Annotated in this window: 90 protein-coding genes and 1 riboswitch (1 of these 91 cut by a window edge); of the genes, 30 read left to right on the plus strand and 60 right to left on the minus strand. The window is 37.9% G+C overall.

The genetic code is table 11. The features are described 5' to 3' along the window. Window positions 1-847 precede the first annotated feature (847 nt). Genes C4F49_RS09055 through C4F49_RS09070 form a run of 4 tightly spaced genes read left to right on the plus strand, consistent with a single transcriptional unit; the run spans window position 848 to window position 8753 of the window. Window positions 848-3982 carry a SusC/RagA family TonB-linked outer membrane protein gene (locus C4F49_RS09055; protein WP_196935542.1) on the plus strand — a complete coding sequence of 1045 codons (3135 nt, stop codon included), beginning with the start codon at window positions 848-850 and terminating at the stop codon, window positions 3980-3982. A gap of 11 nt (window positions 3983-3993) precedes the next feature. Continuing rightward, window positions 3994-5895 (plus strand): RagB/SusD family nutrient uptake outer membrane protein, encoded by a 1902-nt coding sequence (locus tag C4F49_RS09060; protein WP_196935543.1) that lies wholly within the window; start codon window positions 3994-3996, stop codon window positions 5893-5895. Window positions 5896-5935: 40 nt separating this feature from the next. Beyond that, complete coding sequence (locus C4F49_RS09065; protein ID WP_196935544.1) at window positions 5936-7321, plus strand: 3-keto-disaccharide hydrolase; 1386 nt, start codon at window positions 5936-5938, stop codon at window positions 7319-7321. A 16-nt stretch (window positions 7322-7337) separates the two neighbouring features. After that, a complete protein-coding gene (locus tag C4F49_RS09070) occupies window positions 7338-8753 on the plus strand; it encodes a Gfo/Idh/MocA family oxidoreductase (protein WP_196935545.1) in 1416 nt (471 codons plus the stop codon). A gap of 223 nt (window positions 8754-8976) precedes the next feature. Here the strand turns inward: C4F49_RS09070 and C4F49_RS18200 are convergent, their stop codons facing one another. Together C4F49_RS18200 and C4F49_RS09075 are read right to left on the minus strand one after the other, a co-directional pair. Then, the gene (locus C4F49_RS18200; RefSeq protein WP_231388250.1) at window positions 8977-9360 is read right to left on the minus strand and encodes an acyl-CoA dehydrogenase family protein; all 384 of its coding nucleotides are present in this window, start codon (window positions 9358-9360) and stop codon (window positions 8977-8979) included. Further along, window positions 9261-10139, minus strand: a complete 879-nt coding sequence (locus tag C4F49_RS09075) for an acyl-CoA dehydrogenase family protein (protein ID WP_231388251.1) — start codon at window positions 10137-10139, stop codon at window positions 9261-9263. Before C4F49_RS09075 ends, C4F49_RS18200 begins: the two co-directional genes overlap by 100 nt. A gap of 104 nt (window positions 10140-10243) precedes the next feature. Between C4F49_RS09075 and amaB the strand changes: the two genes are divergently transcribed. From amaB to C4F49_RS09105, 6 genes are all read left to right on the plus strand, one after another. Continuing rightward, window positions 10244-11773: an L-piperidine-6-carboxylate dehydrogenase gene (amaB, locus tag C4F49_RS09080; RefSeq protein WP_196935546.1), complete on the plus strand. Its 1530-nt coding sequence runs from the start codon at window positions 10244-10246 to the stop codon at window positions 11771-11773. Window positions 11774-11777: 4 nt separating this feature from the next. Further along, a complete protein-coding gene (gene lat / locus C4F49_RS09085) occupies window positions 11778-13064 on the plus strand; it encodes an L-lysine 6-transaminase (RefSeq protein WP_196935547.1) in 1287 nt (428 codons plus the stop codon). Between the two features lie 108 nt (window positions 13065-13172). Further along, window positions 13173-15035, plus strand: a complete 1863-nt coding sequence (gene mutL / locus C4F49_RS09090; RefSeq protein WP_196935548.1) for a DNA mismatch repair endonuclease MutL — start codon at window positions 13173-13175, stop codon at window positions 15033-15035. 88 nt (window positions 15036-15123) lie between these two features. Then, a complete protein-coding gene (locus C4F49_RS09095) occupies window positions 15124-15762 on the plus strand; it encodes a rhomboid family intramembrane serine protease (protein ID WP_336244683.1) in 639 nt (212 codons plus the stop codon). A 4-nt stretch (window positions 15763-15766) separates the two neighbouring features. Continuing rightward, window positions 15767-16633: a rhomboid family intramembrane serine protease gene (locus C4F49_RS09100; protein WP_196935549.1), complete on the plus strand. Its 867-nt coding sequence runs from the start codon at window positions 15767-15769 to the stop codon at window positions 16631-16633. 3 nt (window positions 16634-16636) lie between these two features. Continuing rightward, a complete protein-coding gene (locus tag C4F49_RS09105; protein ID WP_196935550.1) occupies window positions 16637-17752 on the plus strand; it encodes an endonuclease/exonuclease/phosphatase family protein in 1116 nt (371 codons plus the stop codon). Here C4F49_RS09105 and C4F49_RS09110 read toward each other — a convergent pair. Then, window positions 17743-19347, minus strand: coding sequence for a S41 family peptidase (locus C4F49_RS09110; protein ID WP_196935551.1), 1605 nt, complete (start codon window positions 19345-19347; stop codon window positions 17743-17745). The two genes, C4F49_RS09105 and C4F49_RS09110, sit on opposite strands and share 10 nt — an antisense overlap. A 137-nt stretch (window positions 19348-19484) precedes the next feature. Here C4F49_RS09110 and C4F49_RS09115 point away from each other — a divergent pair, with 137 nt between their 5' ends. The 3 genes from C4F49_RS09115 (at window position 19485) to C4F49_RS09125 (ending at window position 22095) form a co-directional block, all read left to right on the plus strand. Further along, on the plus strand, window positions 19485-20054 hold the full coding sequence (locus C4F49_RS09115; protein ID WP_196935552.1) for a hypothetical protein: 570 nt from the start codon (window positions 19485-19487) through the stop codon (window positions 20052-20054). Between the two features lie 101 nt (window positions 20055-20155). After that, a complete protein-coding gene (gene fumC, locus C4F49_RS09120; protein ID WP_196935553.1) occupies window positions 20156-21553 on the plus strand; it encodes a class II fumarate hydratase in 1398 nt (465 codons plus the stop codon). A 5-nt stretch (window positions 21554-21558) separates the two neighbouring features. After that, window positions 21559-22095, plus strand: coding sequence for a fumarate hydratase (locus tag C4F49_RS09125; RefSeq protein ID WP_231388252.1), 537 nt, complete (start codon window positions 21559-21561; stop codon window positions 22093-22095). A 512-nt stretch (window positions 22096-22607) separates the two neighbouring features. On the opposite strand, the gene C4F49_RS09130 is transcribed toward C4F49_RS09125, so the two are convergent. From C4F49_RS09130 to C4F49_RS09140, 3 genes are all read right to left on the minus strand, one after another. Further along, window positions 22608-23720 (minus strand): toxic anion resistance protein, encoded by a 1113-nt coding sequence (locus C4F49_RS09130; RefSeq protein ID WP_196935554.1) that lies wholly within the window; start codon window positions 23718-23720, stop codon window positions 22608-22610. A gap of 3 nt (window positions 23721-23723) precedes the next feature. Then, window positions 23724-24509, minus strand: coding sequence for a hypothetical protein (locus tag C4F49_RS09135; protein ID WP_196935555.1), 786 nt, complete (start codon window positions 24507-24509; stop codon window positions 23724-23726). Window positions 24510-24697: 188 nt separating this feature from the next. Then, complete coding sequence (locus C4F49_RS09140; RefSeq protein WP_196935556.1) at window positions 24698-25075, minus strand: DUF3127 domain-containing protein; 378 nt, start codon at window positions 25073-25075, stop codon at window positions 24698-24700. A 71-nt stretch (window positions 25076-25146) separates the two neighbouring features. Here C4F49_RS09140 and C4F49_RS09145 point away from each other — a divergent pair, with 71 nt between their 5' ends. The 7 genes from C4F49_RS09145 to C4F49_RS09175 all read left to right on the plus strand — a co-directional run bounded on the left by C4F49_RS09145 (window position 25147) and on the right by C4F49_RS09175 (window position 31293). Further along, on the plus strand, window positions 25147-26307 hold the full coding sequence (locus C4F49_RS09145) for a THUMP domain-containing class I SAM-dependent RNA methyltransferase (protein WP_196937239.1): 1161 nt from the start codon (window positions 25147-25149) through the stop codon (window positions 26305-26307). Next, complete coding sequence (locus C4F49_RS09150; RefSeq protein WP_196935557.1) at window positions 26285-26953, plus strand: HD domain-containing protein; 669 nt, start codon at window positions 26285-26287, stop codon at window positions 26951-26953. Before C4F49_RS09145 ends, C4F49_RS09150 begins: the two co-directional genes overlap by 23 nt. Before the next feature lie 59 nt (window positions 26954-27012). After that, window positions 27013-27780, plus strand: coding sequence for a glycerophosphodiester phosphodiesterase (locus C4F49_RS09155; protein ID WP_196935558.1), 768 nt, complete (start codon window positions 27013-27015; stop codon window positions 27778-27780). Between the two features lie 4 nt (window positions 27781-27784). Then, on the plus strand, window positions 27785-28621 hold the full coding sequence (locus C4F49_RS09160) for an endonuclease/exonuclease/phosphatase family protein (protein WP_196935559.1): 837 nt from the start codon (window positions 27785-27787) through the stop codon (window positions 28619-28621). Window positions 28622-28674: 53 nt separating this feature from the next. Beyond that, window positions 28675-29376: a DUF4197 domain-containing protein gene (locus C4F49_RS09165; RefSeq protein ID WP_196935560.1), complete on the plus strand. Its 702-nt coding sequence runs from the start codon at window positions 28675-28677 to the stop codon at window positions 29374-29376. 1 nt (window position 29377) lies between these two features. Continuing rightward, window positions 29378-30634, plus strand: a complete 1257-nt coding sequence (gene pepT, locus C4F49_RS09170; protein WP_196935561.1) for a peptidase T — start codon at window positions 29378-29380, stop codon at window positions 30632-30634. 86 nt (window positions 30635-30720) lie between these two features. Next, a complete protein-coding gene (locus tag C4F49_RS09175) occupies window positions 30721-31293 on the plus strand; it encodes a nitroreductase family protein (protein WP_196935562.1) in 573 nt (190 codons plus the stop codon). Window positions 31294-31384: 91 nt separating this feature from the next. On the opposite strand, the gene C4F49_RS09180 is transcribed toward C4F49_RS09175, so the two are convergent. From C4F49_RS09180 to C4F49_RS09240, 13 genes are all read right to left on the minus strand, one after another. Then, window positions 31385-32023 (minus strand): hypothetical protein, encoded by a 639-nt coding sequence (locus C4F49_RS09180; protein WP_196935563.1) that lies wholly within the window; start codon window positions 32021-32023, stop codon window positions 31385-31387. Next, on the minus strand, window positions 32013-32555 hold the full coding sequence (locus C4F49_RS09185) for an RNA polymerase sigma factor (RefSeq protein ID WP_196935564.1): 543 nt from the start codon (window positions 32553-32555) through the stop codon (window positions 32013-32015). Before C4F49_RS09185 ends, C4F49_RS09180 begins: the two co-directional genes overlap by 11 nt. Window positions 32556-32627: 72 nt before the next feature. After that, window positions 32628-33068: a hypothetical protein gene (locus C4F49_RS09190; RefSeq protein ID WP_196935565.1), complete on the minus strand. Its 441-nt coding sequence runs from the start codon at window positions 33066-33068 to the stop codon at window positions 32628-32630. A gap of 6 nt (window positions 33069-33074) precedes the next feature. Next, window positions 33075-34334, minus strand: coding sequence for a YeiH family protein (locus tag C4F49_RS09195; RefSeq protein ID WP_196935566.1), 1260 nt, complete (start codon window positions 34332-34334; stop codon window positions 33075-33077). Between the two features lie 11 nt (window positions 34335-34345). Beyond that, window positions 34346-35263: a TIGR01777 family oxidoreductase gene (locus C4F49_RS09200; protein WP_196935567.1), complete on the minus strand. Its 918-nt coding sequence runs from the start codon at window positions 35261-35263 to the stop codon at window positions 34346-34348. A gap of 193 nt (window positions 35264-35456) precedes the next feature. Further along, window positions 35457-38054 (minus strand): TonB-dependent receptor, encoded by a 2598-nt coding sequence (locus tag C4F49_RS09205; protein ID WP_196935568.1) that lies wholly within the window; start codon window positions 38052-38054, stop codon window positions 35457-35459. A gap of 432 nt (window positions 38055-38486) precedes the next feature. Beyond that, window positions 38487-39563 carry a ligand-binding sensor domain-containing protein gene (locus C4F49_RS09210; RefSeq protein ID WP_196935569.1) on the minus strand — a complete coding sequence of 359 codons (1077 nt, stop codon included), beginning with the start codon at window positions 39561-39563 and terminating at the stop codon, window positions 38487-38489. Window positions 39564-39747: 184 nt separating this feature from the next. Beyond that, window positions 39748-41526: an acyl-CoA dehydrogenase family protein gene (locus tag C4F49_RS09215; protein ID WP_196935570.1), complete on the minus strand. Its 1779-nt coding sequence runs from the start codon at window positions 41524-41526 to the stop codon at window positions 39748-39750. A gap of 105 nt (window positions 41527-41631) precedes the next feature. Further along, window positions 41632-41973, minus strand: a complete 342-nt coding sequence (locus C4F49_RS09220; RefSeq protein WP_231388253.1) for a four helix bundle protein — start codon at window positions 41971-41973, stop codon at window positions 41632-41634. A 62-nt stretch (window positions 41974-42035) separates the two neighbouring features. After that, window positions 42036-43208, minus strand: coding sequence for an acetyl-CoA C-acyltransferase (locus tag C4F49_RS09225; protein WP_196935572.1), 1173 nt, complete (start codon window positions 43206-43208; stop codon window positions 42036-42038). A gap of 30 nt (window positions 43209-43238) precedes the next feature. Beyond that, window positions 43239-43598, minus strand: coding sequence for a four helix bundle protein (locus tag C4F49_RS09230; RefSeq protein ID WP_196935573.1), 360 nt, complete (start codon window positions 43596-43598; stop codon window positions 43239-43241). Between the two features lie 31 nt (window positions 43599-43629). Then, the gene (locus C4F49_RS09235) at window positions 43630-46056 is read right to left on the minus strand and encodes a 3-hydroxyacyl-CoA dehydrogenase/enoyl-CoA hydratase family protein (protein WP_196935574.1); all 2427 of its coding nucleotides are present in this window, start codon (window positions 46054-46056) and stop codon (window positions 43630-43632) included. A 25-nt stretch (window positions 46057-46081) separates the two neighbouring features. After that, the gene (locus C4F49_RS09240; protein WP_196935575.1) at window positions 46082-46537 is read right to left on the minus strand and encodes a MarR family winged helix-turn-helix transcriptional regulator; all 456 of its coding nucleotides are present in this window, start codon (window positions 46535-46537) and stop codon (window positions 46082-46084) included. 201 nt (window positions 46538-46738) lie between these two features. On the opposite strand from C4F49_RS09240, the gene C4F49_RS09245 reads away from it, so the two are divergent. Continuing rightward, window positions 46739-47701 carry an isopenicillin N synthase family dioxygenase gene (locus C4F49_RS09245; protein ID WP_196935576.1) on the plus strand — a complete coding sequence of 321 codons (963 nt, stop codon included), beginning with the start codon at window positions 46739-46741 and terminating at the stop codon, window positions 47699-47701. A gap of 232 nt (window positions 47702-47933) precedes the next feature. Here the strand turns inward: C4F49_RS09245 and C4F49_RS09250 are convergent, their stop codons facing one another. Next, window positions 47934-48290, minus strand: a complete 357-nt coding sequence (locus C4F49_RS09250) for an MmcQ/YjbR family DNA-binding protein (protein ID WP_196935577.1) — start codon at window positions 48288-48290, stop codon at window positions 47934-47936. A 29-nt stretch (window positions 48291-48319) separates the two neighbouring features. Next, window positions 48320-48877, minus strand: a complete 558-nt coding sequence (locus tag C4F49_RS09255; RefSeq protein ID WP_196935578.1) for a thioredoxin family protein — start codon at window positions 48875-48877, stop codon at window positions 48320-48322. Between the two features lie 230 nt (window positions 48878-49107). Here C4F49_RS09255 and dnaK point away from each other — a divergent pair, with 230 nt between their 5' ends. Further along, the gene (dnaK, locus tag C4F49_RS09260) at window positions 49108-51021 is read left to right on the plus strand and encodes a molecular chaperone DnaK (protein ID WP_196935579.1); all 1914 of its coding nucleotides are present in this window, start codon (window positions 49108-49110) and stop codon (window positions 51019-51021) included. Window positions 51022-51082: 61 nt separating this feature from the next. Here dnaK and C4F49_RS09265 read toward each other — a convergent pair whose 3' ends face one another. From C4F49_RS09265 to C4F49_RS09280, 4 genes are all read right to left on the minus strand, one after another. After that, window positions 51083-51286 carry a helix-turn-helix transcriptional regulator gene (locus tag C4F49_RS09265; protein ID WP_196935580.1) on the minus strand — a complete coding sequence of 68 codons (204 nt, stop codon included), beginning with the start codon at window positions 51284-51286 and terminating at the stop codon, window positions 51083-51085. A 598-nt stretch (window positions 51287-51884) separates the two neighbouring features. Beyond that, on the minus strand, window positions 51885-52550 hold the full coding sequence (locus tag C4F49_RS09270) for a TIGR02117 family protein (RefSeq protein WP_196935581.1): 666 nt from the start codon (window positions 52548-52550) through the stop codon (window positions 51885-51887). Between the two features lie 94 nt (window positions 52551-52644). After that, the gene (locus tag C4F49_RS09275) at window positions 52645-53559 is read right to left on the minus strand and encodes a nucleotidyltransferase family protein (RefSeq protein WP_196935582.1); all 915 of its coding nucleotides are present in this window, start codon (window positions 53557-53559) and stop codon (window positions 52645-52647) included. Between the two features lie 51 nt (window positions 53560-53610). Next, entirely contained in the window at window positions 53611-55167 is a 1557-nt protein-coding gene (locus tag C4F49_RS09280) for a helicase HerA-like domain-containing protein (RefSeq protein ID WP_196935583.1), read from the minus strand. Between the two features lie 268 nt (window positions 55168-55435). Between C4F49_RS09280 and C4F49_RS09285 the strand changes: the two genes are divergently transcribed. From C4F49_RS09285 to C4F49_RS09295, 3 genes are all read left to right on the plus strand, one after another. Beyond that, window positions 55436-55714: a hypothetical protein gene (locus C4F49_RS09285; protein WP_196935584.1), complete on the plus strand. Its 279-nt coding sequence runs from the start codon at window positions 55436-55438 to the stop codon at window positions 55712-55714. Between the two features lie 91 nt (window positions 55715-55805). Then, window positions 55806-57347, plus strand: coding sequence for a SulP family inorganic anion transporter (locus C4F49_RS09290; RefSeq protein ID WP_196935585.1), 1542 nt, complete (start codon window positions 55806-55808; stop codon window positions 57345-57347). 45 nt (window positions 57348-57392) lie between these two features. Further along, window positions 57393-58040 (plus strand): carbonic anhydrase, encoded by a 648-nt coding sequence (locus C4F49_RS09295; RefSeq protein ID WP_196935586.1) that lies wholly within the window; start codon window positions 57393-57395, stop codon window positions 58038-58040. Window positions 58041-58113: 73 nt separating this feature from the next. On the opposite strand, the gene C4F49_RS09300 is transcribed toward C4F49_RS09295, so the two are convergent. Then, the gene (locus tag C4F49_RS09300) at window positions 58114-59394 is read right to left on the minus strand and encodes a hypothetical protein (protein WP_196935587.1); all 1281 of its coding nucleotides are present in this window, start codon (window positions 59392-59394) and stop codon (window positions 58114-58116) included. Window positions 59395-59497: 103 nt separating this feature from the next. On the opposite strand from C4F49_RS09300, the gene C4F49_RS09305 reads away from it, so the two are divergent. Next, on the plus strand, window positions 59498-61165 hold the full coding sequence (locus C4F49_RS09305; RefSeq protein WP_196935588.1) for a glutamine--tRNA ligase/YqeY domain fusion protein: 1668 nt from the start codon (window positions 59498-59500) through the stop codon (window positions 61163-61165). Between the two features lie 70 nt (window positions 61166-61235). Here the strand turns inward: C4F49_RS09305 and C4F49_RS09310 are convergent, their stop codons facing one another. From C4F49_RS09310 to C4F49_RS09335, 6 genes are all read right to left on the minus strand, one after another. Continuing rightward, a complete protein-coding gene (locus C4F49_RS09310) occupies window positions 61236-64247 on the minus strand; it encodes a protein O-mannosyl-transferase family (protein WP_196935589.1) in 3012 nt (1003 codons plus the stop codon). Window positions 64248-64330: 83 nt separating this feature from the next. Further along, window positions 64331-65287, minus strand: a complete 957-nt coding sequence (gene metF / locus C4F49_RS09315; protein ID WP_196935590.1) for a methylenetetrahydrofolate reductase [NAD(P)H] — start codon at window positions 65285-65287, stop codon at window positions 64331-64333. A 47-nt stretch (window positions 65288-65334) separates the two neighbouring features. Continuing rightward, window positions 65335-65438, minus strand: a riboswitch (SAM riboswitch). A 214-nt stretch (window positions 65439-65652) separates the two neighbouring features. Continuing rightward, a complete protein-coding gene (gene rimM, locus C4F49_RS09320) occupies window positions 65653-66177 on the minus strand; it encodes a ribosome maturation factor RimM (protein ID WP_196935591.1) in 525 nt (174 codons plus the stop codon). Between the two features lie 92 nt (window positions 66178-66269). Then, window positions 66270-66818, minus strand: a complete 549-nt coding sequence (locus C4F49_RS09325) for a 30S ribosomal protein S16 (RefSeq protein ID WP_196935592.1) — start codon at window positions 66816-66818, stop codon at window positions 66270-66272. Window positions 66819-66954: 136 nt separating this feature from the next. Further along, complete coding sequence (locus C4F49_RS09330) at window positions 66955-67104, minus strand: HigA family addiction module antitoxin (RefSeq protein WP_196935593.1); 150 nt, start codon at window positions 67102-67104, stop codon at window positions 66955-66957. A gap of 94 nt (window positions 67105-67198) precedes the next feature. Continuing rightward, complete coding sequence (locus tag C4F49_RS09335) at window positions 67199-68026, minus strand: KilA-N domain-containing protein (RefSeq protein WP_196935594.1); 828 nt, start codon at window positions 68024-68026, stop codon at window positions 67199-67201. A 231-nt stretch (window positions 68027-68257) separates the two neighbouring features. On the opposite strand from C4F49_RS09335, the gene C4F49_RS09340 reads away from it, so the two are divergent. Together C4F49_RS09340 and C4F49_RS09345 are read left to right on the plus strand one after the other, a co-directional pair. Beyond that, complete coding sequence (locus tag C4F49_RS09340) at window positions 68258-71470, plus strand: UvrD-helicase domain-containing protein (protein ID WP_196935595.1); 3213 nt, start codon at window positions 68258-68260, stop codon at window positions 71468-71470. 5 nt (window positions 71471-71475) lie between these two features. Next, window positions 71476-74406, plus strand: a complete 2931-nt coding sequence (locus tag C4F49_RS09345; RefSeq protein ID WP_196935596.1) for a PD-(D/E)XK nuclease family protein — start codon at window positions 71476-71478, stop codon at window positions 74404-74406. A gap of 89 nt (window positions 74407-74495) precedes the next feature. On the opposite strand, the gene C4F49_RS09350 is transcribed toward C4F49_RS09345, so the two are convergent. The 7 genes from C4F49_RS09350 to C4F49_RS09380 all read right to left on the minus strand — a co-directional run bounded on the left by C4F49_RS09350 (window position 74496) and on the right by C4F49_RS09380 (window position 82097). Continuing rightward, window positions 74496-75362, minus strand: coding sequence for a cupin-like domain-containing protein (locus C4F49_RS09350; RefSeq protein WP_196935597.1), 867 nt, complete (start codon window positions 75360-75362; stop codon window positions 74496-74498). Between the two features lie 164 nt (window positions 75363-75526). Next, entirely contained in the window at window positions 75527-76564 is a 1038-nt protein-coding gene (gene porN / locus C4F49_RS09355) for a type IX secretion system ring subunit PorN/GldN (RefSeq protein WP_196935598.1), read from the minus strand. A gap of 20 nt (window positions 76565-76584) precedes the next feature. Next, window positions 76585-78108 carry a type IX secretion system motor protein PorM/GldM gene (gene porM / locus C4F49_RS09360; protein WP_196935599.1) on the minus strand — a complete coding sequence of 508 codons (1524 nt, stop codon included), beginning with the start codon at window positions 78106-78108 and terminating at the stop codon, window positions 76585-76587. A gap of 33 nt (window positions 78109-78141) precedes the next feature. Continuing rightward, entirely contained in the window at window positions 78142-78786 is a 645-nt protein-coding gene (gene porL / locus C4F49_RS09365; RefSeq protein WP_196935600.1) for a type IX secretion system motor protein PorL/GldL, read from the minus strand. A 31-nt stretch (window positions 78787-78817) separates the two neighbouring features. Next, entirely contained in the window at window positions 78818-80107 is a 1290-nt protein-coding gene (gene porK, locus C4F49_RS09370) for a T9SS ring complex lipoprotein PorK/GldK (protein ID WP_196935601.1), read from the minus strand. Between the two features lie 252 nt (window positions 80108-80359). After that, window positions 80360-81127, minus strand: a complete 768-nt coding sequence (locus tag C4F49_RS09375) for a uroporphyrinogen-III synthase (RefSeq protein WP_196935602.1) — start codon at window positions 81125-81127, stop codon at window positions 80360-80362. Window positions 81128-81140: 13 nt separating this feature from the next. Further along, complete coding sequence (locus tag C4F49_RS09380; RefSeq protein ID WP_196935603.1) at window positions 81141-82097, minus strand: DUF4271 domain-containing protein; 957 nt, start codon at window positions 82095-82097, stop codon at window positions 81141-81143. 59 nt (window positions 82098-82156) lie between these two features. Here C4F49_RS09380 and C4F49_RS09385 point away from each other — a divergent pair, with 59 nt between their 5' ends. Next, on the plus strand, window positions 82157-82726 hold the full coding sequence (locus C4F49_RS09385; RefSeq protein ID WP_196935604.1) for a DNA-3-methyladenine glycosylase I: 570 nt from the start codon (window positions 82157-82159) through the stop codon (window positions 82724-82726). On the opposite strand, the gene hpt is transcribed toward C4F49_RS09385, so the two are convergent. Together hpt and C4F49_RS09395 are read right to left on the minus strand one after the other, a co-directional pair. Beyond that, complete coding sequence (gene hpt / locus C4F49_RS09390) at window positions 82723-83265, minus strand: hypoxanthine phosphoribosyltransferase (RefSeq protein WP_196935605.1); 543 nt, start codon at window positions 83263-83265, stop codon at window positions 82723-82725. The two genes, C4F49_RS09385 and hpt, sit on opposite strands and share 4 nt — an antisense overlap. Window positions 83266-83268: 3 nt before the next feature. Beyond that, on the minus strand, window positions 83269-85341 hold the full coding sequence (locus C4F49_RS09395; protein WP_196935606.1) for a transglycosylase domain-containing protein: 2073 nt from the start codon (window positions 85339-85341) through the stop codon (window positions 83269-83271). A gap of 124 nt (window positions 85342-85465) precedes the next feature. Between C4F49_RS09395 and C4F49_RS09400 the strand changes: the two genes are divergently transcribed. Then, on the plus strand, window positions 85466-86524 hold the full coding sequence (locus tag C4F49_RS09400) for an Mrp/NBP35 family ATP-binding protein (protein ID WP_196935607.1): 1059 nt from the start codon (window positions 85466-85468) through the stop codon (window positions 86522-86524). Between the two features lie 146 nt (window positions 86525-86670). On the opposite strand, the gene C4F49_RS09405 is transcribed toward C4F49_RS09400, so the two are convergent. From C4F49_RS09405 to C4F49_RS09495, 19 genes are all read right to left on the minus strand, one after another. Next, entirely contained in the window at window positions 86671-88212 is a 1542-nt protein-coding gene (locus C4F49_RS09405) for a RagB/SusD family nutrient uptake outer membrane protein (RefSeq protein ID WP_196935608.1), read from the minus strand. 10 nt (window positions 88213-88222) lie between these two features. Next, window positions 88223-91441, minus strand: coding sequence for a SusC/RagA family TonB-linked outer membrane protein (locus tag C4F49_RS09410; protein ID WP_196935609.1), 3219 nt, complete (start codon window positions 91439-91441; stop codon window positions 88223-88225). A 490-nt stretch (window positions 91442-91931) separates the two neighbouring features. Beyond that, window positions 91932-92171: a RagB/SusD family nutrient uptake outer membrane protein gene (locus C4F49_RS09415; RefSeq protein WP_231388255.1), complete on the minus strand. Its 240-nt coding sequence runs from the start codon at window positions 92169-92171 to the stop codon at window positions 91932-91934. Further along, window positions 92128-92901 (minus strand): SusC/RagA family TonB-linked outer membrane protein, encoded by a 774-nt coding sequence (locus C4F49_RS09420; RefSeq protein ID WP_196935611.1) that lies wholly within the window; start codon window positions 92899-92901, stop codon window positions 92128-92130. Before C4F49_RS09420 ends, C4F49_RS09415 begins: the two co-directional genes overlap by 44 nt. 39 nt (window positions 92902-92940) lie before the next feature. Continuing rightward, window positions 92941-93123, minus strand: coding sequence for a hypothetical protein (locus tag C4F49_RS09425; RefSeq protein WP_231388256.1), 183 nt, complete (start codon window positions 93121-93123; stop codon window positions 92941-92943). A 57-nt stretch (window positions 93124-93180) separates the two neighbouring features. Further along, window positions 93181-93315 carry a TonB-dependent receptor plug domain-containing protein gene (locus C4F49_RS18160; protein WP_418895778.1) on the minus strand — a complete coding sequence of 45 codons (135 nt, stop codon included), beginning with the start codon at window positions 93313-93315 and terminating at the stop codon, window positions 93181-93183. A 34-nt stretch (window positions 93316-93349) separates the two neighbouring features. Further along, on the minus strand, window positions 93350-93868 hold the full coding sequence (locus C4F49_RS09435) for a carboxypeptidase-like regulatory domain-containing protein (protein ID WP_196935613.1): 519 nt from the start codon (window positions 93866-93868) through the stop codon (window positions 93350-93352). Between the two features lie 897 nt (window positions 93869-94765). Continuing rightward, window positions 94766-95569, minus strand: a complete 804-nt coding sequence (locus tag C4F49_RS09440; RefSeq protein ID WP_196935614.1) for a DUF1735 domain-containing protein — start codon at window positions 95567-95569, stop codon at window positions 94766-94768. A gap of 91 nt (window positions 95570-95660) precedes the next feature. Continuing rightward, a complete protein-coding gene (locus C4F49_RS09445; RefSeq protein WP_196935615.1) occupies window positions 95661-97247 on the minus strand; it encodes a SusD/RagB family nutrient-binding outer membrane lipoprotein in 1587 nt (528 codons plus the stop codon). An 11-nt stretch (window positions 97248-97258) separates the two neighbouring features. Next, a complete protein-coding gene (locus C4F49_RS09450; RefSeq protein ID WP_196935616.1) occupies window positions 97259-100405 on the minus strand; it encodes a SusC/RagA family TonB-linked outer membrane protein in 3147 nt (1048 codons plus the stop codon). Between the two features lie 959 nt (window positions 100406-101364). Next, a complete protein-coding gene (locus C4F49_RS09455) occupies window positions 101365-102273 on the minus strand; it encodes an IS982 family transposase (protein WP_196935617.1) in 909 nt (302 codons plus the stop codon). Window positions 102274-102663: 390 nt separating this feature from the next. Further along, the gene (locus C4F49_RS09460; RefSeq protein ID WP_196935618.1) at window positions 102664-104238 is read right to left on the minus strand and encodes a SusD/RagB family nutrient-binding outer membrane lipoprotein; all 1575 of its coding nucleotides are present in this window, start codon (window positions 104236-104238) and stop codon (window positions 102664-102666) included. A gap of 5 nt (window positions 104239-104243) precedes the next feature. Continuing rightward, window positions 104244-107444: a SusC/RagA family TonB-linked outer membrane protein gene (locus C4F49_RS09465; RefSeq protein WP_196935619.1), complete on the minus strand. Its 3201-nt coding sequence runs from the start codon at window positions 107442-107444 to the stop codon at window positions 104244-104246. Window positions 107445-108058: 614 nt separating this feature from the next. Then, entirely contained in the window at window positions 108059-108580 is a 522-nt protein-coding gene (locus tag C4F49_RS09470) for a hypothetical protein (protein ID WP_231388257.1), read from the minus strand. A gap of 11 nt (window positions 108581-108591) precedes the next feature. Continuing rightward, window positions 108592-109800 (minus strand): C10 family peptidase, encoded by a 1209-nt coding sequence (locus tag C4F49_RS09475; protein ID WP_196935621.1) that lies wholly within the window; start codon window positions 109798-109800, stop codon window positions 108592-108594. A 38-nt stretch (window positions 109801-109838) separates the two neighbouring features. Beyond that, window positions 109839-110813, minus strand: a complete 975-nt coding sequence (locus C4F49_RS09480) for a DUF1735 domain-containing protein (protein WP_196935622.1) — start codon at window positions 110811-110813, stop codon at window positions 109839-109841. A 13-nt stretch (window positions 110814-110826) separates the two neighbouring features. After that, window positions 110827-112380, minus strand: coding sequence for a SusD/RagB family nutrient-binding outer membrane lipoprotein (locus C4F49_RS09485; RefSeq protein WP_196935623.1), 1554 nt, complete (start codon window positions 112378-112380; stop codon window positions 110827-110829). 9 nt (window positions 112381-112389) lie between these two features. Further along, a complete protein-coding gene (locus C4F49_RS09490) occupies window positions 112390-113481 on the minus strand; it encodes a TonB-dependent receptor (RefSeq protein WP_196935624.1) in 1092 nt (363 codons plus the stop codon). Continuing rightward, on the minus strand, window positions 113456-115343 hold the 3' portion of the coding sequence (locus C4F49_RS09495) for a SusC/RagA family TonB-linked outer membrane protein (RefSeq protein WP_196935625.1). 185 nt of this gene lie beyond the right edge of the window; the window shows 1888 of its 2073 coding nt (coding positions 186-2073); its start codon lies beyond the right edge, outside the window — the gene reads right to left on this strand; the stop codon is at window positions 113456-113458. The genes C4F49_RS09490 and C4F49_RS09495 overlap by 26 nt, the downstream gene beginning before the upstream one ends.

Below are 115343 nucleotides of genomic sequence, written 5' to 3' on the forward strand. Positions count from 1 at the left end.
GATTTGCTTAGCTTAAGTTTATCTTTCGGAAGAACTGAATCTTCCTTGCGAACTTTCGCTCTCTCAAGCTACTCGCTGCGTTTACATGATCATTTTCTTAAAGAACTTCTATCGCATCCGCTTCGCGCTTCTGCTTATATAACCTCGCTATAAATAGCTCAATCTTTTCGTTTTTATTCCCAAGATCCCTTCAGATCTTGTCCCCTTCGTTTCCGTTGGGACTGCAAAGGTAGAAATCTTTTCCGAACCTCCAAAACTTTTTTTGTTTTATTTTGTTTGGAACGTTTTGGGCTTGCTTTCCGCTATCGCTAGCTTCTGGCTATTTCTCCCGATTCCTTAGCTTTTCAATGCTGTCCCTCCCTTGCGGAGTGGTGCAAAAGTAGAACTTTTAAACACTAACTTCCAAATAGAATCTGAGAAATAATTGTTTAAACATTATAACTACCTCAGAATGCGCCAAATAAATTATTTCATTAAACTCAAAAATGCTTCTAAATATGCTAAAAACCGAAATTTAGGTTTAAAGAGAGCAGATTTTCACTAGCGTATTCTTCAAAGATACGAGTATGCATTTTGCAAAACCGCTTATATTCTTTTAGGAATTGCCAATTTCTAACGAACAGCAAAAAATTACTGTCATGTATCTAAATCCATAAAAAACTGATTTTGCACTCAAACGTTTTCGTAAATAAACTCCATTAAACATGCAAAACCCAATTTAATTATTGACAATATTTGCACCGTACCAAGAGTAAACAAAATAAACTTATACGTTAAAAATTCTTCTCTGATAAAAATTAGTTTATCGAGAGAAGATTTAACAGCATTCATCTTAACATACTAGATTATGAACAATCTAAAACATTGGTTAATCTGTCTCGGGACACTTTTACTTGTTCTGCAGAACCAGCTGTCCTTCGGACAAGAAACGTCAAAAACGATAACGGGAACTGTAAAAACCGCAAGCGGCGATCCATTACAAGGCGCAACTGTAATGGTAAAGGGCACATCAATTGGATCGTCAACGGATTTGCAAGGAAAATTTACGCTTGAGATCCCTTTAGTACACCAAGATAAAATCTTGGCCGTAACTTATAGTGGCTACCTCGAAAAAGAAGTTACACTTACTGGACAAAATACTATCGAAGTAGTACTAGCTCAATCATCTGAAGGAATAGACGAGGTAGTAGTGGTCGGATATGGCACCGCCCGAAGAAAAGATTTAACAGGATCAGTGGCTTCAATTCAAGCAACGAAACTAGAAGCTGAAGCTCCGCGGTCTGTCCAAGATTTATTAAGAGGCAATGCAGCCGGAATGATTATCGGACAAGGAAATTCGGCCAAGGGGGATGCTAGTCTTTTAGTCAGGGGAAGCGGAACGTTAAAAGCTGGGAATAGTCCTTTGAATGTTGTCGATGGGGTAATATTCGATGGAACGTTTGCCGATTTAAATCCAAATGATATCCAATCCATCGATATCTTAAAAGACGCAAGTGCAACTGCAGTATACGGAGCTAAGGCGGCAAATGGTGTAGTAATCATCACGACAAAGCGAGGTTCAAGCGGTAAACCAAAAATATCTTTTAACGCGAATTTGGGTGTAGCACAGGAAGCGGGTGTACAAAGAGTATTAACGGCAGATGAATTCATTGATTATCGTTACGATTATCAAATAGGAAGAAGAGCACAAAGTTATCATGATCAATATCCCGAGATGTTCGTTCAACCAACGAAACTGACTAACATAAGTCCTTTGGATTGGTATAATTATGACCAAGATCAACCAGTTACTTCAGTAACAGATGAACAACTGCTTCGCACCTGGCTGTCGCGTCTGGACTTTAAAACACCTGAAATAGATAACTACATCGGGAATAATATCACTGACTGGCAGGATTTGGTATTTAGAAACGGTATTCAACAAGATTATTCTGTGAGTGTCTCAAATAGATCAGATAACTTCAATTACTATTTATCTTTCAACCATGTTGATCGCGAAGGCATTATAGAAGGAAATCGATTTAAAAATTTTCGTACAAGAATTAATTTGGAATCAACCATCACCTCTTTTTTGAAAGTTGGAACCAACACCAATTTTGCGACAAGAAATGAGGGGTTTTTACAAGCAGATTGGGGACAGTCTGCGGTGATATCACCATATGGATCTAATAACATTGATGACATCAATAGTTTGTATCGCAGATCGCCAACTGGTGATCCATCCACTGTGAACCCATTTTTTGACAACCTCTACCGCGATCGCGTAGATCGTTACAACACATTGAATTCAACACTATATGGAATAATTTCGTTGCCACTGGGAATTGAATTCCAGTCAAACTTCACCCCGACTTTCGTTTGGAGAGAATACTACAACCATGACTCTTCACAAAACCCAGAGTGGGCATCGGGCGGTGGAAGTGCGGAACGAAGTTTTGAAAAAACATACAACTGGCAAATAGATAACGTCTTACGATGGAAGAAAAGCCTTGGCAAACACAACATGGAAGTTACGCTATTGCAAAATGCTGAGAAGGGACAGTTCTGGAGAACGCAAGCAAATACTTCAAATTTTGTCCCGAGCGATATTTTAGGCTGGCATAGATTACAAGCGGGCACAGTCCCCTTGAATTCAAGTAATGACACCTATCGCACCGGCGATGCCTTAATGGGTCGTCTATTCTATTCATACGACGAAAAATATATGTTGACTGCATCTGTAAGAAGGGATGGGTATTCTGCTTTCGGCGCTCAAAATCCAAGAGCAACTTTCCCGGCGTTGGCGTTCGCGTGGAACTTCACTTCCGAGGAATTTCTAAAATCTACATCGAACTGGTTAGATTACGGAAAGTTAAGGTTGTCATGGGGTCAGAACGGAAATCGTGATATCGACCAATACCAAGCCTTATCAGATATGACCTCAGGTCTGCATCCTTACATTGATGCAACGGGAAAATTATATCTGTATTCCCAGCTTTATGTGAATAGAATGGCCAATCTCGGATTAAAATGGGAAAGCAAGTCATCCTATAACGTCGGTTTAGACTTCGGAATCTTAAAGAACAGAATCAGTGGAGCGTTAGATTTCTATACCGCGACAACAAAAGATCTTTTAGTCGACAGAGAGCTACCAGAAATCATTGGATTTAGCAGTGTAGCGGCGAATTTGGGAGAACTAAAAAACACTGGATTTGAGATAACGCTTAACGGAAGTATTATACAACGCGAAAAGTTCACTTGGAATACCTCCCTTATTTTTATGCAAAATCGTAGAAAAATAACAAAACTGTATGGCGATATGATCAACATACTAGATGACGAAGGTAATATTATTGGCGAACGTGAAGCGGACGACATCAAGAACAGATGGTTTATTGGCCAAGATCCAGACCGTATTTTTGATTATGAACGTTCTGGCGTATGGCAAATTGGCGAAGAGGAAGAAGCGGCAAAACTAGGTCTTCAGCCAGGCGACTTCAAATACATCGATCAAAATGGGGATGGAATTATGTCAGATGCTGATCGAACTTTTCAGCGTTACAAAACTCCAAGATTTCGTTGGTCATGGCGCAATGATTTTAGTTACAATAATTTCAGCCTTTCTTTTTTCATTTACTCGAACTGGGGACAAACAGATACATATAACAGAGCTGCGAATACTAGCAATTTTCCAGATCGCGCTACGGACTATGCACTACCTCGCTGGACACCCGAAAATCCAATCAATGACTATGGCCGAATTGGATCAAAGAATGTTGGAAATAATTATGTAGATCGCTCGTTCATTCGCGTAGACAACATAACCTTAGGCTATTCAGTTCCGTCTGAATTCATCAACCGATTTAAAGTTCAAAACTTGCGTATTTCTGCAAGTGTTAGAAATGCAGCTTTCTATGCTCCGCATTGGGAGTTTGGTGACCCAGAATCAGGAGGCCAGCCGACCCCAAGAACTTACAACCTTAATTTTAATTTCTCACTTTAATGAGTACTGTTATGATTAACTATAAAAATATAGCTTCGATAGCATCAGTTAGTTTTATTTCCATATTAATACTGGCTGGATGTAGTAAAGATTGGTTAAAACCACAACCATTGTCTTTTTATGCTCCAGATGTTGCTTTATCTAATGCAGAAGGTATGTATTCAGCATTAACGGCTTGTGAACGAAACATGCGTCATGAATTTTTTGGTGAAGGAGCTCCCTCCTTAACTGAAATGATTCAATCCGACATTGCAGTCGAGGGAACCACTGACAAAGCTGGCCCTCAAATGGACATGGACATATCGCTTCTTCCAGATGCAAATTTAAACAGCGTTGATTTTACAAAAGTCGGCTGGTATTGGTTTGAAGGATATAAAGGAATAAAATATGCAAATTTAATTATTGCACGAATCGATGACGCAACATTTACGAATGAAGAACAAAAAAATCAAATTCTAGGCGCTGCTTATTTCCAACGTGCTTACCGTTATTTTAAACTGGTTCACCAGTTTGGGGACGTGCCTTTCATTGATTGGGAAATCAATGAGCCAAAATATGATTTCTATTCTCACGATCGCTGGACGATTTTAGAACGGCTAAAAAAGGATTTGGAGTTTGCATACCAATGGGTGCCTGAGAAAGTAGACCGAGGCCGCACTTCCAAATCGGCCTGTGGTATATTGTTGATGAAAGTGTACATGTCATTATCTCAATTTAATGATGCCGTCAGAGTTGGAAATGAAATTGTTGCTTTGCATCCATTAATGAAAAACCGTTTTACAGCAAATAAGGACCGTCCAAATACAAATCTTATGTTCGATCTTCATAGTGTTGAAGCTAAATTAGACATGAGTAATACGGAAGGACTGATGTATGTTGTCTCGTCTCCAAATGTTGAGGGATCCGCGCGTATTGAATCCATGAGAAATGGCGTCCCATTTTGGAACAATGGAAGCATTAGAACTCCCGACGGTTTAACGGGAACAAGCATTGCCCTTGCTCCTGGTGAAACGGATCAATCGCTTGATCTTAATAAAACCTATGGCAGAGGAATAGGAAAACTGCGTCCAACATGGTATTTTACGAATCAAATCTGGCGTTCGGATAAAGAAGCGAACGACCTAAGAGGGATTCATAATCGGGATAGCTGGCGCAGAATGGAGGATTTGAAGTACAACCATCCTGATCTGAAAAAAAATGGAAATCCTTGGTACGGCAAGAACTTTGTAAAAAACCCAAGCATGAGCGTGGAAGACACGATCCGTTTATGGTATTCTTGGCCTCATTTCAAACTTTTCGTTCCAGATCCATTGCAAGCCACTTGGGCAGGCGGAGAAACGCCTTGGTATATCTACCGTTCTGCAGAAGTTTATTTGTTATTGGCGGAAAGCTATTATTGGCTAGATCAGCCAGGAAATGCCGCGACCGCCTTGAATGAAGTTCGAGTTCGTGCTGGAGCTACTCCATTAACTTCCGGGGAAATAAACATGAATGAAATTCTCGATGAACGTGCTAGAGAATTATACTACGAAGAGAACCGTCACATCGAATTAGTAAGAATATCTTATATTTATGCTAAAACTGGAAAGCCATGTGAGATACATGGCGGAAAAGTGTACAGCTTAAACAACATCAGCGGACCGGGCGGAGTTAATTCCAATGTCAAACAAGAGGGTGTTAACTTTTGGTACGATAGGGTTGTTGACAAGAGCAACTTTTACAACAAAGGTGTTAAACATCGATGGGCCGAGTACAAGGTGAGTGTTCATCACATGCTTTGGCCGGTTCCAGCGAGTGCGATTAATACAAATTTAAAAGGAATTATAAATCAGAACATCGGCTACCCGGGAGCTGAAAGAAACTTACCGCCTCAATTAGTTCCGGAAGAAGGAACTGTTTTTGGCCCTAAATAGAATCTATAACAATAAAATAATAAACATAAAAAAATCAGTAATGGCAAAATACTTTATATTAGCAGCTCTACTTTCTTTTGGTTTGATTTCCTCAACAGCCATAGCGCAATCTGCTGCTAAAAATCAAAAAGGATGGACAAATTTATTTGATGGGACAAGCCTTAAAGGATGGAAAGCCGTGGGCGGTAAAGCTCCGTACACGATAGAAAATGGGGCGATTGTTGGAACCATGACAAAGAAGACTCCAAATTCATTTTTGATTACGGAAGAACAATACGGTGATTTTATTTTGGAGCTGGATGTTAAACTAGAAGGCAATCAAACGAATTCCGGTGTGCAGACGAGAAGCCAATATGACCCTTCAGCAAATAATGGACAAGGACGCGTGTCTGGCAGACAAGTAGAAATCGACCCATCAGCAAGAGCATGGACAGGCGGTATCTATGACGAAGCTCGCCGTGGCTGGTTGTATCCTTTGGATTTAAATGAAAAGGCAAAAACGGCGTACAAAGCAGATGAGTTCAACCATTACCGCATCGAAGCGATAGGTGACGAAATCAGAACTTGGGTCAATGGAATTCCTGTTGCTTATGTAATCGATACGTTAGATAAAAAAGGAATAATCGGTTTGCAGGTACATAGCATTCCTGATGAATTGGATGGAAAAAAAGTGTTTTTCAAGAACATCAAAATCCAAACTTCTAATTTAAAGCCTACAGCTTTTCCGAAAGACATTCACATTGTCAACTTAAAACCAAACGATGTTAGCAAAGCTGAAAAAACAGCTGGTTTCAAACTTTTGTTTAATGGTATCGATTCAAAAGGCTGGAGAAGTGTCCGCTCGGATAAATTTCCAGAAAAAGGCTGGGCAATCAAAAACGGGGTTATCAATGTTGCTAAATCTGACGGTGGCGAATCGACTAACGGCGGTGATATTATTACCAATGAAAAATTCGCGGCGTTCGATTTAACATTCGAATTCAAATTGACACCAGGTGCAAATTCTGGAGTCAAATATTTTGTCACACTTAAAGAAGTAACGACTGGTTCTGCTATAGGTCTAGAATATCAGGTGCTGGATGATGAAAAACATCCCGACGCTAAATTAGGCAGAGATGGCAATCGTACATTGGCTTCGCTATATGATTTGATGACCTCGAACAGGGATGGCCGTGCTCGCAGACCAATCGGTGAGTGGAACAGAGGACGTGTAGTTGTTACTGCAGATAATCAAGTGACGCATTATTTGAACGGAATTAAAATGTTAACTTACAAAAGAGGTTCTCAGGAATTTAAAGATTTAGTGGCGATCAGCAAATACAAAGACTGGGAAGGTTTTGGCGAAGCCAATGAAGGACACATTTTGTTACAAGACCATGGAGACAATGTCTCTTTTAGAAATATTAAAATAAAAAAGATTAAATAATCAAAATAGAACTAAGATGATTCATTCTTTATCACGTAGAAATTTCATTAAAAAAACAACCATGGCAGGCGGCGCATTAATTATGTCAAATAGCCTGTTAGGAAATATTAAAATGGCTTCGCCAAATGAACGCGTAAATCTTGCCTGTGTTGGTATTGGAAACAGAGCAGCCGAAATCATTAAAGAACTTCACAAAACCGGACTTTGTAATATTGTCGCTCTGTGTGATGTGGATTTAGGTGCAAAACAGACATTGGAAATCCTGAAACTTTTCCCCGATGCAAAGAGATACCAAGATTTTAGAAAAATGTTCGACGAAATGGGCAATCAATTCGATGCTGTTTCTATAGGAACACCAGATTTTGCACATTTTGCGGTTACCATGCATGCCATTGATTTGGGAAAACATGTGTACGTAGAAAAGCCAATGGCGAGCACCTTTTGGGAGGTAGAGCTGATGATGAAAAAAGCTGCGAAATTTCCAAAAGTGGTGACACAAATGGGGAACCAAGGACATTCAGAGGCAAATTACTTTCAATTCAAGGCTTGGCAAAAAGCTGGCATTATCAAAGATGTAACCCGAATCGATGCGCATATGAATATGCCAAGACGCTGGCACGGATGGGACCCTAATATCAAAAGGTTCCCAAATGCTGAACCAATTCCAGAAACATTGGATTGGGATATCTGGCAGATGCAAACCTTAGGTCACGATTACAACAAGGATTTTGTCAATGGACAATGGCGTTGCTGGTTTGATTTTGGAATGGGCGCGTTGGGTGATTGGGGAGCGCATATTCTTGACACAGCGCACGAGTTCCTTGACCTGGGACTACCGACTAGCGTCGAAGCAGTTTCGCTCGACGGACATAACTCGTTCTTCTTCCCAATGTCATCCACGCTAAAATTCAGCTTTCCGAAACGCGGAGGAATGCCCGCTTTGGATGTGAATTGGTACGATGGCATAGACAACCTACCTCCTATTCCAGAAGGTTATGGCGTGTCCGGTCTAGACCCGAACATTCCGCCTCCAAGTACAGGTAAAATTGAACCAGCGAAATTAAATCCTGGAAAAATCATTTATGGCAAAGGATTAACATTCAAAGGTGGATCGCATGGCTCAACGCTTCAAATTATTCCAGAAAGCAAAGCCAAAGATTTAGCAAACAAACTTCCATCTGTCGAAGCCTCTCCATCAAACCACTTTGCAAACTTCTTGAAAGCTTGTAAAGGAGAAGAAAAAACACGCTCTTCTTTCGATATCGCAGGACCATTAAGCCAAGTATTCTGTTTGGGTGTTATTACCCAGCGTTTGAATAATAAAATTGTGTTTGATCCGAAGAAGAAAGAAATCGTGAATGATAAATTTGCTAACGCTTTGTTAATAGGCCCGCCTCCGGCGAAAGGCTGGGAACAGTATTACAACGTATAAAAAGTAAAGAGGCTGTATCATAAATCAATTTTGAACATCTTTTGCCAAATTAAGTTTTGAGCAAATGATTAAAGTTAGTAAAACGGGCAATTTTCGATGTGAAAATTGCCCGTTTTTTCTTTGTAAACAGTCACCTTAAACTGATGGCCAAATTTTATTTTGTAAAGCCAACTTCAATTTTACTTTTGATACAGCCTCTTTATTGTTAAAGAATAGGAATAAATCAAAAACCGCTTATTCCCGTAATATCCTGGCCTGTTATCAGCAAATGAATATCATGAGTTCCTTCGTAGGTAATGACGGATTCGAGATTCATCATGTGACGCATGATCGGATAATCGCCGACAACACCCATTGCGCCAAGGATTTGCCGCGATTCACGCGCGACATCCAAAGCCATCTTGACATTGTTTCTCTTCGCCAAGGAAATTTGTTGAGGAGTCGCTTTTCCTTCGTTTTTCAATACACCTAATCGCCAAGACAGCAACTGTGCTTTTGTAATTTCCGTTAACATTTCTGCCAATTTCTTTTGCTGAAGTTGAAAGGAAGCAATGGGTTTTCCAAATTGTTTGCGATGAGCGAATAGCTTAATGCGGTTTGGTAACAATCAATAGCTGCGCCAATAGCTCCCCATGAAATTCCATAGCGAGCAGAATTTAAGCAAGACAATGGCCCTCGCATGCTATTCACTTCTGGCAAGATATTTTCTTCCGAAATATACAGCTCATCGAAAACAAGTTCTCCCGTTCGCGACGCGCGCAATGACCATTTATGTAAAGTTTCGGGTGTGGAAAATCCGTCCATTCCCCGTTCTACCAAAACTCCTCTGACTTTTTTGGAATCGTCTCTTGCCCAAACGACAGCTACATCGCAAGTTGGCGCGTTGGTAATCCATAGCTTGGAGCCGTTTAAACGATAGCCTTTTCCATCTTTTGTTAATCGGGTTTCCATTCCGGCAGGGTCAGATCCATGATTGGGCTCGGTTAAACCAAACGACCCAACAAGTTCTCCAGACGCTAATTTCGGCAAGAACTTTCTTTTTTGTTCTTCGGAGCCAAATGCGAAAATCGGATACATCACCAACGAGGATTGCACAGATGCCGCGGAGCGAATAGCAGAATCGCCCATTTCTAATTCTTGCATAATCAATCCATAAGAAAGCTGATCTAATCCTGCTCCGCCATACGCTGATGGAATAAATGAGCCCAGCGCTCCAGCCTTTCCTAATTTTTTCATTAAATCAGGAATTTCGGTATGCGCTTGCGCGCAATCTTCTATAGGAGGCTCCAGCTCTTTGCTGACAAAATCACGGATACTTTGTCGAATCAACAGCTGGTCAGCACTTAATAAATCATCTATTTCATAATAATCTGTCGTGATCCTCATATATCAAAAATTTATGATGAAAGATAAAAAATTCAAACTTTATGCTAAAAAACAAAAATAAATTCATTATTTTTATCATAATATAGAATATTATATTCCTTAACATGATAAATAAAGAATTAAAAATATTAGGCATCAGCAAGGCCAATCTCGGCACATCAACTGGAACCAAACAATTTGCGAAAGGCAAATTCATCACATCCTATTCACCTGTCGACGGCAAAGAAATTGCGCAAGTTCAATGTACAACAAAAAAAGAATATGAAAAAGTCATTGAAACAGCACAGCAAGCACAGCTTTCTTGGCGTAATATTCCTGCACCGCAGCGCGGTGAAATCGTCCGCCAGTTAGGCGACAAATTGCGCCAGCTGAAACCGACTTTAGGAAAATTGGTTTCCTATGAAATGGGCAAATCGTATCAGGAAGGAATGGGCGAAGTGCAAGAAATGATTGATATTTGTGATTTTGCCGTTGGTTTATCCCGTCAGTTATACGGAAACACGATCCACTCCGAACGTCCTGGGCACCGCATGTATGACCAATATCACCCTTTAGGAATTGTAGGAATTATTTCCGCTTTCAATTTTCCGGTTGCTGTCTGGTCTTGGAATGCGGCTTTAGCTTTAGTTTGCGGTGATGTCGTGGTTTGGAAAGCCAGTGAAAAAACGCCATTGTGCGCGATTGCTTGTCAGCAAGTTTTGGCAGAAATTTTAAAGCAAAATAAATTGCCCGAAGGAATTTCTTCCTTAATCACGGGCGATGCGGAAGTTGGGAACTGGCTTTCGGAAGATAAACGAATTCCTCTGATATCTGCGACCGGCTCGACCCGCATGGGAAAAGAAGTCGCGGTCAAAGTTGCGCAGCGATTGGGAAAAACATTGCTCGAACTTGGCGGCAATAATGCCATTATCGTAACCGAAGAAGCGGATTTGAAAATGACGCTGATTGGCGCCGTTTTTGGAGCGGTCGGAACTGCAGGGCAACGCTGCACCAGTACGCGCCGTCTGATTGTGCACGAAAAAATCTACGAGCAAGTCAAAAAATCTTTGGTAGACGCCTATAAGCAACTGAAAATCGGAGATCCGTTGGATTCTAAAAATCACATGGGTCCTTTGATCGATCAAGATGCTGTCGCAATGTATAGCAAAGCTGTGCAATCCATCAAGGCAGAAGGCGGAAAAATTCTAGTGAAAGAAGAAGTTTTAAAAGGCAAAGGCTACGAAAGCTGCTGTTACGTAAGGCCAGTGATTGCCGAAGTGGAAAATCACTTCGCCATTGTTCAAGCAGAAACTTTTGCACCAATCCTATACTTGATAAAATACAAAGGCGATGTCGAAAATGCCATTGCTTTGCAAAATGAGGTTGCACAAGGACTTTCATCCGCCATCATGACAACAAATCTACGCCAAGCAGAAATCTTTCTGAGCCAGAATGGTTCGGATTGTGGCATAGCCAATGTCAATATTGGCACTTCTGGCGCTGAAATCGGAGGCGCTTTCGGAGGCGAAAAAGAAACCGGAGGTGGCAGAGAATCCGGATCAGACGCATGGAAAGTATATATGCGAAGACAGACCAATACCATTAACTACACAACGAGCCTTCCCTTAGCGCAAGGCATTAAATTTGACTTTTAAGAGAATGAGAGAAACACATCAACGTTTAGCAAAGCATATCTTAGCGGATGGGCTTCCAGTAGTAATTGATTTAGAAAAATCATCGGGTTCTTATTTAGTGGACGACAATGGCGACCGCTATTTGGATATGTTCAGCATGTTTGCTTCATCGCCTGTAGGCTATAATCATCCATATATTTTAGAAAATCAATCGCAGTTAACAAAAGTTGCGCTCAACAAATTAGCACTTTCCGATGTTTACGCAACAGAATTTGCTGATTTTTTAGATGTGTTTGAGCGTGTGGCTATGCCAAAAGAATTGAGCTATGCATTCTTTATTGAAGGCGGAGGATTGGCTGTAGAAAATGCATTAAAAGCGGCGTTTGATTGGAAAACACGTTTAAACATTTCCAAAGGTATCGATAAGGAGGCTGGAAAAGTTATTCATTTTAAAGAAGCATTCCATGGAAGAACAGGCTACACATTGTCGCTGACAAATACCAAAGACCCTCGAAAATACATGTATTTTCCAAAATTCGATTGGCCGAGAATTGCAAATCCTAAATTGCATTTCCCGCTGAACGAAGAAGATATCCAAAACACGATTACGGTAGAGAAACTGGCTATTCAGCAGATTGAAGATGCATTGAATAACAATACAAACGAAATCGCCTGTATCATCTTAGAACCTATTCAAGCCGAAGGCGGCGATAATCATTTCCGGAAAGAATTTTTCCAGAAACTGAGAAGCATCTGCGATGAACATGAAATCCTATTGATTTTGGATGAAGTCCAAACCGGATTGGGTATGACCGGAAAAATGTGGGCGTATCAGCATTATGGCATTCTGCCGGATTTGATTTCGTTCGGGAAAAAATCCCAAGTATGCGGCATTTTGGCCAATAGAGCAAAGTTCGACCAAGTAGAAAAGCATGTCTTCGTAGAATCCAGCAGATTAAATTCCACCTTTGGCGGAAACCTGGTTGATATGATTCGCTTCAAGCTGATCTTAGAAATTTTCGAAAAGGAAAAACTAGTTGAAAAATCAGAAATTCTTGGCAAGTATTTGATCGAAAAATTGCTGGATTTAGCAAAAGAAAAATCCGCAATTTCCAACGTCCGAGGCTTGGGTCTGATGATCGCTTTCGATCTGCCATCGGCAGAAGCTAGAGACAGATTCGTTCAGCAAACTTTCGAACATAAACTGCTATTTATCGGTTGTGGCGAGCGAAGCATCCGTTTCCGGCCACATCTCACCGTCTCGAAAGACGAGCTGGATAAAGCCCTGCAAATTATTCAGGAGCTGATTTAATGAGCAAATCCTCTTAATTTATTAAGGGGATTTTTTATGTTGGCGCTTCGCAATAATTTGCTGAATATTCCAGAAGCTATTTTCATTTTTTGTAACTTCGTTGCAAATATGTCCGATATTATTCAATTACTTCCAGATGCTGTAGCCAATCAAATTGCTGCAGGTGAAGTGGTACAGAGACCTGCTTCTGCAGTAAAAGAACTGGTCGAAAATGCCATTGATGCCGGAGCTGACAAAATCAATCTGATTGTCCGCGATGCAGGCAAAACATTAATTCAAGTGATTGATAATGGGAGTGGTATGAGCGTCACCGACGCGCGCCTGTGTTTCGAAAGGCATGCAACTTCTAAAATTCGAAAAGCTGAAGATTTATTCGCTATCCAAACCATGGGATTTCGTGGAGAAGCTATGGCATCCATTGCGGCGATTGCGCATGTTGAATTAAAAACAAAGCGCGCAGAAGACGAATTGGGAACCATTGTTGAAATCGAGGGTTCAAGAATTATTGATCAGCATCCAGAAGCATTGCCGAATGGCACAAGCATTTCTGTAAAAAATCTATTTTATAACATTCCGGCAAGAAGGAATTTCCTAAAAAGCAATTCTGTCGAAATGCGTCACATCATCGACGAATTTCAGCGCATCGCGTTGGCAAACCCAGAATTGTTCTTCACCTTGCATAGCGATGGAAATGAAATATTTCATCTTCCGAAAGAAACGTTAAAACAGCGAATCGTCCATTTATTTGGAAATAACTATAACCAGAAATTAGTTCCTGTCGAAGAAGACACCACGATTATATCCATTAACGGTTTTATTGGAAAGCCTGAGTTTGCGAAAAAAACCCGAGGCGAACAGTTCTTTTTTGTCAACAAACGCTTTGTCAAAGATCCATACCTGCATCATGCAGTAATGAATGCCTACGAAGATTTGTTGCCTGCGGATTCATTTCCGTTATATGTACTGTTCATTGATATTGATCCTTCGAAGATTGACATCAATGTGCATCCAACAAAAACTGAAATCAAATACGAAGACGAAAAATCCATTTATGCGATTCTGCGCTCGACATTAAAGCGCTCATTGGGTAAATATAATATCGCTCCTTCGCTGGATTTTAACCAGGAAACAAGTTTCAATGGATTTATCACCCAAAAACCTTTAGATGAAATAAAGGTTCCGGCAATCGAATTCAACCCGAATTTCAATCCATTTGATACAGAGAAAGAACCCAAATCGTCGGGATTATCGTCCTATTCATCTGTTTTAGAAAAAAAATCGGGTATTCCACAAAATTGGGACACCTTATACCAGATTACTGAAAAAGAGCATGCAGAGCAATTGCCATTGCATCAATCTCATGACGATGATTTCTCTCAGAAAGAAGTTGCCGTAGTTAGCAAACAGCACCAGTTTTTTCAGCTGCACAAACTGTACATTGCTACGCAAATACATTCTGGGTTAATTTTAATCGACCAGCAAGCTGCGCACGAACGTATTTTATTCGAACAATTCAGAGAACATCTTCACACAAATCAGGGATTGAGCCAGCAAAGCTTATTTCCTCAGACGATTGATTTAAGTGTGAGCGATTTTAACATTGTCGAAGAACTGCTACCCGATTTGCAATCCTTAGGATTTCAATTGCGCCCTTTCGGCAAAACTACTTATATTGTTGACGGAATTCCGGCAGATTTAGGCAATGTCAATGAGAAATTGATTATTGAGCAGGTTTTGGAAGATTATAAGAATTATGATTCGGCTGTAAAACTGAACAAACGAGAGAGCTTAGCGAAAAGTCTAGCGAAAAATGCAGCGATTAAAGCCGGTACTTCGTTAGATCAAGATGCGATGGTCGAATTGTTTGACCGGCTTTTCGCATGCGAGCTTCCTAATATTTCCTTACAGGGAAAGCCTGTCTTGATTACGATTACGCTGCAAGAATTCGCAGAAAAATTTAACAAACTATAAAATACTCTTTATGAATAATATGTTGTCGAATCTTACGCCAGTTGCAAAAAACTTATTAATAATCAATATAGTTTGTTTTATTGGCAGTATGATTTTCAAAGATGCCACAATGTTATTTGGCGTCTTCTATCCTGATTCTCCATTCTTCCAAATATGGCAACCCATCACGTATATGTTTATGCATGGCGGATTGGGTCATATCTTTTTCAATATGTTTGCTTTAGTGATGTTCGGGCCAGTCATCGAGCAGATATTAGGCTCTAAGAGATTTCTGAATTATTACCTAATCTGTGGCTTGGGGGCTTTGGTCTTGCAATATGGTGTTCAAGCGATTGAGGTTTATAATATTGCTGGAACAGTAAGAGCGCATTCATTGATTAGTTTTGACATGTTTAACAATTCGATATCAGGAACAGCAGGCCTTAGCCAGGCTGATTTTAACACATTAGCTTCAATTTATGCCACACCTATGGTCGGCGCCTCAGGAGCGATTTATGGATTGCTATTGGCCTTTGGATATTTCTTCCCGAATCGGGAACTGATGTTGATTTTTGTTCCGGTTCCGGTGAAAGCTAAATATTTTATTCCTATTTTAATCGTTATAGAATTGGTATTGGCATTTACGCAGAGCGGCAGTTCAATTGCGCATTTAGCACATGTTGGCGGCGCATTATTTGGTTATCTGTTAATTAAAGCTTGGGGAATTAAACGACCGAATTTTTATTAAGTTTATGAGGAGCACGTACGCGATAAAAGATTTTTGGAAAGAAACCTATAAAACGGATTCCCCGATTCCTTTTATTATTACCGCTCAAGTAGTCGTATTCTTAGTCGTTCATCTCTTCAAACTGTTATCGGATACGGAGAATATGTCCACATCCGTTTATGCTTGGGTATTTGAACAGGGGAGTTTACCCAATTCTTTTGCTCATTTTATTAAACAGCCTTGGTCAATCCTGACGTATTCATTCCTATACGCAAATATTTTCAATCTATTATTTGACTGTTTGTGGCTCTATTTTATTGGAAATACCTTTCTTAATTTATTAAACAGAAGACAATTTCTGACCGTTTACTGTGGAGGAGCTTTATTGGGTGGCGCTCTATATCTGCTTTTTAATGAATTTCCTGTATTCTCGAGCAATTCGCCCTATCTGAATACATCGTCGATGGCCTTGGGCGCTTTGATCATGAGCACGACAACCTTGGTTCCAAGGAGCGAACTGCGCTTGTTTTTATTCGGGAATGTAAAATTATATGTCTTAGCAGCTATCTTTTTAATCCTGCAGTTCGGTTACTTTTTTCTCAATGATAAAACTGCCGCGATTAGTTATTCGCTTGTCATTTTAACAGGGTACCTATTTATGCAAGCATTGAAAAATGGAAAAGACTGGAGCCTTGTATTTAAGAAAAGACAAAAAAGAAAACTGAAAGTCGTACATCATGCGGCTAAGCGATACGCATCCACAAACAAACAAAATGAATTATCTAATCAGGAAGTGATTGATGGAATTTTAGATAAAATTTCAGCAGATGGGTATGAAAGTTTAACTTCGCAGGAAAAGGAGACTCTTTTTAAAGCAAGTAAAGAAGATTAGTTAATGACAAAAAAGTCCATTTTCAGGAAAAATTTAGGATTCTTCAGTAAAACGATATTTATTGTAAATGTCTTTGCTATTCTTGCTTTATTGCTGAGCTATTCCGCCGCATACATTAATCCCAAGTCTTTTTGGCCAATTGCTTTTTTTGGTTTGGGCTACCTGCCCATTCTGCTTATCAATGTTGGATTTGTGATTTATTGGGTATTAAGAAAACCAAAATTAGCGCTCTTTAGCTTGATTCCGATTCTTTTCGGATGGAATTTGATGACCAAACACATTAACTTTAATGGATCCGATTCCGCAGACTCAACGGCTGATGTGCGCGTCATGAGTTTTAATGTGCATCTATTTAAGCCAGCAAAGCATGTGGAAGCCAATGTAAAATCTGAAACGATCGACTTAATCAACGAAGTCAATCCGGATGTAATCTGTTTTCAGGAATTTTACAGCAGGATAAAAGGTTCCAAAAAATTCACCGATGAACTGCTTGCTAAGAGCGAACTCAAGCATGTCTATTTTGCACCAGCGGTCGAAAATAGCCATGAAGGTTATGGCCAGGCCATTTTTTCAAAATATCCGATTATCAATTCGGGCATGATCAAGAAAAATGAATTTGGCATCAATCGGATAATTTATGCGGATGTGCTGAAAGACAAAGACACCATTCGCGTTTACAATGTCCATCTGCGTTCATTTGCCCTGCAGAATGAAGACAAGGAATTTATTCAAAACCCTTCGAACAGCACAGAATCCGACAAAAAAATATCAACGCGTTTGGGGTTGAAGATTAAGGAAGCTTTTACATTGCGAAGCAACCAAGCCGAATCTTTGCGAGAACACATCAAAGAAACCACACATCCTTCGGTTGTAATGGGCGATTTTAATGATACGCCAATGTCGTATAGCGTAAATCTAATCGGTAAAAATATGCTAAATGCTTTTCAGGAAAAAGGAAATGGCTGGGGAGTGACGCATTATGAAATGTTGCCTTTGTTTCAGATTGATTATATCTTGTGCTCGCCACAGTTTGCTGTAAACGATTACCACATTGTCAAGAAAAAATTATCGGATCATTACCCTATTTGGGCTGACTTATCCTTCAAAAATCAGGATTGATCGGTTTTGAAAAAATCGATTGCACGCAACACAAATCGGTCATCCCGATTTTTTACTTTAAAGTAAGCTTCTCTTCCAAAATAATAACGGCCAACGATAGCCTCAATATCGGTTTGAATCAAATCATGCAAATCGATTTGCTTTCTAGGACTGATTGATATGCCCTTTTGACGTAAGTTTGCAATAAATGCTTCGTATTCCGAATCAGGCAAATTATAACCCTGCAAGAAATTTTCAATTGAATAAGCTGGCAATTTCTTCGTAAAACGCTCATAGACGAATTGCTCGATGTAACTAGAATTGCTGATCTGCTGATACAGTAAACTAGTCGCATTGGAATCCTGTTCAATCTTTATATCAGGCACAATTCCACCACCGCTAAAAACATCGCGGCCTTTCAATGTTCTAAATGCTTTGCTATGCGAATAGGTTGTATCCAGAGCCCACAGTCCATTATACATATTCGGATAATCAATCATGTTAGACCAATTGGCCGAATATTTTCGCTGAATGCTCCGCCCCAGTGGCGTATAATAACGCGCTATACTCAAATTCACTATAGAACCATCCGAAAAATCGATCTGCTCCTGCACGATACCTTTTCCATACGAACGTCGGCCAATAATCATTCCTCTGTCCCAATCCTGGATTGCGCCAGCAACAATTTCTGAAGCTGAAGCCGTATTCTCATTGATCAATACCGCTAATCCGCCATGCACATGTTTGCCCATGGTATCCGAAAAATATTCTCGCTTGGGCTCATGCGCTCCCTCCGTATACACCAATAATCGTTTGTCATTGAAAAACTCGCTTGCCAGTTTTACAGCGACGTGAAAATAGCCACCTCCGTTATCTCGTAAATCAAGGATCAAATTTTTCGCTCCTTGTTTCTTCAACGCAAGCAATGATGCCTGAAAATCTTCCGATGTACGCAATCCAAATCGCCTGATTTTGATGTATGCGACAGTCGGTTCAATCATATAGGAAACATCGATGGATGAAACATTGATTTGGTCACGGATTGCTTTGATTGCAATTGGATCAACAATGGTATCGCGTTTAATGTCTATTCTAACTTCAGAACCTCTCCTACCGCGAATCAGTTTTTCAATTTCTTCCTTAGAAATCGGCAAACCCGCAAGCTGTTTGTTGTTAATTTTTAAAATCCTGTCTCCGACTTTGAATCCCGCTTTTTCGGCAGGGCCATTGCTGATTAAGCCAACGACTAATAGTGTATCATGCAAATTATAATACTCCATCCCAATGCCTTCAAATGTTCCTTCCAAAGCTTCCGTTTGCGCTAAGGATTCATTGGGCAATAAATACGAAGAATAGGGATCCAAATGGGAAATAATGTGATTGATCGCTCCGTTCTGAACCGAATCCATATCGATGCTATCCACGTAGCCCGTCGAGATTAAATCGATGATCTGCTGGATCTTGTACGAATTGTCCGAAAAACCGATTGGCACAAGCGATTTGCCAGGCTTATTTCCTTGGAGATCGGTATAGTTAATTCCAAAAATTAAACCTAAAATCAATGTTCCTGCGTATGTAGCAGCTATAAAAAGATTCCGCTTTGTGCTTTTTTGCATAATTGTTGAGAATGCAAAATTAATTAGTTTGTACGAAAATTAAATGATTCTTTCATTATTTATTAATATAGCAAATATTACGCAAAAAAGTTTTTAAACCTAGAATATTTAGCAATATTTGACATATTTTTAAATATATGCACGAAATCGAACCCTATTTTAATTGGCGAGATGAATATATCGCAGCAGAAGACGAACTCAGTCCTTTTTTCGGAACTGTTTACAATGAATTTGAATTTGATAAACAGCTCTATAACTTTTTATTGCATCCGCAATGGGATGATTTTGGCTCAACGACTTTGTACCTTAAGGTTTTGTTTGCCGATTACGAAAAAGGTTATTGCATCATTGAATTGATCGGTGAATGGAATGATGCCATTTACAACGACATTATGGAATTGAAACGGGAATTGCTGGACTTGATGATTGACGAAGGCATTGACAAATTTATTCTCATTGGTGAAAATGTATTGAATTTCCATGCCTCCGACGATTCCTATTACGAAGAATGGTTTCAAGATATTCCTGATGGCTGGATTGTTGGGGTAAATTTCAGAGAACATGTGATCGATGAATTTAAATCCCATAACATCGATTACTACATTAATTTTGGCGGCTATCTAAATCAGATTCCTTGGCGTTCGCTAAAACCAAAACAAGTTTATCACCACATTGCGCAGCACATCGCCAACAGGCTGGGTTCATAAAAAGCATTCCTATTCATAGAAAATAACGCAATTGGAGAGGCTTTTAAATCCCTCGCCTGCATTATTTTCATTAACTTTGTGAAAATTAAATAACACTTACTATGTCATTTAGAATTGAAAAAGACACGATGGGGGAAGTTCAAGTTCCTTCAGATAAATATTGGGGAGCACAAACTGAACGTTCCCGAAATAACTTCAAAATCGGCGCCTCAGCATCCATGCCCAAAGAAATTATTGCTGGTTTCGCCTACCTAAAGAAAGCTGCCGCTTACGCAAATGCCGAATTGGGTGTTCTTTCTATACAAAAAAGAGATGCAATCGCAGCGGTATGTGATGAAATTTTAGCTGGTGAACTAGCGGATGAATTTCCATTGGTGATTTGGCAAACAGGTTCGGGAACTCAATCGAACATGAATGTCAATGAGGTCATCGCAAACCGTGCGCAAGTATTGGCTGGCGGAAAAATCGGTGAGGGCGAGCCTGTGTTGAAAGCAAATGATGATGTCAATAAATCACAATCTTCTAATGACACATTCCCTACCGGAATGCATATTGCGGCTTACAAAGCAGTTGTAGAAGTGACTATTCCAGGTGTGGAAAAATTGCGCGATACTTTAGCAAAGAAATCTGCAGAATTCATGCAGGTTGTCAAAATCGGCCGTACGCATTTAATGGACGCGACGCCGTTGACTTTAGGTCAAGAATTGTCGGGTTATGTTGCACAATTGAACTATGGATTAAAAGCTTTGCGCAATACGTTAGCCCATCTTTCAGAAGTAGCTTTAGGTGGTACTGCTGTAGGAACTGGCCTGAATACTCCTGACGGTTACGATGTTGTTGTTGCAAAATACATTGCTGAATTCACTGGCCATCCTTTTGTGACAGCTGAAAATAAATTCGAAGCCTTAGCAGCGCACGATGCGATTGTAGAAACACATGGTGCATTAAAAATGTTAGCGGTTTCATTGAATAAAATTGCGAATGACATTCGCATGCTAGCTTCTGGACCTCGTTCGGGAATTGGAGAGATTTTAATTCCGGAAAATGAGCCTGGTTCTTCAATCATGCCAGGAAAAGTAAATCCAACTCAATGTGAAGCATTGACTATGGTTGCTGCGCAAGTGATGGGAAATGATGTAGCCATTACGATTGGCGGAACTCAAGGACATTATGAATTGAATGTGTTCAAACCTTTAATGGCGGCTAATTTCTTACAGTCTGCTCGTTTGCTTGGTGATGCATGTGTTTCTTTCGATGAGCATTGTGCGCAAGGAATCGAGCCGAATTACGCACGTATTCAGGAATTGGTTTCTAATTCATTGATGCTTGTTACTGCATTGAACACGAAAATCGGTTATTATAAAGCGGCTGAAATTGCACAGACTGCACACAAAAACAATTCGACATTAAAAGAAACAGCCATAGCTTTAGGCTATGTTACGGCTGAAGAATTTGATGAGTGGGTGAAGCCGGAAGAAATGGTCGGAAAACTAAAATAAGGTTCGTGATAAATAACTGCAAGCGCACTATATTTTCAAAAGCATGCTTTTTCTTCGGATTAAGTGTGCTTTTGGTTTTTACATCCTGTGTTCGTCAATCGGATATGCAAACGGAAGGAGCTTCTTATTTGCAAGGAGTTTGGGTACAAGACAGTATTCCAAATCAAAACGAAATGATGGATTATACGTTGCATGAATTTACGTTCACCTGCGACTCCATATACACCAAGATGCATAACGTTTCCAAAGTACAACGGATGGTCGACAGCTGCTATCAGGACGGAAAATGGAGTGAATATGCTCAAGGAGTTTATGTGGTTCGTGGAGACAGCATCTTAGCGGAAGGAATCTATACGCGAGAAAACGGAAAACAGAAAATTTCTGGCTGTTATAAAATCGGACAATATTTGCCACGATTTAAAATTGCTTCCTACTCCAAAGATTCATTGGTCTTGGAAAATCGTTTTGACCAACGTCCAATTGTGTTAAGAAAAGTAAAGGACATTGTCTGCGTTCCTAAGAAACGCTGGGAGATGAATTAGAAAGTAAAAATTCAAAAGTAAAAAGTAAAAAATTGGGGAAAGACTATTGGAAGTAGTTAGTATATAGTATTTAGTATTTAGAGGCGTGCTGTCTATGTGAAAAATCTTTGTGGAATTTTGGGTTTAACATTTTCAAAATTAAAGACCGCAGAGCACTCAGAGAAGGCACAAAAGACGCGGAGGATAATTCAAAAGTAAAAATTCAAAAAAGAGGAAGGACTTTCAACATTTTAAGACCTAGCTCTGCGAAACCCAGCGAATAACCTTCCCAAAGTAAAGACCGCAGAGCACTCACAGAAGGCACAAAAGACACGGAGCAGGAAGTGAATTCAGCTCTGCGAAACTCAGCGACTTCTCCGCGTAACTCTGCGAATAACCTTTCCAAAATTAAAGACCGCAAAGCACTCAGAGAAGGCACAAAAGACACAGAGTAGGAGTCGAGAAAAACCATAATAATACAAAAGGCAACCTAAATGAATAGATTGCCTTTTGTGTTTTATTTGCGAAATAGATTAGTTCGTCAATCTTGCTGTATCATCATTTGATGTTTTCAAGATATGTGTTTTCAATTCATTCTCAGCTTGCAATAATTCTTGTTCGACAACTTTACGTTTTTCACGTCCGTCGCGCTGAATTTGCAACACCGTTTCAATCGTTGTGATAATATCCGAATTCGCCTTTTTAATCGTTTCAATATCCACGATTCCTCTTTCAGTTTCTTTCGCTACGCTGATTGTCGACTCTTTCAACATTTCAGAATTTCTGCGCAACAATTCATTCGTTGCATCAGTTACTGCTTTCTGCGCTTCTAAAGCGCGTTGAGAATGTGCGATTCCCAATGTCAATACCATCTGGTTTTTCCATAATGGAATGGTGTTTACCAAACTCGACTGGATTTTTTCCATCAAAGAACTGCTGTTGTTTTGAATCATTCGAATCTGAGGCGCTGTTTGCAAAACAACCATGCGCGTCAATTTCAAATCATGCACTTTGCGCTCAAAACGCACAACATGTTGCTCCATGTCTTTGTATTCCTGGATTTTATGTTGGTCGCCAGTCGATTCTGCTTCTTGACGCAATGCAGGTAGCGTAACCGTATGTGCTTCGTTCAATTTCTCTTCGCCAGCGGCAATGTACAGAGATAATTCTTTGAAATAGTTTTGATTCTCAATGAATAATTTATCGAAAATATTAACATCTTTTCCCAAAACTTTGTAGTGTCCTTCGAGCTTCAACTCAATCTGATGAATATTTTTTTCCACAGATTGGTATTCAGTCCGCAAGCGTTGCAATTTCTTTTTCAGGTTGTCAAAAAACGGAATCAGCGGTTTTTTATTCAGGTTTTCGTCAAACGATTTGATATCCGTACGTAGGTTCAATAAAATATCTTCTGCGCCGCCCATGTCTTTCGCACGAACTTGCTTCAGGATTTCATTTGAAAAATTACTCACTTTAGCCTGACTTCCAACACCGTATTGAATTACGCTAGTGGTATTCGTCAACTGAATTTTATCTTTATATTGTTGGATTTGAGCTTTTTCTTCGGGAGTGAAATTAACGGATATCTCGTTCTTCTTCTTCTCCTCGTTATCATCGTCAAATGTAGCTAAATCTAAATTGGCCATAGTTTAATCTTTTAAAAGGTTTCTATTTTTTAATGTTTGGATGTACACATCGGATTCTGCCGAAACATCCAATATTCCATATTGAAACTGGTTCGTAACTTCTTGCTCAATTGCAATAGCGGCTTGCGTAATGACCTCTTCCAATTTTTTTTTGGAATCTAAAGTTACAGAATTATTCAATTTGGCGTTTTCAATTTCATCATATTTCATCAAAACATTGACGACGGTAGAATGACGCACCAGAAACTTTTCGGCTTCAATCTTATCGTTCTTTTCCAACAACGTAAATAAATGGATGATTTTATCAATGTTTCTATGAATCGCTGCGTTATTAATTTCCTTGCGCCAATGCATCAATCGCTCGATGAATAATTGAGGCGTGTCCAATGTCATCGCTTGCAATTCCAATCTCTTTTGCGAAGCAATCGACGGAATCCATCTTAAATCTCTGACTTCACTCAGTTCCAATCGCTGTAAATACGGCTTTGAACGGTTTAACAAAAGACCATTCCCAACAATGTAACTAACCGTGTATCCGCATAAAGTCAAAATCATCGCTTGGCTCATGGCACCCCAGAAAATTACAAATGAGGCAAACAAAGCCAATTCGACCATTAGCAAAGCAGCTCCAGTTACATACCAGGACCGAACCTTACTTTGTCGTGCTTGCGAAAGCATCACAAATGGGTAGATGTGAACAGGCAACGGAATAAACATCGCAATGGAGATAAATGTCCACAGCAACTGTCTTAATTCCCAGCCTCTACTCTTTTTTGTTGCAAATCCCATACGGCAATTTAAATATTTTTTTACTAATTATTACAAATTTGAATCCACAGTTCGCATTTAAAACAAAATTTACATTAAATTAATCCGAATCTTAAGAATTGCTCATTATTAAAATAATTTTACCAAAAGTTAACGACCAAAAAAGGCTTCCCAATGGAAGCCTTTCATATTTCGTTAGCAGAAACTACTTAAAATGGCAAATCATCATCATCCGCATTGTTGGATGAAATATCTACTGGCGGAATGTCAGCTTGCTGAGGCGAAGATGCCGAATTTGCAGTCGTGTTGCCTAATTTAGTTACACGCCAAGCAACCAATGAATTAAAATAAGATGTAATGCCATCTTTGTTTGTCCATGGTCTTCCTCTTAAATTGAAAGAAATTTCAATGTCCTCTCCAATCGTCAAGTTGTCAAAAATATTCACTCTATCTTGTGTAGATTCAAAGCGGATATATTCTACAAATTGTGGATTCTCTGCGTATGCAACGATTAAATCTCTCTTTTTGAACGTATCAGTTACTTGTTGCACTTCACCAATTTCGTGAACTTTTCCTCTTATTTCCATAATTATTAATATTAAATGCTAAAAATACAATTTTTTTGCGTTTTGAGAATGCCTAACTTTGCATAAATATGATGGAAGTTTTCAACACCCCCAGTAAAATTATAATTACCTGCAACAAACGTCTTTCTCCGTACCTTCAACAAGAAGTTGAAGAACTGGGATTTAAGTTGAACAGGACTTTTAATACAGGCGTAGAGTTAACCGCAACACTTACCGAGTGTATACGCTTAAACTTAAACCTACAGACAGGAAGCCAAGTGCTCTACGAATTAAAATCTTTTCGCGCGAAAGACCCAGATGCTTTATATAAAGAGCTGGTCGAAATTCCTTGGGAAGAAATCATCCCGTTTGACGGCTATTTTTCGGTGACATCGAATGTACATAATGAATTTATCACCACACCTTTGTTTGCAAATGTGAAAGTGAAAGATGCAATCGTCGATCGAATTAAAGACAAGAAAGGCATGCGCCCCAATTCGGGCCCTGACCAATCGAAAATCGTTATCCATTTACATTGGATTGAAGAGCGTGCGGAAATATTTATCGATACTTCTGGCGAAACCTTAGCCAAACACGGATACCGCAAGCATCCTGGAAAAGCGCCAATGCTAGAAGCTTTAGCGACTTCGACAATTATGGCAACTGGATGGGATGGCAAATCACCATTCGTTAATCCAATGTGTGGTTCTGGAACTTTGGCGATTGAAGCCGCTTTATTGGCGCAAAAAAGAAGACCTGGATTACTGCGCATGAATTATGCCTTTATGCATGTCATCGGCTATAATGAAGAGGATTTTTTCCAAGAGCGTCGTTTGCTAAAAGAACTGACTGACAAAAAAAATACGCCAACGATTATCGCCTCAGATATTTCCGATATAGCGATCGAAATTACGAAAGCCAATGCGCGCACTGCGGGCGTTGAGCATCTAATCACTTTCGAAGTTTGTGATTTTGAAGACACTACAGTTCCTGAAGAACATGGCGTCATTATGTTCAATCCAGAATATGGTGAACGTTTAGGCGTGCACACGAAGCTAGAAGCTACCTACAAACGTGTTGGCGATTTTATGAAACAATCGTGCAAAGGATACCGAGGATATGTTTTTACGGGCAATCCAGATTTAGCGAAGAAGATTGGACTAAAGGCTACTCGCCGTTTTGAGTTTTTCAACGGGAAATTAGACTGTCGTTTATTAACTTATGAATTGTATGACGGATCAAAGGAAAACTAACGCTGAGCTTATTCAGCAGACAGCGGACTTTGTTCAAGAACGTTTGAAAGACGCAGAATCAGGCCATGACTGGTGGCATATTCAGCGCGTTTGGAATAACACGAAATTGATTTTACAAACGGAAGAAGCCGATTCATTTGTCTGCGAATTGACCGCCTTGCTCCACGACATTGCCGATAGCAAATTCCACAACGGCGATGAATCCATCGGACCGAGAGTTGCGGGTGATTTCTTAGCGGAGCTGGATGTCGATGCCGAGGTTATTGAGCATGTGCAGCAGATTATATTCAACATGTCGTACAAGGCTTCGCTTGGCGATGTGCAGTTTCATTCTAAGGAATTGGAAATTGTGCAAGATGCTGATCGATTGGATGCGATCGGCGCGATCGGCATTGCGCGAGCATTCAATTACGGAGGATTTAAGAATAGAGAAATTTACAATCCCACGGTTTCTCCTCTTGAAAGCCAAACAAAGGATGACTACAAAAAATCAACCGCACCGACAATCAATCATTTTTACGAAAAGTTATTGTTGTTAAAAGATAAGATGAATACTGCAACTGCAAAGGACATTGCGCAGCAAAGACATCAGTATATGGAAAGCTATTTGCAACAATTTTATGATGAATGGAATGGTTTAAAGTAATGGTAATATTTTATTAATATGAAAAGATTACTTTTAAACTTTAACAATTCATTCGTACTATGAAGATTCAATTAGTTGCTTCGTTTCTACTTTTATTAAGTATTCAAATGGTAAGTTATGCTCAAAAACCGAAGGTCATTGCGCATCGCGGTTCTTGGAAAAACACAGCAGTTCCGCAAAATTCTTTAGCGTCTTTGAACAAGGCCATCGAACAAGGTGTTTGGGGTTCTGAATTTGATGTGCATTTAACAAAAGATGATGTCTTAGTTGTCACACATGACAATGATTTCTACGGAATTGATATTGCGACAGCTACTTATCAGGAATTATTAAGTAAAAAACATCCGAATGGAGAATCAATCCCCACCGCAGAAGCGTATCTGAAAGAAGGGTTGAAACAAAATAAAACCAAACTTATCTTTGAATTAAAGACCAATAAGTTAGGCAAAGAACGAACTTTGAAATCCGTTCATTTAGCATTGGATCTTGTCAAGAAATTAAAAGCCGAAAACGCTGTTGAATTCATCGCTTTTGATTATGACGCTTGTTTGGAATTTAGAAAACTAGATAAAAAAGTAAAAATCCATTATTTAAATGGTGATAAGACACCCGAACAAATTAAAGAAGCGAAGTTGACAGGTGTCGATTATCATTTGAGTTTGTTCAAGAAAAACGAAAGTTGGATTGAAGAATTTAAGAAAGCAAAATTAAAAACAAATGTGTGGACGGTAAATTCTGAAGAAGACATGCTTTACTTCATTGATAAGAAAATCGATTTTATCACCACAGATGAACCTGAATTATTGCAAAGCCTGCTGTCAAAATAATCACATGAAAAAGAATTTATTAACGCTCCTATTTTCAATTTTGACTGCATTTTTATTTGCACAGGAATTGAACGTAGCGACTTTTAATATCCGTATGAAGACCGATAGCGATGTTGGAAATCTATGGGAAAACCGAAAAACGGCGGTCTGCGATTTAATCAAATTCCATGAATTTGATATCTTCGGAATTCAGGAAGGATTTAATGAGCAGTTAGCAGACATGAAATCTTTGCTCCCGAATTTTGATTATGTGGGAGTGGGACGCGATGATGGCGCTCAAAAAGGCGAATATTCGGCAATTTTCTACGACAATAGACGATTCAAGCTATTGAAAAGCGGTACATTTTGGTTATCGCCGACCAATACTGAGCAACCCAACAAAGGCTGGGATGCAGCATTGCCCCGCATCTGCACTTGGGCAGTATTCAAAGACAGCAAAAGCAAAAAGGAATTTATTTTCATGAACACGCATTTTGACCATGTTGGAAAAGAAGCGCGTCAAGAAAGTGCCAAATTAATTTTGGCGAAGGCCAAGGAGTTCGCGAAAGATTTACCCCTAATCTTAACCGGCGATTTCAATGTGGATGAAACGAATCCAGCGTATCATTTATTAGCGACAAGCGGTGTTGTAGAAGATGCATACACAAAAGCTGGGATTGTTTATGCAAACAATTCAACGTTTAATAATTTTGGCAAACGGATTGAAACAAGTGGGAGAATTGATCATATTTTTATCACGAAACCATTTAAAGTAAAAAAATACGGCATTCTAACCGATACCTACATGGGCAAATATCCTTCGGATCATTTTCCAGTCGCGGCCACATTGTTGTGGAAGTAAAACGGTTCTGACTCATTTCAATTTTGTACATTTGCTGAGCTAAAAAATCAGAAATGAAAAGATTCAAAATAGGAATGGCTTTGGTATTCGCGGTCTGCTTCTTCGGCATATCCTTCGGACAGACGCAGCCTTCAAAAGCGCAAGCCACAACCGGTATCAAAACAGCTTTAGAAAAAGGATTAACCAGCAGCATCAATACTTTATCAGCAAAAGATGGTTTTCTGGGAAATGCAGCCGTAAAAATTTTAATGCCACCTGAAGCGCAAAAAGTCGAGAAAACATTGCGTTCAATGGGCTTGGGTTCTGTTTGTGACCAATTTATATCAAGCATGAACCACGCAGCAGAATCTGCTGTCAAAGAGGCAACTCCTGTCTTCGTCAATGCATTATCCAAAATGACAATCAATGACGCTTATGATATTTTGTTGAGCGGTCAGCAAGATGCAGCAACGACATTTTTTAAATCAAGCACTTCCGCTTCTTTAAGCGAAAAATTCAGCCCAATTGTCAATGCGGCACTCGGCGAAAATAGCGTCAACGTGTATTGGAACCAGCTGACAACAGCATACAATAAAATTCCATTCTCTACCTCAAAATTGAACACCGACTTAAATGCTTATGTTACCCAAAAAGCGATTGATGGCTTATTTATCAAAGTAGCAGAAGAAGAACTTAAGATTAGATCCAATTTTGGAGGAGCTCGAAGCTCTTCGATCTTGAAAAGCGTATTTGGTTGGGCCGATAAACAAAAATAACATGAATTTTATTAACAAAATAACTGATTTTACGGTATCTGAGCGTTTTCAGCGGTACGTTCAGATTGACACCGAATCAGATCCAAAATCACCTACTTGTCCGTCTTCAGAAAAACAAAAGAACTTAAGCAAATTGCTGGTTGAAGAACTTTTGGAAATGGGGATATCGGACGCAGAATTGGACGAAAATGGCTATGTATATGCCACAATCCCTTCCAACACAGAAAAGCAAGTTCCTGTTATTTGCTTCTGTTCACATGTTGACACTTCGCCTGATTGTTCAGGAAAAGATGTAAAACCTATCGTTCATTCAAATTACAGGGGTCAAAATATTGTCCTACCAGAAGACTCATCGGTTGTGATTCGATTCGATGACCATCCGGATTTAGCGGATCAAATCGGAAAGGATATTATCACAGCCAGTGGCACAACGTTACTAGGCGCTGATGACAAAGCTGGGGTTGCAGAGATTATGGATGCCGCTCGTCTGTTGATGAAACATCCTGAAATCAAACATGGAGACATCAAAATTCTTTTTACACCTGACGAAGAAATCGGTCGCGGTGTAGATAAAGTGAATTTGAATAAATTAGGCGCAGAATTCGCTTACACGATGGATGGCGAGAAAGCTGGAACAATCGAAGACGAAACATTTTCAGCAGATGGTGTCAAAATTATCATCAATGGAATTTCGGTACATCCAGGGTTCGCTAAAGATAAAATGGTCAGTGCGATAAAGATCGCGGGCAAAATCATTGACTCGCTTCCTAAAGACCGACTTTCTCCAGAAACAACAGAAGAAAAAGAAGGATTTATCCATCCTGTCGGCATATCAGGAACGGTTGAGCGTGCGGAATTGAACTTTATTATTCGTGACCACGCAACAAAGAATTTAAAAAGCCATGAGCAGGAATTGAAATTCATTGTGGAGAATGTCTTGCACGGATTCAAAGGAGCAACCTATGAATTTGTTGTTACAGAGCAATATAGAAACATGAAAGAGATTCTAGACCAATATCCTAAGATCATGGATATAGGCATGGAAGCGATTGAACGCGCAGGTTTAAAAGCGGAGCGCAGAAGCATTCGGGGCGGTACAGATGGTTCTCGCCTATCTTTTATGGGATTGCCATGTCCAAATATTTTTGCTGGAGGCCATGCATTTCACGGAAAAATGGAATGGGTAAGTGTTCAGGATATGGAAAAGGCAGTGACAACAATTTTGCATGTCGCTAATCTTTGGGAAGAAAAAGCTTAAATTAGTTAAGACTTAAAAGAAAGGAACTCTTCTTTCAGGAAAGGATTGGAAGTTTCAAGCAAAAATTTAGATTTAAAATTAGAATAATGGGAGAATATAAAAACGACATCTTACGTGCTATTCAAGAAAGAAGATCAGTCTTTCAAGCCAACTTCACCGAGCAAGAAGTCTCTAAGGAAGATTTATTATTGATATTGGAAGCTGCAAATGCTGCTCCGACTCACAAGCGCACACAGCCTTGGCGTTTTGTGATTTTCAGAAAAGATGGGTTAAATCGCTTAGGAAAAGAATTAGGCCGAATTTATAAAGAAATTACCCCTGTTGAGAAGTACACAGAAATGATGGAAATCAACATGGCAAAAAAAGCAACAACTTCCAATGTAGCGATTGCTATTGTCGTGAATTACACGAATGAATTGCCAGAATGGGAAGAATTAGCGGCTACATCATGTGCTGTCGAAAATCTTTGGCTTGCCGCACACAGTTTGGGAATCGGTGGCTATTGGTCTTCTCCAGGCTTAATCAATCATATCGGTTCGTACTTGGAGCTTCAGGAAAACCAAAAATGCATAGGTTTATTTTATTTGGGTCATCACGAATCTGAACCTCGAGAGCCAGTTCGTTCACCAATTGAAGATAAAATCCGTTGGGAAGAATAAAAAACAAAAAGTGCTGAATTTTTAACATTCGGCACTTTTCGTTTTTGTTGATTTCTTAAGCCATTTTAATGGCTTCGGATTAACCTGATTTTTAATCCTTTTCTATTTTCAAATGAATTTCCGCTCTATTTCCTGCCCAGGAATTTTCATTCAGTATAAGATTTGTTAGAACCCGTTGAAGATTTGTGTCATTGACTCCTTCAAACTGAATCAATGTCGCTTTGCTTCGGCTAATGTTAAACTTGATAGTGATATTTCCCAAATCCGGATAATCTTTGACTGCCGAATTAATTTCTTCTGTAAATTGCGTCCAGCCAATTAAAGGTTCAGCATTCCCAAATTTAGAATTAACCGTCAAATTAACTTTAAAATTCGAATCCATTAACACAACTTCCGTCTCTTTATACCCTTTCCTAGGGAAGTAATTCATCAACAACAACGAACATACAACCAAGAACATCACTGCCGCAGCTGTTCCTACAGTCAATCGTTGCCATGTAAAGAATCGAGCAGCTTTTTCTGAACTGCGCACTTCGACACGCTCAGCTAATCTGCGCTGCAAAAGACTTAATTGTTTAACGTCTACACCATTTTGTAGCCGGTAGCCGTCAATGGCATCTTGCAAAAAAGGATCTTCCAATGCTTCATTCTCCAAAACATGCATTTCCTCCCTCGTCATCAATCCCATGACATAATTATGTATTCTCGACAATTGATAATTATTTTCCATTGCTTTCCATACAAATTTTTAAATTCCGTTTTCCATTTTGGATATAACTTTTCACTTTGTTCAGTTCAAAACCAGTCTCATCTGCGATATCTTTATAACATTTCTGCTGTAGATAAAATAAGCGCACACAGATTTCTTGCTCTTGATTTAATGTCATCATACACGTTTCCAGCTTATTGAAATCCTGTTCGGACCACTCCTTGACAGAAACTTCATTTAGCTTTTGCTCACTTTCGAGCAAATTATTTTCTATATCGACGACAACTCTTGATTTCGATTTTCTCAGAATCATCAAGCAATAATTCCGAGCATACACATAGAGCCAGCTTTTAAAATTTTCAACTTCATGTACACGCAACTTAGGAATAAGCTCTTCGAAAATCTGCATGACCGCGTCTTGGCTATCATCTGAATCTTCTAAATATTTGTAGCAGACACCATAAAGCAACGACATATACGGAGTATATAACTTACCTAATATCGCTAAGTTTCCTGTAGCTTTATATTGTATTAGAAGCTCCTTTTCGTTCATTCGCTCTGCTCTTGTAATTAAGATGATTTAAGATAACACTTTCCACAATAAAATTGAAATTCAGCCAGAAATTTAGATTCTCTGATTGATAAATTCCCCGTAATTAAAGCTTCTTTCCTCCTGATTTATTTTAGATTTTAAAAGCACTTCCCATTCTGAAACTTCCAACACTTTGGCCATCGAACCAAAAGGAAAACCATCGCCTTTGTTCGTGACACTTATTTTCACTTCAGATTGGAGGGTTGCTGTCTCTGCAAAAATAACATTCCCGACCACATGCATTTTTCCCTCTTCGGCATCAAGATTTCCTAGAACAGGATAAATCCGATAAGGCAATTGTTTTACATCTTTACCAAATGGAATAAGACAGTACGCCTGATTCTGTACATCAAAACTGACAACAAAGGATGAAGAAATCGAACTCGTTATGTATCGCCGCAATTTATCTCCTAAATAAATTTTATATCCATCCTTGTCATAAAATCCAGTAAAAAGATGTTCCGGAAGGCTCATAATCGATTAATTAAATAATAGTAAGGCAATAATCAAAGTTACGATAACATTAAAACCTTGAGCAATTAAAAAAGCATAGAATGGCTTTTTGCTGTTATGCACAAACAATTCCTTGAAATTCGTTTCCAATCCAATGCTCGTAAAAGCTAATGCAAACCATAAAGATTGAATACTTTTAAGACTTTCCTTCACTTGAGCATTTGTATCTGCTGATACAAAAAATGAAAAAAGCAGTGATGCAAACACAAAACCAATTACGAATTTTGGAAAGCGGTCCCAAATAATGCGCAATGTTGGTTTTTCTTCAATGCCATTTATTTTCTTTCCTTTGGAATGGCTGTAAGTCCAATAGATGCTAATCGCAAAAGCGGCAATTCCTAACAAGACATTCTGGGAAAACTTAACGATTGTACTTATTTTCAAAGCTTCTTCTCCGACCAACGAACCTGAAGCGACAACAGCGCCTGTCGTATCAATACTTCCACCGAGCCATGCGCCCGTAACTTCCTGCGACAAACCCATCCATTCTGCCAGATAGGGCATAAAAATCATCATCGGAATCGCGGTAATCAGCACCATCGAGATAACATACGATAGCTTTTTCGAATCTCCTTGAATGGCTCCTGAAGTTGCTATCGCAGCTGAAACTCCACAAATAGAGACCGCGCTCGAAATCATCATCGTCAATTCTTCATCGATTTTCAATTTCTTGCACAGCCAAAAAGCAAAATACCAGACCGAAAGAACGACCACCAATGCTTGAATTAAGCCCAACGAGCCTGCTTTTAGAATATCGCCAAAAATGACGGTGGTTCCCAATAAGACCAATCCGATTTTCACATACAATTCTGTAGAAAGCGCCTCTTTGAACCAAGCGGGCAGCTTGAAAAAATTGCTGATCAGAAGCCCGATTCCTAAACTAAAAATCACGGCTTCCAGATTAAAACTTTTAACCGTTTCATTTCCTGCCAGAATCAACGCAAACAAGGTCAACAAATAGACAATCGGAAAAACGATCAACAAATTTTTAGGATTTTTACCGAGCAGAAATGCCCCTAAAATTGCGGTCACAAAAACCAATAGAAATTGCTGGCCAATAGCCGCCAGATTTAAAGAAGAGAATACTTGCGTGCTTAATTCAGAACCATTTGTCCAGCTAAAGGTAGGTTTTGGAATGATAACTCCTGATAAAGTCAGAAACACGATTCCGAGTCCCAAGATTACGACGACCCAATCCTCTGAGATTGAAGCTTTATTTTTTAACATGAATTTTTTCTTTATTTTGAAGACAATAAATTTTGAAAAGCTAGGCTTAAAGTCGGAAAATTAAAGATAAAACCTTCTTTTTGCAAGTTTTTGGACACAATTCTTTGGCTGTTCAATAACAAAGAAGAATCCGTACCCATAAAGAATGAACCGATTTTTGCAGCAAATGATGGAAGAGGAAGTCCGAAGCCTATAGGTAATTCAGCCCTTAGTTTTTCCATAAATGCAGCATTAGAAACTGGTTCTGGCGCAGCCGCATGGTATAACGTTGTGTCACTTTTCGACTGAATCAGAAAATGGATAATCCGTAAAAAATCTTCGTAATGAATCCAGCTGATAAATTGCTTACCTGTCGCAACTTTTCCTCCAAGACCAAATTTTGTGATGGGAACCAATGATTTTATTAATCCAAAGTCCGGATGCAACACTGGACTTAGACGAACAACGAGCTGTTCTGTATTTGGCAAGTTAAAGGATTTAAAGGTTCTTTCCCATTCTTGGGAAACTCTAGCAAGAAAATCCTCTCCGCTGGATTTGCTGTCTTCATCTTTTTCTTCGTAGGAATCTCCAAAAATGGAAATTCCCGAAATATTAATCCATTTCTCTGGCGGGTTGTTCAACGTTTTGATGGCTTCGCCAATGACTTTTGTAGGTTTTATTCTGGATGATAAAATCCGCTTCTTGTTCTCCTCAGTAAATCGTTGATTGATGGATTCGCCAGATAAATTAATGATCGCTTTCGCATTTTCTAAATCACTTGTCCATGAACCGATGTTTTCACCATCCCAGACCGCATATTTGACATGCTGTTCGGAGGATTTCTTTTCCTTTCGTGAAAGAATAACTACGCTGTATCCATATTTTAAAAGAAATTCTGTTAATAACTCCCCTAGATTCCCTGTTCCCCCAGCTAAGATGATAGATTCCATGTTGATTTAATTTTGGCTTTGAAAAATTATTAGACTCGCTTTTTCAAAAGATTCATTTCAATTTAATCACTTTAATTAACATATACGTAAAATCATTTTGAAGGAAGCTGTCTTCATCAATTTACAAAAAGCCAAAAAACCTGTTTGAATGACTTCAAACAGGTTAAATTTTCAATTTCTAAAGGACGAGGCTCTAATTATTTTGTTTCCAGTTATATTTTAACGTAACTCCATACGTGCGCGGATCGCCTACCACACCCGCATATTGTCCATAGCTTCCAGGAGCTGCTAACAGTTGTTCATAATAATCTTTGCCACCCAAATTCCTGCTCCATACAATGATCGAGATACCATTCGACCCTCTAAAACCTAAGCGCGCATTTAACAGCGCATATGCATCAATATTCAAGAATTGAGATGGTGAGGAATTGGATGAAAATTTAGAGCGGTAAAATAAATCCGCACCAAAGAAATACGAGCCATTGATTCCGATTAATTTGCCGCTTGTATTCGTTTCAGCACCGGCAGACCAAGACCATTTTGAAATTCCTGGCAGTTCGCCACCCGAAATATCTTTAAAAGCTTGGGCGCCGCCCACTTCTTCTAAAGGCACGGGAGCATTGGTGAATTTAACGTATTTACCGTCGGTATAAGCAAAAGCTGCGTTCAAACGTAAGAAATGTCCAATGTTCGCACTTCCATCCAGTTCGATTCCTTGGACACGTACCTTTTCGGCATTGGCCAAATATCCTCTATTCACTCCCGGTTCTGGTGTTTGAACCTGAGTTTGGTAATCTTTAATGTCTGTTTGGTAAACCGCTAGATTCAAAATAATATTTCTTCGTGGCGATGTTTTGATACCGATTTCCTTATGGTCTACAGCTTCCGGTTTGACTTCTGCCAAATCCAATAAAACTTCGCCATTTGCTGTTGGCAAACCACCTACATTGATTCCGATAGGTTTATAGCTTATCGAATAGGTAGCGTAAGCATTTATTTTTGGATTGAACTGATAACGGGCAGATAGCTGTCCTGAAAGATTTCCTGCATCCGCATTGATATCAAATGTTTGATTGGTATAGACTCCATTTTTTAAAGCAATTAAAGCTGGATCGTCCGTATCCAATCCGCCATAGGTTTGACGGTCATAATTTGCAACTTTTTTATCGTAGTTGTAACGTAGTCCTGGCAAGATGTGCAGTTTATCGGTAACCGACCAATCGATTTGTGAGTAGGCGGCTAAACTTGTGCTTCTAATTCCATAGGTTGTACGAATCCCAAAATTGTCAAATAAGCCTGGCGTTTCCCACAGCGAGCTTGTGCTGCTTTTTTGAAAGCGCCATAAAGCCGATCCTGCTTCTTCCGTATGTACTGGGTCTGTTCCCAAATCTTGGTACAAACCGAATAAACCAACAACTCCGCTTACTTTTTCACTAATTTTTCCTGAATACCTAAATTCTTGAGAATATTGATGATGAACTGAATTTCCAGCAGAAACTGTGTAAACTGGCAATCCTAAATAGTCGCGGTCATTTAGTGGAACCCAATTCCAATAGCGCCAAGCAGAAGTCGATGTTAATGTACCGTTACCGATCTTAAAATCTGCGTTGAATGAAACTCCGCCCAATTCATTATCGGCCTTAGATTGTGTATCCAAATCAATTTTGCGTTCGAAGGCGCTTTCGTAAGGCAGCGTATAACCTAAATCTGAAATGATTGCATTGAACTGGCGATAATCTGCACGCTGAGTTTCAACAACTCCCGCTACTGCCCAACCATAGCCGTCTGGCCGTTGAGCGGACATATCACCTGATAAAAGCAATTTTACGTTTTCATTTGGCGTATACAACAATTGCCCTCTAAAACCTAAGTTATTGATGTCATTGATGTTGCGATTCGTATGCACATTAAATAAAGAACCATTTCGTTGCGTTCCGGAAAAGGAAACACGAGCAGCCAGGTTTTTAGCTAAAGGTCCTGTGATAGATGTTTTTGCTTGAATAAAACCCAAGTTGCCATAACTTAATTCGAAATTGGCTTCTGGGCTAAATTGTGGCAGACGTGAGGTAATGTTAAAAGCTCCGGCAGTTGTATTTTTACCGAATAAGGTTCCCTGTGGGCCTCTTAAAACTTCAATTTGTTCGATATCGATAAAATCTAACCATGTTGCTGCTGGACGAGCAATGTATACGCCGTCCAAATAAAATCCCACACCAGGATCGATCCCATCGTTGGTCAATCCATAGGTAGAACCTAAACCACGAATATTTAAAGTTGTATTGCGTGCATTTGACGTGTACAGCTGAACGGTCGGTACTAATTCTTTAAGGCGATTCACGTTAAATGCCCCCGCATCTTCCAAAGCGGCGCCTCGTAATGTCGAAATCGCAATCGGAACATCCTGCAATTGTTCTTTGCGGCGTCTGGAAGTTACGATTACCTGATCCAAGGATTCTAAACGCGGACTTAATTCGATAATCGCGGGAGAAGTTTCAATCACTAAGCGTTTGGTTTGATAACCTATGATGGAAACATTAACGGTGAATGGTAATTTTTGTCCGGTTACAAACTGGAAAACACCCTTGTTGTCTGTCTTTACTTGATGGGTTACCGCTTCCAACTGTATGGTCGCTCCCTGAAGCGGTTCTTTCGTCACCGCATCGATAACAGTACCTGTCAGCGTTGCATTGATAATTGGCTTAGGATTTTCTTCCTGAGCATTTGAAAGCTGCACAAAACCTGTCAACAAAGCCAGTATAGTGCCTATCTTAACTATAGCGTTATATTTCATAAATAGTAGATGTCTTTTAAATCGTGAATGGTTCAAGCAATGCTATGAATAGCTCTACTTGATAATTTGTCGCTTTTGGGATATTTATTTCCCGAAATGGTTTAGGCAGAAAAACTAACGACACATTCGCATTCGATTCGCTGAAAATTCTGGGTCGTTTATTTTCATTAATCTTGAGCGATTGATTGCTTGACTTGCGTAAAATTGGTTCATCGTTATTTATATAAAATTTTAACTATCTGCTATTGACGTCCATCGTCAATTAGAACAGTGCAAATATAAAATTAAATTTAATAAAGACTACTAATTTTATAGATTTAATAGATTTTATTTTTTTGAGTCAGCTATTGACTTTGAAGTGCTTAGAAGGTAATTATTTCAAAAAGATGATAAAGAAAGCGAAGAACTAATCAACTAAATCAATCCTACATGCTAGTCAGAAACTACTTTATTTTTAAAATCGGTAAAGGTCTTTCCATTGTAACTAAACACTCCATCTAAAGTTCCGAACCAAATATTTCCATCGGTAGCTTCCAAAATTCCGAAAATCATTCGCTCATTTTCTCGTATAACTTCTCCTTGCATGTTAGCATCCATTAATGATTCTTCGTGATAGCGAGAAAGTTTCCAGCTTAATTGATCAGATTTTTTTTCTAGCCCTCCCGCTTCATATTCTTTTTCACTTTCTGAACTAGTCCAAATATTCCCATGTTTATCTTCATACACATAGCCGACAAACTGCCGTGTAAAGTTGGTCAACACTCCACCGGAATTACGCCAAAGGCCAGTATCTCCAGCTATCCAAATGTTTCCTTTGCTATCTTCGATGATCGATCGCACATTTTTGAAAGGCTTCCCATTATTTGTGAACATTGTAAACGATTTTCCATCATACCGATGCACGCCATCAAATGCACCGAACCACATCCCGCCCTTTCTGTCTTCGATAATCGAAACGACGCCGTTAGGTTTTCTAGTTGAAAAAGTTTTCCCTGTTCGATCTTCAATCATGGTATTTCCATCGAGGATGTAATTTCTAAAGGATTTTCCATCGTAATAGCTTGCGCCGCCAGAAACCCCGAACCAAATATTGCCTTTTTGGTCTTCATAAATACTTCCAACCTCATCGTTAAGAAGCCCTTCCTTGGTTGTAAAATTTGTAAATGATTTCCCATCATAATAGTAAGCACCCGAGCCAATTGAGCTAAACCAAAAATTTCCTTTTTTATCTTCTAGAGCTGAGAAGAAGCGTCCGGATATCTTGTCGCCCGTAATATTGACAAAAGATTTTCCATCGTACTTGTACATTCCTCTAAACGCAGCGATCCAGATATTGCCCTTTCGATCTTGAATAATATTTCGAACAATCCCTTGAGGTACATTAGAAGTATCTACCTTTTCAGTTTCATTTTTGATTATACTACTTTTTTGTTCCGCGCTATGTTGGACACAGGCGCTTGAAAAAGCTATTATCAGGAAAACAGCAAAGCTATTCATGTATCTAATCATTTCCTTAATTTATTTGAAGATTTTAAAACCCTAAAATCCATTTTGTAAAAATCAGCAATAAAAAAACCCGTTAGAAATAACTAACGGGTCTAAAAATAACCTTAAATTTTTAAAGTCCTATATTCAACTAATCAAAGCAGAAATCCGACATACGATTTTTGAATTTTTACTTTTTACTTTTTAATTAATAGCAATACTTATTTTCTTCAATTAATTTTTTCGCTACGCGCTGGCGAGCTTCTTTTACGTTAAATGGTTCTGCTTTAGTGAATCGACGGATTCCGACTAACATCATTCTCAACTCATCGCCTTCCGCAAACGAATTCAAAGCTTCCTTCGACGCTGCATTGATTTTGTCAATGGACGTATATAGATAAATTCTAGCCATATCTGTCGGCAAGGCAGCTTCTTGCTCACCTTTTGTATGTGCAATTTTTTCGGCGCGCAATAAAGCAGACTCCGCAACATAGACGTACCCGATAATATCTGCAATGTTCATCAAGATTTCTTCTTCTTTCGATAAAGACATCATTAATTTTTGAACAGCAGCTCCAGCAACTAACAAACCTGCTTTTTTCAGATTCGCGATGATTTTCTTCTCTGCAGCAAAAGGTGCGTTATCTTCTTCTCCAAAATCAGGAATAGACATTAATTCTCCGGCAACAGCTTGTGCTGGTCCCATTAAATCCAATTCGCCTTTCATCGCGCGTTTCAATAACATATCGACAACCAAAAGACGATTCACTTCATTCGTACCTTCAAAAATCCGGTTGATACGTGCATCTCTATAAGCCCTTTCCATTGGCGCGTCTGCTGAATAGCCCATTCCGCCATAAATCTGAACGCCTTCATCTACTGCATAATCCAACATTTCTGAACACCAAACTTTGATAATCGCACATTCAATAGCAAATTGTTCAACGGATTTTAATTTGGCTTTTGCCGAATCCATTCCGCCAGCAATCAATGCATCGTAGGCATCATCAATGTTTTGGCCTGCACGATAAGCTGCAGATTCATTCGCGAACAAACGCGTAGCTGCTTCTGCTAATTTGTAACGTATAGCTCCGAATTTCGAAATAGGCAAGTTAAATTGAACCCGCTCGTTCGAATATTTAATAGCTTGCGTAATGACTGCACGAGCAGATCCGATTGTTGCGGCACCTAATCTAATACGGCCAATATTCAAGATATTCACGGCGATTTTGAAACCGTTTTCTCGTTCTGACAATAGATTTTCGACAGGAACTGGCGTGTCATTAAAGAATACCTGACGTGTTGAAGAACCTTTAATTCCCAATTTATGCTCTTCAGGATTCATCGTAATCCCACCAAAATCCTTTTCGATAATAAATGCAGTAAGGTTTTTGTCATCATCTATTTTTGCAAAAACAATGAACACATCTGCAAATCCTGCATTTGTAATCCACATTTTCTGTCCGTTAATCAGGTAATGCGTTCCTTCAGCATTCAGCTTCGCTGAAGTCCGTCCAGAATTCGCATCCGAACCCGCATTTGGCTCTGTCAGACAATAGGAAGCTTTCCACTCGCCCGTTGTTAGTTTGGGAATGTATTTCGCTTTTTGTTCTTCATTTCCATAATATAAGATCGGCAAAGTCCCGATTCCTGTGTGTGCAGATAAAGCCACAGCGAACGAAAATCCGCCACCGACTGCATCCGCAACCAACATCGAGGTGTTGAAATTTTTTCCAAAACCACCATATTCTTCTGGAATGGAAACGCCCAGCATGCCCAATTCTCCGGCTTTATCCATCAGATTCGGCATGAGGCCTTCTTCCTGCGCATCAATGCGTTCTAGTTTGTTTAATACTTCGGCATCCAGAAAATCCAAACAGGTCTGACGAATCATTTTCGATTCCTCATCGAATTCTTCTGGAATAAAAATGTCTTGATACGATGTTTCGCGAATGACAAATTCGCCACCTTTAATTGCATTAGCCATATCTTTTTTTTGATTAAGGAGCAAGGAATAAAGATTAAGGATTATTGCATTGCTACTATAGTTTTAAAATTTGTTATTCGTTTTGTTAAGACTAAGGAGTAAAGATTATTGCTTTGGCTCCAGTGTTTTTAAAAAATTTGTTATTCTTTTCTGTATGATTACTACTTTGTTTATTATTTCGTCTAAATCTTTTTCATTTGAAAAATGCAATTGCTTGCTCAGAATTAATTGTGTTTCCATTTCAAAAGTTGAACCTAAAGCAATTTTTATGAAATGAGCCAACTCCTTATCTGAACTTCTGGAACAACCTTCTGCAATATTTGAAGGAATCGAAACTGCACATCTTCTTAATTGATTCACCAATCCAAATTTTTCGTCCGAAGGAAATGCCATTGTCAATTGATACACCATCGTTGCAACTTCCATCCCATCTTTCCAAATCTCCAAATTCCTGAAATTATGCATCGCCTAATGTCCTTGTTCCTTACTTCTTGCTCTTTATTCCCTTCTTAAAGCATTTCAAAAATTCCCGCAGCGCCTTGTCCAGTTCCTACACACATAGTAACCATGCCGTATTTTTGGTCTCTGCGCTTCAATTCGTTCATGATCTGAACCGTTAATTTCGCACCTGTACAGCCAAGCGGATGACCTAAAGCAATCGCACCTCCATTCACGTTGATTTTGCTTTCGTCCAATTGCAGTTCTCGAATTATCGCTAAAGATTGCGAAGCAAAAGCTTCATTTAATTCAATCAAATCAATGTCTTCTTTTTTCAAGCCTGCTTTTTCCAGCGCTTTTGGAATGGCGTAAATCGGCCCGATTCCCATAATGCGCGGAGGAACGCCAGCAACGGCATACGAAACTAATTTTGCGATAGGCTCCACATTCAATTGCTTCAGCATTTTCTCTGAAACAACCAATACGAAGGCGGCGCCATCCGACGTTTGGGAAGAATTACCTGCCGTAATGCATCCGTCCGCAGCGAAAACGGGTCTCAACTTGGATAAAGTTTCCAAATTCGAATCCGCCCTTGGACCTTCATCGGTGTCCACCACATATTCTCGCGAAGCGATTTTATTATCTTTCAAATAATTTTCGGTGACTTTGATTGGATAAACCCCATCTTTCAAATGACCATTTTTTATTGCTTCGACAGCTTTTTGATGCGATTTCAAAGCAAATGCATCTTGATCTTCTCTCGACACATTGTATTCTTTAGCCACCGCTTCTGCTGTCAAACCCATTCCCCAATACCAATCCGGATTCTCTTTGGCAACAACCGGATTAGGAACTAATTTCCAGCCGCCAAATGGCATTCCAGACATGACTTCAACGCCTCCCGCAATAATGCAATCGGCCATCCCGGCTTTGATTTTTGCGGTTGCTGTCGCAATGGTTTCCAAACCCGATGCGCAATAGCGATTAACGGTCACTCCGGGCACTTTGTCTGTATTCAATCCCATCAAGGAAATCATGCGGCCAATATTCAATCCCTGTTCAGCTTCCGGTGTAGCGTTCCCGACAATCACGTCATCGATCTGTTCGACATCGAGATTCGGAATCGTAGAAACCATGTGCTTAATAACTTCTGCGGCTAAATCATCCGCACGCATAAAACGAAAAACTCCTCTTGGCGCTTTCCCTACTGCGGTACGATATCCTGCTATAATGTATGCTTCCATATTTTTTGATTAGTAGTTAGATATTAGTATTTAGTAGTTAGATTTTAATTTCTGTTGTAAAGAATAACTCATTTTTAAAAGTTCGTTCAAAGAATTTGAAATTCTATCTAAATCTTGCGCCAATAAATAACCTAAGTTTTTTGATATGATTAATTGCGTTTCTACTTCGTAAATAGATGCATGTGCTATGGATAAAAAATGAACAAATTCTCTGTCATAATTTCGTCCAGCACCTTCTGCAATATTTGAAGGAATTGAAACAGAAGCTCTATTTATTTGGCTGATTAGATTAAATCTTTCTTTATCAGGAAACGTTGCCGTTAACTTATAAATTTCAGATACCGTCTCAATTGCCTTTTGCCATAGTTTCAACTCCTTGTAGTGATGCATATCTATATACTAAATACTATATACTTCAAGTCTAATTCCTTAACGCCTTCCCTGTTGTCAGCATATGCTGAATGCGTTCTAGCGTTTTGCGCTCTGCGCAAAGTTCTAAGAATGTTTTACGTTCTAAATCCAATAAGTATTGTTCTGATACTTCTGTTGGTTGCGAAAGATTTCCGCCACACATTACCCATCCCAATTTTTCTGAAATCTTTTGGTCGTGGTCAGAAATGTAGTTTCCGGAACGCATGGAATTTGCACCAGCATACACGATTCCTAAACCTGAATTTCCTAAGACCTTGATATCCGTACGGTGAGCCGGCTGTGTGTATCCTGCATCTGCCAATTCCAAAGCTTTTTCTTTGGCGTCAGCCAAAAGACGTTTGCGGTTCATGGTAATGGCAAATTTTCCTTTCTGCAGGTAACCTAATTCATAGGCCTCGACTGCTGAAGTAGAAACTTTCGCTTGACCAATGGTCAAGAAACGGTCTTTCAAGGTATTCTGTACGATTTGGTCTTCACGGTATTCATCCGAGGCGCGCAAAGCAAATTCTTTCGAACCGCCTCCGCCAGGAATCACGCCGACTCCAAACTCAACTAATCCCATGTATGTCTCTGCATGCAACTGAACAAAATCAGCGTGCATTGAAAATTCACAACCACCGCCTAAAGTCAGTTGGAACGGAGCAACGACAACTGGAATCGACGAGTAACGAATGCGCATCGCTGTATTTTGGAACATGCGAACCGCCATATTTAATTCGTCGTAATCTTGTTCGACAGCCATCATGAAAATCATGCCGATATTTGCGCCAGCAGAAAAATTCTTTCCTTCATTGGTAATGACTAAACCTCGGTATTCCTTTTCTGCCAAATCAATCGCTTTGTTCAGTCCTTCAATGACTTCCCCGCCAATTGTATTCATTTTGGTGTGGAATTCGCAGTTGATAATGCCGTCGCCTAAATCAGTGATTGTAACACCCGAATTTTTCCAAACAGTTTTGCTGTCGCGAATGTTGTCTAGAACGATTAAATCTTCAGCTCCTGGAATTGGCTTATACGATTTTGACTCGATGTCATAATAATTTTTAACGCCATCAATAACTTTGTAAAAACTTTCACAACCTGCTTCTAACATCTCATGCACCCATTGCGCAACCTCTCCGGTTTGACCTGGCAAACGTTTTTCTTCGTCTTTGATTTTAGCAATCGTCTCTTTGACGCCCAAGGCATCCCAAACCTCAAATGGGCCTAATTCCCATCCGAAACCGGCACGCATCGCATCATCAATGCGGAAGAAATCATCTGTGATTTCAGGAACGCGATTCGACACATATTCGAAAAGCGGATAATGCATTGCTCGAAATAATTCGCCAGCCTTATCTGTTCCTTGTGCATACACTTTCATGCGCTTGCGAATATCTTCAATTGGTTTTGTTGCTTCCAACGTTGAAGATTTCACTTTTTGCTGTGTTTCGTAGTCCAAGGTCTTGAGATTCAATGATAGAATTTCAGATTCGCCCTTGTCATTTTTTATTTTCTTATAAAAACCTTGCTTCGATTTTTCACCCAGCCATTTATTCTCCGCCATTTTAGAAATGTATGCTGGCAAGACAAAAACACCTTTCGCCTCATCATTCGGCGCATTCTGCGTTAGACCATTGGCGACATTGATTAGCGTATCCAATCCTACAACATCCGCTGTGCGGAAAGTAGCCGATTTTGGATGCCCCATGGCAGGTCCAGTAAATTTATCGACTTCTTCAACCGTCAAACCTAATTGCTCAACCAAATGAGTAATCGCTAACATCGAATACACGCCGATTCTATTTCCAATAAATGCTGGCGTGTCTTTACATAAAACAACCGTTTTACCTAAGATTTTATCGCCGAAATGCACCAAGAAGTCGATGACCTCTTTATCTGTATCCCCTGTCGGAATGATTTCCAGCAATTCTAAATAGCGTGGCGGATTGAAAAAATGCGTTCCGCAAAAATGTTTTTTGAAATCATCCGAACGTCCTTCGCTCATCAAATGAATCGGAATTCCCGAAGTATTCGAAGTAATCAACGTTCCCGGCTTTCTAAATTGCTCGACTTGGTCAAACACTGATTTTTTAATTTCCAAACGCTCTACGACGACCTCAATCACCCAGTCATACGAAGCAATATCTTTCATATTGTCTTCGAAATTTCCGGTTTTGATTCTATTCACAAATGTTTTGCTATAGATTGGCGAAGGGTTTGTTTTTAAAGCAGTATCGAGAGAACTATTCACAATTCTGTTTTTTACAGCTGGACTTGATAAGGTCAATCCTTTGCTTTCTTCCTGCGGAAGCAGTTCTTTTGGATTGATATCCAACAACAATACCTCTACGCCTATATTAGCAAAGTGGCATGCAATTCTGGATCCCATCACTCCGGATCCTAAAACGGCAACTTTTTTAATATTTCTGTTCATTATATTGTGTTTTATTGGCTTTAAATTAGATTTGTTCTTCTGTTGAAATAATATGAGGCTGATATTTCGCCGCCAAATCATTTATCTTCGTTAATGTTTTAATCAACTGATTTCGTTCTTTTTCCGAAAGCTCATTTTCTAAAACGGTATTAAATTCTAGAACAACGTCTTTCGCAAGTTTGCGTTTTTCTTTCCCCAATTCTGTCAAATAGACTTTTACAGAACGCTTATCATTGGCATTGGTCTCGCGGTAAATAAAACCAAGACTTTCTAAATTGTTTAACACACGAGAAAGAGATGTTGTTTTGACACCTGTCGAATTAGCGATTTCGGAAACCGAAGTTCCATCCTTATGAATGTTGATTAAGATATAACCGGCAGCTTGTGTAAAGCCATATTGCGAGGCAATAACATTATATTTGTTGGCGACCGTCTGCCACGCAGTTTTAATGTAGTAATCTAAAGTTTTAAGTTGGCTCATTTTAATTTGCTATGCTTGCATAACAAATTTAATAGAAATTACTAACAAATCAAATTGTTTATTCATTTTTTAGTCAATTCATTCAAAACGACTTATATAAAAGAATATTTTAATCGCATACAAATCAAAAGTCTACTTTCATGCTTATAAATTATCGTAAAGATTGTAACTTCGTACTGCGAACTATAAAATAAATAGCAAATGGCAACTGTAAATATTCCACGTTTAGACCTCTTAGCTTATACAGCTGGAACAGAGGAACAACGAAAAAACTTTTCACAAGAAATTGGAAAAGCCTTTAATGAAACTGGATTTGTGACTATAGCAAACCATGGTTTGAGTTCAGAATTAATCGATAATTTGTATCGCGTGGTCAAAGAGTTTTTTGATTTGCCGGAAGAAAAAAAATTGCATTATGAATTTCCGGAATTAGCAGGCCAGCGCGGATACACTTCTAAAGGCCGAGAAAAAGCGAAAGATTCAAAAACGCCGGATTTGAAAGAATTTTGGCAGCGAGGACAAACAATTATTGGCGAGGAATATTCTAAAAAAGATTTTCCCGACAATATTCTTGTGGAAGAGATTCCAGAGTTCAACCAAGTAACTGCAGAAATTTATAAGCGCCTGGAAGATGCGGGACGGAATCTATTAAAAGCAATCGCCACGTATTTGGAACTGCCAGAAAATTATTTTGAAGAGTTTGTTATCAACGGAAACTCTATCCTGCGTGCGATTCACTATTTCCCAATCGACAGACCGCAAGATTTAGCGCCGGATGCTGTTCGTGCCGGAGCGCATGAAGACATTAATTTAATCACTTTATTAATTGGTGCAAGCGCCGATGGTTTGGAAGTATTGACCAAAGATGGAGAATGGTTCCCAATCAAAGCCAAAGGTGAAGACATTGTTGTCAATGTTGGCGATATGTTGCAACGATTGACCAATAATAAATTAAAATCGACTACACACCGTGTGGTGAACCCGCCTGTTGAGTTGATGAAAAATTCGAGATATTCTGTTCCATTTTTCTTGCATCCAAAATCATCGATGAGCTTAGCAAGTTTGGAATCAACCATTAGCGAGGAATATCCTAAAGTATATGAAGATTACACAGCGGGTCAATATTTAGACGAACGCTTGCGAGAAATCGGATTAAAAATGTAACGAAAAAGAGGCTGTATCAAAAGTAAAATTGAAGTTGGCTTTACAAAATAAAATTTGGCCATCAGATTAAGGTGACTGTTTACAAAGAAAAAACGGGCAATTTTCACATCGAAAATTGCCCGTTTTACTAACTTTAATCATTTGCTCAAAACTTAATTTGGCAAAAGATGTTCAAAATTGATTTATGATACAGCCTCTTTTTTTATGATTTATCGTTCGGAACGAACGGCATTTATTGTAATCCTTCTCTAATTTTAGCGGGCAGAGATTTCACGATTAGCTCATAACTGTGGTCGATCAATTCATTCAATTTCTGATCGGGCAATTCACGATTCGCATACACCGTATTCCAATGCTTTTTGTTCATGTGATAACCTGGGATGACCGTCTGTTCGAATTCCTCACGCAATTCAACTGCATATTCGGGGTCGCATTTGACATTAAATGAAAGGTCATCAATCTGACCCAAGCCAACTAAAAGAAAAACTTTTTCGGCAACTTTAAATACAAGCGTGTCAGGACCAAATGGAAGCGTTTCAAAAGCTCCTTTTTTTGATAGGCAATATTCACGAAGTTGTTCGATGTTCATCTTTCTAATGTAATTGGTCAAACAATAAATTATCCCCAGTTAAGCACTTCTAAAAGTTCTCTTTGCAATTCCTCTCCATGGTCTTCATTATACCATTTCTGCATGACTTCTTTGACTTCGTCAAATGATTTCCCTTCCTCTTTCATCTGATTAAAGATAGCCGTTAGCTTTTCTGGTCTCGGGCCCCAAATTCCTTTATCGTGCCCAACATCGTTGCGAATAATCAATTTAGGAATGGATTTGCTACCATTAGTTAAGTAGTCATCAATCAAAAATGGTTCTGAATCTCTTAACTGAATATCTAAATCGATGTTCGGGTTGTCTTTGACAATGGAATAAATTTGAGGCACGGAATGTGCCGCATCTCCACACCAAGGTTCTGTGATAAGAATCCAATGCTGCGGTTCGGAAATATGTTGAATTTCTGAAAGGATTGTTTCGCTAGGAGTAAATTTTTTCAACCAGCGATTCATTCTCGCCCAGTTTAATTTCGTGTAATTTAAATAATCCTCTTTCTTGTAAACTTCGTGTTCTTCTGGGTTGTTTAATATTGACTCAAAATAATCCAGGTACTCGTCAAATTTCATAATATGTAAAATATGGGGCTAAATTACAAAATAATTAATGCCTTGGCCACAATTGATGTTTGGAATATGTCAAAATAATACCAGACAAAAATGACATATTGTCATAAAAACACATTGCGAAGCATTAAATTTTATCTTTTAGCTGGAATAAGCCATTTCTGTATCGCTTGGCACAAGGGTTGATAGAATCATTGTAAATATTAAATTAAGAGTTAAACAAAATAGTAGATATGTCAAAAATTATAGGAATCGACTTAGGAACTACAAACTCATGTGTAGCCGTAATGGAAGGTAATGAGCCAGTAGTTATCGCAAACAATGAGGGAAAACGCACGACCCCATCTATCGTAGCATTTGTAGATGGAGGAGAACGCAAAGTAGGTGACCCTGCAAAACGTCAGGCAATCACAAATCCACATAAGACGGTTTATTCGATTAAACGTTTTATGGGTTTATCTTATGATGAGTCTGTAAAAGAAGCTGAACACGTACCTTACAAAATAGTTAAAGGCGACAACAATACGCCTCGTGTAGAAATCGACGACAGAAAATATACACCACAAGAAATTTCGGCAATGATTCTTCAAAAAATGAAGAAAACTGCGGAAGATTTCTTAGGGCATGAAGTAACCGAAGCAGTTATCACTGTTCCTGCTTATTTCAACGATGCTCAACGCCAAGCAACAAAAGAAGCTGGCGAGATCGCTGGATTAACGGTTAAACGTATTATCAATGAGCCAACTGCAGCTGCTTTAGCTTACGGTTTGGACAAAGCACACAAAGACATGAAAATTGTTGTTTTTGACTGTGGTGGTGGTACGCATGACGTTTCGGTTTTAGATTTAGGTGACGGTGTTTTCGAAGTAAAATCAACTGATGGTGATACACACTTAGGTGGTGATGACTTTGATAATGTAATTATCAATTGGTTAAATGACGAATTCAAAACTGAAAACAATGGTTTTGATTTGAAAAAAGACCCAATGGCATTGCAACGTTTGAAAGAAGCTGCTGAAAAAGCGAAAATCGAATTATCAAGCACGACTTCAACTGAAATCAATTTGCCATACATTACGGCTGATGCAACTGGTCCAAAACACTTAGTTCGTACTTTATCACGTGCTAAATTTGAATCTTTAGCTGCAGACTTAATCAAACGCACAATTGAGCCTTGTCGTACAGCATTGAAAAACGCTGGTTACTCGACTTCGGATATTGACGAAATCATTTTAGTAGGTGGATCGACTCGTATCCCTGCAATCGTTGATGCTGTTAAAGCATTTTTCGGAAAAGAACCTTCTAAAGGTGTTAACCCAGATGAAGTTGTAGCTTTAGGTGCTGCAATTCAAGGTGGTGTATTAACTGGAGAAGTGAAAGACGTTTTATTATTAGACGTTACGCCACTTTCTTTAGGTATCGAAACAATGGGTGGTGTAATGACTAAATTGATCGAAGCAAACACAACTATTCCGACTAAAAAGTCAGAAACGTTCTCAACTGCTTCGGATAACCAACCATCTGTGGAAATCCACATCTTGCAAGGTGAGCGCCCTATGGCTGCGCAAAATCGTACGATTGGCCGTTTCCACTTAAATGATATTCCTTCTGCACCTCGTGGAATACCTCAAATCGAAGTTACTTTCGATATTGATGCAAACGGTATCATTAAGGTTTCAGCAAAAGATAAAGCGACAGGAAAAGAGCAAAATATCCGTATCGAAGCATCTTCAGGTTTATCAGACGAAGAAATCAAAAAAATGAAAGAAGAAGCAGAAGCAAATGCTGAATCGGACAAAAAATTGAAAGAAGAAGCTGATAAAATTAACACAGCTGATGCATTGATTTTCTCTACAGAAAAACAATTGAAAGAATACGGAGAGAAAATTTCTGCAGACAAAAAAGCTCCGATCGAAGCAGGTTTAGAAAAACTAAAAGTTGCTTATGCAGCTAAAAACTTTGCGGATATCGATACAGCTTCTGCTGAATTGCAAAATGCTTGGAACGCAGCTTCTGAAGAAATGTATGCACAGACTCAGGGAGCAGATGGACAGCAAGGCCAACCTAATCCAGGTCAACCAACGAATGATGGCGGATCAGATGATGCTGGCGAAGTTCAAGATGTAGATTTTGAAGAAGTAAAATAGGTTAGAATATATATTTATAGGAAGGGTTGTCAATTCAGTTTGACAACCCTTTTTATTTTAATCAAAAATCCTTCTTTTCCAACTCAAACAATTCTTCAATTGATTTTTCTAATATTTTAGAAAGCTTTAATGCCAAAACGGTAGAAGGAACATATTTTTCTGCTTCTAAGGCATTGATAGTCTGCCTGCTGACCGAAACCAAATTTGCCAATTGTTCTTGAGAATAACTTTTCATTAGCCGATTAATTTTTATGTTATTCTTCATTTCTACTAGATCTTTTATATTTAAACAATTGGTAGTTAAAAATGAGAATAAATATAATTAATAAAAAATGTGGTATAAATACCATAAGAGTTAGATACATCGTTCCAAAAACAAAGAGACTAACGAATATAACGTAAATCATTAAAGACAACACACTCCACGACCACGAAAACAATCGCAAAGAACTGATAAATTCATCTTCAATCTGCTTTCTGCTAAACGCGATTCCACACAAACCTATTAATGCCGTTAAAGCGATTACTACCACAGTGATGTTAACTTCTGAAAACCCAAAATATATTACATTCCCATCTTTATAGAAAGAAGAATTATCTATAAAAACAAATGTTTTCATTTTTAGTCTAGCAGAATCGTCCGAAGTTATTATCAAATAGATACAAAACGAGATGAGAAGAATGGTTAGACCAATCCATCGAAAGTAACTAGGCAATAATGGTATTTTTTTCATTATGCTATAAGTTTTAAATGATTTATTAAATCAAATGTAAAACAAACATTACATAATGACAAATATTTTTTACCTAAAGTAAAAAAATACTTTACATTTTTATAGGAATTGAGAACATAGGCTTTGTGGCTATTTCTTTCTATATTTATTCATGACGCCCGACTCAAAAATAGTCCAGACAGCAGCTGGCATTTTTGCCCTTTTTAAGCCAGTATTTGTCCAAGTGTTGCAGGTAAAAAATAGATTATAAGAACCTTTGGCTTCATAAAACGCATCATCTAATCCATACTGTGCATTGGTCTTGATGTATATCGGTTTGTTATCTGCGCCAACATCAATACTTCCAAGCACATAATCAATCAAAATTTTATATTGGCTTGAATCGATCTGAACCGGAATACACAACTCATTTTCGGTCATTTTCTGATAGTATGTTACATGAAGCGCGGACTCGCTAAGGCCAAATGCAGCTTTAAAGGCAACTGAAGCTTTTAAATCCTTCCATTCTGGCGTTTGCAGGTAAAACCCTTTATCACCCCATCCAATACCTACATAGTGTTGATCAGGATTCTGTCCTTTCGTATTTGAATAAGGGAATAATTTATTCCAATCGATCCATTTGGATTTTACAGGCACCACAAATTCAGAATGCACGCCGTTGGACAAGATGTACATATCTACCTTCTCTTCGTGATAGGTATCAGCTTTGACAGAGGTGGGAATTAATGAAAAGATAAATGCAATAAGGACATAGAGAATCAATACCCCTAGCAGCAGTGAAATGAAATACGCCAAATATCTTAGAAATTTAAGCAACGTTGTTAGGATTATAAATAAAAAAGGTTAGCAATTGATTGCTAACCATGAAGTTATAAAATATTTTTTAAATCTAAAAAAGTTTTTCTGGATAAACACCGTCGGCTATTAATTTAGAGATGCTTTTTTCAACAATCGGCTTATCTTCTGGATAAGTTACACCAAACCATTTTGCGGATGTAGGGATAACTTTAAAATTCGCTTCGTTATCTTTTACCAATTGATCTGCAACCGAAGGAATAAAGAATTCAGACTTAGGATCTTCCCAATTTTTTTCGACAAAATCATGAAACATATCCTCTGCCTTTTCAAAAACTTTAGGCGTAAAACCCCAGAAATTCATAGAAACCGGACTTTTCACGTCCAAATCAAATGTTTCGCCATTTTCTTCAAAGACAACTTTCTTTTGTTTCCCGTCTCCTTGGTAATAAATTTTAGTCCGTTCCGTTACTGAAATCATATTTCCTGCTTCACTAACTTCACAAACGCCACGTGATACATAGCCATAATCGGACATCGTATTCCCTACTTCAAAGCCCATCAATGACATTTTCTCATCCGAAACTTCTGTCGTTAAAAATTTTGCCATTTTTTCGAAAGCATCCTGCCCATAAAAATCGTCGGCATTGATTACACAAAATGGAGTTGACACGTTATTTCTAGCACTTAAAACCGCGTGAGCTGTTCCCCAAGGTTTCGTACGTTCAACTTTTCGATCTATGCCGAATTTTGTCAAATCGAAATCTTGAAACGCAAAGTCATACTCAATTCTTCCGTCTAGCTTTGATGCGAACACATCGCGCATTCTTTCTAGAAACTCTTCGCGAATAATAAAAACAACCTTTCCAAAACCTGCGCGGATGGCATCATAGATGGAAAAGTCAATAATTGTTTCACCATGAGGACCAAAAGAATCCATTTGTTTCAGGGAACCATAACGGCTCGCCATACCTGCCGCAAGAATAACTAAAGTGGGTTTATTTAACATAAGTTCAAATTATACGCAATTGTCTAAGCTTCGCAAAGTTATAAATTTTAATTACTTTTTCTTAAAGAATGAATTGAGAAGTCCATTAGCCAATTTGCCGAGAAATTTTACGCCTTCGCGCGCCAATGTCCGGCTTGCAGTAGATTGAGCAGCTTCCAACGGTGTCTGCCGGTTTGAAGTACGTGAAGTTGGTTTTGGCTTCGACGCCTCTTTTGCCATCTCCTTTTTGCTCTTCTCCAGCTCTTGCTGCTGTTGAAAAGCCGCATTTTTCTCGTCAATAATTTCCGATGCCGTACGCCGTTCGACACGCTCTTGGTATTTTTGCGTAAATTCCGAAGAAGCAATCAATTCGGCATAATGCGATGGCTGGCAAGGCCCCATCACCGCCCTAGCGGGCACCAAATGGGTTGCGACAACCTCTGTCGGAATTCCTTTATCATTTAAAACCGTCACCAAAGCTTGACCTGTCCCTAACGATGTCAGCACTTTATCGATTTCATAAAAATCTGATGTGGGATAGGTTCTGACTGTTTTCCTTAAATTCTCTGCATCATTTGGCGTAAATGCACGTAATGCATGCTGAATACGATTTCCCAATTGTCCTAAAACCGATTCGGGAACATCCGTGGCCGCTTGCGTACAAAAGAACACGCCTACGCCTTTTGAGCGAATCAAACGGACAATTTGCTCAATCTGTGACAAAAATGCTTTAGAAGCGCCATTAAACAGCAAATGCGCTTCATCAAAAAAGAAGACCAATTTTGGCTTGTCCAAATCGCCAACTTCTGGCAATTGTTTGAAAAGTTGCGCCAAAAGACTCAATAGAAAAGTTGAAAACAGCAAAGGTTGGTCTTGGACATCAGAAATGTTCAACAGCGAAATCACACCTTTTCCATCAACTTTATTGAACAAATCTTGAATATCAAATTCCTTCTCCCCAAAAATATGCGCTACTCCTTGTTGCTCAATAGCGACTATTTTTCTTAAAATCGCCCCAGAACTTGAAGTGCTTATTTTTCCGTAATCAGCTTTGATTTCATCTGCACCAGGCCCTTCTGATAAATAATTCAACAGCTTTTTCAAATCCTGCAAATCGACTATCGGCAACTGGTTATCCGTAGCGTATTTGAAAATAGCGCTTAAAACTCCAGACTGAGTATCATTTAAATCCAATATCCTGGAAAGCAAAATTGGACCAAAATCTTCGACAGTAATGCGCATTGGGGCACCTAATTTCCCTGTCAACGAGAAAAGTTCGATAGGAAAACTAGCCGGTTCGAAAGGAATACCTACTGCATTTCCACGGTCAAGCAATGCTTGGTTCGTGTTACCGGGTTCTGACAAACCTGACAAATCTCCTTTTACGTCCAATAGAAAAACAGGAACTGCTGCATCTGAAAGCTGTTCTGCAATTAATTGCAAAGTTCTTGTCTTTCCTGTCCCCGTTGCTCCCGCAATAAGCCCATGACGGTTCATCATCTTGAGCGCAAGGTTAACCTTTGCGTCTGTAACTATTTCAGCGTCAAGTATTCCGGAGCCTAATTGAATAAAAGCTCCTTTGGGACTATATGATTGATTTATCTTCTGAATAAATTGTTCTTTTGCCATAATTTTCAGGAAAAGTTTAATATTTATGTGAATATACTTATATTATGAAAAATGCATGTTAACGAATACTTAAAATTAGATTAACTTATGTGTTTTTCTCAATCTTTTGTAATTTTTTTGTTTTATTATTTCATTATTTTTGGTACTATTTTAATAATAGTATATTTTTGTGCTAGTTAAAATAGTGAATACTTAAAAAAACTGGATGTTTAATTTAAGCTTTAAAAAATTGTCAGCGAAAATTTGTTTTTTCATTTTCTGTACGAAAATGTTAATCTCAGCTACGCCTATTTTTTCAAGCATGATTGACAAAGGAACCATTCTTCAAGTTGTAATGCAACTTGAGATTGAGACCACCAGCAAAAGTAATACACAGAACGAAGACTTACACGATTCAGGCACAAAGTTCTTTAACGCAACGACATCAGAATATCCCTCGTATTCGAAAGGTGTAGAGAACAATAGCAAGCAAAAGCATTATTTAAAGAATGAAATAAGCATTTGTGCGTATCACCCCACGGTGCCGACCCCCCCTCCTAACTGTTAATTTATTCATTTAGTGGACTGCTTTAATATGCATTAAAGTATGTGAATTATTGTAATAAAATTAATAAACAAAATATAGAATTAAAGTTTTTATGAATGGAACTCGTGTGTCTGCTTTTCTAAAATTATCGAAAAGAGACTTAAAATATGACCTACCTGCCAGTATAGTAGTTTTTTTAGTTGCTTTACCGTTGTGCTTAGGGATAGCATTGGCTTCAGGAGCACCTTTGTTCGCAGGTCTATTGACTGGTGTAATCGGAGGTATTGTTGTTGCGTCAATTAGTAAATCACCTCTTAGTGTAAGTGGTCCTGCGGCCGGTTTAACTGTTATCGTGTTGGGCGCTATACAACAATTGGGTGCTTACGAAACATTTTTGTTAGCCGTCGTAATTGCTGGTGTAGTACAATTAATTTTAGGTATTCTGAAAGCAGGATTGATTGGAAATTATTTTCCATCTGCCGTAATTTTAGGAATGCTTACAGCGATTGGTATTACCATCATCATAAAACAAATTCCATTGGCGTTTGGTTTAACGGAACCACATGCATTTGAAATGGATAACGGCGGAGGATTAAATGCATTTACAGATACGATTATTTCGTCCATCAACGTGGGCGCGACAATCATCTGTTTTCTTTCCTTAGCGGTATTGATTTACTGGCCAAGACTTAAAGGACTAAGCAAAATTCCTGCACCATTAGTGGTTGTGTTAATTGGAATTGGACTTACGTTCGCTTTCCAAAGCACTCCATGGGCGTTGAACCCTGACCATTTGGTATCAATTCCAATTGTTAGCTCGTTCAGCGAATTTACAGGCTTATTCATTTTCCCTGATTTTACGCAGATTTTGAATAAAGAAGTATGGATTGTCGGTGTCACGATTGCAATTGTTGCCAGTTTGGAAACCTTATTGAGTATCGAAGCGGTTGATAAAATTGACCCTTTCAAACGCAATACGCCAACAAACAGAGAATTAGTTGCTCAAGGTATCGGTAACATGTCCAGTGGATTTTTAGGCGGATTGCCAATGACATCGGTAATCGTACGTTCTTCGGCGAACGTAAATGCTGGAGGTAGAACAAGACAATCGGCAATTTTACATGGTATCTGGTTATTGGTTGCTTTGCTTGCAATCCCTACTGCAATCAATTTAATCCCATTATCGTGTTTAGCGGCTATTCTTTTGCACACAGGATATAAATTGGCGAAGCCAGCAATCTTTAAAAGCATGTATGTAAAAGGACTTGACCAATTTATTCCATTTACTGTAACTGTTTTGGCTGTTGTCGTGACAGATTTATTGACAGGTGTTGGTATAGGTATTGTGGTATCTATGTTCTACATTTTACGTGCAAATATGAAAAATGCATTTAAATTTGATGTATCAAAAGATAGCGACGACAAAAACAGAGCTACTTTGACTTTAGCTGAAGAAGTTTCCTTCTTGAATAAAGTGCCGATTCAGCAAAAGTTGTACAACTTACCTAAAAGCATCGATTCGATTCTAATCGACGGTCAATTCAGTAAGTTTATTGATAAGGATGTCATTGAAGTGATTAAAGATTTTGAGAAGAATGCGTTGAGCAAAGGCCTTGAAATCGAGCTTAATGACGTTTCTTATAAGAAAGGATAACAAAATAAATTATAAACAATTAAGATATAAAAAACAAAACAAACTATGAGTAAGTCAGATTTAGAAATTAGTTTTCAGAAAGTCTTAGATGGTAATAAGGATTGGGTAGATTTTGTTGCTCACGACACGACAGGCAGGTTTCAACAACTAGCAAAAGGACAAAGCCCAGAAATTCTTTGGATTGGATGTGCGGATAGCCGTGTTCCTGCCAATGAAATTACAGGGATGAAGCCAGGAGAAGTTTTTGTTCACAGAAACATTGCTAACATGTGTGTGCATTCCGACATGAGCATGTTAAGTGTACTGGATTACGCAGTAAACGTCCTTAAAATCAAACACATTGTTGTAGCGGGTCATTACGGTTGTGGTGGTGTTGCTGCGTCTTTGTCAAGAAATCAATATGGAATTATCGATAACTGGTTGTGCCATATCAAAGACGTGTACAGATTGCATGCTTCAGAAATTGACGCTATCGAAGATGAAACTGAAAAAGTAAATCGACTAATTGAATTAAACGTTGTGGAACAAGTTTTTAACTTAAGCACAACATCGATTGTTCAAAACGCATGGAAAGACAATCGCGATTTATCTATCCACGGCATGGTAATCAATATCGGCACAGGACAGCTTATCGATTTAGACACTACTTTTACAAATAACGAAGCTTTAGGTAAGGTTTTTGCTTATAAATAGTAAGTTTGATTTAATTTTTAAGAATGTTCCGGTAGCGTAAGTAATTATTCTGCCGGAATTTTTTTGCCTTCTTTTATCGAAGAATAATTCCCGATTGAGAAATTTTGACATCAAACAGTTTGCAGAATGTCTCTATCGCGGTAGCAAAAAGGTATCGGCTGACTTTCGGCGAAGCCGAATGATTGACGTGTCGTTCAAAAAAACTTTCAAATTCTCTATCGCGAATGGCACCCGCAGATGCATCCCTGAAGGAGATGATTTTCAAGAAATCCTGAAACTCGGAAAGCTCAAAAAAATCGGCGTCCTGATTTTTAAACCAAAGTTGGCTTCTCGAAGAAAATCTCAAAATCGGTGCTTTTACTTCCGCTATTTTTACGGAATCTAAGCAATCCAGTACATAGCGATTCCCCAATTGCTTACCCATTAGAATTCCTGACAATCCAAATCGCTGAATCTTCTGAAAATTCGAATCCTGAATTTCGATGTCTTGGTACGGAACTATTCGGGCATTGAACTTAAGCAATTCGCTTTGCAGTTTTCTGACATCGATTTTATCCGTTGTGGTTTTGAAAAAAGCTGTGTAAGCCATTGTTGCACCAATCGCTTGTCCAATATTTGCATGAAATGGCATTTCATTCGTGGAATTGCCTAATCCTTGAATTTTAGTCAATGCGTAGAACCCATCTCGTTGAATGGACAGCAATGACGGCAAATTGATGCCATAAATCTCACCCTCACTTTCTCCGCTGGCAATTAAAGTCCTTAGTTCGTTGGCTGAAAATTGTGCTATCGGTTTCATCGCTACAGCACTATCCGAATCTGCTAGTTTCAAGAAGTTTGCTAATTCCTGTTGCGGAGAACCATCGAAAACGGCAGAAACCGAAAATTTAGATTTGTCAGAAAGCGCTACGTTCCAATCTTTCTTAGAAAAAGCGATTTGCTTGACCTGTTGGTTCTTCAGCACTTTCAATTTTGGTTGCTTCGCGAGCAAGCTCTCGATGGCATTGTTGAATATTCGGGTTGTGATGTTGCGCTTGACGACTTGCGCTACGGAATCATTTGGCAAGTCATGATTTGCAACTTGCATGAGCAAATCCATAAATATTCCGCCGTCTAAATTTTCTGCATTCGCAATCGAAAAAGAGTCCTTGTTTAATTCTGAAACAAATTCATTTCCATCGAAAGCCCAAACCACAGCCACATCCGACTGCGCGCATTGCATTGCGACAGCAAAACTGGCTATGCTTGAACCATACACAAAAACCTGAGGCTTAGCCTCCTTCTGTGCAAAGGCATTCAACGAATAGACAAATAAAATGCTTAGAGCAAGGATTTTCGGAAAACTATAATTCATTCTTTCATACGAGTTTGAATCTCCGAAAATACAAAATTTCGAATGGATTCATTTTTTTAAAACAGAGAACTTACATCCTATATTATTTGATTAATTTTGTACTATGACAAATGAAGAGAAACCATTAAATTTTATTGAAGAGATTATTGAAAAAGACCTCGAAAGTGGTAAACACAATGGCCGTGTTTTAACACGTTTTCCGCCAGAACCCAATGGTTATTTGCACATTGGACACGCGAAATCGATTTGCTTGAATTTTGGTTTAGGTCAGAAATACAACGGAAAAACAAATTTAAGATTTGATGATACAAACCCTGTAACAGAAGACACAGAATATGTAGACAGCATCAAATACGATATAAATTGGCTTGGCTTCGAATGGGCCGAAGAATTATATACATCAGATTATTTCGGTCAGTTATACGATTTTGCGGTCAAGTTGATTGAAAATGATTTGGCTTATGTCGATGACAGCAGTTCGGAAGAAATTGCCTCGGCAAAAGGAACGCCAACAGAACCGGGAACACCAACGCCGTATAGAAGCCGTTCGATTGAAGAAAACTTGAAATTATTTCAAGAAATGAAAGATGGCAAATATGCAGATGGTGAAAAAGTGTTGCGCGCGAAAATTGATTTAGCAAATCCAAATATGCATTTGCGCGACCCTTTGCTGTACCGCATCAAACATGCGCATCATCACCGCACGGGAAACACTTGGTGTATTTACCCGATGTATGATTTTGCACATGGTCAATCTGATTCTATCGAAGAGATTACACATTCAATCTGTACATTGGAATTTATTCCACACAGAAATTTATACGATTGGTTAATCGAAAAATTAGACATTTTCCCGTCCAAACAATATGAGTTTGCGCGCTTGAACATGACTTACACGGTCATGAGCAAACGCCGTTTGTTGCAATTGGTCAATGATAAATTAGTTGACGGTTGGGATGACCCGCGCATGCCAACGATTTCAGCTTTTAGAAGAAGAGGTTATACGCCAGCAAGTATTCGTAATTTCTGTGACCGCATTGGCGTTCAAAAGAGAGAGAATATGATTGACATCAGTTTGCTTGAATTCTGCATCCGTGAAGAATTAAATAAAACTGCTTGGCGCAGAATGGCTGTTTTGGACCCGATTAAATTGGTCATCACGAATTATCCGGAAGGGCAAGTTGATGAATTAATCGGCGAAAACAATCCAGAAGTCGAAGGTGGCGAAGGTTCACGTGTTATTCCTTTTAGCAACGAATTGTGGATTGAGCGCGATGATTTTATGGAAGATGCTCCGAAGAAATTTTTCCGTTTAGGCCCTGGTTTATCTGTTCGTTTGAAACATGCTTATATCGTGACCTGTACTGACTTTAAGAAAGATGAACAAGGAAACATTACCGAAGTTCATTGTGAATACATCCCGAACTCTAAATCAGGTGAAGATACGTCAGGTTTAAAAGTAAAAGGGACTATTCATTGGGTTTCAGTTGCACATGCGAAAGAAGCTGAGGTTCGCTTATACGACCGTTTATTCAACAAAGAAAATCCAGTCGCTGAAGAAAACTTCAAGGACTCAATCAATCCAGATAGTTTGAAGGTTATTGAGAAAGCATTCATCGAACCTGATTTGGCTAAGGCGACTCCGGGCAAAGGCTATCAATTTATCCGTTTAGGGTATTTCACATTGGATACTAAATCCACAACTGACAAATTGGTCTTCAACCGCACGGTGACTTTAAAAGATTCTTGGGCGAAAGAAGTTAAAAAATAATAGCGTGCTATTTCATAAAGAAGCCGTTCGGAATTTGATTCTGAACGGCTTTTTTTGTTTTTACAGCTATTTAATTTTCAAAATAGCGATTCTTATACGTATCGGAAAGCGCGCTGACCTTATTCAAAAGCGCGACTTCATTATTTTCGGATAAAACTTGCTTATACCGTTCCAAACTTGCAAACGTAAACTCAATCGTCTCCATATCCAGCAAAGTATGAATATCCATGCTGACGGCTTCCACATAGTCCATTCGGTCTTTCAAATATTGAACATTTCGCTCCACCAAATTCGTCGCCAATTGATTCTCTTTCGTTTTATACAACGTGTCGACAATGTCCATGGTATTATAGATTTCTCGAGGGCTTTCTATTCGCTTCGGAAGATTATCGTAGGCAATCAAGGCTATTTCTTTTGCTTTTTGCAATTCATTTTTAGCCAGAAGCGAGCGCATCGATTGTCCAAAAATGCGATTCATCACGAAATTGCTCATCAAAAACCGCGAGTCCACGTCCACGTGATTTAGTTTGCCGTAATTGCCCCAAACGTAGTTTTCTTTGATGTTTTTGTAAAGGGTGTCGGTATTGACTAAATGTTGATTTGCATTCGCTGATTCACTTTGCACAGGCATTAATTTCATCGCAAAACCTTCAGCGACTAAATACTTATCCAAGCCCATAAAACATTCCGAAGGCAAGCTAAACCCAAAATAAATCGGACGTTTCCAATCGTTATTGATTAAAATCGAAAGCATGCTCAACTCCGCACGCGTCACATATTCTTTGTTGTATTCCCAGTTCATCGATTCCACAATCGCATCTTCCCAATCCTCAGGAACGACTTTATTCCGAATCACTGAATCTTTGTTCACTTTTAGTTTCATTTTCTTGGTCGGCAAGAAATTGACAAAAGAACCATCGCGCATCTGAACCTGATTTTCTCGCTTGTCCGATAGCATAATGTCAAGAAGCATTTCGATATCCACATATTCGGCAATCTGCAAATCATTCAAGAACAAACCATCGCGAACGCCCTTTTTGACCTTTTCATCATCAATCGCGATAGGCAATGCATCCGCATCATTCGTTTTCAGCTTCATCTGCTTCATGTACCACGCGGATTGCAGGTAACTAAGATTCACGACCTTTACGTCAGGTCGCAATCCTTCAACCTCCTGTAAATACCACAGCGGAAATGTATCGTTGTCGCCGTAGGTAAACAGAATGGCATTTGGGTCGCAAGAGTTTAAATAGTTGGATGCAAAATCTTTGGTCATCATTCGGCCAGAGCGGTCATGGTCTTCCCAATTCTCTTTCAGCAACAGCGTCGGAACTGCAACAAAGCAGACAACAGCTGAAACATAAGTCGCCATGCGAAGATTCGCTCTCCGCTTCAATACATCTGTAATGGCAATCACGCCAATTCCAATCCAGATTGCAAAGGTGTAGAACGAGCCGACATAAGCATAATCACGCTCGCGAGGCTGAAAAGGACTTTGATTTAAATAAAGAACAATCGCAATTCCCGTAAAAAAGAATAGCAACGAAACGATAATCGCATCCTTTTTGTTCTTTTTGAAATGCCAAATCAAGCCGATAATTCCAATAAGCAAAGGCAAGAAATAATAGGTATTTCGTGAAGGAGAGGTTTTCATTTCGTCAGAAAGGTTATACTGACCTCCTACAAACTGATTGTCAATGGATTTAATTCCTGATAACCAATTCCCATCGTATGCATTTCCATGTCCATGGATATCATTTTGCCTTCCGGCAAAATTCCACATAAAATATCGGCCGTACATGAAACCAAGCTGGTATTTGAAAAAGAAACTTAAGTTATTAGCAAAAGTCGGATTCTCTCCTTCTTGCAAGCCCAAATAGTCTTGATAAAATCCGCGATGTTTAGCACTGTACATCCTCGGAAACAAAGTTTCGTTGCTGTACGTATATTCGCTATTCCCTTCGATTTTCGTGTATTTATCGTTGTCCTTTCGATAACTGTAGGTCTTCTCCACACCAGTAACTTCCGCATTGTAATTCGGGCCTTTAAATAAGGGTTCCGACACATATTGTTCACGGCTTAAATATCCCAAAAACGAAAACACATCGTTCGGATGGTTATTGTTTAATGTAGGATTTGCATTTGCACGAATGACAATCATCGCGAACGAACTATAGCCAAAAAGAACAAAACATGTGGCTACCAATGCAAAATTTAGAACAGGTTTTGATTTGCGGATGCTGTAGACAATGCCATAAACTAATAAACCGATTACAAGCAATGCAAAAAATAAAACGCCTGTACCGAATCCCAAACCCAATGTGTTGACAAAGAATAACTCAAATTTGGATGCGAAAAGCAATGTATATTGAATAATTCCCCATAGAATAAACGCCAGCACAAGAATTCCGATTCCAGCATATTTGGCGATACCTTTCCACGTTATTTTCTCCGCTTTACGGAAATAAATAAACAAAGCCAAAGCAGGAATAGTAAGCAGGTTTAATAAATGGACGCCAATCGATAAGCCCATGACAAATGCAATGACCAATAACCATCGGTTCGCATCGGATTCATCGGCACGCCTTTCCCATTTTAGGATTAACCAAAAGACGACCGCTGTACACAAGGACGACATCGCATAGACTTCCGATTCAACAGCCGAATACCAGAAAGAATCGGTGAAAGCAAAAGCTAAAGCGCCTACAAACCCTGCTGAGAAAATCTGTACGGACTGATTCGAGTTAGCGGTTTCTCCTTTCGGAACAAGAATTTTGCTGGCCAATGCCGTGATTGTCCAGAACAAGAATAAAATCGTCAATCCACTGCATACCGCCGAGCCAATATTCATCCATAAAGCAATGTTGCTCACATTACCCATCGCGAAATTTGAGAAGAGATTTTGAATCATCAGAAATAACGGCGCACCGGGTTGGTGCACAATTTCCAATTTGTATGCTGAGGCAATGAATTCTCCCGTATCCCACCAACTGGTTGTGCGGTCTGCGGTCAAGATATACGTTAGGGTTGCAATCAAGGCAACGAGCCAACCAAGAAGATTATTGATTTTTTGATACTGCATATTTAGGAGATTTGATTAATTTCTCCTAAATATAAATGATGATTTTTATAGAATGGTCAGATTAACAAAGTTTAACAGATTTATTACACCAATTTAGAAACAATATTCTTTGTTGGGCCTGGATTGCTCATGGTATAAAAATGCAAAACCGGAGCCCCAAAATCGATTAACTCTTTACATTGCTGAACCAGCCATTCTTCTCCGACTTGGCGTACTTCGGCATTGTTTTTACAATCCGAAACCGCATCCGAAAGTTCTTCAGGAATATCCAAGTGAAATATTTTCGGAAGAGCAATCAGTTGTTTTTTTGTTGTCAAAGGTTTCAGACCGGGAATAATCGGAACATGAATATCATTTTCACGGCATTTGGTCACGAACTCTTTGTATTTCTCCACATTGAAAAACATCTGAGTAACAATAAATTCAGCGCCCATTTCGACTTTTCTTCTTAAATATTTAAAATCTGTATTGAAATTCGGCGATTCAAAATGCTTTTCGGGATAACCTGCTACGCCTATACAAAAATCTGTCTTCCAGGAGCTTTCAATATCTTCGTGCAAATATTGCCCTTTGTTCATGTTGGTTACCTGCTCCAATAAATCGGTCGCGTACTCATGTCCGCCAGGAGTTGGAATAAAATCGGCATCGCCTTTTCGAGCGTCGCCACGAAGCACCAACACATTGTCGATTCCTAAAAAGTTTAAATCGATTAAGGCATTTTCAGTTTCTTCTTTCGTAAAACCACCACAGATTAAATGCGGAACTGCGTCCACTTTGTATTTATTCATGATGGCCGCACAGATTGCCACAGTTCCTGGGCGCTTGCGATACGATACGCGCTCCAGTAAGCCAGAAGAATGCTGTTTGTATAAATAATCTTCACGATGGTAAGTCACATCGATAAAAGGCGGATTGAATTCCATTAATTCATCCATAGTTTTAAAAATACTTTGGATTCCTTGCCCTTTCGCAGGTGGTAACAGTTCAAAAGAAAACAACGTTTTTCCTTTTGCATTTTTTATATGGTCAACAATCTTCATGTTCGAATTTTTGAGGCTTACAAAGAAAGCGCAGGATTGCGTTCTTTAACTTATGTTTCTCCATTAATTGGAGTAGAATGTAGCACCTTGACCAAGTGTCAGGTTGCTAAGGCTTCAACGGGTCTATTCCCTCTACCTTTCTCTATAAGCGATGCTAAATTAGTGTTTTCAAATTAAAAATTAAAAATTAAAAATTAAAAAACCCAGATGATGCATATATAGTTAGGCGAACTGAATTATCGAAATTTGATTTCCGACCATTATTAATCGTCGAAATGATAAAATAACAAAAATTAAATTATCCATTTGCTCGGCTATGTATTGCGCAAGAAAGTATTTTTTACTTTTACCTTTTTAATTTTGAATTACTCCAAGTACAAATCAACTAATCCTTCTGGCAAGTCGACTTCAATAATTTTTTCTTTGGCGTCGATGCCCAGAATTAAATCTTCATTCAATGGAAACATCAGCTCTTTTCCATCAAAATCGACAGTAGCCATGGTCTGTTGAGGCAATTCTTGCACATTGGTAATATCACCCAGCTCGCCGTGTTCTTCATCGATAACAAGAAATCCAACCAAATCCGTCCAGCGAAAATCATCCGGATGACGTTCTGGCATTTTATCTAAGGACAAATAAACTTTCTTGCGAAGCAATGGTTGCGCTTTGTCGATGTGGTCTACATCTTCCAGATTTAGATAGGCGGTGCTATTTTGCTGTACTTTGATGCTGTCTACAAAAAACGGAACCAACTTTTTATTGATTTCTAAAAATAAGATATCAAATTCAAGGTCCAAATAATCTTCAAATTCAAAAAACAATTGAAGCTCCCCTTTGAGGCCTCTAGTTTTTGTGATGTATCCGATATAAAAAGTTTGTTCTAGTGTCATTTTTCAAAGTAAAAATTAAAAATCAAAAAACTGCTAAAGTAAAAAAAGCCGATTCTACGTAGAATCGGCTTTTATGAATACTTTATGAAAGATTAACCTTCAGTTTCTTCAGTGTTTTCAGTAGTTTCTGCTACTTCAGGAGCTTCAACAGCTTCTTCTTCAGCAACAACTTCTTCTGCTACAGGAGCGTTTTTAGCAGCAATCGCTGCAGCTCTGTCTTCTTTTTTCTTAGCTTCAGCTGCTAAAGCTGTTTTACGAGCTTCTTCTTTTGCTGTGCTTAAGTTGCCTTTTTTACCATCGATTCTAGCTTCGTTAGCCGAAGTCCAGTCAGCGAATAATTCTTCAGCTTTCGCTTCATCAAAAGCACCTTTTTTCACACCGCCTTGCAAGTGTTTTTTGTATAAAACACCTTTGTAAGAAAGGATAGCGCGAGCTGTGTCAGTAGGTTGAGCACCTTTGTTAACCCAATCCAAAGCTTTTTCGAAATCTAAAACGATAGTCGCTGGATTTGTATTTGGGTTGTAAGACCCAATACGGTCAATAAATTTACCATCACGTGGAGCACGTGCGTCTGCTACGACTACATGATAGAAAGGTTTTCCTTTTTTACCATGTCTTTGCAATCTGATTTTAGTTGCCATGTTTTTTTATTTTGTTATGTATTCAACATATCCCCCGAACTTCGTGTAAGAGGGGACGCAAAGATAAGAAATAAAAATTCAAAATTAAAAAGTAAAAAACATGGAAGTCGCACCATTTCAGATTTTTGGAGAAATGTTAGGTCGATAACTCCAGCTGTCTTGCATTTTGCAAATCCCAAGAAAGCTGAAGGTTCAGCCAATATTCCGCATCAATCCCTAAAACCCTCTCTAACCGTACTGCTAATTTTGGAGAAATGTTTCGCTTTCCTTTTAATATTTCGCTCAAATTAGTTGGTAAAATTTAAACTGCATTAATTCAACCCACAAAAAATTGCACTTCACTTCTTCTTTTTATTTTCAATGTATATATCAGGTGACATCTATTTCATTGATTTAATGAAATCTATATTATCTAATGTCCTTCTTTGTTCTTGAACAGTTTCTAATAGAATTTTGAATCTATTTTTTTTATCGACATTATTTTTTATTAATGTAGAATTTAAGCTTTCAATATTTGACAATATTGTTAACTCATTTATGCTTGCTATATCTCTAATATTTTCTCCATTAAGACTCCTCTCAGGGTTAGCATCTCTCCACTGTTTCGCAGTACATCCAAATAATACAATATTCAACAAATCTGCTTCGTCTGCATATATCCATTCCTTTTTTTGGGAATAATTTAAAGTCGGAATTATATAATTATTAATCGCATCAGTTTGAATGTGATAATTAGCTTTACTTAGAATTCTCTTTACGTTCCATTCCAAACCATATTGATTATTTTCAATCTCCTTTAAACGTTGGAATTCCTTAATCAGCAAAAGATTAAAGAGAGGGCTTATATAAAGTCCAAAATTAAATGCAATATCTTTGTGCGCATAAGTACCACCGTATTTTCCTGTCCTCGCAGTTATGCCCATAGCTTTCGTTCTCTCAACCCACTGTTTAACAGATAAATAAAACCTATTCGTACCTGCCTCAGACATAATTCCCCCGAATTCGTGGGAATTAAAATTTGGATTATTTAACTGCTCCCAAACACCTAAAAATTCAATTGTATTCTTATTCGTTAACCATTTCTCAATAATTTTGCTTCCCTCTTGTTGATTTTTAGTCATATGTGTTAAACAAAAATAGTCGTCCTCATTTATGTCTAAAATTGATATTGGAAGATTATTTACATTAATTTGTTTTGCCTTGACCATTTCAAAATGTCTTTATGTAAAATAATTTTTTGTTTTTCAAATTTAATTTAACCAAAAACTATGAACATCCAAAATTTGTAGTTGAAACTTTCAACGCATTGTTTCTTCAAAACTAGCCATCTGTTAATTTTTGAATTTTTACTTTTTAATTTTTACTTAATTAACTCTATCTTTCTAAGGAAAATAAAAACCTCGCTGGTTTTTGAATTTTTACTTTTTAATTTTCATTTCATGAAGCCCGTTAAAATCCTAAAAGCTTCGGCTGGTTCAGGAAAAACATTCAGTTTGACCGTACATTATCTTTCGCTGTTATTTGAAAATGAATTCAAATACCGTGAAATCCTTGCCGTAACTTTTACGAATAAAGCGACCGAGGAAATGAAAACCCGGATTTTAGAAGTATTGGAAGGCTTGGCGAAAGAAGATGCTTCTGATGGAATTGAAAGCTACAGGGCTTTAATCTTAAAGGCGAACCCATCGCTGACGCCTCAATCCTTGCAAGAGAAAGCAGATAAAATCTATCGCCGAATTCTTCATGATTACACACGTTTTTCGGTCAGCACGATTGATGGCTTTGTTCAGAAAGTGATTCGAGGATTTGCTTTCGAACTGGGATTGGATTCGAGCTATACCTTAGAAATGAATTTGGATAAGGTGAAGAACAACCTGGTTGAACGCTTAGATAAAGAATTGGACAGCAAACCTGAGCTCGTTGAATGGATTATCGATTTGGCTAAAGAGCGCATCGAAAACGAACAGAGCTGGAATTACAAAACCGAATTAATCAATTTGATATCCGAAATTTTCAAAGAGAAATTTACCGATTTCAGCGATGCGCTTTACGCTTTGGGTTTTGAGAACATTGATAAAATCTTTTCAAAATATAGCAAGGACGGAAAAGAATTCAAACAAAATTTTGAAGATGTCATCCATGCCAAGGCACAAGCATTTATCCAAGCCTATGAACAGGCTGGGTTGACAACAGATGATTTGGCTGGCAAATCCAGAAATCCATTGGCGAAAGCCAACAACATTCTTCAAGGCCAATATGACCTGATTGACAAATTGCAAAATTTCGTGGATAATCCAGAAATTTGGTTTCAGAAAAAAGCTAACACGGATTCTTATTACACATTGAACCCCTTATTAAAGGATTTAGTTGAGACATTTAAGTCTTTAGAACCTCATTATATTTTAAATAGCCATTTTCAGAAAAACATTTATTACTTGCGATTAATGCAAGAGGTTGCGCTTTTGTTAAAGTCCTATCGCGATGAAAATGGTACGTTGCTGACAAGCGATGCGCAGAATTTGCTGACTGGAATCACCGAAGATGCGGGCGATAACCCTTCTTTTATTTGGGAGAAAATGGGCAACCGATACAAAAACTTTCTGTTCGATGAATTTCAGGATACTTCGGTTTCCCAATGGAAAAGCTTCAAATCGCTCGTTCAAAATGCGGTGGCTTCGCCATCAGAGAATCAGATAGACCAATTGATTGTCGGCGACACCAAACAATCCATTTATCGCTGGCGGAATGGGGATTGGCGGATTTTGGAATCCCAAGCGAAAATTGATTTGGGTGATTTCAATATCCTGGATGATAATCTGGAAGAAAACTACCGAAGTTCTACAGAGATTATTGCATTTAACAATGAGCTGTTTTCAAGCTTCCCGAAAATCATTCAGCAGGAGCTGAATTCACGGATTGAGGAGTTGAACAGCAAGCCGATTGAAGATTGGTGGAAGAGCCAGCAGTATGACCAAATTGTCAATCATATTTACGCGCAAGCGAAGCAAAATACGCATAAGCGAACGAAAACCGGTGGTACGGTCAAGCTAAAGAAATTTGACAAACCGGAAGATGACGACCGCCTTTTCTCAGACGCCATTTTCAAAGAGCTTGCTTTGGCATATTCGATTCAAGAAATCAACTATTTAATTCAGGAGCTGAATTATTCCTACGGAAATATTGCGGTTTTAGTTCGAAAAAATTCAGAAGCAAAAGAAGTTGTCAATGCATTGATGGAAGCTGAAATTCCAGTTATTTCTGGCGAAGCCTTATTGATTGCGAGCAACTCTGCCATCGATTTATTGATAAATACCTTGTACGCCTTGGTCGGTTATCAAGAAAATACCTCGCTTTACAAAGCCAATAGCATTCATTTGTATCACAGCATTCATAAAAAAACGCTGAGTCCGAATGCGTTCCTGGACTTAAAAACAAAGCCGTTTTCTGAACTGACGGCGTTCTTGCCGGAAGATTTATGCATCAATTACCTGAATTGGATGCAATTGCCCTTGCCAGAATTGATTGAGCATTTGATTAAGGCCTATGGTTTGGACAAATTAACAACAAGTTTTGCCTATTTATTGGCCTTTCGCGACATCATTAGCAACGCGACTTTGCAAGGCGAAAAAGGAATTTTAAGCTTCCTGAATTGGTGGGAAGAAGAAGGCTATCGCAAAACGCTTCCTTCATCCTCGGCTGTCAATGCGGTTCAAGTCATGACCGTTCATAAATCAAAAGGTTTGGCTTTTGAAGCCGTACTTGTTCCATTTTGCAATTTAAATCTGGATAAAAAAGGAAACATTTTTTGGGTGAACACGGAAAACACCGTGTATGCAGATTTAAGAAGCATTCCGCTCAAATACAGCAGTGATTTAGGAAAATCTGCCGTTGCAACGTCTTATTTTGAGGAATCCTTGCACAATCACATTGATGCATTGAATATGCTGTATGTCGCAACGACGCGTGCTAAATTCTATTTGTTTTTAGGATTTAAGTCGAAAAAAGAGCATAAATTTTCTGACATGAGCGATGTGTTTGAACATCATTTTGCGGGGCAATGGAATGAAGAAAATGAGATAATCATTAACAATCCAATACCTTTAATGCCAAAGGACACTACGACAAATACTGTTTCATTTGATGAATATCCAACCTCATTTCGGATTTCAGAAGTATTTACGCAAACCGAAGAGCGGAATATTAAACATTTTCTAAATGAAAATCATGCCTCAAAAGATGGCAGTATTCTACATGATATCTTAGCAAATACCAACAATGAAAAAGAACTGTTGGACTATTTACAGAAACTTGTTTTGCAAGGCATAATCAGCAAAGATGAAACTGAAAGCTATCGCGAAAAAGTCTTGCATGTTTTTCGGCATCCTCAGCTGAATGCTTTGTTGTCGGAAAGCACCACAAGTTTTACTGAACGTAGCATCGTTGATGAACATGGCGATGTGTATCGTCCAGATAAAATCGCTTTGCTTCAACATAAAATCATTGTATTGGATTATAAGTTCACCTTCGAACAGAAAGAAGCGCATCGAGAACAGATTATCCAGTATGTGGAATTATTAAGAAATATGGGTTACGAACATGTTGAAGGCTATTTATTTTATGCTATTCAAGAGAAATTAATCGCCGTAAATTAAAAGACATGAAGACATTTTTAGGAGAAGTAGCGGAAGATTTAATTCAGAAATTGGGTGCCGATTTACAAGATTGCGCAATTATTTTCAACAATAAACGGCCAGCAAAATATTTAGCAAAAGAGCTCGCGCAAATCTATCAAAAACCCTTCTGGAGCCCTACATTTTTTACGATACAAGAATTTATTGCGACTTCGAGCAACTTAAATGTTGCTGATTTTTATACGCAATTTTTCACATTGTATACCAGTTACAATGATTTACTAAAGAAAGAAGGTCTCGATAAAATTGAAATGGACACTTTTTTTCCGATTGCGCAAACTTTGTTAAGCGATTTCGCACAGTTGGATTTAGACCATATTGAAGTCGATAGGCTGTTCAAAGAGTTGGAAGATATTGCCGAATTAGACCAGCAATTTGATTTTCTGACCGAAGAACAGCATGCTTTTCTAACAAAATTCTGGAAATCTTACAGCGAAGGGAAGCATAAAAAACAGCAAGAAAATTTCATTCGCATGTGGCGAAGAATGCCTTTATTGTATCATCGCTTTCATGCCGGATTAAAAGCGCAAGGGCTGAGTAGCAATGCGCTTTTGTATCGCCTTTTGGCCGACAAAAAAGAGGACAATCCTGCATTTCTATCCACTTATAAAAAAATAGTTTTTGTCGGATTCAATGCGTTGAGCCAATCCGAAGCAATCTTGTTTAAGCGCTGGCAACTGGAAGAGCGGGCGATGTTCTATTTCGATACGGATGCTTATTATCTGAACGACCCTTTGCAAGAAGCGGGGCTCTTTTTGAGAAGGAACATCGATTTGTATCAGCTGAAAAATGAACTGGATAATCAGCGTATTTTCTTAAAAGACAACCATGCGGAAGCGACGGTTTTTCAGGTTCAAGGCCAGCAAACGCAATCGAAAATTTTAAACGAAATTCTCGAAGAAGATTATCAGCAGATTGCAAACAGCGAAACTTACGGCGACACAGTCATTGTATTGGCTGACGAAAATTTGCTGTTCTCTACCTTGCAGACCATTCCAACAACGCTTGCTGACAAACAAATTCCTGTCAATATCAGTATGGGATTTAATTATCAAACGTCAAGCTTATTCGGCTTGGCAGATTTGTGGTTAACCTATCAAAAAAGAATTAACAAAACCAAAGGCGATGAAGAATACATGGTTCCACATCATCTTGTCGAATTATTTATCACGCATCCTCTAGTTAATTTGACTGAACAAAAGCGTTCTTCTATTCGCTCCATATTTGTTCAAGAACAGTTATTTCAAGTTCCGCTAGACCGATTGCTGAGACAAAAAGGGATTTTCGAAGTATTTTTCGCTGTCGAAAAAAATCCAAACTTCTTGGTGAGGGGCTTATCGAATCTGTTTGAATTTGTTCTTCATGAACAATTGCGAAGCAAATCGTTAAAGAAGATTGACGCCGAATTATTTGACAAAGCACTTCAGGAAATGAATCGCCTGCAAGACACATTGATTAGCTATGGAAATGAAACCAAAAAGCCATTTAATTTTTCGTTCGTTAGTACATTAATCCAAAAATCGTTCGAAGCCGTTTCTGTTCCTTTATCCGGTGACCCAATGAACGGTTTGCAAGTTTTGGGTTTATTGGAAACAAGAAACTTGAATTTCAAGCATGTGGTCTTTTTAGGGATGAATGACGGTGTATTGCCAAAATCATCGACCGCAAATAGTTTTATCCCCGACAGCATCCGTCGCGTGTATGGCTTGCCGGTTATTGAGAACCAAGATGCCATTTCGGCTTATATTTTTTACCGCTTGATTCAGCGAGCTGAAAAAATGAGCTTCGTGTACAACAACATTACTGACGAACGGAATTCGGGCGAACCATCGCGTTTCTTAAAACAATTGATTTATGAAAGTGCCTTGCAATTTTCTTTTGCTTCGCAAGAAATTAATCTGCAATTGGAATCCCATTCGGAAGTTTCTATCCCAAAAACTCCTGAAATTTTAGCGAAGCTGAATGACTATTTAACGGGTAAAAGAAAATTGTCAGCAACTGCCTTGACTACATACATTGCGAATCCAATCGATTTTTTCTACCGATACATTGCCAAAGTCGAAGAAGCGGAAGAAATCACTGAAGTTGTTGAAGCGAATCGACTAGGTACAATTCTGCATAATAGTTTGGAGGATTTTTATCGCGAACTCATGGCAGACGACCAGCCGATTACCAGAGAGCGAATTGAGCAACAGGAAGCCAAAGTTGACTTTCTAATCCAAGATAATTTCAGAAAAGAATTTTATCCTAACGAAACCAAGCCAATTCAGTATTCAGGCATGCAAAAAGTCATTATGGCAATAGTCAAAGAATACATTCATGTTATTTTAAAGCAAGACAAAGGCACGACACCTTTTCGGGTAAAGGATTTAGAAGCTGTGTTAACGACTTCTTTTCCTTTTGAAGACAGTCATGGAAAAACGCAATTCATCACTTTAGAAGGCCGTATTGACCGCGTAGACGAATTGCAGGACGCGATTAGAATTGTAGATTACAAAACAGGTTCGGATGATTTGACTTATGCGACGCTAGAAGATGCTTTTGAAACCAATGGGAAGAAATTGAACAAGGCATTGATTCAGACCTTATTTTACACCTATGTTTTTGAACAAGCAACAAGAATAAAAAACGTTGAACCCCATTTATACATTATTCGAAAAATGACGAAAGAAGGTTCTTTATTCAGAACTAGAAGACGAATTGAATTAGAGGGCGGGAAATCGAAGGTCAGTAGCCTCGAGTTATCGGGAGAATTGTTAACCGAGGAGAAAGAGATTTTCCAACAAGAATTAAAACTAAAATTAAAAGAATTATTTGACCCAGCAATTCCTTTTTACGTCAGTACAGAAGATGGGAATTATAGCTATTCGCCATATAAAACGCTAATGGTAAATTAGATTTTAGAATCTGGTGAAAAATAAAAAGGCGATTTCTGAAGAAACAGACATCGCCTTTTTTGAATTTTTACTTTTGAATTTTGAATTCCTTACTGGTATTTCTTAAGTGCCTTTTCAGCACGTTTTTTCGCCATGTCAATTTTGTATTCGAACCATTTTTCTTTAAAAAGCTTTCTCATGGTGTCATCAAAATAACGAGTTACAAAAAGGTTTCGAGCCCCTTTGATTTTTTCGCTCAGTGATGAAGGCAATGCACGGACCGATATCGAGTATCCTTCCGTTTCATATTGAATATAGTGCCACCAGCCAGCTGGCATGTATAACGTATCGCCAGGGTTGATAATGGCCTCGTAACCGTGCAGATATTTCAAAGCCGGAAATTCTTCAACCGAACTTAATTTTGGATTGGCAATTCCATGAAAATTATACGGTAATTTATACAGCAAATCAGATTCACTATTTGGAAATAACCAAATACGTTTCGAACCTTGAAATTGAGAAATAAACACGTGAGACATGTCAATGTCGAAGTGATTACGTGTCGCCGAACCTTCTCCACCAAAAAACATATACGGCAACCATTGCAATACTTTGCCTCCGGTAACATCATTATAAATCACATCCTTCTTTAATTCAGGACGGATTTTCATTAAATTGAAAAGAAATAACCGCAATTCAGTCGGTTCCTTCTGGATTAAATCTAAGTATTCAGCCAAGGTCATTTTAGCAACTGGCGCGCTCGCCGCACGGTCTTGAGAATCTTGCTCGCGTCCATACACATCAATGCGCTCGTTGCCAGCAATCTCTTTGAAATAGTCATAACTCCATTTAGACCAGCATGCGCTATCCTTACTTACAAAATCTTTTATGATTACAGGTTGACTTTTTTTAAGATAATTCTTTTTGAAGTCCTCTGCTGTAATTCCTGATATACTATCAATCGGTTCTAATTTCACAGCCAAATTTTTTAATTCGATTAATACAAACTTAAAAAAAAATATTTCTACATAATGCCACACATGAAAATATAAAAACAAGTGTTTTAGGAATTATGAAATTCCACAGACAATTACGTAGAAATACCTAGACTAAAAGAAGTCTGTTGTTTTGTTCATATTCATTAATACGACCATAAATCTTGTTCGTAGTCCATTAATGTTTTCTTGATTCGTTCAGATTCGTATAATTTATCCAAATCATCATTGATATAATCCTTGATACGCATATCCTCAGGATTTGATTGTTTCACAATGTAACTCGTAAATAAGCGTTTGATAAAAACATCATCATAACTCAATCCAGTAGCATCACTGTGGCGATTCACAACTTCCTTGTTCACAAAAACGTGTCTAGCTTCTGGAAAATAAATCCAGAATGCTGGCGCAGCATCAACTTGTGGAACAAATGCGGTATCAAAAGTTGGTACTGGAACGTTATCCGCCTCTGCTGTAGCCGTTGCAGTTTCTTCAACAGGAGGTGGAACCGCGAACGGGTCAAAAGGGTTCACACCAGCAGTGCCTTCCACAGCTCCAGCATTCGCTAAGCCCACACCAGAATCCATCCCTGGAATCTGTGGTGTAATTAAAGGCGCAATTCCGATAATTCTTGGTTCAAAAACAGAACGTTGCTTATCGAAAATCCAGTCTTCTTTAATCCTGAATTTAACCACCATTGTAGGGTCAAAATCTCTTGATTCATAAGAAGAAGAAACAACTTCGTTATTCTCGTTAAATTGTTCAACTAATACACTATCACCGCCAAAACGAGCCATCACTTGATCTGGAGGCAAAACCGTTTTGAAAGCATCTCCGTTCGGATCATCCTTTGTTGGCGTTGGATCATAAGCCGTCAATTCGCCAGCCATGATCGCATCTAGGATAACAGTTATCAGACTTGATTTAGGGGATGCAAAAGCGCGGTTCATCTTTTCGCGTAAATCCATTTCTCTCCACACACGCTTGCTAAAAGCAATATCCGTCTGTCTTATCGCCGCGTAAGGAACGACCTTACGATTTTCAATGTCTGTTTTTACCACATAGCCGTCAACAGGAGGTTCCTCCGGCTGAATAGGCTTTGTGCTGTTCGATAGATTTTCTTGCTGTGCACTTGCATGCAAACAGAAAATCCCAACAGCAAAAGATAGAAGCAACTTTTTCATAACACCCTCTATTATTCTTATTAATTCGTTACCTGGAACGTTATCGGATCCAAGTTTTGTGCTACTCCGTCAGGACCAACACCTACTATATCGTAAATCATAACCACCGAACCAGCAGTAACACCCGCAAGACCAGTTTTCATCTGACCTGAGAATGATTGACCTGAAGCTTGGTAAGGTCCGATTGGATCAACTCTAGGTTTAGCGATATACATGTTAAATTTAGTAATGCTGAATTTAGCATCGAACTCAAAATTATCCAGCGCAGCTGAAACAACATTTTGACCTCTTAACTGCGCAGCAGAAATACGGCCTCCCGTTTTACCGCCGATACGAGCCGTCGGTTTTGGAATGCGTTTAATTCTAAATTTCGTACTTCCTAAATTCGTTGTTTTGTCACCGATTTTAGCAGAAACATTGATTGTAGCTTCGCCAGTTGCAGAAACTTTCGCACTATATTTTCCACCAGAACCAGAGATCGAAACACCAGAACCAGATACAATTAAGTTCTCTTTGGCAATGCCTGGTGCAGAAACCGATATCGGGTTATTCACACCAATATACAACACATTCATTGCATCAGGTGAAACAACCGCTGACGGACGAGCAACTTGGTAAGTCATCGGCTCCGTTTCATAGGTTTTCACAGTTCCATCTGTTTGCTGTACGTTAATCAAACCTTTCCAAGTGAACGTTCCCTCAGTTCCCGTATTCACTGTATACAAACCTTGTCCTTCTGTAACCTGCAACGCGCTTCCGCCTACACTGATCTGAGGATTGGATTTGGAATCATACGCTGTTAAAAACACTTTTGCTGTGTATGGCTGACCTTGAATCAAATAGGATGTTGGTGCAACCGCAACTGCGGCAAAGCGGTCTAAATTAACAACAGCTTGATCCATTTTGCCAAAAATATGTTTCACAACTGCCGATTCTGCATTTTTAGCATCTGCATTGATTTTATCTAACGCAGTAATTGCTGCCGTCAAAGGAATACCGTCACCGAAATTCACATCCTCCCACGATTTTTTAATCCCTCCTCTTGGTTCAGGATCTTCTGCTGAAAGCGAAAAACTAACTTCATTATTCGTCAATTTTTCTAATTCTGCACGGGTAGCGTTAATCTGGTTTTTTAATTCTTTTCCGCGACCTTGATTAATCATCAATCGGTACGCGATATCAGTGCTTGATCTAAAATCAACATCGCCGGTTTCTTCGTTCAAACCACCGCCTTCTTGTACTAATAAATCACTGTATTGTTTAACTTGAGCTGTTAATTTTGTAATCAACGCCTGTGCCTGTGTAGCCTTATCTAAAATAGGCTGTGCACGCTCAGGATTTTCTTTCAATTTTGTCTCTCTGAATGCAAGAAACATATTGTCGATACCCGCTTGTGTATTTTGAGTGGATGTGTTCAAACTATTACTCAAATTCTTAAATGCATCCAAGATGGAATCACTTACATTCAGCGCCACTAAACCTAGCAACACCAAATATAAAATGCCTATCATCCGCTGTCTCGGAGTTTCTTTTTTCCCTGCCATAAAGTAATTTCTTTTTCTTAATTATAAACTACGTTATGCGCGATTACCAGGATTCATTGCAGTTAGCATGTTCCCGTAAATGGCATTTAATGAGGTTAAGTTTTTATTGAATGTGCTCACTTGGTCTTTGAACTGTTGCATATCGGCAGAAGATTCATTGAATGCCTGTAAATCAGACGCTGCTCTTTCAAAGGCAGAACTTAAATGGGATGCACCAGTTGATGCTTCGTTCAATTTGTCTGCAAAATGATTAGTCGCAACTGCTGTGTCAGCAACTTTTGAAATGGAAGCAACCTTGTCGCCAAAAGTTCTTAAACCATCGCCTAGATTACCAATTAAATTTTCATCGATTTTCGCGTTTTGTAACAATTGATCCAAAGCCGCCGTGTTACCAATCGCTACATTTGTAGTTTTTGATATCTGAGCACCTCTAGGAGGCAATTCGCCAGAAAACTCTTCGTCCAATTCAGGATACACACGAGTCCAATCTGGTTCTGGTTCGGATTGAACAAAACCCATTACAAAAAATAGCAAAGCCTCAACAGCCAAACCAATTCCAATCATCCATTCTCCACCTTTAAAATGTAAAATCTTAAACATCAACCCGATAATAACGACTGATGCACCCCAGTTGATCAGGGTGTTAATACTAAAAGCGAATTTTCTTTTCTTTGCCATTTTGTAATCTATTTTATAATAATTGTTAATGTTAATTAGCCACTCCAACGTACCTTGTTACCGATCTGAAACCTATATAGGATTTCGAGGTATCTTGGTATTCGTATTGTCTTGTCGAGTTCTGAAGGAAATAACCGACATCTTTCCATGATCCGCCACGAACAACTTTACGTTTTAAAGCTTCGTGATCGCCTGGTTTTGAATGATAGGTATACGTTGGATTCATATCGTGAACAAATGAATAAGCCGACTCATTGTAACTTGACTGCGTCCATTCAGCAACGTTTCCAGCCATGTTGTACAATCCAAAATCATTTGGCCAATAAGAATAAACGGGAGCTGTATACGCCGCACCATCATCCATGTAATTACCACGACCGGGTTTGAAATTGGCCATCAGGCATCCTCTTGCATTACGTGCAGTCGGCCCGCCCCATGGATATTGCATTCCAACTTTCCCACCACGGGCAGCATATTCCCATTCTGCCTCAGAAGGCAATTGATACGGAACGCGTTCTTGTTGTTTATTTCCAGGAGCCGCATTGTTGAACAACCGCGTTCTCCAAGTGTTGAAAGCCTGAGCCTGACGCCATGTGACACCTACAACAGGATATTCATCAAAAGATGGATGAGAGAAATATCCTTCAACCATTGGCTCGTTTTGTGCATAGCTAAAATCCGATAACCAAACAGTCGTATCGGGATAAATTAACATCGTATCGCGTAAAATAAAATCGGAGCGTGTTTTTGTCGGATCGTTTTTAGCACTGATTGCGGAGCGCAAATCATACCATTCGAAATGATACTTCAATAAACGAACATCAAGTTCATTCTTACCAAAAATACGATCCTCACCTTGATAGTACATGCTGTTCAAGCGGTCTTTTACTGTCGCAACATTTGATTCCCAAGGAGAATCCCTATTCACTTTTTTCCAGTCGATATGGCGTTCGCCGTTGCCCATATCAACGAAATAACTTGGGTCATTTAAAAAATTGTAAATTAAAATTGAATCTCTTACCCAATTTACAAATTGACGGTATTCACTATTTGATATCTCTGTATCATCCATATAAAATGGAGCTATAGTCACTTGACGGTTTTGAGCAGTTTGTGAGAACGTAATGTCTTCATCCGATTGGCCCATAATAAAAGTTCCTCCCGGAATTAAAACCATTCCAAAAGGTGTTTTATTGGATTTAAGCTTATTTAATCTTGCGCCAACGAGCTCCCCGGTATTGCCTGGACCTTTACAACTTGTGGCTAAAATTGCGGAGACCAAAAGCATTCCAAGCAAATATTTATAACGTTCTATATTCATTATAGTAGAAGTATATCTTAATTTCATGCAAATATCATTGCAAGATAGTTTTTTTCTTAAATAAAACTTAAAATTAATAAGCTGAAAACTTAATTAATTAAGCTAACTATTTTCATAGGGCTTATAAAAAAACCAAATTTAATAATCATATTTCAGTAATTTAACAAAACTTAACGATTAATTATCAAATTTTGAATCCAAAAAAAGCAGCATTAAATGTAATACTGCTTTTTTTAATATTCTTATTCTTTTCTATTTATTGACCTGTTTGATGTACTGTTCAACTGCCATCGTCATGCTTGGCGCTTGCGGAGTAGGTGCCGGAATGTCCAGCAAGAGTCCATGATCCAGCAACGCTTGCTGTGTAGTTGCTCCGAAACCTGCAATTCGTGTATCATTCTGAATAAAATCCGGAAAATTATCATACAGCGACTGCACGCTTGAAGGGCTGAAGAAGACGATGATGTCGTAAAAAACGTTTTTTAAATCGGTAATGTCCGAAATAACGGTCTTAAACAATACGGCAGGAGTGAAATCATAACCATTTTCTTGTAGCCATTTCTGAGTATCTTCATTGGCAACATCTGAACAAGGAAACAAAAATTTCTCTTTGCTATGCTTCTTAAGCACATCTTCCAAATCCTTTGCTGTTTGTTTTCCGAAGAATATTTTTCTTTTTCTGTATTGAATGTATTTTTGAAGATACAAGGCAATGGCTTCGGAAATGCAGAAATACTTCATATCAACAGATACTTCGAATCGCATTTCTTCACATACCCTGAAAAAATGGTCAACAGCATTTTTGCTCGTAAAAATAACTGCAGTATACTCTGCAAAATTCACTTTATCCTTCCGAACATCTTTCGCTGGAACTCCTTCAACATGAATAAAGCCTCTAAAATCTAGTTTTAGATTATACTTTTCTGCTAAAAGAAAATAAGGTGATTTTTCATTATCAGGCTTTGGCAAAGTCACTAAAATACTCTTAACTTTCTTTGCTCTTTCTACATCAATCTGCATATATTTCTCTTACTTAATTGCTTAGTGTCTTCACTAAAATTAATATCGGTGCGACTTCGAGACTACAAAGATAGAGAAATAAATAAAAAACAGAAAATTTACTATTTCCAATAAAATTAAATGCCGTCCGTACAAACCTATATATGAATAAAATAATAACAATTACTGAAAATAAAATTAACAGAAACTTAAAGTAGGTTTGAGGTACCAATGTAACAATTAACAGAAACGGCATTAAAATTAACAGACTGTTAAAATAGATTAAATACAACACCGCAATATACTCTCGAACAATTCTGTTAATCAAGAAGACAAATGCTACAAATCGGATAATTAATATTTTTAAAATAAATAGCAAACCGACAATTCCAGCAATTTTGATGTAGTTAATCGGATTCAGAAAGATAGAATTGTTGAACCCTGATTCGGTTATTAAAATAAAAAGTGCCAACGCCGCACTAAAAATGATGTACAAAATAATATATGACCAAGAAGTCGCCATGTTATCCTCTTTGCTGACCTGAATCAAAAGGCGGTCTTTGTAAAAAGCCTCCGTGATAATCGAAAAATCTACAGGAAAAAATATTTTTACGATGGCTAAGGCTAAAAACAACCCCAACACGACTGCGAATACCCAAATTGGCCGATGGAATTTCTCCGCTGAAAATTCAGTTTCACCAAACTTTTTCAACATCAATTCATCATGCAGTTTCATCCATCCGATAAAATCCCCATTCTTGACAATCAGCTTTTCTTTTAAATCTTCGACGAATTGAGACTGCCTATTTGGATCAGGAAAAACATATTCGTTATAAATTAGGGACCGGACGTCTACTACACTGTCAGCAACTGAAGAACTATCCACAAGTGATTGTTCATCCAGATTCAAATCAGTCTGTGCATAACTAGAAAAGGACAGGAGATTCACAAATAAAAGTGAGAAAAAAAATAAAAATACCTTCCTTTGCATGTATAGATTTTAATGTCTACAAAGGTATAATAAAAATATTGAGCTAAAGCAAGCGGACGATGACAAAAGAAAGTTTAACAAGATGTGTATGGTGCGGAACAGACGAATTATACACCAAATATCATGATGAAGAATGGGGGAAACATACCTCTGATGAAAAAACTTTATTTGAATTTCTTATTCTTGAAGCCGCGCAGGCTGGATTAAGCTGGATCACCATATTAAGACGAAGAGAGCACTACAAAAGGCTATTTGCAGATTTCGATGTTGAAAAAGTAGCCAACTTTTCAGACGAAACTATTGAAAGTATCCTATTGGATGCGGGAGTTATCCGCCATCGCGGAAAAATTACCAGCGCAGTGAGCAATGCAAAGATATTCATGGACATTCAAAAAGAATTCGGCAGTTTTTATGCCTACTTATATTCATTTATGCCCGAAAATAAACCATTGGCAATATCCTATTCTTCACATGGACAAATCCCAGCTACGAGCGCTCAATCTGATGCGATTTCCAAAGATTTAAAAAAACGAGGTATAAAGTTTTTTGGCAGTACCATTTGTTACGCGTACATGCAAGCAGTTGGTATGGTAAACGACCATACGATTTCTTGCGATTTTAGGAATTAGTCAGATTCTACTTGTTTATATAGGTCTGGCAAATTCCGGCATTGCCCATTATAATCGAGTCCAAAGCCTACAACAAAGTCATTGTCGATTTCAAATCCGACATACATGATGTTGTCAAATTCATATTGAACCTTGTCTGGCTTGAGCAACATGGTACAAACTGAAACGCTAGCAACATGGTGTCTCTCCAGCACATCCATCGTATGTTTTAACGAATTTCCAGTATCCACAATGTCTTCGACAATAACGACATGCCTGCCTGTTAAATCCGTATTGATACCGATTAATTCTGTGACTTCTTCATTTTCTAGGCCTTTGTAAGAAGCCAATTTAACAAAAGAAAGTTCGCTAGGAATATGGATTTGTTTCATCAAATCGCTCATAAACATGAAACATCCGTTCAGAACGCCAACAAAAACCGGATTCTTATGCTCGTACTTGACATTGATATCAATGCCTATTAAGCGTATTCGTTTCTGGATTTGATCATGATCAATCAGCAATTCAAACTCTAAATCATCTATTCGTATATTTCCCATGCCTTATTCTTCTGATTTATTTTTGGTGCCCAATAGTCTTTCAATCAACGATTTTTTCCTGTTTTCTTCCTGATCGATTTCTTTGATCATATCTTCCAATTCCCATTCTTGCAACATATCCGTAGAATCGACAATTCCTTTCGGTCTTGGTGGTCTTAAATTTTCCTGAAGCTGCACACCGTAGAAACCGTAAGCTTCCGGAACAGCCTCGCCAGCCAATTGCCCTCGCTTATTCAAAATATAGCCGTAGGTATTGAAATGACGTTGCACCCAAGGTTTTAAATGCCCCGTATAATCGAAAGAAGACAGTCCCGTTTTTGGACGCGGAATAATGCTAGAGAGGTACAAACTTTCTCCAAGATTTAAATCTGAAGCTGTTTTACCAAAATAATAGTTGGATGCCTCATTGATTCCATACACATTTTTTCCCCACTCGATTACATTCAGGTATATTTCGAAAAGTCGGTCCTTGCTAACTTCATGCGAAGATTCCATCAACCAAACGATAAGGATTTCTTCGAGCTTTCGCATAATAGTTTTATTCCGGTTAAGAAATAGATTTTTAACGAGTTGCATCGAAATGGTACTTGCTCCGCGCTTGAATTTCTTTTCTTTGATGTTGGTGACGAGCGACAATTTGAATGCTTCTTCCTCAAATCCATTGTGCTCATAAAAAAATGGATCTTCCGTATTTAAAACGGTTTTCTTCAAAATCGGAGCAACCTGATTTAGGGTTCTGAAATTCGGATTTTGAGGACCTACGATAATTTCCCGTACCAAAAGCGTGTCTTCATACGCTTTGTATACGAAAGGCTGGTTTAAGGCAGAAATATTTGCATTCCCCCATTTTGTCACTTTTAAGTTCTTATCGTCGACGGAAGCAGTAAATTTAAGGCTGTCCGGGTTATCGAAAGCAACTTCAAAATCCAAATCGAATTGTGTGTCTCCAGCAACCTGAACTCCTTCGATTGATTCAAATAATCCTGACGGAATAGCATCGAAAAACTTTTGCGTTTCAAATTTTCCTGTGTGTACCGCAAGTGCGAGCGACTTTTTAGGACTATGGATGTATTTTACAAAGGGCTTAAATTCAAAATCTTTTACCGTAACTTTTGTACCTTCTTGAATTTCAACGGCATTATTGCTGATAATCAGTCCTCCAGCGCCAGATGCATTTGGCAGAATGATATCTTTATCCGATAAGCGCCAGTGATTGACGACCAGGTTGGTAACTTCCCAATTTCCTGAGAGCGTCAAATTATTTTTATTTACGCGATTTATCCCATCTAAGTCAAAACTGACTTCATCAAAACTAACATGCAATCCATATTTTCTGCCTAAAACAGGCAATTCAACACCTTTATCTTCTGATGAAACAACAACACTTAATTCTTGCTTGTCAGGATTCACATGGCCTTTGAAATTCCATTTTGCTTCATTATCATTTAAAAAAACCAGGATATCATATTTCCCATTATCCACCTCCCCTTCGGGCAATGTCACCTTCTGAGTTGTCGATGAATCTTGGTAAGAGACTTCAATATTTTTTAATTTCATGTCCTTCGGAATTTTGAAGAACACCTGTTTGATTAATTTATCTGCGGTTTCGGCCAGATTTCTTTCGGTTACTTCGGTTTTGGCACTGTCTTGAGCTGATTTTTTCTTAAATAAAAAATCATAATTTGAGACGGAATCTGTTTTGACAAAAGTCACTTTTGCATCAGCCATATCGATCAAACCTATCTTGACTTCACCAAAAATCAATGGCCATAGACGAACAGAAACTTTCAGGTCTTCAATGTAAGCAAGCTGTTCTGCCGAATCAGGTTTTAAGGTCAAATGATGGAACGCAACGGTAGCCAAACCTGCAAATCTATAATCCTCCATCGCAAATTCTAACCCGTAATCCGATTTTAGCTTTGTCTGTGCTTTCTTAACAACCGAATCGAGAATTGCTTCACGTTTTGATAATGCATATGCAGTTAACCCACCAAAAAGCAATAAAACAGCTCCCAAAACAATAAAGATGATTTTCTTTTGCTTTTTATTAATTTTAGGGAAAGTAAATTTCTGCATACTATTAAAATTGTTAATCTTCTACAATTATCAGGCTAAAAATAGGATAAAAAACATTAAAACACCTACATGACAAGATTATCTTGCAAAAGGATTAGTTTTGTAATCTGTAAATTACAGCTTCATGATTACTAAAGAAAACATTTTACACGCCTTAAGCCATGTGGAAGAGCCTGATTTAAAGAAAGATCTGGTCACTTTGCACATGATTGAAAATATTGAAATATTACCCAACAAAATAAAATTTGATGTGGTATTGACCACGCCTGCCTGTCCGCTAAAGGCGCATATCGAACATGCCTGCCGGAATGCGATTGCGCTATTTGTTGATAAGAATATTCAAGTCGATATCAACATGACGTCTCGAGTAATCAGTACGGAGTCGCATCAATTAAAAGGAATCAAAAACATCATTTTGGTTTCCTCTGGAAAAGGCGGTGTCGGAAAATCTACTGTTGCGTCAAACTTAGCATTGGCATTGGCCGATCTGGGTGCGAAAACTGGTCTATTGGATGCAGATATCTATGGCCCTTCTTTGCCGATTATGTTTGGCTTAGAAAATGCCAAACCACAATCCACACAAACAGCTGATGGAAAAACGAAAATCCTTCCGATAGAAAAATTCGGATTGAAATTGCTGTCCATCGGATTTTTCACAGACCCAAGCCAGCCTATTCCTTGGCGCGGGCCAATGGCAACGACCGCTATAAAACAACTATTCAATGATTCGGATTGGGGCGAACTCGATTATTTAATCGTCGATATGCCTCCTGGAACTGGAGATATCCATATTACAGTCTCGCAGACCTACCCTATTTCGGGAGCTGTTATTGTGACAACACCTCAACAGGTTGCATTGAACGACGCCATAAAAGGAATTGCGATGTACAAAATGGAAGGCATCAATGTGCCTATTTTGGGAATTGTAGAGAATATGGCCTATTTCACTCCAGAAGAATTACCAGAAAACAAATATTACATTTTCGGAAAAGATGGAGGAAAACGTTTGGCCGAAGCCAATCAGCTCCCATTCCTCGGAGAAATCCCATTGGTCAAATCGGTTGCCGATGCAGGCGATAATGGCTTTCCAATCGTATTAGACAGCGAAGAATCTGTCGGAAAATATTACACTGAAATCGCTGGAAGAGTCGCTCAAGAAGTGAGTATTTTGGCGAGGGGGTAAACTACGAAGATTCAGACCCATACAAGTTAATCGAAAGAATTTGTTTGTATTAAAAAAATCCTCAAAAATTAGGCGAAATTATCGCTTAATTTTTGAGGATTTATAATTAAGAGCCCTATTTTATATATTAGAACTCTTAAAATTTGTTAGTCGATCAAACTATTGTAATCTGTTTCTCTTGCAGGAGTAACAACTTTCCAACCGTTATTATCGGTAGGATTTATCGTTATTGCAAACACTTGCAAGAAATTGCCTCCAGCCGCATGGCTTTTTCTGACAATCGAGTCTCCCCATCTTTTACGGTCAAAGAAATCAAAACCTTCGCCCCACAATTCAATTCCTCTGTATTTTTTAATTTCATTGAAAAGATTAACTCCAGTCAAGGTACAAGTATACTCAGCATCTCTGCCACTTGTTCTGTTTAATTCAATTAAAAGATTTTGAATATCGGTCGCACTTCCGCTTTGCTTGTATTTAGCTTCAGCTTCTATTAATAGCATTTCAGAAGCTCTGAAATTATTAATATTTGCAGTTCCAGGCATCACATTCGCTTTAATCTTAAATTGCATATACGAGTAGGCGTGAGAATTAGAAGGAATATCAGTGTACAATCTTCTAACTTCTGCTAAAGCAGCATCACTTCCTCTACCTGTAGAGGCATTGAACGTAAAACCAGAACCTACTGGATTGAAGAACATAGATTTCCGGATATCAGACGCTGGAATCTTATCGTACAAATCTTTGTTAATTGATTTAGGGAAAGTTCTAGCTACGGTTGCTGTTGAATTATATCCTATGTATGCTCCATAAGCATAGAAAAAGATAGTTTCGTCCGTATTATCGTATACAGACCAAATCCATTCTCTGTTTGGGTTGGAGAAACCAGATTTATATTCTGCATTCGTCATTAAAGCGTAATTTGCTCTAGCTAATTTTGCATATTTTTCAGCATTCGCAAAATCTTCTTTATTCAACGCGGCTCTTGCATAGATTGCGTGCGCAACATCTTTATTCACTTGATAATTGCGATCTGTATCTCTATCCAATCCAGACGACGTATAAAGGGACAAAGCAAGATCCAAATCATCATAAATTACTTTGTAAGTATCGGCAAGTGTAGAAAGAGGCAAGTCATTCAAGCCCTCTTCTAAACGAAGAACTACTGCGCTTGTACTTCCATTGTTGGATGAAGACCATCTGTCTCCATACACCTGAGCAAGCATCATGTAAGAATAAGCTCTGAAAGTTAAAGCCTGAGCTTTAATGAACTCTTTTTCATTTTGAGGCCCGCTAACCGCATCAATTTGATGGATGATCGCATTCGCATTACTAATAATCGTGTAGTAATAGTACCATGGAAAATAACCATATGTGCTTTGATTATTTGAGAAAAACTCCATGTTTACCGGAATCGTCATAGTAGCTTGAGGATGCGAAAGATTCTCTCCTGCATATTCTCCATAATACAGTTTAATTGTACCTTCTCCATTAAACCCTTGACTTCCCAAGTATTGTCTTTTCATTAATCTAGACAACCCGTTAATTGCAAGTTTTGCATTTTCGACACTTTCAAATACAACATCTGGACCAGTAGCATGAGTCGGCGCAGTGTCTAAGTATCCCTTGCTGCATGAGTTTAGAAGTGTAATCGCTAAACCCAAATAAATTATTTTATTTAATATCTTCATTTTGTTATTCTTAAAATCCTACATTAATTCCAAGAGAAAATGTTCTTGCCGGAACAAATGCATTTTCACTATATCCACCAAATGTTTGTTGTGGGCTATACCCTTTCAATCCAGTAAACGAAGCCAGATTCTCAACAGAAGCAATACAAGAGATTCTATTCAATCCGATTCTTTCAGCTACATTCTGAGGTAATCTATAAGCCAATGCCACATTTCTTACGACGAAATAGGAATTGTCCATTAGGAATCTCGTTGTTGTAGATGCATTGTTGTATTGACTGTTTGTGTAATTAATCTGAGGAGTTGCATTCGGATTAATACGATTTTCAGAAGTTTCAGTCATTCCTTCAGGAATACCGTTCCACGAATTTAATACGTCTTTATGAACTGCGCTTGGAGTAGTTGTGACACCCATTAACGACACGTACGAATAATCCAATCCTTTTCCTCCTAAAGAGTAAGTGAACAATCCCGAAAGGCTCCAGTTTTTATAATCTAGATTCGTAGTTAAAGAACCCATTACTCTAGCTATACCAGAACCGCTAAATTCTCTTTTAGCATACGTCGAGTTACGCGTGTACATTTCTCCATTAATCTCTTCTTGGAATGGCAACCAATCACCTGTTGCAGCAGTTGGGTCGTAATCATCAGTATTTGCATGGTATAACGCCTGACCAGTCATCATATCGACACCTGCATATTGGAAAAGATAGTAATCATATACTGAATGGCCTTCCATATATTTGAATGGTGCAGAGATAATTCCATTCGCTTTATTTTCTTCAGGCAAATTGACAATCTTGTTTTTCAAGAATGTCGCATTAACTCCAAAATTCCAAGTAAAATCTTGGTTTTTGATGATATCTGCATCCACATGAACCTCTAAACCTTTATTGACTAAATCACCGATATTTTTCTTGATTGAAGCATATCCAACTGTATTATCCGTTGGTCCAGTTGATAATGGCAAATTCACGTTGAAAATTAAATCTTTTGAACGTTTGTCAAAATATTCTACGGTGAAATTAACTCTATTAAAGATTTTACCTTCAATAGCTAAGGATGTCGATTGACTTCCTTCCCACTTCAAATCTTCATTTTGATTATTAGATTTGTACAAAGCAGCTATGTTGTTGTTTTGTCCGATAGCATATAATGCCATGTAATCAAAAAAGCCTAAACTTCCCAAGTTACCAACAACACCTGTAGCAGCTCTCAGCTTTAATGTATTTAACCATGACACATCGCTTAAAAACGATTCTTTAGACGCCATCCAGGTCCCGCCGATAGACCAGAAATTTCCCCAACGATTTTTTGGATGTAATCTTGAGCTACCATCTCTTCTAAACGATCCTTCAACAAAATATTTTTCGCTGTAGTTGTATCGCAATCTAGAAAGATAAGATTCCGACTTATCATTGTATTCAGATTCAGTTAGGTTTGTAATCTCAGTGAAATTGATCAAATCTGTCTTTCCTGCGAAAGTCTCATTGTTTTTAAATCCATACAAGTAGGTATAGATATTTCCATAATTTTCATGGCCAACAAATACGTCTACATTATGAACACCATTGAAAGTGTTGTTATACTTTAATTGCTGTTGCAATGAATATATTTTACGGTTATAGATCGTTCTATTTGCTCTACCGTTATTTCCTTGTCCATCACCAATTAAAGCATTGTTATAAACCGCATTTTCGTCATAAATTAGATTGATATCACCTAAAAGGGAGAATGTAAAGTTATCCAAGAAATTTACATCAACATAACTCTGAGAAGCTATTGTGTTTCTCTTGTTTTTGTTCATATTCAATTCATTTTCCCAAATTACGTGTCTTCCAAGATATTGATTCCGGGAGTTTGTACCGTCGTCATACATCTTATTTCCTTGAGCATCCAAAAGGTATTCACCAGTTATTGGATCATGCTGATGAATCGGATAAATCGGCGCTATATTACGTGCGAAAAGCCAAGGATTTGTAAAACCTGATCCCGTACCTGTCGTATTATTCCCTAATTGATGGGATGCATTTGCAGAAAATCCAGCTTTAATCCAAGATCTCGGAGTTACTTCTGCATTGATTCTTCCAGAAAGACGGTCAAAATCAGAAGTTTTAATATATCCTTCTTCACTTAAATAACCCAAATTGAAATAGAAGTTACCTTTTTCAGAACCGCCTCTTCCTCCAATTTGATAATCTTGGCGATATCCGTTTCTACTGATAGGACCGAACCAATCAAGGTCAGAAGCATAATCTGGATGAATGGTTGCATTACTCAACAATTTACCATTTCCATCAAATAATTGATCTTCAGGCAATGTAAAAATGTTGGTTTTTAAAATAGTAGGAACCAAAGTCGACGTAGTTAAATCATTTGCTTGTTGCTGTGTCCAAGTTGGATTTTGGCTCATCAACTGATTGCGATATCCTAACCAAGCTGCTTCCATATATTGCTGAGGATCCAAAGTTTCATATTCTCCGATTCCTCTTGAAAATAAACCTTGGTTAATGTTCAGACTGATTTCAGCCGTCCCTCTTCTGCCTTTTTTAGTGGTGATGACAATTACACCATTGGCAGCTCTATTTCCATACAAAGCTGCTGAAGTTGCGTCCTTTAATACAGAAACAGATTCAACATCTGTTGGATTAATATCGGAGATATTTCCATTGTACACTACTCCGTCAACAACATATGTTGGAGTTGAAGAACCATTAATCGATCCATATCCACGAACACGAATATTAGGACTCGAGCCTGGCTCACCATAAGAATTATTGATTTGAAGTCCCGGAGCAGCACCCTCTAAGACAGCTGTAACAGAACTTACTGGCCTTTTCTCTATATCTTTAGCAGATACACTAGCCACAGCTCCTACAATCGCTTCCTTATTTTGAGTTCCGTAACCAACTACAACGACTTCATCCAAACCCTCTATCGAAGATTCTAATTGAATCGTGTATATAGCCGAACTGCCAACAGATATAGTTTGCTCTGTGAAACCAATCAATCTAAATGTTAGCTTAGAACCTTCCTTCGCATTAATGCGGAAGTTACCATAGTTATCCGTTTGAGTAGCAGATGTAGTTCCCTCAGCGACCACTGTAACATTTTGTAATGCAGCGCCTAGTTCATCTGTCACTTTACCACTAACGGATTTGTTTTGTGCGTATGCAGCGCCAATAAAGAGCGTACATAGCAATAAAATACTGAGTATTTTTTGTTTCATATTGAATTGGGTTTAGTTAATAAAGGAAATTCTTAATGGTTTAGATTAAAAAAATTCTTTCAAGGCGCAATATTCGTTAATTTTAAGTTAAAATCCAATATTTATTTTAACAAATTTTGGCTAAAATCAATATTTTAATGTATTATTATTTATATATGACTAAATAATATGGATAATTGGCAATATAAAACAAAGTGTTGTGTATACAATTCCTCATTTTAGTAGAAATTGCAAAAACCAGAAAGCAAATACTTTATTTGACCGACAATTTTAATACATATACAGATGAAAATCTGACACTTACTGATGAGAATATTAGGTAGTATTCTTTATACAAGCTGAATTCTAGGTAACCAGCCTGATTCCGATTTTTTTGACGGAACGAACTGAAACGAAAAATCCTCAAAGCATCCAGCTAAAAACTGTCTTACTTTGAGGATTATAAAATTAATTAGTTGGCTACTTTAGACCCGCTAATTATTAGCTGAATTTACCAGCCTGGATTTTGAACAACATTTTGATTAAGAGTGATTTCATAACCTGGAATCCCCCAAACAAATTTATTGTCATTGGAAGTCACTGTCTTCGAAACGTAACCTTCCCCAGTTTCAAGTAGTTGTAAATTTTGAGGATATCTTCTGGTAAACCCTTGATTCCATCGTTTCAAATCATCTAATCTGAATCCTTCAAGTGGCTTTTTGATTTTCTTGACCAAATCTAGACGAAGCATCCTGTCGTACACTTGCATTAATAAATATCTTAGAATTGTAATCATAAGCTATTCTACCAAAATACGAATTGTATGCATACTCTGTTCTTTCTTGAAGAACCTCAAATCCTGTAGTTGTATTCGATAATAAAATTAAACGATCATCAGTTGACGCCGTACCGTAAGCCTGAACTCGATCATACTTATAATCAGAATATTCTTGACCGGCTAAAAAAGTGAACCTATTAGATTCATTGAGATTCCATTTGTACTCAATTGTATTTGTTAGAGTTCTAGAAATAGGTTGGTAAAAATCCTCAGTTGCTGTACCATTGCTTAAATTAGCAGAATAAGACGGAAGTCGCCGACTTGAAACTCTATAATTTCTGTAATCTAAACCCGCCTGACTTTTTATTATTAAATTTTGGATGGGAGTTATTTCTATAAAAGCCGTAGGATTAAATTGCTGGTTTTTTAATTGAGACGGAAATTTGTCACCTAAATACTTTGGCGAAAATCTCCCTAATCCAGGAATTTGTGTTTCATAATATTCTTCTCCATTTTCATTATCAGGTGTATGCCATGGCAGAGCTAATATAGCAAGTCCACCATTTAAAGAGTTAGTAGTGTATTGATTTGTCTCTCTTCTATCATAAGCTCCAGCAAGATTCAAACCTATTTTCGACCAATTGTTTAATCTACTTGCAATATTACTTCTTAGCGTAATTCTATCAAAACCAGACCTATACATTACACCTTCTTGATCTAGATAAGACGTTGAAATGAAATATTACGTCTTATCTGTACCACCAGATACACTTAGATTGTACTGCTGTATCGGCACATTTTGCTTAAAATAATAATCTGTCCAATAGGTATCATAAGGCCAATCTTCTCTAATTTTATCTATTTGCCCTTGATTCCTATATCCAGATTCTAACCAGTAATTTAATAATTCTTCAGAATTCATCATATCTTTTTGAGCTTCTGATCTGGCTAAATTAGGAAAAACCCCATTGAGCGGAAGCATTTATTGTAGCGCTCTCACCGCCTTTCCCTTTTTTGTGGTAATATAAATAACGCCATTAGCGGCGCTAGATCCATATATGGAAGTTGCGGACGCTTCCTTTAAAACCGTCACACTCTCGAAATCGTTTGGATTCATTGAAACTATTGAACTGTTTTGAACTGGAATTCCATCAAGAACGTAGCGGTGTTGTCGAGCCTGTTAATGACCCAACACCATTAAGTCTAACAGACTGAGTAGCGGAAGGCTCTCCCGTAGAAGTGAACACCTGAAAGCCTGGCACTCTTCCTTGCAACGCCTCTAAAGCATTCGCATTTGGCCTAGATTCAATATCCTCCGAACTAACTTGCGTAAATGATCCAACCGCGTTTTTGGATGCTACACCTGATCCATACCCGACTAACACAACTTCATCCAACATAGCATCTCTGGAATCCAATGTAACATTTAAAGTAGATGAATTTGCCAACACCGATTTTTCAGTATGCGATACATGTCTAAAAACCAAAGTGCTTCCCTCCGGTGCTGAGATAGAGAATGATCCGTCTGAGTTTGTCTGCGTTCCCGTACCTGTGCCCTTTAAAATAACGGAGACTCCACTGATACGATCTATATTAGCACTGGAAGTTACAATACCGGTTATTTGACGATTTTGCGCATACGAGACCCCTATAAGAAGTGTATACAGCAAAAAAATACTGAGTAATTTTTGTTTCATATTTCAATTGTGTTTAGTTAATAAAGGACACTTTTAATATTTAGATAAATTAAAACCTATTCCGACATGCAACGTTAGTTAATTATTGATTAATAATTAATAGTCTATAAAAAAACTTATCATTATTATCTTATTTCTAAATTATATTTAAAAATCCACTTTTTTTTCATCCATATTTAATTTTAGCTATGAATTTTAACAAGAAAATGTTTTTAATTATTACTTAAAAAATTAGTTATAAAATTTAATCAGACATAGAAATATTTTAATTTTGGCTATATAAATGTAGTTGAAGATTTCCTTTTCCACAAAGGAACTCCATCAGCAAAAATGCTAATCATAAAATTTAAATTTCAGATTAAATAATTCTATTAATAACGAGATTGACATATTAGCTATGGGTTATTAAGTCGCTTATTGGGGAAGTATTGAAGAATTTAAACGATTAGGATCCTAGTTAAACTATAGAGCTAAAAAATTTAGATTGGTTTAATTAATCACTGCGTCTAAATTTTCGTAACTCTAGAAAACATATTATTTACATTTCAGACGAAGTATCTGCGTCACAAAATAATAAAGATAGACATCAAAAAAAACGCGAGCGTTACGAATTTCAAATAAGAGCTATAGAAACTACGCTTAGTCGGGTAGCATACACTACAGTTAGAACGGTACGAATCAGGATTTATGATGGCGAAAATCCTGATTTATTAATAGTGTTCTGATATTTTTTTAAACATGAGTTATTTATGATTCAAGTTATCCGAATTCCACAGTAGAACTTTTCATATCAACTGAATTTAAAAAGGGGGATTGTTAATTATTTTAACAATCCCCCTTTAAGGTATAAACTTTTAAAGAATAGAAATACTAATCACCAGTTCTTACAAAACGTTCAATAACGCCACGACCAAGACCAGTCCATCTAACCTCAAAGATTTTATTAACTGGATCCACTAGAATAACTTCATTGATAGTTACAGCAAGATTTGAACCACTGAAAGCAGTAATTCCCGTTAGTTGAGTATCATCGCCATTAAATCTATAGTGTGCATATCCATTATATGTTCTCCATAAATATTGCATATACAATTCATTTGGACCGACTGTCGACAATTTAACACCAGTCTCCGTAAAGGTACCGCCGATATTACCATCAATAGTTCCAAAGTTATTAGTAATGGTATACGTGTAAGTTCCTTCCCAAATACTCTTAACAGGGAAACTATAAATAACGGTTCCGAAATTTCCACTGATTGCATCATTTGTGCTTACCGAAGTAATTTTTAATGCTATAGCATTGGAAATTGAAGGATCCAATTCTGGCGTTTTTAAAACGATGGGAACAAGTGCTTCACGTTCACCCTTTTTAATAGTTACCGTAGTTGGAAACGTAAAAGAAGCCGGTGCTATCGCCTGATATGTAGTTGTTTGCGCTGTATTATAAGTTGTAATTACGGCTGGCGCATATTCAATATTAACTACGATATCTTCAGGAGCGTCATTGACACCAGAATACCTAACGATGGCATTCACTGTAGTTTCGCTAACTTCAGGATCTAAAGTTGTAGGAACATACAACGCAAATGGTGCAGTAGTTCCAGAAGATATAGGTGCTATGTTTTTAAACTCAATAATATTGGAAGTAGCACCAGGAGCGTCAGGACCAATCAAATCTTCATCTTTTAAACAAGATGAAAATGTGAATGGAACAATCGCTAAAGCGAATAAATAATTTATATATTTTTTCATATCTGTTTAAGAATTATTTTGCCCAAAATATTTTAGATGTATACTTATCAATAGTTGGGACGTTAGCTTGATTGTAGTTAAATTCAGTATTTGGATATAAAATACGAGTTGGCAATTTATCTGCAGCCGTTGCTTCAGAAGTTATAGAAACAAAATTAACAGCTCTGTTTGCTACACTAGGAACTCCCACATTAACCGGATATCCTGTTCTGCGGTATTCATTCCAAGATTCATGACCGAACAACATGTTCGCAGCAATATATTTCTGAGTAATGATTGCTTCCAACCTTTGTTCAGTTGTTGTTGCTAAATCAATATTAACCAATCTACTGTTTACATTCGTAGTTTTATAACCAGCTAAGTAAGTATCAGGATTAGCAGATGTAACGATATCATCATTCTCATTGATATTTAAATAGATGTAAGAAGCTTTGATCCCACTTTCAAATAATGTATTTACACTACCTGCGATTAAACCTTTAAGCGCTGCTTCAGCTTGTAAGAAATAACTTTCGGAAGCTAGCATGATTGGTTGTCCAGCAGTTGGGCCTTTAAGAATTCCTTTTCCTTCATAGTTTGTCGCGTTAGTCCCTCTAAACCATGAACTAGGTGCTTGACCTCTACCAGCATCAGACTGTTGATAACCTAATTGATTTACTGGAATTGTTATACCTGTCTTATAAGTCAAGTTTGCACGGCCAACATCTGAAATTTTACTTCCATCATAATAACCTCTAATGTATGGAGTAATTGCATATTGACTCGCCGCACCTACTGCAGTTCCAGCAAAATTATATGCCCATGAATTCCACATTGGGTTTTGCTTTCCGTCATCTTTCGCAAATCCAGGATTTACGATTGCATCGAAAGTAAGGAAACCGATATCATCAAGTGCTGTCTTTGTAAAAGCTACTTTGTCTTTCGCTTTTAAAAGCATGCGCAACTTAATTGTATTGGCAAATTTTGCCCAGTTTTCGCTTTGATCTTTTAATTCGTAATCATCCTCGCTTGAGTTAAATAAAATATCAGCACCTGCAAATTGAGAAGAAATTTCATTTGTTTTAAAAAACTCGATGGCTGCATCCAAACGATCGCCTAAGTCTTTGTAAATATCCTCTGCTTTATCGTATTTTGGAGTTAAGAAACTAGCTCCTTGAAGAGCTTCAGAATAAGGCACCTCATTATAAGTATCAACTAAATTTAAATAGTTATATACAGAGAAAATTTCCGATGCAAAATAAAAGTCTTTTAAAGCGTCAATATCGGTCGTTTTGTCTTTAACAAATTTTAAATCGTTTAAGATGTCATATGAAGAAGACCATAATCCATTAAAGTTTGTTGTCGTAAAGTTATAAGAGATAATAGATCCCCATCCACTTACACCACCCCCATTTGCAAAATAACCAACAATTTGAGCTCCATAAGTATTAAAACTTGGAACTTGTCTTGCCGTGGCCACTACAGCCTGCGGCAAAACCAATTGAGGAGTTGATTCTGTAGGAGAATTTGGGTTGTCGTTAATATCTAAGACCTTTTCGCAAGACGTTGCCGCAAATGCTAAAAGTGCTATAGATAAATATTTTATATTTTTAAATTTCATTTTCGTTTATATTATAAAGTAAGACCTATAGAAAAACCAAAATATCTTGATGGAGGGGTTTGACTTAAATTAGTTAAACCAACTGCATTACCATTCGAATTTCCGTTACCATCTGAATACTCAGGATCCGTATAGACATTTGTTGAAGGCGTCCATAAGAATAAGTTTCTACCTTGTAAACTGATTCTAGCTTCTTTAATCACATTTTGAGTTGCCAAGAAAGATTTAGGCACCCTGTATGTCAAAGACATTTCTCTTATTTTCCAGAAAGCAGCAGAAGTAATGTAAGTTTCATGAATACCAGTTCTAGGACCTGCGATAGACCAGTATCCTGGACCTCCATCTCTTACTGAAATATTCGTGTTCTCTACATACGACTGAGATGCTTCGTCCCAATAAGAAGAGTTAGGAATAATAAATCTATCTCTGTTGTACGCAGCTGTATTAATACCTGCTCCAGAGAAGTCAAAAGTACTACCACCAGCATTATAGATTACGTTTCCTGTTCTATACTCAGCCTGTGTATGGAATGATAGGTCTTTCCATGAAACATTTAGGTTTAATCCCAATGTGTGATTTGGCATTGCGTTTCCAAGGATATGCAAAGTTCCGTCAGTCGATGGGTAACCAGTCAAAGGATTTACAATAATGCGACCTTGATCATCTCTATTGTATTTTGTACCTCTGATTACCGGGAACGCTTCTCCTGGCATCGCATATGAACCAGCTCCAGAAGCGTATGCACCTAATTGAAGTACATCTAATCCTTCTGCAATCTGAGTAACCTTATTGTCGAAGTAAGCATAGTTAGCACCTACAGAAACCTCCCAATTTGTAGTACGATAAGGAACTAAAATAAGTTTTGTTTCAATACCTTTTCCGGTAGTTGTACCTGCATTTACTAAATAGGAACTGTAACCAGTTGAAGTTGAAACGCCTGTCGGCACAACGTTGTCTACAGTTTCATTGTTGTAATATGTGAAATCCCAAATAATTCTATTTTTCAACCAAGCTGACTCTAAACCAACTTCGAAAGAAGTCGTCATCTCTGGTTTCAGACCTGGTTGTACAATTTGATTACTGATTGTGTGCCCACCAATTCCATTGTAAGGATATCCCGCACCTTGGCTAAATGTTGGCAATAAACTGTATGCTCCAAAGTTTGTAGAAGAACCTAAGTTAACCTGTCCAACCTTAGATAAACCTGCTCTAATTTTTAAGAAATCTAAAGCTCTAAATTCTTTTAAACTCGCAAAAGCATCTGTAGGAATAAAAGATAATGAAGCAGCAGGGTAGAAGAATGACCTGTTATCTGGATCTAAAATTGAAACCCAGTCATTTCTTCCTGATAAAGATAAGAATAGATAGTTTTTATAGGCGATATCTACTTTTCCAGCCAATCCAAAAGTACGAGCTAAGTACGATGCTTGATTCGCAGTAGGATTATTTAACGAGTTACCTAAATTAAAAATATCAGGTACCGCTAAACCAGAAACTGCAGCACTCATTCCAGAATATTGATTTTGAATGTATTGACCGATTAACGTATAGTCAAATTTAAAATCTTGGTTTGTATGAGTTGCATGTGCATTAAAATCACTTACAATATTTGTAGTGTAATTAAATCCATCACTAACAGACCCTAAGATATCTTGTTGCTTGTAAGTTGATGAACCAGCCCAAGATTTAGTAAAATCTGAATAGTAATAAACACCTGTTGTATTCTTAAACGATTGGTTAGCAGATGTAATACCTACGCGACCTAAAAAGTCTAACCATTCTAAAGGTTTGTAAGCCAACTCGAAGTTACCCATGAAATAATCATTACGCGTAATGCTTCTGTTATTTCCAGCTAAAAAGTATGGGTTGTTGTAGTAAGCATTGTAATAACCATCTGGTGTAGCATATGGATTATTTACATAATCTTTATAATCAGTCAAAGGGATTTGACCTGGAGTATTCAAAACCAAATCGTAAATAGACGCATTCGCACTTGTCGTATTGTATCTATTTTGAGCGTAGTATGCAGTGTAAGTCGCATCTAATTTATTCTCAATTAAATTTTGAGTACCGCTAATTCTTGCTGTCGCTCTTTTGTATTTATCAAAAGGTACAGTTCCGCTTGCGTCTAAATATTGAGCAGCAGTTCTGAAAGAGCTTTTTTCCGTTCTTGAAGCTATTGAAATGTTGGTTTGATTGCTATAACCAACTTCCCAAAAATCATTTTTGCTTCCTGTCCAAGAGTATGGAACTGTTTGAATGCTTCCATCAGCTAAAGGATCACCGATTTCAACCATTGAGCCGTCAAAAACTGGTCCATACTGTTGGTTTTCATGTGGATTATAGATCTGTAAATCATTATCAGCACCAGATCCAAATCTCTGCTGCACCTGAGGAAGAAATACAATTTGCTCCCAAGTAGATGTATTTTCTACATTGATTTCAAACCCATCTGTTGCTTTACCCTTTTTGGTTTTAATAATCAAGGCTCCATTAGATGCAGCAGAACCATATAAAGCCGCTGCACCTGATCCATTCAAAACAGTGATATCTTCGATATCATCTGGATTTAAATTTCCTAAAATCGAAGATGGCGAAATTACATTGTCAATTACGATCAAAGCTTGGTTATTTCCAGTTAACGAACGCATACCACGTAAAATTACACGGTAGTTTGGATTAACACCAGAAGAAACACCTTGAATCGTAAGACCAGCAACTTTACCAGATAAACCTGTTACAACATTCTGAGGTTTACCTTGCAATAAATCATCGCCTTTGATAGTCGTTTGAGCGTTACCTATCGATTTTCTCGTTGCTGTTAAACCAGCTCCAGTAACAACAACTTCGTCCAACGTATTTTCTGTACTAGCTAATTGCACAGAAATTGTTGATTGGTTTCCAACGGTAATTGTCTGGCTTTCATAGCCAATGTACCGAATGATTAACTTATCGCCATTCGATACTGAAATAGAAAAGTTACCGTTCCCATCAGTTTGAGTACCTGTGTTCGTTCCTTGGATAAGCACAGAAACTCCACTAATTGGAGAACCATCAATTGATGATGTAACTTTACCACTCACTTGGCGATTTTGCGCATAGGACACCCCTACTAGAAGTGTACACAGCAAAAAAATACTGAGTAATTTTTGTTTCATATGAATTTTTAGTTATAGTTTAAAGGAATTCGAATGTTTAATTTAGTTAATATTGACTCCTCGTTCAGCAATAATCGCAATAATTTTAATAAAAACAAATTTTTTGTTAAAATAAGTTAAATATGACAAATCAATTTATACTATTATGATTAATAGTAAAAAAAAATGCCTTTTTTTTAACAAAATGCCTTTTATTTTAAAAAATAAATGGTATATAGCCAAAATTATTTCTTAGATAGAAATTAAACATTCAAATTAAGACAATTTTGTAATTGATTAACAATCAATACACTATTTTCCAACAACACGATTCGTGAACATCATCAAAACCTTAGCGTATACTTTTAGCGAAAGAAAATATAGGATACGCAGTAGATAAACGGAATATTTGCTAAAGGACTAAAAACTGTATAGCGGGAGTTCTAATAAAATCTTATAGTTCAATTAATCCGAATGACTATCTCTAATAAACACTAAATTAGATTCCTTGCACGCTTTTAAGAGCTCTCAAATTCGAGTGCATTCAAAATTCAATTGTAACAACATTTTACATCGCTATGTATTATTTCGATAAAGAAGCTTATTAAATAAACTTAAATATTCTGAATCTAATAAAACGGTAAACGTAAGGTCGCTTATCAAAAAAATTGATGAATTTGAGGCGCCCACAGCTAAGAGTAAATTCTTTGCTTTTTTTTGCAAAATACAAAACCTCAAAAACACCTCGTCTTCAATTATCTTGACTTAAAATATGCTCAACCGATTCAAGTACAAAATTGTAAATGGCAGAAGGCAATGCGTTAACCCCATCTCAAAGGGAACAAAGATTCCATTCATTTATGGTTCGAAGTACAAAAAAGGCGAAATCGTATTGGGCCATCATCGATGCTTTCTTTAAGATGTTTCTTCTTTGTTATCAAACAAGAAAATGATGATGGTATATTTAACGTGAGTTCGGTTTAAGCAGCAAGGAATAATTGTTTATCTTGTTGCTCAAACTGAATATTTAAAGAAGGCTTTTTAGGGAAAAAAGAGTATGCCGCTAAAGCTCCTAAAATATTCAACAAGAAGTTGTTTACTGAGCGATGTCTTGTGTGCTGCAATTTGCGAATATTCTTAAGTTCATCATTCACGCACTCGATGATCGCTCTTTTTCTGAGCATAATTTTATCAGTTTGGCTTAGGTTCATTCCCTTCATATTTTTTCTTGGCTTTGTTACCATTTGGACCCCATTTCCCCAAAGGATATCTGCCATTGCTTTAGAAATATAGCCTTTGTCTCCATACAGTTTTCCGAAAATATCTTTGGTCATATCCATCATATGTTTTAGATTTCTGTCGTCTACATTGCCCTTAGTAAGGTAAAATGAAAGAATATCCCCTTTGTCATTGATTATCAGATGAAGCTTGAAGCCATAAAACCAACCAATTGAACATTGTCCACGCTCGGCTACATCTTTAAAAACTTTATGCTGATGGATCCTTCTGTTATGGCACACTTTGATGTGCGTTGAATCAATGAAATTGATGCCATTGCTTTTTCCCAAACAGCGCATTTTTACAAATAACATAAACAGCATGGCACATCGGGGCTGCAGTTCTACAAAACGGTTATAAGAAGTTAGGCCGGGAAACAGATCTTTCATATGCGGCAAAGCATAATGTACATAAAAAGACTTCAGATTGGTGAACTGACCGTTATGGAACAGTACCATAAGGCTGATCATTTCGCTTTGACAAAGTCCAGTTTTACGGTTGCGCATACCTAATTTTTTGTCCTCGATTCGCTTTTCTTCCAAAATTGGCTGAATTTCTTTACAGAAATCATCCACCTTAACGAAAATTTCAATAACTTTATCTCTAAGCATGGGCTTGATTTATAATTGTAATAATTTGGTTGTCAACTAGTTATATACAAAAATCAAGCCTTTTTTGTCTAAAATCCCAACTATTTTAAACTTTTTCTTATCCCGAACTCACGTTAACTAATAAAAAAACAACGAAAGGATGTTGATTTGTTTTAGAAAATAAATGATTGTAAACCAAATAGTAAGAAACAGGTATTTTAATTACTTCTACTTAAGGAAATTTTGAGGCTATTTTACACATTTCGCAGGATTATTAGAGGGATTTCCAAATTAGAAAATTCTACCTAAGCCTGTTCAATTTATTTGATATTTGAAATCGGAAATAAAAAAGCTCGATTTCCAAGATATAAACTTGAAAATCGAGCTTTGATTTTTTTTGTTGGGCGCTAACTATCGAGTCCCGCCTGCCCACCAAACATTCTCCGAATAGACGTACTGTCCGTTTCCGTAAGCTTGCTGAACATTTGGATTCGTAGTAGTTTCTGAACTTCCATAAGGCAACCTTAAAGGAAAGCGATTTGCATTTTTAAGCTCGATCAAATCTTCGCCTAATGCTTTCCATCTACGGATATCATTATAAGCTTCAGTTGATTCACCAGAGGCTCCAAAAAATGCTAAGTATTTTTGATTTGCAATTTCCTTTAAACCATTAGCGATAAATAAAGGACTAACAGATGTATTGAAATAAGTTTCGATATCTGAATCACTGATATCATCACTCGTTTCTGTAATTCCACCATACAGTAATGGGGTCGGAGCTTCAAAAGCAGCTTCAACCGACTTTTCAGAATTTTTAATGGCCGCCTCGACCGCTGACTTAAGGACAGCTTCAATTTCTGATGAAGGTCTCGCTAACCTTTGCATTGCTTCAGCTTTTAAAAACAAAAGCTCATGATAGCTTAATAATTGCGTAGAAGCTGTTTGAGAAAAAACAAAAGTCGAAGTTAAATAATAGGCCTGAACTTGATCGTTTTCTCCGTTAGGAGCAAGCAATTCGTAATTATCATCTCCTGTCTCAATTTCAGAAACTTGCTCCCAATCAGCACTTGTAAAATTACGTCCCAAGCGTGGATCGTTGCGCAAAATTAATTTATCTCCGATACTTCTGCTTGAAGCAAGTGCATCTCTAGACCATTGAAAATCAAACAAAGGATTTAAATTTGTCTCATTATACACATTAAAAGCGGCTTCTACAGCAGCGCTTTCAAACGATTGATCAACAAAAGAAATGACATTTTCCAAAGCTTGATTCTTATTAGCGGAAACAGGCAATAAACGCATTGCATATCTAGCCTTTAACCCGTAAGCAAATTTCAGCCAACGGCTAACATTTCCACTGAATAAAAGATCGTGACTGTTAGCATTTCCCGAAACGTGTGTATCTCCTTTAGGAAGATTTACTATTGCTTCATCCAAATTAGTCAAAACTAAATTATATAGATCTTCTTGTTTGTCTAACTTAGGCGTTTTATTTTCGAACGTATTAAAAGCTTCGCTGTAAGGAACATCTCCGTACATATCTGTAAGAAGAGCCAGGTTATAAGCTAACATGATTTGTCCGATACCCAATGTAGTAAAATTACCTTCTTGAGAACCGCCTTCTGAACATTTTTCAACAATAATACGCGCATCACGTAAAGAAGTATATATGTTACCCCAGCTATTGTTAAAAGTAGAAGCTACAGATGGTTCATTCAGACGATGCTCAGCGTTCCACAATTGATTATGCGTTCCGACTTCATGCTCTACGTAAGACGACAAGTACGTATTAATATCTCCCCCGACGTTACTTACCGCAGTTCTGGTAATTAAATCTGCCAAAATAAATTTAGCTTGTACGTCTTTTGGATTATTGACATTCTCATTGATCTCATCCATTCTATCTTCTGAGCAAGAATAGAAAAGTATTGGAGATGCAAATAAGCATATCGCCAAAAATTTTATTTTATATGTTTTAAATTTCATTGTTATTAGAATTTAACGTTAACACCTAAACCGTAACTCGATGTTCCAGGAAGTGAGAATCGCTCAAATGCACCTGACATATTTGTATTACCTTGAGAAACTTCAGGATCGAAACCTTTTAGCTCTGACCATAGAATTATATTTCTTGCGAAAGCATTAACATCAATTTTGAATTTTGAACCAGAATATACTGGATAACCTACAGCGACTTCTCTTAATTTTACAAATGATGTTCCGAAAATAGATGACTCTGAAACTGTGTTTTTCGCATCGAAATAATCAAAAGCATTTGCAGGGTCAATGTAAATATCGTTATCCGCATACACACCAGGACTAACTTCTTTTACAGCTGGAAGTTCGAACAAAAATGCTTCTCCACTTCTAAAATCAGCACTTTTCTGAGTTACTCCATAAAAATCAAGGATACCTCCAGTACCGTGGTACATTTGACCTCCTTGTTTCCAATCCAATACAGCTGAAAGTCTTACTTTTTTGTATTCTAACTGGGTATTAAAGCCAAGCAGGAAATCAGGAGCTACAGATCCGATTACTTTTTCTTCACCTGCTTGTGGTAGACCATCTTCATTGACAACAATTTGTCCCGCATCATTTCTTAAGTAGGATACCCCATAGATAACTGGGAATTTTTCGCCAATACCAGCTCTAACCTGTGGCTCAACGAAACCGCCCAAGAATATACTTTCTACACCTTCAGCAAGTTCGTCTACGTAATTATCAATTTTAGTGAAGTTAAATCCGAAATCCCATTTAAAGTTGTCTCCTCGGTATGGAGAAACATTCAACGTGAATTCATGTGCATTTGTATGAATTCTACCGCCGTTGGTAACAAGCCCCGAATAACCGGATGAACCTCCCAAAGGAACTTCAAAAATCTGATCAACTACATCTTGACGTGAGAATGTATAACTAAAATCAACTAATCCTCTGTAAAAAGTCAAATCAGTACCAAGTTCATATGACCTAGTATTTTGAGGCCTTAAATTTGGATCGTACAATACTGGATCTGGAGAAAATGCAACCGTTGAACCAATTGGGTAAATAATTGGTGTACCGCTAGAGAATCCGCCTCCGTATGTTGGTGTAGAATAATAAGATTCATAATAATTACCCGCCTGTCCAACTTCTGCAAAAGATGCTCTAATCTTTCCAAAGGATAATACATTGCTTTTCAATGCATCAATTTCAGTAAATGCGAATGCCGCAGAAACTGATGGATAGAAGAATGAGCGATTATTTCTTGGCATTGATGATACAATGTCATTTCTTCCGGTTGCGTTTAAAAACAACATGTTTTTATAGGACAAAGCAATATTACCGAAAGTTCCGAAAGTTCTTGTGTTTCTTAAATCTTGACTAGCTGTATAGGTAGAAGCATTGTTCATGTTATTCCAACCCGAGAAATTGAAGTTAGCTCCATAAGCATAATCCTGTCTGCGAGTTCTGTTAACAATCTCATTACCCACTAAGGCATCTAAATTTAAATCATCATTAATTTTCCAGTTATAAGTTGCAGTCGCAAGCGAATTCAACTCAGTAACCGAAAAATGAAAATTTTCTACTGTACCTCTTTGGTTCGCATGTCCATAGCCAAAAAGATCTGTAAAATTAGAGGTATACGAATCTACACCCAACTGGTACTTTAAAGTTAGCTTTTGATCCTCTCCGAAATTGGTAGCATATTGTGCATAACTATTACCGAAGAAGCGCTGAGTAGCTTCCGTAAATTTGTTGTTATCGATTGCCCAATACACACCATCAAAACCACCTGTTGTTCTGTACGTATTTTGAGTATATGGATCATTTTCAACATGTGAAGGAATTCCTGCTAAATCGTACGATGCAGGCGCACCGTATAATGTTGCGATAATACCATTATTCGCTCCCGATTGTTTAGAAATTTTAGAATTTACATAATTACCAGTAAAGCCTGTTTTCCATTTTTCCGACAAGTTGATTTCTGCTGCTAATTTAGCATTGTATCGATCTAAACCTGTAGAAGGGATAATTCCATTTGAATTGGTAGAACCCAATGATAACGCATAACTTCCAATATCAAATCCCTGAATAACTCCCAATGAATTATTATAGGTTGTCCCAATATCAAAGAAATCTTTTGCATTGTTATATGCCTGAGGTTTCGCCCAAGGATCCAAACCAGCTAAAGCTCTTTGCTGTACATAATATTTTCCTTTTGTATCAATTCCCTGTGCATTTGCTGCATTCGAATAGCTGTTCGCAACATCACCTCCATAGGTTGGATCGCTTGACAAATCATCGATTCTTGGCCCCCAAGACAAAGATGATATATATCCATTTTGAGCTCCATATGAACCGTTCGCGCCTTGCGCATAGGTAGTCTGAAAATCCGGAAGTACAGAAACATTATCAAAAGATACATTTGTATTGTATGATATTTGAGCTTTTCCTGCACCTAATCCTTTACCACTTTTCGTTGTGATTAAAATTACTCCATTTGAAGCGCGCATACCATAAAGTGCAGAAGCTGCTTGACCTTTTAATATGTTAATACTTTCAATATCGTTAGGGTCTATATCTAAACCTCTTGACGAATAATCCGAACCCGTTACAGAGTTTCCAGTAGAAACATCAGATGTAGATGAAATCGGCAATCCATCGACAACATACAATGGGGTATTGTCGCCAGTAAATGACCTAGATCCTCTAATCGTAATCTTAGCTGATGCACCAGGCATACCTGATGAAGGGGTAACTTCTACTCCAGAAACCTTACCTTGAATTGCGGTAGCTAAATTGCTGTTTGCAGCTTGCGTAAGTTGTTCCGAGTTTAATTCTTGAGTTGCATAACTTAAGGCGCGTTTCTCTCGAGAAACACCCATCGCCGTGACTACAACTTCTTCTACAGAGTTATCCTCAGGCTGTAGTTGTACGTTAATGGCGGTTTGATTTCCAATGGAGACTCGCTGCGGAGTATAACCAATGTAAGAAAATAACAAAGTTGAGTTGGCGGGTACGTTCAAGGAAAAATTTCCAGATGCATCAGTTTGAGTTGCCGTAGTTGTTCCAGCAACTGCCACTGACGCCCCGCTAATAAAAGACCCATCTGAAGCAGACGTCACTTTTCCACTCACTTGACGATTTTGCGCGTATGACACTCCAACAAAGAGTGTACAAAGCAAAAAAATGCTGAGTAATTTTTGTTTCATTTTTAATTATTTGTTTAGTTAATTGAATGAAAAAACTTTGGCTGATTTTTCATTCATTAGACCAATTTTCGATAAAAAAATTATCAAAATCAAAATTTTGTTAAATATTTGTTAAAAAACAAACTTAAAAAGGAATTGAATTACCCATTACTTAAAAATAAATTCTTTTAAGAATTTATTTTAATCCACTTAAAAACAATAGTTTAAACAAATTTTTCATTACATAATTGACAAGAAACAGATTAATTAACCCTAGGAATTGAAATAATTAAGTTTAAGTACTAACCCAATCCCAACTAATTCTTTTGTAACAGAATGTAGAATCAACTAGAAGACCCTATTTATAAAATAAATCACCCTAAGTAGAAGATATTTATTTAGAGCAAAAAAAAACGTGAGCGCCGTTAGACGTTCACGTTTGTTAGATTTTAATAGTATTCCTTACCTCACATCCCAAAACACTTTACTGTCTACCGCATCTCCACCAGTAATTTTAGTAGCGGCAGCTTCAACATTTGTAAGATTTAGATTATACTCTCCGTTAGTATATGGATATGTAGTAGGCATTGGATTTTGAGCATTATATGCTTTATAAAATCTTAAATCTTAACTGATTACCGCTGAACAACAAATCCATCCATTCCCTTTAAACCATTAATATTATTTTTAACATCATAAACTAAAAAACCATTGTACCATGCCTTCGTTATTAAAAGGTAAGTTGATGACTTTTCCCATTCCAATTTTACTTTGTCAATTATAGTATCATTTATCTCAATTATTGTATTTGATACCCCAGTTTCTACACCATCCTTAATTTCAACCAGATCTTCCTTCGCGCCAATGTTAAAAAGTACTTCCAATCTGCAAGGGTTATCCTCTACAACTAAAAATCCATTCGGGATTTTACTCCACACATTATTTACTAATGTTTTTTCACCATGTAGAATATAGAACAGTTTTATTCTATTTCGATCATACCTTTTAATTGTAGCATCACTTAGAAGATTATCCCCATCTTTATTCAAATACACAATATTTAAAATAGATTGAAGATTCATATTAGAATTCATTGAATTGTTTTGACCAAATGAGCTGTCACAATAAAGTAAAAGTAAAAGTAAAAAAAATTTCATTTCGATAATTTTTAGTGATAAATATTACTTATCATATATACATTATCATTAAATTTTCCATTGCTTGTATTAAATTGATATGATCTATAGTATCCATTATACAACTCGCTTCCCCAGCCCCAATTCATGTAAAAGTAATAATAGCCATAAGTGTATGTTTCATATTCATATATCGTATTTGGATTATGAATTAAAGTATAAACGTCACGTTTGTAACCATCACAAACCCAAGCATGTCCTGCACCGATGCTCGAATCTGTCCCAAATAACATAACAGGTTTTTTATTGTTTAATTGTTGAGCAACTGTGTTTTCATTATACGTAGAAAGTGACGATGATGTGTAACCTAAAGTTACAAAAGCATTTCGTGCACTCGACGAAGTAGCACCAGAACCAGAACAGCTGTAAGACATGTCAACCATCTCTGCAATTGTATACAATAGATTAGGTATCGCTCCGCCACCTCCAGTACTTGGCATATTATTCCAATCAAAAGTGCTGGGATATCTCCAGTAATTTATAATTTGTCCTATAGCAGTCGCGACACAACCAATTGGAGGCTTTCCGTTGGAATATAAAACACATCCGTAATTTCCAGGTATGGCATCATTATATCCTACACCCTGACCCCAAGAAGTGGTTAGATATGGCCCCTGTAATTCATGGATAGTAGGCCCTACTACAATAATTTCTTCATCATTCGGCGGCGCTGAAAATGTCGTTATATTATCCCATTCTTTAATTGTAGTAGAATCTGGCTCGACATCCATTTCTATATAGTAGTTAATTTTATCAGAAATTCCATCGATCCAATCTTTGACGCCATACATTGCATTTTTTAAATCAAAATATCCTGTTTCTGAATATGCCAAAATTGGTTCAATTTTATTAGTGGCAGAAACTATAACAAAACCAGATGGATTCAGATTTATTACGTAAAACAAATTTCTATTTGATGTTACGTTGTTAGCAATTTCAGTGTTTTTGATGTTTTCATTCGTTGATATTACTGCTGAAGCTTCTTTATTTAGGACATTTTCAAAAACACGGTCGGAATAGCTAATCGCTAATTCTTTAGCTGTTTCTAAAGATATACTTTCTTCCTGATCAACGACTTTTGTTTCCTCTTGTAAAAATTCTGATTTTTTTTTACAAGAGAATAATATTGCCAAAATAAGTATGGACAATAAAATTTTATTTTTTGAATGATTCGATTTCATAAGGCGAATATTTATGTAATTGTTTTAGACCTGTTTTTTTAGCGAACATCAATAAAAGTATAGGTATCATCCATGTAGGACCTTATACTAGGTGCTGCTGGAATTACACTTGGCTGGATCATAAAATATTTGACTTTTAGAGTTTTCGTCGCTGGATCGTATTGATTAACACCTGAAGGATCTATCTCGGCTCTGCGAGTATTAGTAGCGCTAGGATAAAAATTGGCGACAGACAGAACCTTGTAAGTATTTAAATCGATTTCGAAAACCGGGGAGAATTCTCCATAAACAGACCAACTTGATCCACTCGAAATCGGATAGTTATATCCTGAGTACTCTACATCATACACAACAACCTTATTTACTCCGACTGTTCTAAGCTCTACCTCCCAATCATCATAATTATTAGATATGTGTTTGAGCGTGGTATTTGAAACATCGGTCATTGTTCCAGCTATATGATATAATCCGTCAAATATATTTTTAGGTGAGATTCCTACAACAATTTTCCCAAAGTTTCCTGATATAGCTCCAATAGATGACGAAACTATAGAGAACCCCAAAGCGTAATCATGATCATAATCGAATTGGTCAGTAAATAATTCAATAGTAAACAATCCAATTCTTTCACCTTTCTTGATAACGACGTCGAATGTGGGGATATCATAAACTGAAGCGTCGAGAGGCGCTAATTCTCTGTCGTTGTCTTCATTTACGATATCTATTAGCGAATTATCTATCGCTAAAGTTAGGTGAATATCCTCCGGTGCTACCTCAGAACCTGCATAATTCAATTCCAAAACCATCGTTTCTGACGGCGACGTATCAAAAGACAATAGATATAGAGGAATTCTCGATGTTGTACTTGATGATATAATTGCAGGGTTTTTAAACTCAATGATATTTGTGATAGCTCCTGGAGCATCTGGACCAATTAACACATCATCTTTCAAGCAAGAGCTAAAAAGAATAGGTATCAGTAACAATATGTTATATATAAATTTCGTTTTCATAATTTATTAAATTTTATCTAGCCCAAAATATTTTCGAAGAATACTTGTCAACACTTGGTACGTTTAATGGATTATATGCAAATTCTGATGCAGGATATAATATTCGCGTCGGAAGCCTATCTGTTGCAGTTGATTCAGAAACCAAAGAAACAAATGTCAAATTTCTGTTTGCTTCTGTAACAGCGGCTGAACTTATTGGGTATCCAGTTCTTCTATATTCGTTCCAAGATTCATGACCAAACAACATATTAAATGCAATATATTTTTGAGTAATAATTGCTTCTAATTTTTGAGCATTAGTCGTTGCCAAATCGAAATTTACTAAATAATTTGATGAATTGGCAGTTTTGTATGAAGTGAAAAATGTTTCTTTGTTAGCACTAGTAGACGTGGCATCAGACTCATTCCGATTAAGGTATACATAAGATTCTTTAATTCCTGAATCGAATAATGTTTTAATATCTGCCGAAATTATACCATCTAATACTGCCTCAGCCTGGAGAAAGAAACTTTCAGACAACAAAAAAATCGGCTGACCAGCAGCGGGCCCTTTTAAAACACCAACTTGTGAGTAGGTAGTAACATTCGATCCCACGAACCAACAACTTGGACTTAAGCCCTGAGCCGCATCGTCTTGTTGATACCCCAACTGATTAGTACCAGTAGAAGTTCCCGACTTGAAAAACAGCACAGCTCTCGCATTATCACTTAGCTTAGATCCGTTAAAAAAAGCCATTATGTACGGTGTCGGAACTACTTGATTAGCCCCAGCAGCGACATTGCCTGCGTAGTCATAAGCCCATCTATTCCAAGTTGGATTTTGCTTTCCGTCAGCTCTAGTATATCCCGGATTTACAATAACATCTTCTGTAATAAAACCGACACTGTTCATTGATGTTGTAGTGAAATCCACTTTATCTTTAGCCTTGATGATCAATTTTAACTTGAGGGTATTTGCCAACTTAGCCCATTTTGTTGGATCTCCGTGAAACAAGAAATCTGAGATTTGGAACGAACCAGACATTTCATTATCTAAAAAATACAAAATAGCTTCATCTAATTCGTCTCCCAAATCTTTATAAATATCTTCCGCATTATCATAAGCTGGCGTGAGGTTTTCAAGGCCTTGCAAAGCTTCCGAATAAGGAACATTGTTATATGTGTCTACTAAATTTATAAAATTGTAAACTTTAAATATTTCGCATGCATATCGATAATCTTGCCTAGAAGGGTCATCTATTGTCGTGTTAATGACGTATTGTAAATCTTCCAAAGTATTATAGGTATCTTGAAATAATTCGTCAAAGTCAGAAGTTGTATAGTTGTATGAAATAAATGACCCCCAGCCGCTTACCCCACCTCCATTAGCTATATAACCAACGGTTCTACCCCCGTAATTGCTATAAGCTGGAACCCGCGCTGCTGTTGACACTAACGCCTGAGGAAATACTAACTCTGGGGTTGATTCCGTAGGCTCGTTTGGATTCTCGTTGATATCCAAAATACTACTACATGAATAAGTAAAAAGCATTAAAGGCAACAGAAATATGGAATTTATATTTTTCATGATATTATTTTAAAAAGTTAAACCAATTGAAAATCCGTAGTATCTTGAGGGTGGTGTTTGACTTAAACTTGTCAAACCAATTGCATTTCCATTAGATAATGAGTTTGCTGCTGAATACTCCGGATCTGTATAAACGTTTGATGCTGGTGTCCACAAAAATAAGTTTCTACCTTGTAAACTGACTTTTGCAGCTTTAATAACTTTCTGGCTTTTTAAAAAGGATGCAGGAACTCGGTATGTAAGTGACATCTCTCTAATTTTCCAAAATGCTGCAGAGGTCACATAGTTTTCGGCTATATCTGTTCTAGGATCTCCCATAGTCCAGTAACCTGCTCCCCCATCTCTAACCGTAACATTGGTGTTTTCAACGTAAGATTGAGATGCCTCATCCCAATAAACAGAATTAGGAATTACAAACCTATCTCGATTATAGGCCACTGTATTGACACCTGCTCCTGTAAAATCAAAAGTTGTTCCACCAGCATTATAAATTTCATTACCTGTTCTGTATTCAGCTAATGTGTGGAAGGACAAATCTTTCCAACGGATATCTAATGTTAAGCCTAATATGTGATTTGGCGCAGCATCTCCTAACACCTGGAGCGTCCCGTCCGAAGTTGGATATCCAGTTATTGCATCTACAATTATACGCCCCTGAGGATCCCTAGAATATGCAGTTCCCATAATAACAGGAAAATTTTCGCCCGCTACGGCATAAGATCCTGTTAAATCGCTAAATCCACCCAAACTTAAAACCTCCAAATTATCTGATATTTCTACAACCTTATTTTCCATGTATGCGTAATTCCCTCCTAATGTAACATCCCAGCTGTTCGATCTATAGGGCGTTACTGCCAATTTAGATTCGATTCCGTACCCAGAGGTAATTCCTGCGTTAGTCAAATACCCACTAAATCCAGTTGTCGTTGAAACCCCGGTTAAAACTGTATTATCTACTGTCTTATTATTGTAATATGTAAAATCAGCACTAATTCTATTATTAAGCCAAGAAGATTCAAAACCGACTTCAAACGAAGTCGTTATTTCTGGTTTTAATCCCTCTTGCACTAAATCGTTACCAACTGTGACCACCAATACCATCATAAGGATATCCTGAACCTTGCGAAAAAGTTGGCTCTAAATAATATGCTCCAAAATCGGTTGCATTACCTAAGTTAACTTGCCCAACTCTAGACCAACCTGTTCTTAATTTTAGAAAATCCAAAGCGTTGACGTTTTTCAAGGCAGCAAATGCATCTGTTGGGACAAATGATAACGAGGCAGATGGATAAAAATATGATCTATTTCCAGGGTCTAGAATACTAGTCCAGTCATTTCTTCCTGTAAGGGAAAGAAATAAAAAGTTTTTGTAAGCTAGATCAATTTTCCCTGCCAAACCAATCGTTCGCGCCAAATATCGCGGACCTTCAACTTCTGCGTTATTTAAACTATTATCTAAATTATATAAGTCTGGTACCGCCAGGCCCTCTACCGCCGCGTTGACCATCGAATACTGATTTTGGATATACTGGCCTATTGCGGTGTAATCGAATTTAATTTCATAATTTGTGTGTGTTGCATGCGCAATAAAATCAGTGACCAACTTAGTATTATACGAAAATTCGTCTTCTACAGATCCTAATAAATCCTCGTCTTTATAACTTGATGGCAATGTCTTAGAATAATCTGAGTACAAGTAAACCCCACTAGTCAACTTTCTATTCTGATAAGAGGACGTATACCCGATCCTTCCCAAAACATCCAACCAATTTGTTGGATTATATTTTAGTTCAATATTCCCTAGGAGATAATTATTTTTAGTCAGGTTTCTATTGTTTGCTGCAACAAAGTATGGATTGTTATAATACATGTTAAAATACCCATCTGGTGTTGCAAATGGATTGTTTATAAAGTCTTCATAATCCGTTAATGGGATCTGCCCTGGGGTATTTAAAACATATTCGTACACCAAGTCAGCTTCTGAGGTAATGTCATAGTTATTTTGAGCTACATATGCAGAGTAAGTAGATGTTAGTTTGTCTGTAATGTTGTTTACTCCACTTACTCTCGCAGTCGCTCTATTGTATTTATCAAAGGGAACAGTTCCGGTAGCCTGCAGATATTGTCCAGCAAGGTGAAAGCTACTCTTTTCAGATCTACTAGAAAGAGATAGGCTTGTTTGATTATTATAACCCAGTTCCCAAAAGTCGTCCTTTCCACTACTATATACATAAGGGACAGTCTGAATACTTCCGTCCTCCAGTGGGCTTCCGATTTCGACTATTGAGCCGTCAAACGCGGGTCCATATTGTTGGTTTTCATACGGAACGTAAACTGGAAAATCTGCCGCTGATCCCGAACCAAAAAGCGTTTGAACTTGCGGAAGAAAACTTACTTCTTCGAAAATCGACGAGTTTTCCAAATTTATTTCAAAACCTTCAGAAGACTTACCCTTCTTAGTAGTTATAATTAATGCCCCGTTGGAAGCTGCTGAACCGTACAAGGCAGCTGCGCCTGAGCCATTTAAAACTGTGATATCAACTATATCGTCTGGATTTAAATTTCCCAATATCGAGGAAGGAGCAATAACATTATCTACAACGATTAAAGCTTCATTGTTACCTGTCAATGAACGCATCCCCCTAAGTACTACCCGATAATTTGGATTAACTCCGGAGCTTACTCCCTGAACCACCAAGCCAGGAACTTTACCCGTTAATCCTGTTACGACATTCATTGGCTTTGCTTGCAAAATATCATCGCTTTTGACTGTAGTTTGAGCATTACCTATTGCTTTTCTTTGAGCCGTCAAACCGGCCCCCGTCACAACAACTTCTTCGAGACTATTCTCTACAACCGACAACCTAATTTCTGCAAAATTCCTGCTACCTACGGCAAATGTTTGAGTTAGATATCCAATGTATCTGATTTCTAAATGCGTTGAGGTGCTGGGAAAGGTTATA

This window comes from Sphingobacterium hungaricum, from assembly GCF_015210005.1.
Taxonomy (GTDB): domain Bacteria; phylum Bacteroidota; class Bacteroidia; order Sphingobacteriales; family Sphingobacteriaceae; genus Sphingobacterium; species Sphingobacterium hungaricum.

Bases quoted from the DNA above. Each gene is read 5' to 3' on its own strand.
- C4F49_RS09055 (WP_196935542.1), top strand. From the start codon at position 848: ATGAACAATCTAAAACATTGGTTAATCTGTCTCGGGACACTTTTACTT.
- C4F49_RS09060 (WP_196935543.1), top strand. From the start codon at position 3,994: ATGATTAACTATAAAAATATAGCTTCGATAGCATCAGTTAGTTTTATT.
- C4F49_RS09065 (WP_196935544.1), top strand. From the start codon at position 5,936: ATGGCAAAATACTTTATATTAGCAGCTCTACTTTCTTTTGGTTTGATT.
- C4F49_RS09070 (WP_196935545.1), top strand. From the start codon at position 7,338: ATGATTCATTCTTTATCACGTAGAAATTTCATTAAAAAAACAACCATG.
- C4F49_RS09075 (WP_231388251.1), bottom strand. From the start codon at position 10,139: ATGAGGATCACGACAGATTATTATGAAATAGATGATTTATTAAGTGCT.
- amaB (WP_196935546.1), top strand. From the start codon at position 10,244: ATGATAAATAAAGAATTAAAAATATTAGGCATCAGCAAGGCCAATCTC.
- lat (WP_196935547.1), top strand. From the start codon at position 11,778: ATGAGAGAAACACATCAACGTTTAGCAAAGCATATCTTAGCGGATGGG.
- mutL (WP_196935548.1), top strand. From the start codon at position 13,173: ATGTCCGATATTATTCAATTACTTCCAGATGCTGTAGCCAATCAAATT.
- C4F49_RS09095 (WP_336244683.1), top strand. From the start codon at position 15,124: ATGATTTTCAAAGATGCCACAATGTTATTTGGCGTCTTCTATCCTGAT.
- C4F49_RS09100 (WP_196935549.1), top strand. From the start codon at position 15,767: ATGAGGAGCACGTACGCGATAAAAGATTTTTGGAAAGAAACCTATAAA.
- C4F49_RS09105 (WP_196935550.1), top strand. From the start codon at position 16,637: ATGACAAAAAAGTCCATTTTCAGGAAAAATTTAGGATTCTTCAGTAAA.
- C4F49_RS09110 (WP_196935551.1), bottom strand. From the start codon at position 19,347: ATGCAAAAAAGCACAAAGCGGAATCTTTTTATAGCTGCTACATACGCA.
- C4F49_RS09115 (WP_196935552.1), top strand. From the start codon at position 19,485: ATGCACGAAATCGAACCCTATTTTAATTGGCGAGATGAATATATCGCA.
- fumC (WP_196935553.1), top strand. From the start codon at position 20,156: ATGTCATTTAGAATTGAAAAAGACACGATGGGGGAAGTTCAAGTTCCT.
- C4F49_RS09130 (WP_196935554.1), bottom strand. From the start codon at position 23,720: ATGGCCAATTTAGATTTAGCTACATTTGACGATGATAACGAGGAGAAG.
- C4F49_RS09135 (WP_196935555.1), bottom strand. From the start codon at position 24,509: ATGGGATTTGCAACAAAAAAGAGTAGAGGCTGGGAATTAAGACAGTTG.
- C4F49_RS09140 (WP_196935556.1), bottom strand. From the start codon at position 25,075: ATGGAAATAAGAGGAAAAGTTCACGAAATTGGTGAAGTGCAACAAGTA.
- C4F49_RS09145 (WP_196937239.1), top strand. From the start codon at position 25,147: ATGGAAGTTTTCAACACCCCCAGTAAAATTATAATTACCTGCAACAAA.
- C4F49_RS09150 (WP_196935557.1), top strand. From the start codon at position 26,285: ATGACGGATCAAAGGAAAACTAACGCTGAGCTTATTCAGCAGACAGCG.
- C4F49_RS09155 (WP_196935558.1), top strand. From the start codon at position 27,013: ATGAAGATTCAATTAGTTGCTTCGTTTCTACTTTTATTAAGTATTCAA.
- C4F49_RS09160 (WP_196935559.1), top strand. From the start codon at position 27,785: ATGAAAAAGAATTTATTAACGCTCCTATTTTCAATTTTGACTGCATTT.
- C4F49_RS09165 (WP_196935560.1), top strand. From the start codon at position 28,675: ATGAAAAGATTCAAAATAGGAATGGCTTTGGTATTCGCGGTCTGCTTC.
- pepT (WP_196935561.1), top strand. From the start codon at position 29,378: ATGAATTTTATTAACAAAATAACTGATTTTACGGTATCTGAGCGTTTT.
- C4F49_RS09175 (WP_196935562.1), top strand. From the start codon at position 30,721: ATGGGAGAATATAAAAACGACATCTTACGTGCTATTCAAGAAAGAAGA.
- C4F49_RS09180 (WP_196935563.1), bottom strand. From the start codon at position 32,023: ATGGAAAATAATTATCAATTGTCGAGAATACATAATTATGTCATGGGA.
- C4F49_RS09185 (WP_196935564.1), bottom strand. From the start codon at position 32,555: ATGAACGAAAAGGAGCTTCTAATACAATATAAAGCTACAGGAAACTTA.
- C4F49_RS09190 (WP_196935565.1), bottom strand. From the start codon at position 33,068: ATGAGCCTTCCGGAACATCTTTTTACTGGATTTTATGACAAGGATGGA.
- C4F49_RS09195 (WP_196935566.1), bottom strand. From the start codon at position 34,334: ATGTTAAAAAATAAAGCTTCAATCTCAGAGGATTGGGTCGTCGTAATC.
- C4F49_RS09200 (WP_196935567.1), bottom strand. From the start codon at position 35,263: ATGGAATCTATCATCTTAGCTGGGGGAACAGGGAATCTAGGGGAGTTA.
- C4F49_RS09205 (WP_196935568.1), bottom strand. From the start codon at position 38,054: ATGAAATATAACGCTATAGTTAAGATAGGCACTATACTGGCTTTGTTG.
- C4F49_RS09210 (WP_196935569.1), bottom strand. From the start codon at position 39,563: ATGATTAGATACATGAATAGCTTTGCTGTTTTCCTGATAATAGCTTTT.
- C4F49_RS09215 (WP_196935570.1), bottom strand. From the start codon at position 41,526: ATGGCTAATGCAATTAAAGGTGGCGAATTTGTCATTCGCGAAACATCG.
- C4F49_RS09225 (WP_196935572.1), bottom strand. From the start codon at position 43,208: ATGGAAGCATACATTATAGCAGGATATCGTACCGCAGTAGGGAAAGCG.
- C4F49_RS09230 (WP_196935573.1), bottom strand. From the start codon at position 43,598: ATGCATCACTACAAGGAGTTGAAACTATGGCAAAAGGCAATTGAGACG.
- C4F49_RS09235 (WP_196935574.1), bottom strand. From the start codon at position 46,056: ATGAACAGAAATATTAAAAAAGTTGCCGTTTTAGGATCCGGAGTGATG.
- C4F49_RS09240 (WP_196935575.1), bottom strand. From the start codon at position 46,537: ATGAGCCAACTTAAAACTTTAGATTACTACATTAAAACTGCGTGGCAG.
- C4F49_RS09245 (WP_196935576.1), top strand. From the start codon at position 46,739: ATGGCAACTGTAAATATTCCACGTTTAGACCTCTTAGCTTATACAGCT.
- C4F49_RS09250 (WP_196935577.1), bottom strand. From the start codon at position 48,290: ATGAACATCGAACAACTTCGTGAATATTGCCTATCAAAAAAAGGAGCT.
- C4F49_RS09255 (WP_196935578.1), bottom strand. From the start codon at position 48,877: ATGAAATTTGACGAGTACCTGGATTATTTTGAGTCAATATTAAACAAC.
- dnaK (WP_196935579.1), top strand. From the start codon at position 49,108: ATGTCAAAAATTATAGGAATCGACTTAGGAACTACAAACTCATGTGTA.
- C4F49_RS09265 (WP_196935580.1), bottom strand. From the start codon at position 51,286: ATGAAGAATAACATAAAAATTAATCGGCTAATGAAAAGTTATTCTCAA.
- C4F49_RS09275 (WP_196935582.1), bottom strand. From the start codon at position 53,559: ATGTTAAATAAACCCACTTTAGTTATTCTTGCGGCAGGTATGGCGAGC.
- C4F49_RS09280 (WP_196935583.1), bottom strand. From the start codon at position 55,167: ATGGCAAAAGAACAATTTATTCAGAAGATAAATCAATCATATAGTCCC.
- C4F49_RS09285 (WP_196935584.1), top strand. From the start codon at position 55,436: ATGTTAATCTCAGCTACGCCTATTTTTTCAAGCATGATTGACAAAGGA.
- C4F49_RS09290 (WP_196935585.1), top strand. From the start codon at position 55,806: ATGAATGGAACTCGTGTGTCTGCTTTTCTAAAATTATCGAAAAGAGAC.
- C4F49_RS09295 (WP_196935586.1), top strand. From the start codon at position 57,393: ATGAGTAAGTCAGATTTAGAAATTAGTTTTCAGAAAGTCTTAGATGGT.
- C4F49_RS09300 (WP_196935587.1), bottom strand. From the start codon at position 59,394: ATGAATTATAGTTTTCCGAAAATCCTTGCTCTAAGCATTTTATTTGTC.
- C4F49_RS09305 (WP_196935588.1), top strand. From the start codon at position 59,498: ATGACAAATGAAGAGAAACCATTAAATTTTATTGAAGAGATTATTGAA.
- C4F49_RS09310 (WP_196935589.1), bottom strand. From the start codon at position 64,247: ATGCAGTATCAAAAAATCAATAATCTTCTTGGTTGGCTCGTTGCCTTG.
- metF (WP_196935590.1), bottom strand. From the start codon at position 65,287: ATGAAGATTGTTGACCATATAAAAAATGCAAAAGGAAAAACGTTGTTT.
- rimM (WP_196935591.1), bottom strand. From the start codon at position 66,177: ATGACACTAGAACAAACTTTTTATATCGGATACATCACAAAAACTAGA.
- C4F49_RS09325 (WP_196935592.1), bottom strand. From the start codon at position 66,818: ATGGCAACTAAAATCAGATTGCAAAGACATGGTAAAAAAGGAAAACCT.
- C4F49_RS09335 (WP_196935594.1), bottom strand. From the start codon at position 68,026: ATGGTCAAGGCAAAACAAATTAATGTAAATAATCTTCCAATATCAATT.
- C4F49_RS09340 (WP_196935595.1), top strand. From the start codon at position 68,258: ATGAAGCCCGTTAAAATCCTAAAAGCTTCGGCTGGTTCAGGAAAAACA.
- C4F49_RS09345 (WP_196935596.1), top strand. From the start codon at position 71,476: ATGAAGACATTTTTAGGAGAAGTAGCGGAAGATTTAATTCAGAAATTG.
- porN (WP_196935598.1), bottom strand. From the start codon at position 76,564: ATGAAAAAGTTGCTTCTATCTTTTGCTGTTGGGATTTTCTGTTTGCAT.
- porM (WP_196935599.1), bottom strand. From the start codon at position 78,108: ATGGCAGGGAAAAAAGAAACTCCGAGACAGCGGATGATAGGCATTTTA.
- porL (WP_196935600.1), bottom strand. From the start codon at position 78,786: ATGGCAAAGAAAAGAAAATTCGCTTTTAGTATTAACACCCTGATCAAC.
- porK (WP_196935601.1), bottom strand. From the start codon at position 80,107: ATGAATATAGAACGTTATAAATATTTGCTTGGAATGCTTTTGGTCTCC.
- C4F49_RS09375 (WP_196935602.1), bottom strand. From the start codon at position 81,127: ATGCAGATTGATGTAGAAAGAGCAAAGAAAGTTAAGAGTATTTTAGTG.
- C4F49_RS09380 (WP_196935603.1), bottom strand. From the start codon at position 82,097: ATGCAAAGGAAGGTATTTTTATTTTTTTTCTCACTTTTATTTGTGAAT.
- C4F49_RS09385 (WP_196935604.1), top strand. From the start codon at position 82,157: ATGACAAAAGAAAGTTTAACAAGATGTGTATGGTGCGGAACAGACGAA.
- hpt (WP_196935605.1), bottom strand. From the start codon at position 83,265: ATGGGAAATATACGAATAGATGATTTAGAGTTTGAATTGCTGATTGAT.
- C4F49_RS09395 (WP_196935606.1), bottom strand. From the start codon at position 85,341: ATGCAGAAATTTACTTTCCCTAAAATTAATAAAAAGCAAAAGAAAATC.
- C4F49_RS09400 (WP_196935607.1), top strand. From the start codon at position 85,466: ATGATTACTAAAGAAAACATTTTACACGCCTTAAGCCATGTGGAAGAG.
- C4F49_RS09405 (WP_196935608.1), bottom strand. From the start codon at position 88,212: ATGAAGATATTAAATAAAATAATTTATTTGGGTTTAGCGATTACACTT.
- C4F49_RS09410 (WP_196935609.1), bottom strand. From the start codon at position 91,441: ATGAAACAAAAAATACTCAGTATTTTATTGCTATGTACGCTCTTTATT.
- C4F49_RS09415 (WP_231388255.1), bottom strand. From the start codon at position 92,171: ATGCTTCGTCTAGATTTGGTCAAGAAAATCAAAAAGCCACTTGAAGGA.
- C4F49_RS09420 (WP_196935611.1), bottom strand. From the start codon at position 92,901: ATGTATAGGTCTGGTTTTGATAGAATTACGCTAAGAAGTAATATTGCA.
- C4F49_RS09425 (WP_231388256.1), bottom strand. From the start codon at position 93,123: ATGATGAATTCTGAAGAATTATTAAATTACTGGTTAGAATCTGGATAT.
- C4F49_RS18160 (WP_418895778.1), bottom strand. From the start codon at position 93,315: ATGAATCCAAACGATTTCGAGAGTGTGACGGTTTTAAAGGAAGCGTCC.
- C4F49_RS09445 (WP_196935615.1), bottom strand. From the start codon at position 97,247: ATGAAATTTAAAAATATAAAATATTTATCTATAGCACTTTTAGCATTT.
- C4F49_RS09450 (WP_196935616.1), bottom strand. From the start codon at position 100,405: ATGAAACAAAAATTACTCAGTATTTTTTTGCTGTGTACACTTCTAGTA.
- C4F49_RS09455 (WP_196935617.1), bottom strand. From the start codon at position 102,273: ATGCTTAGAGATAAAGTTATTGAAATTTTCGTTAAGGTGGATGATTTC.
- C4F49_RS09460 (WP_196935618.1), bottom strand. From the start codon at position 104,238: ATGAAATTTAAAACATATAAAATAAAATTTTTGGCGATATGCTTATTT.
- C4F49_RS09465 (WP_196935619.1), bottom strand. From the start codon at position 107,444: ATGAAACAAAAATTACTCAGCATTTTTTTGCTTTGTACACTCTTTGTT.
- C4F49_RS09470 (WP_231388257.1), bottom strand. From the start codon at position 108,580: ATGAAATTTTTTTTACTTTTACTTTTACTTTATTGTGACAGCTCATTT.
- C4F49_RS09475 (WP_196935621.1), bottom strand. From the start codon at position 109,800: ATGAAATCGAATCATTCAAAAAATAAAATTTTATTGTCCATACTTATT.
- C4F49_RS09480 (WP_196935622.1), bottom strand. From the start codon at position 110,813: ATGAAAACGAAATTTATATATAACATATTGTTACTGATACCTATTCTT.
- C4F49_RS09485 (WP_196935623.1), bottom strand. From the start codon at position 112,380: ATGAAAAATATAAATTCCATATTTCTGTTGCCTTTAATGCTTTTTACT.
- C4F49_RS09490 (WP_196935624.1), bottom strand. From the start codon at position 113,481: ATGGTATTGGTGGTCACAGTTGGTAACGATTTAGTGCAAGAGGGATTA.